This is a genomic window from Sphingomonas sp. LR59 (assembly GCF_036855945.1).
Taxonomy (GTDB): domain Bacteria; phylum Pseudomonadota; class Alphaproteobacteria; order Sphingomonadales; family Sphingomonadaceae; genus Sphingomonas.
Genome location: NZ_JASPFL010000001.1, coordinates 3385995 through 3499009, shown reverse-complemented (window position 1 = coordinate 3499009; position 113015 = coordinate 3385995). Strand labels below are relative to the sequence as shown.

Annotated in this window: 109 protein-coding genes, 1 tRNA gene and 17 pseudogenes (2 of these 127 cut by a window edge); 58 read left to right on the top strand and 69 right to left on the bottom strand. The window is 66.5% G+C overall.

Annotated elements, in window-relative coordinates; genetic code table 11:
• Positions 1–379: the 3' portion of a DUF1345 domain-containing protein gene (locus tag QP164_RS16460; protein ID WP_333923820.1), read on the top strand. The gene continues 275 nt to the left of window position 1, outside the view; the window shows 379 of its 654 coding nt (coding positions 276–654); its start codon lies beyond the left edge, outside the window; it ends in the stop codon at positions 377–379.
• A 53-nt stretch (positions 380–432) separates the two neighbouring features.
• On the opposite strand, the gene QP164_RS16455 is transcribed toward QP164_RS16460, so the two are convergent.
• Positions 433–2466: a S9 family peptidase gene (locus tag QP164_RS16455; protein ID WP_333923819.1), complete on the bottom strand. Its 2034-nt coding sequence runs from the start codon at positions 2464–2466 to the stop codon at positions 433–435.
• A gap of 212 nt (positions 2467–2678) precedes the next feature.
• Here QP164_RS16455 and QP164_RS16450 point away from each other — a divergent pair, with 212 nt between their 5' ends.
• From QP164_RS16450 to QP164_RS16440, 3 genes are read left to right on the top strand one after another with little or no spacing between them, the layout of a single operon-like run.
• Positions 2679–3230, top strand: a complete 552-nt coding sequence (locus tag QP164_RS16450; RefSeq protein WP_333923818.1) for a DNA-deoxyinosine glycosylase — start codon at positions 2679–2681, stop codon at positions 3228–3230.
• 9 nt (positions 3231–3239) lie between these two features.
• Positions 3240–3740, top strand: coding sequence for a DUF1993 domain-containing protein (locus QP164_RS16445; protein WP_333923817.1), 501 nt, complete (start codon positions 3240–3242; stop codon positions 3738–3740).
• Between the two features lie 42 nt (positions 3741–3782).
• Positions 3783–4406, top strand: a complete 624-nt coding sequence (locus tag QP164_RS16440; RefSeq protein WP_333923816.1) for a DedA family protein — start codon at positions 3783–3785, stop codon at positions 4404–4406.
• Here QP164_RS16440 and QP164_RS16435 read toward each other — a convergent pair.
• The 9 genes and pseudogenes from QP164_RS16435 to QP164_RS16390 form a co-directional block, all read right to left on the bottom strand.
• Positions 4384–4656, bottom strand: a complete 273-nt coding sequence (locus tag QP164_RS16435; RefSeq protein WP_277983740.1) for a DUF1488 family protein — start codon at positions 4654–4656, stop codon at positions 4384–4386. The genes QP164_RS16440 and QP164_RS16435 overlap by 23 nt on opposite strands.
• Positions 4657–4714: 58 nt before the next feature.
• Entirely contained in the window at positions 4715–7246 is a 2532-nt protein-coding gene (gene gyrB, locus QP164_RS16430) for a DNA topoisomerase (ATP-hydrolyzing) subunit B (protein WP_333923815.1), read from the bottom strand.
• A 511-nt stretch (positions 7247–7757) separates the two neighbouring features.
• Positions 7758–8570 (bottom strand): OmpA family protein, encoded by an 813-nt coding sequence (locus QP164_RS16425; protein WP_333923814.1) that lies wholly within the window; start codon positions 8568–8570, stop codon positions 7758–7760.
• A gap of 87 nt (positions 8571–8657) precedes the next feature.
• Positions 8658–9865: pseudogene (locus QP164_RS16420) on the bottom strand (DNA replication/repair protein RecF).
• A gap of 45 nt (positions 9866–9910) precedes the next feature.
• A complete protein-coding gene (locus QP164_RS16410) occupies positions 9911–10711 on the bottom strand; it encodes a Coq4 family protein (RefSeq protein ID WP_333923813.1) in 801 nt (266 codons plus the stop codon).
• Between the two features lie 52 nt (positions 10712–10763).
• On the bottom strand, positions 10764–11192 hold the full coding sequence (locus tag QP164_RS16405) for a type II toxin-antitoxin system VapC family toxin (RefSeq protein ID WP_333923812.1): 429 nt from the start codon (positions 11190–11192) through the stop codon (positions 10764–10766).
• On the bottom strand, positions 11189–11440 hold the full coding sequence (locus tag QP164_RS16400) for a type II toxin-antitoxin system Phd/YefM family antitoxin (RefSeq protein ID WP_333923811.1): 252 nt from the start codon (positions 11438–11440) through the stop codon (positions 11189–11191). The genes QP164_RS16405 and QP164_RS16400 overlap by 4 nt, the downstream gene beginning before the upstream one ends.
• A gap of 54 nt (positions 11441–11494) precedes the next feature.
• Positions 11495–12613, bottom strand: a complete 1119-nt coding sequence (gene dnaN, locus QP164_RS16395) for a DNA polymerase III subunit beta (protein ID WP_056017955.1) — start codon at positions 12611–12613, stop codon at positions 11495–11497.
• A 144-nt stretch (positions 12614–12757) separates the two neighbouring features.
• Positions 12758–13411, bottom strand: a complete 654-nt coding sequence (locus tag QP164_RS16390) for an outer membrane protein (RefSeq protein ID WP_107951824.1) — start codon at positions 13409–13411, stop codon at positions 12758–12760.
• 140 nt (positions 13412–13551) lie between these two features.
• On the opposite strand from QP164_RS16390, the gene QP164_RS16385 reads away from it, so the two are divergent.
• The 4 genes and pseudogenes from QP164_RS16385 (at position 13552) to QP164_RS16370 (ending at position 16886) form a co-directional block, all read left to right on the top strand.
• On the top strand, positions 13552–14235 hold the full coding sequence (locus tag QP164_RS16385) for a histidine phosphatase family protein (protein WP_333923810.1): 684 nt from the start codon (positions 13552–13554) through the stop codon (positions 14233–14235).
• A pseudogene (locus QP164_RS16380) lies at positions 14232–14724 on the top strand (invasion associated locus B family protein). Before QP164_RS16385 ends, QP164_RS16380 begins: the two are co-directional and overlap by 4 nt.
• Before the next feature lie 202 nt (positions 14725–14926).
• Positions 14927–16135, top strand: coding sequence for a 23S rRNA (adenine(2503)-C(2))-methyltransferase RlmN (rlmN, locus tag QP164_RS16375; RefSeq protein ID WP_333923809.1), 1209 nt, complete (start codon positions 14927–14929; stop codon positions 16133–16135).
• Positions 16128–16886: a sulfite exporter TauE/SafE family protein gene (locus QP164_RS16370; RefSeq protein WP_333923808.1), complete on the top strand. Its 759-nt coding sequence runs from the start codon at positions 16128–16130 to the stop codon at positions 16884–16886. The genes rlmN and QP164_RS16370 overlap by 8 nt, the downstream gene beginning before the upstream one ends.
• Before the next feature lie 206 nt (positions 16887–17092).
• Here QP164_RS16370 and QP164_RS16365 read toward each other — a convergent pair whose 3' ends face one another.
• Entirely contained in the window at positions 17093–17710 is a 618-nt protein-coding gene (locus tag QP164_RS16365) for a flavin reductase family protein (RefSeq protein WP_333923807.1), read from the bottom strand.
• Positions 17711–17761: 51 nt separating this feature from the next.
• Here QP164_RS16365 and QP164_RS16360 point away from each other — a divergent pair, with 51 nt between their 5' ends.
• Genes QP164_RS16360 through QP164_RS16350 form a run of 3 tightly spaced genes read left to right on the top strand, consistent with a single transcriptional unit; the run spans position 17762 to position 20551 of the window.
• A complete protein-coding gene (locus tag QP164_RS16360; RefSeq protein WP_333923806.1) occupies positions 17762–18520 on the top strand; it encodes a cytochrome b/b6 domain-containing protein in 759 nt (252 codons plus the stop codon).
• Positions 18517–19278: a molybdopterin-dependent oxidoreductase gene (locus QP164_RS16355; RefSeq protein WP_333923805.1), complete on the top strand. Its 762-nt coding sequence runs from the start codon at positions 18517–18519 to the stop codon at positions 19276–19278. Before QP164_RS16360 ends, QP164_RS16355 begins: the two co-directional genes overlap by 4 nt.
• Positions 19279–19327: 49 nt before the next feature.
• Positions 19328–20551, top strand: a complete 1224-nt coding sequence (locus QP164_RS16350) for a cyclopropane-fatty-acyl-phospholipid synthase family protein (protein WP_333923804.1) — start codon at positions 19328–19330, stop codon at positions 20549–20551.
• Between the two features lie 95 nt (positions 20552–20646).
• Here the strand turns inward: QP164_RS16350 and QP164_RS16345 are convergent, their stop codons facing one another.
• Positions 20647–21087, bottom strand: coding sequence for an EF-hand domain-containing protein (locus QP164_RS16345; RefSeq protein WP_333923803.1), 441 nt, complete (start codon positions 21085–21087; stop codon positions 20647–20649).
• Between the two features lie 134 nt (positions 21088–21221).
• Here QP164_RS16345 and QP164_RS16340 point away from each other — a divergent pair, with 134 nt between their 5' ends.
• The 4 genes from QP164_RS16340 (at position 21222) to QP164_RS16325 (ending at position 27827) form a co-directional block, all read left to right on the top strand.
• Complete coding sequence (locus tag QP164_RS16340; RefSeq protein WP_333923802.1) at positions 21222–22439, top strand: argininosuccinate synthase; 1218 nt, start codon at positions 21222–21224, stop codon at positions 22437–22439.
• 227 nt (positions 22440–22666) lie between these two features.
• The gene (locus tag QP164_RS16335; RefSeq protein WP_333923801.1) at positions 22667–24184 is read left to right on the top strand and encodes an NAD(P)/FAD-dependent oxidoreductase; all 1518 of its coding nucleotides are present in this window, start codon (positions 22667–22669) and stop codon (positions 24182–24184) included.
• 230 nt (positions 24185–24414) lie between these two features.
• A complete protein-coding gene (locus QP164_RS16330; protein ID WP_333923800.1) occupies positions 24415–26229 on the top strand; it encodes a hypothetical protein in 1815 nt (604 codons plus the stop codon).
• Between the two features lie 11 nt (positions 26230–26240).
• Complete coding sequence (locus tag QP164_RS16325) at positions 26241–27827, top strand: hypothetical protein (protein ID WP_333923799.1); 1587 nt, start codon at positions 26241–26243, stop codon at positions 27825–27827.
• Here the strand turns inward: QP164_RS16325 and QP164_RS16320 are convergent.
• From QP164_RS16320 to QP164_RS16305, 4 genes and pseudogenes are all read right to left on the bottom strand, one after another.
• Positions 27790–28934: pseudogene (locus QP164_RS16320) on the bottom strand (GNAT family N-acetyltransferase). The gene QP164_RS16325 and the pseudogene QP164_RS16320 sit on opposite strands and share 38 nt — an antisense overlap.
• Positions 28935–28976: 42 nt before the next feature.
• Positions 28977–29441, bottom strand: a complete 465-nt coding sequence (locus QP164_RS16315) for a RidA family protein (RefSeq protein WP_333923797.1) — start codon at positions 29439–29441, stop codon at positions 28977–28979.
• Positions 29442–29622: 181 nt separating this feature from the next.
• Entirely contained in the window at positions 29623–30249 is a 627-nt protein-coding gene (locus QP164_RS16310; RefSeq protein WP_333923796.1) for an HAD family hydrolase, read from the bottom strand.
• Positions 30246–30530 carry a DUF3572 domain-containing protein gene (locus QP164_RS16305; RefSeq protein WP_132897501.1) on the bottom strand — a complete coding sequence of 95 codons (285 nt, stop codon included), beginning with the start codon at positions 30528–30530 and terminating at the stop codon, positions 30246–30248. Before QP164_RS16305 ends, QP164_RS16310 begins: the two co-directional genes overlap by 4 nt.
• 36 nt (positions 30531–30566) lie before the next feature.
• Here QP164_RS16305 and QP164_RS16300 point away from each other — a divergent pair, with 36 nt between their 5' ends.
• Positions 30567–30929, top strand: coding sequence for a response regulator (locus QP164_RS16300; protein ID WP_333923795.1), 363 nt, complete (start codon positions 30567–30569; stop codon positions 30927–30929).
• A 425-nt stretch (positions 30930–31354) separates the two neighbouring features.
• Here the strand turns inward: QP164_RS16300 and rpmG are convergent, their stop codons facing one another.
• Positions 31355–31522, bottom strand: coding sequence for a 50S ribosomal protein L33 (gene rpmG, locus QP164_RS16295; RefSeq protein WP_055881863.1), 168 nt, complete (start codon positions 31520–31522; stop codon positions 31355–31357).
• Between the two features lie 250 nt (positions 31523–31772).
• Between rpmG and QP164_RS16290 the strand changes: the two genes are divergently transcribed.
• The 5 genes and pseudogenes from QP164_RS16290 to QP164_RS16270 all read left to right on the top strand — a co-directional run bounded on the left by QP164_RS16290 (position 31773) and on the right by QP164_RS16270 (position 35867).
• Positions 31773–32075 (top strand): hypothetical protein, encoded by a 303-nt coding sequence (locus QP164_RS16290; RefSeq protein WP_277983720.1) that lies wholly within the window; start codon positions 31773–31775, stop codon positions 32073–32075.
• 3 nt (positions 32076–32078) lie between these two features.
• Positions 32079–32645 (top strand): TMEM165/GDT1 family protein, encoded by a 567-nt coding sequence (locus QP164_RS16285; protein WP_333923794.1) that lies wholly within the window; start codon positions 32079–32081, stop codon positions 32643–32645.
• A gap of 61 nt (positions 32646–32706) precedes the next feature.
• Complete coding sequence (locus tag QP164_RS16280) at positions 32707–33204, top strand: Dps family protein (RefSeq protein WP_333923792.1); 498 nt, start codon at positions 32707–32709, stop codon at positions 33202–33204.
• Positions 33205–33472: 268 nt separating this feature from the next.
• Positions 33473–35066 (top strand): annotated as a pseudogene (locus tag QP164_RS16275) (cisplatin damage response ATP-dependent DNA ligase).
• Between the two features lie 78 nt (positions 35067–35144).
• Positions 35145–35867: an AcvB/VirJ family lysyl-phosphatidylglycerol hydrolase gene (locus QP164_RS16270; protein ID WP_333923791.1), complete on the top strand. Its 723-nt coding sequence runs from the start codon at positions 35145–35147 to the stop codon at positions 35865–35867.
• Between the two features lie 50 nt (positions 35868–35917).
• Here QP164_RS16270 and QP164_RS16265 read toward each other — a convergent pair whose 3' ends face one another.
• Together QP164_RS16265 and QP164_RS16260 are read right to left on the bottom strand one after the other, a co-directional pair.
• Entirely contained in the window at positions 35918–36709 is a 792-nt protein-coding gene (locus QP164_RS16265; RefSeq protein ID WP_333923790.1) for a DUF72 domain-containing protein, read from the bottom strand.
• Between the two features lie 177 nt (positions 36710–36886).
• Positions 36887–37708, bottom strand: coding sequence for a flagellin N-terminal helical domain-containing protein (locus QP164_RS16260; RefSeq protein ID WP_056054167.1), 822 nt, complete (start codon positions 37706–37708; stop codon positions 36887–36889).
• A gap of 297 nt (positions 37709–38005) precedes the next feature.
• Here QP164_RS16260 and QP164_RS16255 point away from each other — a divergent pair.
• From QP164_RS16255 to QP164_RS16165, 19 genes and pseudogenes are all read left to right on the top strand, one after another.
• Positions 38006–39318: pseudogene (locus QP164_RS16255) on the top strand (sigma-54 interaction domain-containing protein).
• Positions 39315–39677, top strand: coding sequence for a flagellar hook-basal body complex protein FliE (gene fliE / locus QP164_RS16250; protein WP_132742476.1), 363 nt, complete (start codon positions 39315–39317; stop codon positions 39675–39677). The pseudogene QP164_RS16255 and the gene fliE overlap by 4 nt, the downstream one beginning before the upstream one ends.
• 1 nt (position 39678) lies before the next feature.
• Complete coding sequence (fliF, locus tag QP164_RS16245; RefSeq protein ID WP_132742477.1) at positions 39679–41364, top strand: flagellar basal-body MS-ring/collar protein FliF; 1686 nt, start codon at positions 39679–39681, stop codon at positions 41362–41364.
• Positions 41361–42371, top strand: a complete 1011-nt coding sequence (fliG, locus tag QP164_RS16240) for a flagellar motor switch protein FliG (protein WP_132742478.1) — start codon at positions 41361–41363, stop codon at positions 42369–42371. The genes fliF and fliG overlap by 4 nt, the downstream gene beginning before the upstream one ends.
• Positions 42364–43101, top strand: a complete 738-nt coding sequence (locus tag QP164_RS16235; protein WP_333923788.1) for a FliH/SctL family protein — start codon at positions 42364–42366, stop codon at positions 43099–43101. The genes fliG and QP164_RS16235 overlap by 8 nt, the downstream gene beginning before the upstream one ends.
• A complete protein-coding gene (locus tag QP164_RS16230) occupies positions 43095–44420 on the top strand; it encodes a FliI/YscN family ATPase (protein WP_132742480.1) in 1326 nt (441 codons plus the stop codon). The genes QP164_RS16235 and QP164_RS16230 overlap by 7 nt, the downstream gene beginning before the upstream one ends.
• A 1-nt stretch (position 44421) precedes the next feature.
• A complete protein-coding gene (locus QP164_RS16225; protein WP_333923787.1) occupies positions 44422–44844 on the top strand; it encodes a hypothetical protein in 423 nt (140 codons plus the stop codon).
• Positions 44845–44890: 46 nt separating this feature from the next.
• The gene (locus QP164_RS16220) at positions 44891–45538 is read left to right on the top strand and encodes a hypothetical protein (RefSeq protein WP_333923786.1); all 648 of its coding nucleotides are present in this window, start codon (positions 44891–44893) and stop codon (positions 45536–45538) included.
• 292 nt (positions 45539–45830) lie between these two features.
• Positions 45831–46886: a flagellar hook-length control protein FliK gene (locus QP164_RS16215; protein WP_333923785.1), complete on the top strand. Its 1056-nt coding sequence runs from the start codon at positions 45831–45833 to the stop codon at positions 46884–46886.
• 66 nt (positions 46887–46952) lie between these two features.
• Complete coding sequence (locus QP164_RS16210) at positions 46953–47531, top strand: flagellar basal body-associated FliL family protein (protein WP_333923784.1); 579 nt, start codon at positions 46953–46955, stop codon at positions 47529–47531.
• A 3-nt stretch (positions 47532–47534) separates the two neighbouring features.
• Positions 47535–48497, top strand: a complete 963-nt coding sequence (locus QP164_RS16205) for a flagellar motor switch protein FliM (RefSeq protein WP_333923783.1) — start codon at positions 47535–47537, stop codon at positions 48495–48497.
• Entirely contained in the window at positions 48494–48784 is a 291-nt protein-coding gene (gene fliN, locus QP164_RS16200; RefSeq protein WP_056054132.1) for a flagellar motor switch protein FliN, read from the top strand. Before QP164_RS16205 ends, fliN begins: the two co-directional genes overlap by 4 nt.
• Positions 48785–48789: 5 nt before the next feature.
• Complete coding sequence (locus QP164_RS16195; RefSeq protein ID WP_056054129.1) at positions 48790–49044, top strand: flagellar biosynthetic protein FliO; 255 nt, start codon at positions 48790–48792, stop codon at positions 49042–49044.
• The gene (fliP, locus tag QP164_RS16190) at positions 49041–49955 is read left to right on the top strand and encodes a flagellar type III secretion system pore protein FliP (protein ID WP_132897485.1); all 915 of its coding nucleotides are present in this window, start codon (positions 49041–49043) and stop codon (positions 49953–49955) included. Before QP164_RS16195 ends, fliP begins: the two co-directional genes overlap by 4 nt.
• A gap of 4 nt (positions 49956–49959) precedes the next feature.
• Positions 49960–50229: a flagellar biosynthesis protein FliQ gene (fliQ, locus tag QP164_RS16185; protein ID WP_055874447.1), complete on the top strand. Its 270-nt coding sequence runs from the start codon at positions 49960–49962 to the stop codon at positions 50227–50229.
• A gap of 178 nt (positions 50230–50407) precedes the next feature.
• Positions 50408–51123 (top strand): annotated as a pseudogene (fliR, locus tag QP164_RS16180) (flagellar biosynthetic protein FliR).
• Between the two features lie 10 nt (positions 51124–51133).
• Positions 51134–52264, top strand: a pseudogene (gene flhB / locus QP164_RS16175) (flagellar type III secretion system protein FlhB); the annotation flags it as partial.
• A gap of 57 nt (positions 52265–52321) precedes the next feature.
• On the top strand, positions 52322–53773 hold the full coding sequence (gene fliD, locus QP164_RS16170; protein ID WP_132897482.1) for a flagellar filament capping protein FliD: 1452 nt from the start codon (positions 52322–52324) through the stop codon (positions 53771–53773).
• Positions 53770–54168, top strand: coding sequence for a flagellar export chaperone FliS (locus tag QP164_RS16165; RefSeq protein ID WP_333923782.1), 399 nt, complete (start codon positions 53770–53772; stop codon positions 54166–54168). The genes fliD and QP164_RS16165 overlap by 4 nt, the downstream gene beginning before the upstream one ends.
• Before the next feature lie 3 nt (positions 54169–54171).
• On the opposite strand, the gene QP164_RS16160 is transcribed toward QP164_RS16165, so the two are convergent.
• From QP164_RS16160 to argH, 5 genes are read right to left on the bottom strand one after another with little or no spacing between them, the layout of a single operon-like run.
• Positions 54172–55125 (bottom strand): CorA family divalent cation transporter, encoded by a 954-nt coding sequence (locus tag QP164_RS16160; protein ID WP_333923781.1) that lies wholly within the window; start codon positions 55123–55125, stop codon positions 54172–54174.
• Positions 55122–55919, bottom strand: a complete 798-nt coding sequence (locus QP164_RS16155; RefSeq protein ID WP_132742491.1) for a precorrin-2 dehydrogenase/sirohydrochlorin ferrochelatase family protein — start codon at positions 55917–55919, stop codon at positions 55122–55124. The genes QP164_RS16160 and QP164_RS16155 overlap by 4 nt, the downstream gene beginning before the upstream one ends.
• Positions 55904–57166: a diaminopimelate decarboxylase gene (gene lysA, locus QP164_RS16150; RefSeq protein ID WP_132742492.1), complete on the bottom strand. Its 1263-nt coding sequence runs from the start codon at positions 57164–57166 to the stop codon at positions 55904–55906. The genes QP164_RS16155 and lysA overlap by 16 nt, the downstream gene beginning before the upstream one ends.
• An 11-nt stretch (positions 57167–57177) precedes the next feature.
• Complete coding sequence (locus QP164_RS16145; RefSeq protein WP_132897479.1) at positions 57178–57420, bottom strand: hypothetical protein; 243 nt, start codon at positions 57418–57420, stop codon at positions 57178–57180.
• Positions 57417–58784 carry an argininosuccinate lyase gene (gene argH, locus QP164_RS16140; RefSeq protein ID WP_435368388.1) on the bottom strand — a complete coding sequence of 456 codons (1368 nt, stop codon included), beginning with the start codon at positions 58782–58784 and terminating at the stop codon, positions 57417–57419. The genes QP164_RS16145 and argH overlap by 4 nt, the downstream gene beginning before the upstream one ends.
• Before the next feature lie 16 nt (positions 58785–58800).
• On the opposite strand from argH, the gene QP164_RS16135 reads away from it, so the two are divergent.
• From QP164_RS16135 to QP164_RS16115, 5 genes are all read left to right on the top strand, one after another.
• Positions 58801–59430 carry a TlpA family protein disulfide reductase gene (locus QP164_RS16135; protein WP_333923779.1) on the top strand — a complete coding sequence of 210 codons (630 nt, stop codon included), beginning with the start codon at positions 58801–58803 and terminating at the stop codon, positions 59428–59430.
• A 272-nt stretch (positions 59431–59702) separates the two neighbouring features.
• A complete protein-coding gene (locus QP164_RS16130) occupies positions 59703–60056 on the top strand; it encodes a helix-turn-helix domain-containing protein (RefSeq protein ID WP_333923778.1) in 354 nt (117 codons plus the stop codon).
• Positions 60057–60329: 273 nt separating this feature from the next.
• Positions 60330–60677 carry a hypothetical protein gene (locus QP164_RS16125; RefSeq protein WP_132897476.1) on the top strand — a complete coding sequence of 116 codons (348 nt, stop codon included), beginning with the start codon at positions 60330–60332 and terminating at the stop codon, positions 60675–60677.
• 21 nt (positions 60678–60698) lie between these two features.
• Entirely contained in the window at positions 60699–61154 is a 456-nt protein-coding gene (locus tag QP164_RS16120) for a hypothetical protein (protein WP_333923777.1), read from the top strand.
• 141 nt (positions 61155–61295) lie between these two features.
• Complete coding sequence (locus QP164_RS16115; RefSeq protein WP_333923776.1) at positions 61296–61691, top strand: hypothetical protein; 396 nt, start codon at positions 61296–61298, stop codon at positions 61689–61691.
• A 7-nt stretch (positions 61692–61698) separates the two neighbouring features.
• Here the strand turns inward: QP164_RS16115 and QP164_RS16110 are convergent.
• A tRNA-Gln gene (locus QP164_RS16110) sits at positions 61699–61772 on the bottom strand.
• A gap of 185 nt (positions 61773–61957) precedes the next feature.
• On the opposite strand from QP164_RS16110, the gene QP164_RS16105 reads away from it, so the two are divergent.
• Positions 61958–63001, top strand: a complete 1044-nt coding sequence (locus tag QP164_RS16105) for a Ppx/GppA phosphatase family protein (protein WP_132735192.1) — start codon at positions 61958–61960, stop codon at positions 62999–63001.
• Entirely contained in the window at positions 62998–63669 is a 672-nt protein-coding gene (locus tag QP164_RS16100) for an RlmE family RNA methyltransferase (RefSeq protein WP_093398175.1), read from the top strand. The genes QP164_RS16105 and QP164_RS16100 overlap by 4 nt, the downstream gene beginning before the upstream one ends.
• A gap of 544 nt (positions 63670–64213) precedes the next feature.
• On the opposite strand, the gene rpoZ is transcribed toward QP164_RS16100, so the two are convergent.
• Positions 64214–64558 carry a DNA-directed RNA polymerase subunit omega gene (rpoZ, locus tag QP164_RS16095; protein ID WP_055882033.1) on the bottom strand — a complete coding sequence of 115 codons (345 nt, stop codon included), beginning with the start codon at positions 64556–64558 and terminating at the stop codon, positions 64214–64216.
• Between the two features lie 141 nt (positions 64559–64699).
• Here rpoZ and QP164_RS16090 point away from each other — a divergent pair, with 141 nt between their 5' ends.
• On the top strand, positions 64700–65860 hold the full coding sequence (locus QP164_RS16090; RefSeq protein ID WP_333923775.1) for a phospholipase D-like domain-containing protein: 1161 nt from the start codon (positions 64700–64702) through the stop codon (positions 65858–65860).
• A 325-nt stretch (positions 65861–66185) separates the two neighbouring features.
• Here the strand turns inward: QP164_RS16090 and QP164_RS16085 are convergent, their stop codons facing one another.
• On the bottom strand, positions 66186–66800 hold the full coding sequence (locus QP164_RS16085; protein WP_132735188.1) for a class I SAM-dependent methyltransferase: 615 nt from the start codon (positions 66798–66800) through the stop codon (positions 66186–66188).
• Between the two features lie 192 nt (positions 66801–66992).
• Here QP164_RS16085 and QP164_RS16080 point away from each other — a divergent pair, with 192 nt between their 5' ends.
• The gene (locus tag QP164_RS16080; RefSeq protein WP_333923774.1) at positions 66993–67316 is read left to right on the top strand and encodes an antibiotic biosynthesis monooxygenase; all 324 of its coding nucleotides are present in this window, start codon (positions 66993–66995) and stop codon (positions 67314–67316) included.
• Positions 67313–68635 carry an MFS transporter gene (locus QP164_RS16075; RefSeq protein ID WP_333923773.1) on the top strand — a complete coding sequence of 441 codons (1323 nt, stop codon included), beginning with the start codon at positions 67313–67315 and terminating at the stop codon, positions 68633–68635. The genes QP164_RS16080 and QP164_RS16075 overlap by 4 nt, the downstream gene beginning before the upstream one ends.
• Before the next feature lie 108 nt (positions 68636–68743).
• On the opposite strand, the gene QP164_RS16070 is transcribed toward QP164_RS16075, so the two are convergent.
• Together QP164_RS16070 and QP164_RS16065 are read right to left on the bottom strand one after the other, a co-directional pair.
• Positions 68744–69028: a hypothetical protein gene (locus tag QP164_RS16070; protein WP_333923772.1), complete on the bottom strand. Its 285-nt coding sequence runs from the start codon at positions 69026–69028 to the stop codon at positions 68744–68746.
• A 266-nt stretch (positions 69029–69294) separates the two neighbouring features.
• A complete protein-coding gene (locus QP164_RS16065) occupies positions 69295–71568 on the bottom strand; it encodes a CDC48 family AAA ATPase (RefSeq protein ID WP_333923771.1) in 2274 nt (757 codons plus the stop codon).
• A 286-nt stretch (positions 71569–71854) separates the two neighbouring features.
• On the opposite strand from QP164_RS16065, the gene QP164_RS16060 reads away from it, so the two are divergent.
• Entirely contained in the window at positions 71855–72739 is an 885-nt protein-coding gene (locus QP164_RS16060) for a LysR substrate-binding domain-containing protein (protein ID WP_277983652.1), read from the top strand.
• A 385-nt stretch (positions 72740–73124) separates the two neighbouring features.
• Here the strand turns inward: QP164_RS16060 and QP164_RS16055 are convergent, their stop codons facing one another.
• The gene (locus tag QP164_RS16055) at positions 73125–73583 is read right to left on the bottom strand and encodes a peptidylprolyl isomerase (protein WP_132735176.1); all 459 of its coding nucleotides are present in this window, start codon (positions 73581–73583) and stop codon (positions 73125–73127) included.
• Positions 73584–73691: 108 nt separating this feature from the next.
• Here QP164_RS16055 and mgtE point away from each other — a divergent pair, with 108 nt between their 5' ends.
• Positions 73692–75101, top strand: a complete 1410-nt coding sequence (gene mgtE / locus QP164_RS16050; protein ID WP_132735174.1) for a magnesium transporter — start codon at positions 73692–73694, stop codon at positions 75099–75101.
• Positions 75102–75132: 31 nt separating this feature from the next.
• Positions 75133–75537 carry a DUF1489 family protein gene (locus tag QP164_RS16045; RefSeq protein ID WP_132897450.1) on the top strand — a complete coding sequence of 135 codons (405 nt, stop codon included), beginning with the start codon at positions 75133–75135 and terminating at the stop codon, positions 75535–75537.
• A 158-nt stretch (positions 75538–75695) separates the two neighbouring features.
• Here QP164_RS16045 and QP164_RS16040 read toward each other — a convergent pair whose 3' ends face one another.
• The 9 genes from QP164_RS16040 to QP164_RS15995 all read right to left on the bottom strand — a co-directional run bounded on the left by QP164_RS16040 (position 75696) and on the right by QP164_RS15995 (position 83670).
• The gene (locus tag QP164_RS16040; protein ID WP_277983651.1) at positions 75696–76412 is read right to left on the bottom strand and encodes a GIN domain-containing protein; all 717 of its coding nucleotides are present in this window, start codon (positions 76410–76412) and stop codon (positions 75696–75698) included.
• Positions 76413–76462: 50 nt separating this feature from the next.
• Positions 76463–77194 carry a head GIN domain-containing protein gene (locus QP164_RS16035; protein ID WP_333923770.1) on the bottom strand — a complete coding sequence of 244 codons (732 nt, stop codon included), beginning with the start codon at positions 77192–77194 and terminating at the stop codon, positions 76463–76465.
• 222 nt (positions 77195–77416) lie between these two features.
• Entirely contained in the window at positions 77417–77764 is a 348-nt protein-coding gene (locus QP164_RS16030) for a Rap1a/Tai family immunity protein (protein WP_277983649.1), read from the bottom strand.
• Positions 77765–77788: 24 nt separating this feature from the next.
• Positions 77789–78331 (bottom strand): hypothetical protein, encoded by a 543-nt coding sequence (locus QP164_RS16025; RefSeq protein ID WP_333923769.1) that lies wholly within the window; start codon positions 78329–78331, stop codon positions 77789–77791.
• Complete coding sequence (locus tag QP164_RS16020; protein ID WP_333923768.1) at positions 78303–78602, bottom strand: hypothetical protein; 300 nt, start codon at positions 78600–78602, stop codon at positions 78303–78305. Before QP164_RS16020 ends, QP164_RS16025 begins: the two co-directional genes overlap by 29 nt.
• A 39-nt stretch (positions 78603–78641) precedes the next feature.
• On the bottom strand, positions 78642–78953 hold the full coding sequence (locus QP164_RS16015; RefSeq protein ID WP_132735164.1) for a hypothetical protein: 312 nt from the start codon (positions 78951–78953) through the stop codon (positions 78642–78644).
• Positions 78954–79518: 565 nt separating this feature from the next.
• A complete protein-coding gene (locus QP164_RS16010; RefSeq protein WP_056053923.1) occupies positions 79519–80052 on the bottom strand; it encodes a CarD family transcriptional regulator in 534 nt (177 codons plus the stop codon).
• Between the two features lie 201 nt (positions 80053–80253).
• Positions 80254–80595 (bottom strand): ferredoxin FdxA, encoded by a 342-nt coding sequence (gene fdxA / locus QP164_RS16005; RefSeq protein ID WP_031393648.1) that lies wholly within the window; start codon positions 80593–80595, stop codon positions 80254–80256.
• 282 nt (positions 80596–80877) lie between these two features.
• The gene (locus QP164_RS15995; RefSeq protein WP_443027453.1) at positions 80878–83670 is read right to left on the bottom strand and encodes a helicase-related protein; all 2793 of its coding nucleotides are present in this window, start codon (positions 83668–83670) and stop codon (positions 80878–80880) included.
• Positions 83671–83803: 133 nt separating this feature from the next.
• On the opposite strand from QP164_RS15995, the gene QP164_RS15990 reads away from it, so the two are divergent.
• A complete protein-coding gene (locus tag QP164_RS15990) occupies positions 83804–84148 on the top strand; it encodes a hypothetical protein (RefSeq protein ID WP_333923767.1) in 345 nt (114 codons plus the stop codon).
• A 106-nt stretch (positions 84149–84254) separates the two neighbouring features.
• Here the strand turns inward: QP164_RS15990 and pyrC are convergent, their stop codons facing one another.
• Positions 84255–85292, bottom strand: a complete 1038-nt coding sequence (gene pyrC, locus QP164_RS15985; RefSeq protein ID WP_333923766.1) for a dihydroorotase — start codon at positions 85290–85292, stop codon at positions 84255–84257.
• Positions 85293–85426: 134 nt separating this feature from the next.
• Here pyrC and ygfZ point away from each other — a divergent pair, with 134 nt between their 5' ends.
• Positions 85427–86134 carry a CAF17-like 4Fe-4S cluster assembly/insertion protein YgfZ gene (ygfZ, locus tag QP164_RS15980; RefSeq protein WP_333923765.1) on the top strand — a complete coding sequence of 236 codons (708 nt, stop codon included), beginning with the start codon at positions 85427–85429 and terminating at the stop codon, positions 86132–86134.
• Positions 86135–86285: 151 nt separating this feature from the next.
• Here the strand turns inward: ygfZ and QP164_RS15975 are convergent, their stop codons facing one another.
• The 22 genes and pseudogenes from QP164_RS15975 to QP164_RS15870 all read right to left on the bottom strand — a co-directional run bounded on the left by QP164_RS15975 (position 86286) and on the right by QP164_RS15870 (position 104085).
• Positions 86286–87104: a shikimate 5-dehydrogenase gene (locus QP164_RS15975; RefSeq protein ID WP_333923764.1), complete on the bottom strand. Its 819-nt coding sequence runs from the start codon at positions 87102–87104 to the stop codon at positions 86286–86288.
• A 574-nt stretch (positions 87105–87678) separates the two neighbouring features.
• A pseudogene (locus QP164_RS15970) lies at positions 87679–88799 on the bottom strand (OmpA family protein).
• A 119-nt stretch (positions 88800–88918) separates the two neighbouring features.
• Entirely contained in the window at positions 88919–89422 is a 504-nt protein-coding gene (locus tag QP164_RS15965; protein WP_333923763.1) for a DUF2793 domain-containing protein, read from the bottom strand.
• A gap of 72 nt (positions 89423–89494) precedes the next feature.
• Positions 89495–90124 carry a GTA baseplate fiber-binding domain-containing protein gene (locus tag QP164_RS15960; protein WP_333923762.1) on the bottom strand — a complete coding sequence of 210 codons (630 nt, stop codon included), beginning with the start codon at positions 90122–90124 and terminating at the stop codon, positions 89495–89497.
• A complete protein-coding gene (locus tag QP164_RS15955; protein WP_333923761.1) occupies positions 90067–90804 on the bottom strand; it encodes a phage tail protein in 738 nt (245 codons plus the stop codon). The genes QP164_RS15960 and QP164_RS15955 overlap by 58 nt, the downstream gene beginning before the upstream one ends.
• Before the next feature lie 45 nt (positions 90805–90849).
• The gene (locus QP164_RS15950) at positions 90850–91638 is read right to left on the bottom strand and encodes a hypothetical protein (protein WP_333923760.1); all 789 of its coding nucleotides are present in this window, start codon (positions 91636–91638) and stop codon (positions 90850–90852) included.
• Position 91639: 1 nt separating this feature from the next.
• Positions 91640–92011, bottom strand: coding sequence for a peptidoglycan endopeptidase (locus QP164_RS15945; RefSeq protein WP_333923759.1), 372 nt, complete (start codon positions 92009–92011; stop codon positions 91640–91642).
• Positions 92008–92805 (bottom strand): DUF2163 domain-containing protein, encoded by a 798-nt coding sequence (locus QP164_RS15940; protein ID WP_333923758.1) that lies wholly within the window; start codon positions 92803–92805, stop codon positions 92008–92010. Before QP164_RS15940 ends, QP164_RS15945 begins: the two co-directional genes overlap by 4 nt.
• Positions 92806–92952: 147 nt before the next feature.
• Positions 92953–95223, bottom strand: a pseudogene (locus QP164_RS15935) (DUF2460 domain-containing protein).
• A gap of 168 nt (positions 95224–95391) precedes the next feature.
• Positions 95392–95948: pseudogene (locus QP164_RS15930) on the bottom strand (tail tape measure protein).
• A gap of 179 nt (positions 95949–96127) precedes the next feature.
• Positions 96128–96415, bottom strand: a pseudogene (locus tag QP164_RS15925) (gene transfer agent family protein); the annotation flags it as partial.
• A gap of 194 nt (positions 96416–96609) precedes the next feature.
• Positions 96610–97015 (bottom strand): annotated as a pseudogene (locus QP164_RS15920) (phage major tail protein, TP901-1 family).
• Between the two features lie 11 nt (positions 97016–97026).
• Entirely contained in the window at positions 97027–97410 is a 384-nt protein-coding gene (locus QP164_RS15915; protein WP_333923757.1) for a DUF3168 domain-containing protein, read from the bottom strand.
• Complete coding sequence (locus QP164_RS15910) at positions 97407–97967, bottom strand: head-tail connector protein (protein WP_333923756.1); 561 nt, start codon at positions 97965–97967, stop codon at positions 97407–97409. Before QP164_RS15910 ends, QP164_RS15915 begins: the two co-directional genes overlap by 4 nt.
• A gap of 122 nt (positions 97968–98089) precedes the next feature.
• Positions 98090–99091, bottom strand: coding sequence for a phage major capsid protein (locus QP164_RS15905; RefSeq protein WP_333923755.1), 1002 nt, complete (start codon positions 99089–99091; stop codon positions 98090–98092).
• A gap of 106 nt (positions 99092–99197) precedes the next feature.
• Positions 99198–99595: pseudogene (locus tag QP164_RS15900) on the bottom strand (HK97 family phage prohead protease).
• A pseudogene (locus QP164_RS15895) lies at positions 99592–99896 on the bottom strand (DUF6127 family protein). Before QP164_RS15895 ends, QP164_RS15900 begins: the two co-directional pseudogenes overlap by 4 nt.
• Positions 99896–101015 (bottom strand): annotated as a pseudogene (locus QP164_RS15890) (phage portal protein). Before QP164_RS15890 ends, QP164_RS15895 begins: the two co-directional pseudogenes overlap by 1 nt.
• Before the next feature lie 149 nt (positions 101016–101164).
• A pseudogene (locus QP164_RS15885) lies at positions 101165–102469 on the bottom strand (DNA-packaging protein).
• Positions 102470–102516: 47 nt separating this feature from the next.
• Complete coding sequence (locus QP164_RS15880) at positions 102517–103320, bottom strand: hypothetical protein (protein ID WP_333923754.1); 804 nt, start codon at positions 103318–103320, stop codon at positions 102517–102519.
• A 193-nt stretch (positions 103321–103513) separates the two neighbouring features.
• Positions 103514–103825: a type II toxin-antitoxin system RelE/ParE family toxin gene (locus tag QP164_RS15875; RefSeq protein WP_333923753.1), complete on the bottom strand. Its 312-nt coding sequence runs from the start codon at positions 103823–103825 to the stop codon at positions 103514–103516.
• Entirely contained in the window at positions 103822–104085 is a 264-nt protein-coding gene (locus QP164_RS15870; protein WP_333923752.1) for a CopG family ribbon-helix-helix protein, read from the bottom strand. Before QP164_RS15870 ends, QP164_RS15875 begins: the two co-directional genes overlap by 4 nt.
• A gap of 255 nt (positions 104086–104340) precedes the next feature.
• Here QP164_RS15870 and QP164_RS15865 point away from each other — a divergent pair, with 255 nt between their 5' ends.
• The gene (locus tag QP164_RS15865; protein ID WP_333923751.1) at positions 104341–105258 is read left to right on the top strand and encodes a hypothetical protein; all 918 of its coding nucleotides are present in this window, start codon (positions 104341–104343) and stop codon (positions 105256–105258) included.
• Positions 105259–105358: 100 nt separating this feature from the next.
• Here the strand turns inward: QP164_RS15865 and QP164_RS15860 are convergent, their stop codons facing one another.
• A complete protein-coding gene (locus QP164_RS15860) occupies positions 105359–106228 on the bottom strand; it encodes a 3-hydroxybutyryl-CoA dehydrogenase (protein WP_333923750.1) in 870 nt (289 codons plus the stop codon).
• A gap of 124 nt (positions 106229–106352) precedes the next feature.
• Between QP164_RS15860 and QP164_RS15855 the strand changes: the two genes are divergently transcribed.
• Positions 106353–107453 (top strand): DUF1176 domain-containing protein, encoded by a 1101-nt coding sequence (locus QP164_RS15855; RefSeq protein WP_333923749.1) that lies wholly within the window; start codon positions 106353–106355, stop codon positions 107451–107453.
• 174 nt (positions 107454–107627) lie between these two features.
• Here the strand turns inward: QP164_RS15855 and QP164_RS15850 are convergent, their stop codons facing one another.
• The 5 genes and pseudogenes from QP164_RS15850 to QP164_RS15830 form a co-directional block, all read right to left on the bottom strand.
• Entirely contained in the window at positions 107628–107948 is a 321-nt protein-coding gene (locus QP164_RS15850; RefSeq protein ID WP_132897434.1) for a hypothetical protein, read from the bottom strand.
• Positions 107949–108044: 96 nt separating this feature from the next.
• Positions 108045–109022: an L-histidine N(alpha)-methyltransferase gene (gene egtD / locus QP164_RS15845; protein ID WP_333923748.1), complete on the bottom strand. Its 978-nt coding sequence runs from the start codon at positions 109020–109022 to the stop codon at positions 108045–108047.
• Positions 109022–110293 carry an ergothioneine biosynthesis protein EgtB gene (gene egtB / locus QP164_RS15840; RefSeq protein WP_333923747.1) on the bottom strand — a complete coding sequence of 424 codons (1272 nt, stop codon included), beginning with the start codon at positions 110291–110293 and terminating at the stop codon, positions 109022–109024. The genes egtD and egtB overlap by 1 nt, the downstream gene beginning before the upstream one ends.
• Before the next feature lie 178 nt (positions 110294–110471).
• Positions 110472–110947, bottom strand: a pseudogene (locus QP164_RS15835) (cob(I)yrinic acid a,c-diamide adenosyltransferase); the annotation flags it as partial.
• A 274-nt stretch (positions 110948–111221) separates the two neighbouring features.
• On the bottom strand, positions 111222–111452 hold the full coding sequence (locus QP164_RS15830) for a twin transmembrane helix small protein (RefSeq protein WP_132735390.1): 231 nt from the start codon (positions 111450–111452) through the stop codon (positions 111222–111224).
• 130 nt (positions 111453–111582) lie between these two features.
• Here QP164_RS15830 and QP164_RS15825 point away from each other — a divergent pair, with 130 nt between their 5' ends.
• Positions 111583–111933 carry a DUF3147 family protein gene (locus QP164_RS15825; protein ID WP_277984626.1) on the top strand — a complete coding sequence of 117 codons (351 nt, stop codon included), beginning with the start codon at positions 111583–111585 and terminating at the stop codon, positions 111931–111933.
• Between the two features lie 255 nt (positions 111934–112188).
• Here QP164_RS15825 and gluQRS read toward each other — a convergent pair whose 3' ends face one another.
• On the bottom strand, positions 112189–113015 hold the 3' portion of the coding sequence (gene gluQRS / locus QP164_RS15820) for a tRNA glutamyl-Q(34) synthetase GluQRS (protein WP_333923746.1). The gene runs 28 nt beyond the window's last position; only the last 827 of its 855 coding nucleotides appear in the window; the start codon falls outside the window, past its right edge; the stop codon is at positions 112189–112191.

Below are 113015 nucleotides of genomic sequence, written 5' to 3'. Positions count from 1 at the left end.
GCTCGTCATCCTGGTCGCGGTCGCCAAGGAACTGCAGGGCAAGAACGACGCGGTCGGGATCGCGCTGACGATCGCGACGCTGGCGCTCGCGTGGCTGTTCTCGAACATGATCTACACGCTGCACTACGCGCATCTTTATTATGTCGACGATCCGGATGGGAAGGACGCCAAGGGCCTCGATTTCCCGAGTTGCGACGAGCCCGATTACTGGGACTTCGCCTATTTCGCGTTCACGCTGGGGATGACGTTCCAGACCTCCGACGTGCAGATCACCTCGCGGCGGGTGCGCAAGGCGGCGCTCGGCCAGTGCATGGCGGCGTTCGTGTTCAACATCGGCGTGCTGGCGTTCACCATCAACGTGCTGGGGAGCGGTGGCTGAGGTGAGCTCGTGTCGTCATGCCGGAAGGGCTCCGGCATGACGACATGGCGAAATTATTTCGCCGTCCACTTATCCATCCAGCCGAGCACCTCGCCATACCATTGCCGCGAGTTCTTCGGCTTCAGCACCCAGTGGTTCTCGCCCGGATTGACCAGCAACCGCGACGGGATCCCGCGCCGCTGGAGCGCGGTGAACGTCGCCAGCCCCTGCGTGTACGGAATGCGGAAATCCTTCTCGCCGGTGATCACCAGCATCGGCGTCTTCCACTTGGCGACGTAATTGACCGGGTTCCATTTCTCGAACGCCTGCGGGTCCTCGTAATAAGCCTTCCCGCCATGCTCCCATTCGTCGAACCAGAGCTCCTCGGTTTCATATGCCATCGCGCGCGCGTCGAACACGCCGTCATGCTGGACGATGCACTTGAAGCGATCGGGCCACTGCCCCTCGATCCAGTTCATCATGTAGCCGCCGTACGACGCGCCGAGCGCACACGCATTGTCGGCATCGAGCCACGCGAACTTGTCGGTCGCGGCCTTCAGACCCTTTTGCAGATCCTCGAGCGGCCAGCCGCCCCAGTTGTTGCTGATCGCATCGGTGAAGCCCTGGCCGTAGCCGGTCGACCCATGGAAATCGACCGCGACCAGGCCGTAGCCTGCGCCGGCGAACACCGCGGGGTTCCAGCGATACGACCAGCTGTTGTTACTCGATCCCTGCGGGCCGCCATGGACCATGTACGCGATCGGCACTTTCCTCGCGGAACCGTACGGCTTCACCGCATAGCCCCAGACGGTGTCCGCGTTCGCGCCCTTGAAGTTGAACCGCGTGACGGTCGGCATGTCGATCCCGGCAAGCTTCGTCGCGTTGACCTGGGTCAGACGCTGCGGCGCACCGGCGCCTGCGACGCGGTAGAAATCGGCGGGTGCGGTGAGGCTGTCGATCGCTACCACGGGACCGCGCGGGGTAATCGCGACCGCGCTGACATGACCCTCCTGAGTCAGCCGCGTGACCGCACCGGTGGTCGCATCGACGCGAAACAGCGGCGTCTCCTGCGTGTCGTCCGCCGTCACGTAGAGCGACTTCGAATCGGGCGCCCACGCGATCGAACCGACCGAGCGGTCCCAGCGCTCGGTCAGCGACACCGTCTTGCCGCTGGCAATATCGCGCAGCGTCAGTACCTGGCGATCCGCCTCGAACCCCGGCCGCCGCATCGCGAAGAACGCGAGCGTGCGGCCATCGGGCGATACCGTCGGCAGGTTATCAGTCGCCTTGTTCGCCGCGGTCAGGTTGACCGGTGCAGCCGAACCGTCCGCGGGCGCCGAGAAGATGTCGAGGTTGGTCGACAGCGCCTCGATCCGGCCAGCCTCACGCATCGCGAAATAGACGGTGCGGCCGTCGGGGCTCCACGAGATTTCCTCGCCGCCGCCGTTGGGCTTCGAGGGCGTATCGCCGACCAGCGCGCCGACGATCGCGACGCCGTTGCCGGGCGCGCCGGTCGCGGTCAGCGGCAAGACGAACAGCTGCGATCGCGTGCCATCCGCCCACGTATCCCAATGCCGTACGAACAGCTGGTCGTAGGTGCGACCGGCGCCCGCGTTCGGATCCTTCTTCACCATCGCCGGCTCCAAGCTCGGCGCGCCTGGCTTGCGATCCGCCCAGACGAGCAGCTTGTCGCCGGTCGGCGCGACCTTAAAGCCGCTGAACCCGCCTTTGAAGCTGGTCAGCTTGCGCGGTGTGCCGCCCGTTACGGGCACCGACCAGACCGCATCTTCGCCGCCCTTGTCCGAGGTGAAATACACCGTGTTGCCGACGATCTGCGGGTCGTTCTCGTTGACCTGCGGATCGGCGAGCAGCTTTACCGGCGTCGCGCCCTGCGTGCTCAGATCGAGACGCCAGAGGTCGTAGCGTCCCTTGTCCGCGGCGAGATCGGTCTCGCGTTGTGCCCAGACGAGCCAGTGCCCGTCCTGCGACGCGGTCGGCGCGCCGACGCGGCTGAGCATCGTCACGTCGTCGATGGTGAGTTGCCGGGCGGCGGCGGGGGCACTCGCAAAGGCGAGCACGGCGAGGCTGGCGGAGAGCATGATCTTCATGCGCGTGTGATAGGACGCTTGCGGGATTATGCGCAATCACCGGGGTTTGGTGACGGATCGATTTGCCTGCGGGATCAAAGACGAGATGGACAGATGCGATAGCGATCCGCAGCGCCTCGCCTCGTCATCCTGACGAAAGTCAGGACCCAGGGTTACGAACGGTGACTTTCGCGGCTCTGGGTCCTGACTTTCGTCAGGATGACGGATGGGGGTTGTCGAACGGAAAGCTATCTTCACTAAAGACATCCCATGTCCCTCAAGCACTCCTTCCCCCGATCGCAGCACCCGATGCGCGCCTGCTCGTCCTCGGCAGCCTGCCAGGGGATCGCTCGCTTGCGGCGCAGCGCTATTACGCACATCCGCAGAACCAGTTCTGGCAGCTGATGTCGCCCGTCGTCGGTCGCGACCTCGCCGTGCTGGACTATGACGACCGGCTCGACGCGTTACGCGAGGCCCGCGTTGCGCTGTGGGATGTCATCGGTTCGGCCCGCCGCGCAGGCAGCACCGATGCGGCGATCGTCGATATCGAAGGCAACGACCTCCCCGCGCTGATCGCCACCCTGCCGCATCTCCGCGCGATCGCGTTCAACGGCGGCACCGCGCTCAAGCAAGGCATGAAGCTCCTTGGCCGCGAAGTCGCTGGCCCCGAGATCGTCGCGCTCCCATCGAGCAGTCCGCTCCACACCGTCGGCATCGCGGCCAAGCACCCCGCCTGGAGCGCACTGGCGACGTTCCTGCTCGACCCGCCTGCAGAGCGCGCCTAGCCTTCTCGCATGACCAGCCTCTACGACCTCACCGTCCCCGCCTTTCGCCGCGGTTTTGCCAGCCTGTCGACGATCCTGACCGTCGGCGAGACGTTCGCGCGTGACCACGGCATCGCGGAGGCGGACATGCTCGACACCCGGCTGACCGCCGACATGACGCCGCCGACCGCGCAGGTGCAGCGCGCGAGCGACACCGCAAAGGGCGCGATGGTGCGGATCGGCGACATCCCCAATCTCGCCATGGCGGACGACGAAGCCAGCTTCGTCGCGCTCCAGCAGCGGATTGCCGCGACGCTCGCGTTTCTCGACACCGTTCCCCGCGCAGCGATCGACGGCAAGGAGGACGCCCCGGTCACGCTCGTCACGCCGGGTGGCAGCATCGACTTCACCGGCAAAAGCTACGTGCTCGGCTTCGTCCTGCCCAATTTCTATTTCCACATTACAACGGCCTACGCGCTTTTACGGATGCGCGGCGTGCCGATCGGCAAGATGCACTATCTGGGCCGATAAGCACGGCTGGCCAAACCCCGTGCGGTCCGGCAAGGGCGGCGAATGTCGATCGAAAGCTTCATTTCGCAGTACGGCCTTGCCGCGATCTTCCTCGGCGCAGCGTTCGAGGGTGAAACCAGCGTCGTCACCGGCGGCCTGCTCGCGCACCAGCATCTGGTATCGCTGGTCGGCAGCGCCGCCGCCGCGGTGACCGGATCGTTCTTCGCGGATCAGCTCTTCTTCTTCGCCGGCCGCCGTTATCGCGATACCAAGCGGGTCCGCCGGATCGCCGAAAAGCCCGCTTTCGCCAAGGCGCTCGACACGCTCGATCGACATCCGACGGTGTTCATCCTCGGCTTCCGATTCTTGTACGGACTGCGCACGATCAGCCCGATCGCGATCGGTACCTCGCATATCCCCGCGCGCACCTTCGTGGTGCTCAACGCGATCTCTGCGCTGGTGTGGGGCGTGTTGTTCACGGGGATAGGCTATGTGTTCGGCGACGGGCTGATCGAGCTGGTCGACAAGGTCATGCCAAAGCAGAAGCTGGTCGGCGTCGCGATCCTGGTCGCGGTCGCGGCGCTGGTTATCACGGCGATCCGCTTCTGGCGGGGCCGCCACGCCCGCAAGGCGAGCGCGACGACCGCCACGTCAAGCGTTGCCGTCAGTCGAGATCGTTCTCGCTGATCACGACGATCTCCTGGTCGGGATCGCGGGCCAGCGCGACGACGCCGAGGTCGGCGATCTCGTCGAGATGCTGTTTGAAGATCGCCACCGCATCACCCTCGGGCGCTACCGTGCTCAGCGCCTCGAGCACATCATACTGCACCGCGAACTGATAGCGTTCTTCGCTGACTTCGCCCTCGAACTCGACCTGGCGCAGGTCGCTATTGTCCTCGAGAGTCTTCACATCGATGTCCAACCGGTCTTCGGCCATGTTCTACGCTCCTAGATAGATGGCCGTTAAGCGCGGTTGGACGTTCGATGTTCCGCCCTTAGACGTCGAGGTTGGCGACGTTGAGCGCGTTGTCCTGGATGAACTCGCGGCGCGGTTCGACGACTTCGCCCATGAGCTGCGTGAAGATCTCGTTCGCGCTCTCGGCATTGACCGCGGTGACGCGGAGCATCGAGCGGACCGACGGGTCGAGCGTGGTTTCCCAGAGCTGCTCGGCGTTCATCTCGCCAAGACCTTTGTAGCGCTGGATCGCGAGACCTTTCCGCCCCGCGGTCAGGATCGCGTCGAGCAGATGGCTCGGACGCGAAACCTGAGTCGAGCCGCGTGCGGCGACGGCCGTGACCGAGCCGATCACGCCGGCGCCGGCCTCCGCGCCCTCCTCAACCTCGGGCTCTTCGGCCTGCGAGGCCTTGCTGGCGGGGACGAGGTTCGAGGTGTGGGCGTAGCTCTCGGCATGCTCGCCCGACAACGCGTGAAGCTTGCGCGCCTCGGCCGACACCAGGAAGCTCGCCTCGATGATGTGGTGGTCGGTGACCCCGCGCCATGCGCGCTGGAAGTGGATGCCGCCGTCTTCGGTCAACACCGCGGTCCAGCGGGCATCGCCGTCGTCGAGTTCCAGACGACGCGTTACGATCTCCAGACGCGAGGTGCGATCCTCGACCGACGCCTCCGGATCGAACACGCCGCCGAGTGCCAGCGCCTCGATCATCCCGGCATCGTAGCGCTTCGGAACGTAGCGCATCAGCGTCCGCATCCGGCGCGCGTGATCGACCAGATCCTTCAGATCGCGCCCCGAACGACCGCCGCCTGGGCCGTCGAGCACCATCGTATTGACGCCCGCATCGACCAGATATTCGTCGAGCGCCGCGTCGTCCTTGAGGTAGACCTCGGACCGGCCCTTGGTCGCCTTATACAGCGGCGGCTGGGCGATGTAGAGATACCCGCCCTCGATGATCTTGGGCATGTGACGGTAGAACAGCGTCAGCAGCAGCGTGCGGATATGCGCGCCGTCGACGTCTGCGTCGGTCATGATGACGATCTTGTGGTAGCGCAGCTTGTCCGCGTTGAAGTCGTCGCGGATGCCAGTGCCCATCGCGGTGATGAGCGTGCCGATCTCGCGGCTCGACAACATGCGATCCTCGCGCGCGCGCTCGGTGTTAAGGATCTTGCCGCGCAACGGAAGGATCGCCTGGAAATGGCGATCGCGGCCCTGCTTTGCCGAGCCGCCTGCCGAGTCACCCTCGACCAGGAACAGCTCGGACTTGGCGGGATCGCGCTCCTGGCAGTCGGCGAGCTTGCCGGGCAGCGATGCGATGTCCATCACGCCCTTGCGGCGCGTCAGTTCGCGGGCGCGCTTGGCGGCTTCGCGGGCGGCGGCCGCGTCGATGATCTTGGCGACGATCGCCTTGCCGTGCGCGGGGTTTTCCTCGAGCCACTCGGCCATCTTGTCGGCCATCAGGCTTTCCAAGGGCTGGCGGACTTCGGACGAGACGAGCTTGTCCTTGGTCTGGCTGCTGAACTTGGGATCGGGCAGCTTGACCGAGACGATCGCGGTCAGGCCTTCGCGCATGTCCTCGCCGGTGAGCTGGACCTTTTCCTTCTTCAACATGCCGCTCTTCTCGGCGTAGTTGTTGAGCGTGCGGGTCAGCGCGGCGCGGAATGCGGCCATGTGTGTGCCGCCGTCGCGCTGGGGGATGTTGTTCGTGAAGGCGAGGACGTTCTCGTAATACGAGTCGTTCCACTGGAGCGCGACGTCCATCGTCACGTCGTCGCGCGTGCCGCTGATCGCGACCGGCTCGGGCATCAACGGCACCTTGGCGCGATCGAGATACTTCACGAACGCAGCGATCCCGCCCTCGTAATAGAGCTCGACGGTCTTCATCTCCTCGTGCCGGGCATCGGAGAGGAACAGGCGTACGCCCGAGTTGAGGAAGGCGAGCTCACGATAGCGATGCTCGAGCTTGTCGAAGTCGAAATCGGTGATCTTGAAGGTGGCGGGCGATGGGAAGAAGGTGACGCGCGTGCCCTTCTGGCCCTCGGTGGCGGGGCCGACGACCTTCAATGGCGCGACCGCATCGCCGAATGCGAAGCGCATGTAATGCTCCTCGCCGTTGCGCCAGATCGTCAGGTCGAGCCATTCGCTGAGCGCGTTGACGACCGAGACGCCGACGCCGTGCAGGCCGCCCGAGACCTTGTACGCATTCTCGTCGTTGGTGTTCTCGAACTTACCGCCGGCGTGGAGCTGGGTCATGATGACCTCTGCTGCGGACACGCCTTCCTCGGTGTGGATGCCGGTCGGGATGCCGCGACCGTTGTCGGTGACGGAGACCGATCCGTCGGCGTTGAGTACGATGTCGATCCGGTCGCAATGCCCCGCCAGCGCCTCGTCGATCGCGTTGTCGCTGACCTCGAATACCATGTGGTGGAGGCCCGAGCCGTCGTCGGTGTCGCCGATGTACATGCCGGGGCGTTTGCGGACCGCGTCGAGGCCCTTCAGGACCTTGATCGAGTCCGCGCCGTAGTCGCCCATGTTCGGGAGGTTGGGATTGTTGGTTTCGGGGTTGGATGCCATGCCGAGTATATAGGCATTCGAGGGCCGAAACGGAAGCGAAATGGCCTGTAGGGGCGAGGCGTGCCGCGCCGGAAGTGCACGAGGTGCAGACGCTGGGCGCGTTTTGCGGCGCGTGTGCACTTCGAGGGTCGGGCGAGTCGGTTTCGAGGGGGAATCGCCATGCGGGAATGGTGACAGGGGTGGGCTTTGTAGGACAGCGCGCACCCTAGCACCGCGCCGGCGAAGGTAGCACCGCCCCGGCGAAGGCCGGGGTCCAATTGGAAAGGTCGCAGTAACGACGAACTGCGCTCAGTCAGCAATGTCCCCCAATTGGGCCCCGGCTTTCGCCGGGGTGGTACAGGTTGGTCAGGCTTGTCCCCCTCCCTCTGGGGGAGGGAGGGAGGGAGGAGCCGCAGGCGACGGGAGGGTAAGGGGGAGTTGGGTGCGCGCCCGAGCCTCACTCCCCTCTCCCTTCCCACCGCAAGCGCGGCGGGCCCCTTCCCTCTCCCCGGAGGGGCGAGGGAGACCAGCTTCAAAAGCGGTCGGCGCGCTGGCCTAGCAGGGTCACTTCGACGCGGCGGTTCAGGCGCATGCCGGCCGGCGTTGCGTTGGTCGCGACGGGCTGGTTCTCGCCGTGACCGACGACGCTGAACCGCGCGCGCACCACGTCCATGTCGTCGAACGCCTGGCGGACGCTCGCCGCGCGCCGCTCAGACAGGTCCTGGTTGTGCGCGTCGGTACCACGCGAGTCCGTAAACCCATCGATCGACACGCGCACGCCGGGGTTACCGCGCAGATAGCGCGCGAGCGGACGCAGCTTCTCGATCGCGCCGGGACGCAGCACGTCGCTGTCGGTGCGGAACAGCACGTCCTCCTGCAGCGTCAGCGTCGCGCCGCGCGGGGTCTGGCGGAAGCCGTAGTTGCGCATCGCGACGCGGTCCCAAGTCGTGGTGGTCTCGACGATCGTCGTACCGCCACGGTCGCCACGATAGCCGCCAGGGTCACGGCCGTATGCATCCCAGTCGAAGCGGTCGCGGCGGGGGCCTGCAATGCGCGCAAATTCGCGGTTGGCGTCGTCGGCTTCCCGCGGGCTGATCCGGCCATCGCCGTTCGCATCGAAGTTCGGCATCACGAACGCAATGCCGCGCCGCGTATTGCGCAGTTCGGGGAAGAGCACCGGAACGCCGGCGCCTTCCAGACGATAGCCGGGGCGCAACCATGGCGCGCGGCTCATATCGTAGCGCCCCTCGGGCCGTCCTCCGTCACGGACCTGCGCGAAAACAGGGGCGGTGGTTGCTGCAACCATCAGGACGCCAAGGGCTGCGCGCGTGAATTTCCGGGTCATCATCGTCTCTCCGTATCTTCGATGGACGGAGCTTTGCCCGCGCCCGCTTGAACGCGCGGTGAGCCTGCTCGACAGCGCGCGTTCAGCCTAACGCCCGACCGCGATGCGCGTTGCCTGACCGCCGATCGCGTCGAACAGCGCGTCTTCGGTGCCCGTCATCCACACTTGGCTGCGGCCTGCGAGCCGGGCGAATAGCGCCGCGCGGCGGGATGGGTCGAGGTGCGCGGCAACCTCGTCGAGAAGCAGGACGGGGGGCTGGCCGGTTCGCTCGGCGACGAGATCGGCATGCGCCAGGACGATGCCGAGCAGGAGCGCCTTCTGCTCGCCGGTCGAGGCGAGAGAGGCCGCGCGTTCCTTGTCGAGATGGGTGACGATCAGGTCGACGCGGTGGGGTCCGCCGAGCGTGCGCCCGGCAGCGGCATCACGCGCGCGGCCCTGGGCGAGGTCGGCTTGCAGGCGCGCGGTGTCGCCGGCCCAGCCTTCGAGCGTGAGGCCGGCGCGGGGAAATGGGCTGTCGTCCTGATTCGCGAGCCTCGTGCCGAGCAGGGTGACGGTCTCACGCCGGGCCGCATCTACGGCGGCGCCGTGCTCGGCCATCTGCGCTTCGAGCGCCGAGAGCCAGTCGCCGTCGGGACGGCCTTCGTCGGCGAGCAGGCGGTTTCGCGCGCGCATCGCGGCGTCGTAGCGGGCGGCGTGGTGGGCGTGGCTCGGGGCGAGTGCGAGCGTGAGGCGGTCGAGGAAGCCGCGGCGTTCGCCGGCGGGGGCGACGAACAGGCGGTCCATCGCCGGGGTGAGCCACAGGATCGTGAGCCACTCGGCGAGCGCGTTCGCGGTGGTGGTGGCGCCCTGGACGCGGACGATGCGGCGTTCCGGGGCCGAGGCTAGCGTGCCGGTCGCGACGTCGACTTCGGCGTGCGCGTGTATTCCCCCTTCCGGCTCTGACTCCCCTCCCGCTGGCGGGAGGGGTCGGGGAGGGGCGCGTTCTCCTCGGCACCGGACGCCAGTACGTACGTCGCGCCCTCCCCTAACCCCTGCCGCGAGCGGGAGGGGAATTCTGTTGCGTGCTCGGGAGAAAGTGTCGCCGCGACACCGAAGCCTCCCGCCCCGCCCTGCCGCGCCATCTCGCCCAGCGCGGCGCGGCGAAGTCCGCGGCCGGGTGCGAGCAGCGACACAGCTTCGAGGATATTCGTCTTCCCTGCGCCATTCTCGCCGGTCAACACCACGAACCCCGGCCCCGGCTGGAGCGTCAGGTCGGCATGGTTGCGGAAATCGGTGAGGACGAGGCGCGACAGCATCGCACCGCCCTTAGCGGCAATTTTCGCGCGCCGTCAGCCTTTGCCTCAGGCGGCGATCCGCTCGGGCACGATCACCGGTTCGAGCTTCGCCTTCTGCATGCTGAGATACGAGGCGAGTTCGGGGCCGAGTTCGCGCTGTGCCCGCAGATAGGCGACCGGCGTGACGATCCCGAGCCGCGCGCGCGCCGCGTCGAGCGGTTCGTGGAGGAGGTGCAGATAATCCTCGCCCGAAATCCACTTTGCTTTGCGTCCGTTGCGATAGCCTTCCCAGACTGCCTTCGCGAACAGCTTGCTGCCGGTGACGCGTATGCTCTTCAATGCCGCCGCGGAGCCAATCAGCGCCCAGCCGAGCCCGCCGACCTGCGCGTAGCTGAACGCGACGAGCGCCGCCTCGCCCATGCTTTCGTCCGCCTTGTAGCCGGTCAGCACGTGCCAGATGTCGTGCGTGTCGCGCACCCGCCGGCCGAACCACGCATAGGGATGCGCCAGATCGTCCTCGGACGGCTCGAGCCGCGAGACCTCGACCAACCCGTCCGCGGAATAGCCCGTCGTTTCGAGGAAATTCCGATACGCCGCCCCCACCGTGCCGGGCGCGAAGCTCGCGACGAACGCGGGGTCGGAGAAACGTTGCGCCAGTTCGACGCGGTCATAGGCGATCCGGCCGCCCTGCTCGGTGGCGATCAACCGTGCGTAATTCATCGGCGCATTGCCGACGTTCAGCGCGCGCATGATCCGGAACACCTGCGTCGTGTCGTCGCCGTTCGCGAGCAGTTTCTTGATCGCATCGAACGCCGTACGCCAATCGCGACGACCGGTCGTACCGGGAAACGGAGGAAGCTTCGCCATCGAGTCGACTCCTTACTGACATTGCTGTTAGTATTGAGTGGCGGGAGAGGAGTCAATTGAGGACAGTATCTACTTCGACGCGCATTTGCCCGGCCGCTTGCGCGAGATCGTGATCGAGTGTCGCCAATGACCAGCCGCGACCCACGACGATCGCGAGATGAAGCGCATCGCCGGAGCGCAGCTTCAAATCACCGCGATCCATCAGCGTCGCCGCACGCTCGAAATCGGCTGCGGTTACGGGCTCGACGCTCAGTTCTCCGGCGCAAAACCGTTGCCACGCCTTCATCACGCCGTTCCAGCCAACGGTATCGATGACGCCCATTCGCCGTTTCATCGCGAGCGCCCCGGAAAACTCGGTGACGACCCAATGGCTGATCACCAGACCGTCAGTCTGTCGCGAGAGCCACGCCCGTACATCCTCGCTGTGCGCCTCGGCGGTGAAGGCCGACACCATCACCGCGGTGTCGCAGTAAAGCCTCAATACCGCGAGTCGTCACGCATCTGCCGGACAAGGTCACGTGCAGATGTCGGATCGTAAGGCAGCGACTTCGCCAACGCCTCTAGAGAGTCGACGTCGATGGGCTTGCGGCGCGGCAACGGCGGTGCTTCGGGAGTAACGCGGGCAAACGGTTGACCGTCGCGCGTGATTTGCACGGCCTCACCGGCTTCGAGCCGGTTGATCAGCGTGCCTAGTTCGTCCTTGAGGTCGGCGATATTGATCGAGTCCATGATCCGGCTCCTGCCTGTCGCCCCGCTATACCACGACGCGACAGGCAGACCGAATCACACCCGCATCGGCATCAGCACGTACAGCGCAGGCGACTTGTCGTTCTCGCGGATCAGAGTCGGGGCGGCGGCGTCGGCGAGGTGGACCTCGACCATGTCGCCGTCGATCTGCGCGAGGATGTCCATCAGATAGCGGCTGTTGAAGCCGATCTCGAACGGCAGCGCGACGTAATCGCCGGGGACTTCCTCCGCGGCGGTGCCGTTTTCGGGCGAGGTCACCGACAAAGTGATCTTGTCGCGGTCGAGCGCCATCTTCACCGCACGCGTTTTCTCCGTCGCGATCGTGGAGACGCGGTCGACGCCTTCCATGAAGCTCTTCGGATCGATCTTGAGGATCTTGTCGTTGCCGGTCGGGATCACGCGGCTGTAGTCGGGGAAGGTGCCGTCGATCAGCTTCGAGGTCAGGATCGCCTGCCCCAGGTCGAAGCGGATCTTGGTGGGCGACAGCGAGACGCCGACCGAGCCGTCGACCTCGTCGAGCAGTTTGCGCAACTCGCCGATGCATTTGCGCGGCACGATCACGTCGGGCATCGATTCGGCGCCTTCTGGACGCGGCAGCGTGACGCGGGCGAGGCGGTGGCCGTCGGTCGCGGCGGCCTTCAGCACCGGGTTCGAGCTGTCGCCGTCGGCCACGTGGAGGAAGATGCCGTTGAGATAATAGCGCGTCTCTTCGGTCGAGATCGCAAAGCGCGTCTTGTCGATGATCTGCTTGAGCGTCTCGGCGGGCAGTTCGAACTGGGTCGGCAGTTCGCCCTCGGCGATCACCGGGAAATCGTCGCGCGGCAGCGTGCCAAGCGAGAAGCGAGCGCGGCCTGCGACGATGCTCATCCGGCCTTCCGACGCGGCGAGCTGGACCTGGCTACCCTCGGGAAGCTTGCGGGCGATGTCGAACAGCGTGTGCGCGGACACGGTGGTCGCGCCGGGCTGGTCGACCGCCGCTGCGATCGATTCGTTGATCTGGAGATCAAGATCGGTCGCCATCAGCTTGAGCGTGCCCTCGGCAGTCGCCTCGATCAGCACGTTCGACAGGATGGGGATGGTGTTGCGCCGCTCCACCACGGACTGGACATGGCTCAGCCCCTTGAGGAGCGTTGCGCGTTCGATCGTCGCCTTCATCAAAATTCCCCCGGCCTCCACAGCCGGACTCGGGGCTGGGGGCAATCCGCTAATGGCTTACCCAACAACAAAGGGTCGGAGCAAGCGCGCCGACCCTTCTTTGATCACGGTAAACGTCGCGTTAAAACCCGCGCGCCGTTCCGATCAGAAACGGAAGCCGTAGCTGGCGACCACCTGATGACGATCCGTGTCGACGTCGAAGCGGCTGCTGGTGCCGCCGGTCGCATAGTCGATGTTGCCGCGCTCATAGTTCGAATAGCGGTATTCGAGCTTGGCGTAGCTGTTCGGGCCCATCGCGTGCTCGGCGCCCGCGCCGACGCGCCAGCCGTCGAGCTTGAAGTTATTGTCGGTGGTCTGGCTGGTGCTGCCCGCGAGCACTTCGAGCTTCGAGTTAGTATAGCCGCCCTTGACGTACAACATCGTCGTCGGTGCGACGACATAACCTGCGCGCGCGCCGACATAGATGTCGCGGCCCTGCTTGACGCGGCCATAGCCGAAGTCGCTGGTGTAATCGTTGCGGTCGCTCTTTGCGGTCGAGCCGGTCAGCTCGGCTTCGGCGCCGAGCACGATGTTGTCCGAGGTCGCGATATCGTAGCCGATGCCGCCGCCGTACAGCAGGCCGTCGATCTTCTGGTCGTCGCGTCCGTTGTTGTTGGACACGCTGCTGCCGGCGCCAGTGTGGTCGTAGCCGAGCGTGGCCTCGACGCGGGGGCCGGTGAAGGTCGGGTTGGTCTGCGCGAGGGCGGGTGCCGCGACGGCTGTCGTTGCGAGCAGCGAGACGGCGATAAGCGTACGCATTGGGGTTACTCCTTACTGAACTGGCACCCCATTACGCGGGGCGGACCGCTCCAATGGACCAGTCGGCGAGGCGTTGCATGAACCCCAGATAAACGCGGAAATCCGTTGCTTTTGCGCCACAGGGGGTTGAAACGCGGGCCATGATTCCAAGCCAACGGCAGGGTGAAGCGGACGCCCGTTCAAGCGATACTCCAGCGCTTCGCAAGGGTCGCGATTTCGTCGCGCGGCACGGCGAAACCGTGTTCAATGCGGCGCATCGGTTGCAGGGGGATGCGGCGCATACGCCGCTGACTCGCGCCGGATTCGCGCAGGCGGACGAGCTTGGGCGGGCTTTGCGTGGGCTGCTGGGGTTGAAGCCGAAGTTGTCCTTGTGGGCGTCGCCGACCGGGCGGGCTTTGCAAACGCTGGCGGTGATCTGCGAGCATCTGGAGCTGGATTGGCACGACGCGCGGACCGATGCCCGGTTGGTCGAGATCGACATGGGGTCGTGGGGCGGGCGCTATTATGCCGACGTAATCGACGAGGTCGGGCCGGTGATGCTGCCCGGTGGTACGCTCAAGCCCGCGCCCGACGGCGAAACCTATCCGCAGATCGCAGCGCGCGTGAGCGGATGGCTGGCCGATACGGCGGAGGATCCGGGCGACCGCCTGGTGATCATGCACGGCATTTCCAGCCGGGTGATGCTGGGCGTGATGACGGGCGCGCCGGTGGATCCGCTGCTGGGCGCGCCGGTTGCGAGAGGCCTGCCGCAGGGATCGGTGACGCTGGTTGAGAACGGCTGCGCGACCGTCCCGCATCTCGGCACCGGTTTCGCTCCAGCGTGAGATTGGCGGCTCTGCTGATCCTCGCGATCGCGGTTCCGGCATCGGCGCGCGACACGATCGGCGTCTACAAGGGCTGGGGGCGTTTCGCGATGCCTCGCCCCCGCGGTGTTACGCGATTGCTCGGCCGGTGATGGCGGGGGGCGCTCGTCCGGGTTTGCGAGCGTGGCGACGTGGCCGAAGCGGGGTTTGCGCGCGTCTTTGTATGTGCGGCTCAGTCGGGAGCGAGATCGGTCGGCGGGGGTGACGCTGACGGTTGGCGAGCGTCGATTCGAGCTGGTGGCGAACGGGCTGGATGCGTGGGCGAGCGATGCGCCGAGCGATCGGGCGATCGTGGCGGCGATGCGGTCGGGACGGAGCATGAGTGTCGAGGCGGTCGGCGTCGGGGGGCGGCCGTTTGCGGATGTGTATGCGCTGTCCGGGGCGGCGACAGCGATCGATGCGGCTGTGCTGGCATGTAGCGGGGGTGACGATTTGCGGAGCGCACCGTAATCCGATGGCATCACCCCGGCGGAGGCCGGGGTTCAGTTGGAAAGGTGGTCGTAACTACGGGCTAAGCGTCACCATCTTCGTCCCCCAACTGGGCCCCGGCCTTCGCCGGGGTGGTTCCTCACTCTTGGGTGACGGCAGGGTGACTCTACCCACTTCTCGCAGCCAGTAGAAAAATCACGAAAATTCCGCTACGGGCCGCGTCATGCAGACCGCCGCGAACCTCATGCCTATTCCGGGGCACATCGATCCCGTGCCCGTTCCCCGCAGCTTCGTGCCGCGCAGCGATGGGCGGATCGACCTGCTCGGGCTGTCGCTCGCCGATCTGCGGATGGCGCTGGAGACGTCGCAGCTCGAGGAGAAGCAGGCCAAGCTGCGCGCCAAGCAACTGTGGCACTGGATCTACAATCGCGGCGCGACCGAGTTCTCGGCGATGACCGACATCTCGAAGACGATGCACCCGTGGCTTGAGCAGCGCTTCGTGATCAGCCGGCCCAACGTGGTCGAGGCGCAGGTGTCGACCGACGGTACGCGGAAATGGCTGCTGCGGTCGGATGACGCGCAGGATTACGAGATGGTGTTCATCCCCGACGCGGATCGCGGCACGCTGTGCGTGTCGAGCCAGGTCGGCTGCACGCTCAACTGCACCTTCTGCCACACCGGCACGATGCGGCTGGTGCGTAACCTGACGCCCGCGGAGATCGTCGGGCAGGTGATGCTCGCACGTGACTCGCTGGGCGAATGGCCGAGCCAGCCCGAGGGCCGCATGCTCACCAACATCGTGATGATGGGGATGGGCGAGCCGCTCTATAATTTCGAGAATGTCCGCGATGCGTTGAAGCTGGTGATGGACGGCGCGGGCCTCGCGCTCAGCCGCCGCCGGATCACGTTGTCGACCAGCGGCGTAGTGCCGATGATGGCGCGTGCGGGGGCCGAGATCGGCGTGAATTTGGCCGTGTCGCTGCACGCCGTGACCAAGGAAGTGCGCGACGAGATCGTGCCGCTCAACCGGAAATACGGCATCGAGGAATTGCTGCAGGCGTGCGCGGACTATCCGGGCACGAACAACGCGCGCCGGATCACGTTCGAGTACGTGATGCTCAAGGACAAGAACGACTCCGACGACGATGCGCGCGAGCTGGTGCGGTTGCTGCGGAAGTACGAGCTGCCGGCGAAGGTGAACCTGATTCCGTTCAACCCTTGGCCGGGCGCGCAATACGAGTGTTCGACGCCCGAGCGGATCAAGTCGTTCTCCAGCATCGTCTTTGGCGCCGGGATTTCGGCGCCGGTGCGGACGCCGCGCGGACGCGACATCGATGCGGCGTGCGGCCAGCTGAAGACCGCGTCGGAGAAGAAGAGCCGCGCGCAGATCGATCGCGAGGCCGCCGCCGAGACTGATGCCGCCTTTGTCTGATCTGGCTTCGCTGGGATTGGCGGCGGGTGCGGGGATGCTGGGCGGCGCGATGAACGCGCTGGCGGGCGGCGGCAGCTTCGCGACGATGCCGTCGCTGATCGCGCTCGGCCTGCCCTCGCCGATCGCCAACGCGACCAGCAACGTCGCGGTGCAGCCGGCGGCGATGGCCAGCGCGTGGGCCTATCGGGCGGATCTCGGGCCGGTCGGCGGCGTCGGTATCCGCACGTTGGCGGGAATAACGTTCGTCGGCGGGCTGGTCGGCAGCCTGCTGTTGTTCTTTACCCCGGCGACCGCGTTCGACGTGATCGTGCCGTGGCTGCTGCTGATGGCGACGCTGGCGATCGCGTTCGGCAAGCCCGCCTCGACCTGGCTGCATGCACGCGTTGCGATCGGGTCGCGCTCGCTGATCGCCGCGCAGACGTTGCTGGGGATCTATGGCGGCTATTTCGGGGGCGGCGTCGGGATGATGCTGACCGCCGCCTGGGGATTATTGTCCGGCGCATCGCCCGCCAAGCTCGCTGCGCCGCGCACGCTGATGCTGGCGACCGCGAACGCCGCCGCGACGATCGTGTTCGCGGCGACCGGCATGGTGGCGTGGACATTGTGCCTGCCGATGATGGCGGGTGGCGTGGTCGGCGGGTATTTCGGCGCACGGTTCGGGCGGAAGCTGCCGGATGGGGTGATCCGCGGGTGGACGCTGCTGGTGACGGCGACGACGACGGTCGTGTTTTTTTACAGAGCATACGCCTGAACTAAGATGTTCCCCGCGAAGGCGGGGACCCAGTCTGGGCACCCGCCTTCGCGCGTGAACACGCTTGGTTGGCCGTTACACATTTCCTAAAGAAGCCGTCACTCCAGCGGAAGCTGGGGTCTCGTGCGGCAAGGGCGCGCTCCGTTACCGGGATATCCCAGCTTTCGCTGGGATGACGGACTTTGGGGTGATGACGGACTTGGGGTTCAGCCCGGCCGGCGCATCTGGAACAGTGCGTCCTCGGTGATCTCGAAGTAATCCGCGGGGCCGCCGCCGCGCAGGATCGGCCGCGCGCGCGCCGTCTGATAGACCCCGTCCTCCAGCATGCCTGAGTCGATGTGGATCGCGACGGCTTCGCCGAGCACCAGCCATTGGTCGAGCTCGCGGCCTTTCTTGGTCTCAAGTCGGATCAGTTGCGTCAGCTTGCACTCGAACTGCGCGCGCGATGCCGCAACGCGCGGTGGCTTCACCGTAGTCGACGCTGCCATCTCCAGCTTGGCGAGCGCGAACTCGTCGACGTCGGCGGCGACGTTCGCGGCGGTGGTGTTCATCGCCTCGCTGAGGTCGCGCGACACCAGGTTCCAGACGAACTCGCCGGTCGCCTCGATATTGGCGACGCTGTCCTTCCAGCCCATCGACGAGAAGCCGATGATCGGCGGCGCGTAGTTGAACAGGTTGAAGAACGAATAGGGCGCGAGGTTCGCCACACCATCTGCGGACATCGTGCTGACCCAGCCGATCGGCCGCGGCGCGACGATCGCGTTCAGCGGATCGTGCGGCAGGCGATGGCCGTCCGCGGGCTCGTAAGAATGCCATTCGGTCATACACTTATTCCTGCTATGTCACGGTCCGACTGCCTATAGCGAAGGTCGAGCATGAACGATCCCACTGCCCCGACTATCAGCACCCCGATCATCAAGCGCCATCGGCTCGCGACGCGCATATGGCACTGGGTGACGGTGGTGACGATGTTCATCATGATCGGCAGCGGGATCGGCATCCTCAAGGCGCATCCGCGGCTGTACTGGGGACGATACGGCGCGAACTTCGACACCGCGTGGACGACGCTAGATCAGTGGCCGAGCTGGCTGGTGACGTTGCTGAACCTGCTGACCATCCCGGCGAGCTACAACCTCGCGATCTCGCGCCGCTGGCATCTGTTGTTCGCACTGGTGCTCGCGTTCGCGCTGCTCGGGTTCATGATCGTCAGCCTGATCAACAAGCATTTCCAGCGCGATCTCCGCGTCCGCGCCGCCGAGCTGTCGCCGCGCGAGGTCGGGCACGACGTGAAGGAGCATCTCGCTTTCCGCTTCCACGATCCAAAGCGGCCGGGCGCGTACAACATCCTCCAGAAGCTGTCCTACGTGGCGACGATCTTCGTGCTGATCCCGGTGATGATCCTGACCGGGCTGACGATGTCGCCGGGGATGGATGCGGCATGGCCGTGGCTGCTGGAGGTGTTTGGCGGGCGGCAGTCGGCGCGGTCGATCCACTTCATCGCCGCGACCGGGCTGGTGCTGTTCATCATCGCGCATCTCGCACTGGTGATCCTTGCGGGGACTTGGAACGAGGTACGGTCGATGATCACCGGGCGCTGGCATGTTCCGAAGCACACGTCGGAGGACGTCGCATGAGCTCGCTGATTACCCGCCGCTCGCTAATTGTAGGCGCGACCATTGGTGCAGGCGCGCTGCTGACCGGCTGCGATAAGATCGCCGCGAACCCCGAGGCGCGGAAAATCCTGTTTATGGGCGAGGACATGAACCGCGGGCTGCAACGTGCGCTGACCAACCGCAACGCGCTCGCGCCAGAGTTCAGCCCGGCGCAGATGTCGCCGATCTTCCGGTCGAACGGCACGAGCAATCCGGGGACGGCGGACTATACCGCGATGGTCGCCAACAACTTCGCGGATTATCGGCTCAAGGTCGGTGGGCTGGTCGATCGGCCGCTGTCGGTCAGCTTGCCGCAGCTTCGCCAGATGCCCGCGCGCGCGCAGATCACGCGGCACGACTGCGTCGAGGGTTGGAGCGCGATCGGCAAATGGCAGGGACCGAAGCTTGGCGCGCTGCTCGACGCCGCCGGCCTGAAGCGCACCGCGCGCTACATCGTCTTCACCTGCGCCGACCTGTACCGCGGCGCGAATTATTACGAGTCGGTCGATCTGGTCGACGCGTTCCACCCGCAGACCATCCTCGCCTGGGCGCTCAACGATCAGGTGCTCGACGTCGCGCATGGCGCGCCCGTCCGGCTGCGTGTCGAACGGCAGCTCGGCTACAAGCACGCCAAATACGTCACTGCGATCGACGCGGTCGCCAGCCTCGAAGGAATCGGCAAGGGCAAGGGCGGCTATTGGGAAGATAACGTCGATTACGACTGGTACGCGGGGATCTGAACCACCGCGGGGGTGGCGCAATTCCGTACCAGTCATTAGCTAACGCCTCATGGCACTTTTCGATCGTTTCCTGGCCCGGCAGGTTAAAACCGGCGAACTCACGCTCATCCACGCGGACGGCACCACCAAGCATTTTGGCAAGCCCGACCCCGCCTATAACCCGGTCACGATCCGGCTGACCCAGCCGGGAGTCGCAGGGGCGATCGTCCGCCACCCCGCACTCGGCGCGGCGGAGGCGTTCATGGACGGCCGCCTCGTGATCGAGCGCGGCGATATTCGCGATCTGGTCAATCTGCTCAAGGGCAACAGCCCGTGGGAGCGTGGTGGCGGGCTCAATCCCTCGCTGCCGATCAAGCTGCTCGACAAGGTCGTGCACCGCGTCGACCGCGTGAACATGGCGCGCCGGTCTAAAAAGAACGTCGCGCATCACTACGACCTGTCCGACCGGTTGTACGACCTGTTCCTCGATGCGGACCGGCAATATTCGTGCGCGTATTTCACCGATCCGGGCAACAGTCTGGAGCAGGCGCAGTCCGACAAGAAGGCGCATATCGCCGCCAAGCTGGCGATCCAGCCCGGGATGCGCGTGCTCGACATCGGCTGCGGCTGGGGTGGGATGGCGCTGTACCTGCACGCGAAGACCGGCGCCGAGGTGCTCGGCGTGACGTTGTCCGAAGAGCAGTTGAAGGTCGCCCGCCGTCGTGCGGAGGAGGCCGGCGTCGCCGACAAGGTGAAGTTCGAGCTGATCGACTACCGCGCGCTGACCGGCAGTTTCGACCGGATCGTGTCGGTCGGCATGTTCGAGCATGTCGGCCCGGCGCACTACAAGGCGTTCTTCCGCAAGTGCCGCGACCTGCTGACCCAGGAGGGCGTGATGCTGCTGCATACGATCGGCCGGATGGGCGGGCCGGGCGTCACTGACACCTTCACGACCAAGTACATCTTCCCGGGCGGGTACAACCCTGCGCTGTCGGAGATCGTGAAGGGGTATGAGGGGCTGCGGATGTTCCCCACCGACATCGAAGTGTTGCGCGTCCATTACGCGCTGACCATCGACCAATGGTACGACCGGACGGTGGCGGCGAAGGACGCGATCGTCGCGTTGTACGACGAGCGGTTCTATCGGATGTGGACGTTCTATCTGGCGGGCGCCGCGGCGGCGTTCCGCACTGGCGGCATGGTCAATTACCAGATCCAGCTTTCGAAGAGCCGGATGACGCTGCCGCTCACGCGCGACTACATGATCGAGGGCGAGCGGGCGTTGCGGGACTAAGTCCGTTCGTCCTGAGTAGCTGCTGAGCTTGTCGAAGCGGCGTATCGAAGGATTCGCCCGGGGCAATGTCCTTCGATACGGGTCTTCGGCTTCGCTCAGCCCCTACTCAGGACGAACGGACTTTTGGCAATCATCGGGTGGGCGTCAGCGCGGCCCTGCACGTCGGCCTTCGCGGCAGCGCGCTCGTCGCCGCCGATCTTGCCGTCCTTGTTGGCATCGTACTTCGCGAACGTCGCCGCGAGCAGCGCCTGCGCCTCTCCTTGCGTGACCTTGCCGTCCTTGTTCTTGTCCGCGCTGGTGAACCACAGGTCGGCGAGGCGCTTGGCGTGGACCGGGTCCGGACGTCCCTGTCCGCCAACCTTCATGTTGCCGATCCGCGCCTGCACTTCCGCGCGCGTGAGGACACCGTCCTTGTTCGTGTCCGACGCAGCGAACTCGGTCTTGAACTTGGCCGAGGCGGACGCGCGGGTTTCCTGCGCGAGCGCTGGCGTCGCAAGGCCGGCGAGGACGAAGAGGGTGAGGCTTTGGCGTAGCACGGTGATTAAACTCCAGAGGATGCGAGGCGCGAATAGACCGGTTTGGTTGTACGCGCCATGAATGCGCGCGGTTGCATGAGGGCCACTCAACGCATAGGGGCGCCGCATTGGATATTGCCCGAAGGATCCTGCCCGTGACCGATCAGATCAACCGCGTCGTATTGGCCTATTCCGGTGGCCTGGACACGAGCGTGATCCTGAAGTGGCTCCAGCAGACGTATAACTGCGAAGTCGTGACCTTCACCGCCGATCTCGGCCAAGGCGAGGAACTCGAGCCCGCGCGCGCCAAGGCCGAGATGATGGGCGTCAAGCCCGAGCATATCTTCGTCGACGACCTGCGCGAGGAGTTCGTCCGCGACTACGTCTTTCCGATGATGCGCTCGAACGCGCTGTACGAGGGGCTGTACCTGCTCGGCACCTCGATCGCCCGGCCGCTGATCGCCAAGCGCCAGATTGAGATCGCCAAGATGGTCGGCGCCGACGCGGTCAGCCATGGCGCGACCGGCAAGGGCAACGACCAGGTCCGCTTCGAGCTCGGCTATTACGCGTTGTCGCCCGACATCAAGGTCATCGCACCATGGCGCGAATGGGATTTGACCAGCCGCACCAAGCTGATCGAGTTCGCCGAGCAGCATCAGATCCCGGTCAGCAAGGACAAGCGCGGCGAGTCGCCCTTCTCGACCGATGCGAACATGCTGCACACGTCGTCGGAGGGTAAGGTCCTCGAGAACCCGTGGGACGAGGTCCCGGATTACGTCTATTCGCGCACCGTGAACCCCGAGGACGCGCCCGACGCGCCGGAATACATCACGATCGATTTCGAGCGCGGCGACGGCGTCGCGATCAACGGCGAGGGCATGAGCCCGGCGACGTTGCTGTCGACGCTCAACGACTATGGCCGCCGCCACGGGATCGGCCGGCTCGACCTCGTCGAGAACCGCTTCGTCGGCATGAAGAGCCGCGGCATGTACGAGACTCCTGGCGGCACGATCTATCACCTCGCGCACCGCGGCATCGAGCAGCTGACGCTCGACCGCGGCGCCGCGCATCTGAAGGACGAGCTCGCGCCGCGCTATGCCGAGCTGCTCTACAACGGCTTCTGGTTCAGCCCCGAGCGCGAGATGCTCCAGGCCGCGATCGACCACAGCCAGGAGAAGGTGTCGGGCACCGTCCGCCTGAAGCTCTACAAGGGCGGCGTGTACGTGGTCGGCCGGAAATCGCCGAACTCGCTGTATTCGGAAAAGGTCGTCACGTTCGAGGACGACCAGGGCGCCTATGATCAGCGCGACGCCGAGGGCTTCATCAAGCTCAACGCGCTGCGGCTGCGGTTGCTTGCGAAGCGCGACCGGTAAACCCTGCCACGATTACACCTCCCCGGCGAAGGCCGGGGCCCAGTTGGGGGACGCCGCTAACGAAGGTCGGCGCGCCGTTACCGAGACCTTTCCATCTGGTCCCCGGCCTCCGCCGGGGAGGTGCACTTGGCGTGGGCACTTCCGTTCAATCCCTCAACGCCCCGCCCCGTTAACCACGCCTTAGGCATCTTCCCCCATAGATCGAGCATCTTGTGGGGAATGCCTGGATGCCGAACACACCTGTCGACGTTGCGATCATTGGCGCCGGCCCCGCTGGCCTCACCGCGGCCTATCTGCTTGGCAAGGCTGGCTATTCCGTCACCGTGATCGAGAAGGATCCGGTGTACGTCGGCGGGATCAGCCGGACCGTCGAGCATCAGGGCTTCCGATTCGATATCGGCGGGCACCGGTTCTTCTCGAAGTCGCAGCCGGTGGTCGATCTCTGGAACGAGATCCTGCCCGACGATTTCATCGAGCGCCCGCGGATGAGCCGGATCTATTACGAGGGCAAATTCTACAGCTATCCGCTGCGCGCGTTCGAAGCGCTCGGCAATCTTGGCATCTGGCGCTCGACGCTGTGCATGGCGAGCTATGCCAAGGCCAAGTTGCGTCCCAATCCCAACGTGCGCAGCTTCGAGGATTGGGTCGTCAACCAGTTCGGCCACAAGCTGTATTCGATCTTCTTCAAGACCTATACCGAGAAGGTCTGGGGCATGCCGTGCGACACGATGTCGGCGGATTGGGCCGCCCAGCGCATCAAGGGACTGAGCCTCGGCGGGGCGGTGATCGATGGGCTGAAGCGCTCGCTCGGGCTCAACAAGAAGCCAAACGACGGGATGCAGACCAAGACGCTGCTGGAGAGCTTCCGCTATCCGCGGCTCGGGCCGGGGATGATGTGGGATGCGGCGCGCGACAAGGTGCTCGGCCACCGCAATACGATCCTGATGGGGCATGCGCTGAAGCAGCTTGCCGAGGATTCGACCGGTCGCTGGCGCGTTACCGCGACCGATCGCGACGGCGCGACCGTCACGATCGATGCGGGGCACGTGATCAGCAGCGCGCCGATGCGCGAGCTGGCGGGGCGCCTGCACCCGTTGCCGACGACGTTGCCGCAAGCGAGCGCGCTCAGGTACCGCGATTTCCTGACGGTGGCGCTGATGATCAAGTCGCCCGACCTGTTCCCCGATAACTGGATCTACATCCACGATTCGAAGGTGAAGGTCGGTCGCGTCCAGAATTTCCGCAGCTGGTCGCCCGAGATGGTGCCCGATCCGGACATCGCCTGCGTCGGGCTCGAATATTTCTGCTTCGAGGGCGACGGGCTATGGGCGTCGAGCGATGCCGACCTGATCGCGCTGGCGACGAAGGAGATGGCGATCCTCGGGCTGTGCGATCCCGCCCACGTCACCGGTGGCGCGGTGGTGCGGCAGGAGAAGGCGTACCCCGTGTACGACGAGGAGTACCGCGACAATGTCGATGCGTTGCGCGAGGAGATCGAGGCGCGGCATCCGACCTTGCACTGCGTCGGGCGCAACGGGATGCACCGCTACAACAACCAGGATCACGCGATGATGACCGCGATGCTGACCGTGCGGAATATCCAGGCGGGTGCTCGCGTGCACGACATCTGGAGCGTCAACGAGGACGCGGAATATCACGAGGCGGGCAACGAGGGCGAACAGGCGGGGATCGCCGCGGCCTTGTCGAGTGTGCGTGAGGTGCCGGAGCGGCTCAAGGCGGCGTGATGGAAGCGGTGGATGGATGGATGGTTACTTGCTTCTTGTTAGGCAGTAAGCTGAATGTGAGCATCGCTTCAGTAGCCCCCACCCCGGCGAAGGCCGGGGCCCATTTGGAAAGATGGTCGTAGCGGCGCGATGCCCTTCATTAGCGACGTTCCCCAATTGGGCCCCGGCCTCCGCCGGGGTAGAAATGATGCAGGGCTGGGTGCGCTGGTGATCATTGGAACGAACACGGCATGACGGACGCGATAGCAATCCTCAAAGCTGACCCGCCGCGCACGCGCCTCTGGCCGACCGTCCTCGGCGGTTGGACGCTCGCGGCGATCGTGCTTTGCCTCGCGTTCGCGGGTGCTATCGCGACGCTGCGCTTCCCCGATCCCGACGATGCGATGCGGCTGCTCGAAGTGCGCGACTGGCTTGGCGGGCAGAGCTGGTGGGACGTCGGCCAGCACCGGCTTAACGGCGGCGACTTCGCGATGCACTGGTCGCGCCTCGTCGACCTTCCGATCGCCGCGGCGATGCTGGTGCTCGATCCGTTTTTCTCGACCAACGCCGCCAACCGGATCGCGATGACCGTCGTCCCGCTCGTTACGCTGCTCGCGCTGATGGCGCTCGCCGCCAACCTGACGCGGCGCGTAAGCGATGTCGAACGCGCCAAGCTCGCGCTGCTGCTCGCGCCGCTGTCGATCCCGATCGTCTATCAGATGCGGCCGTTGCGGATCGACCATCATGGCTGGCAAGTGGTGCTCGCGATGGCGGCGACGACTCTGTTGTTGGGCCGCGCAACGACGCGAAACGGCGTGCTGGCCGGACTGGCGCTGGCGACGCTCGTCACGATCTCGCTGGAGGGACTCCCGATCGCGGTTGCGATCACCGCGGTCGCGGCACTCGCCTGGGCATGGCAGCCCGAACGCCGAGACGTGCTGCGCGCGCTCGCCGCGACCTTCTTCGCCGCCGCGCTCGCGCTGCACGTCGCGACCCGTGGACCCGGCCTGTTCGCACCGGTCTGCGATGCGATGTCGCCGGCTTGGCTGGCAGTGCTCGGTGTCGCCGCGCTGTCGCTCGTTGCGGTGACGTTCGTCGGCACCCAGGCCTTGCTGGTCCGGCTTGCCGCGCTCGTCGGAGGCGGCGCGGTTACGATCGCGGCGCTCCTGATCCTCGCGCCCGCTTGCCTGCGCGGACCGTTCGCGACGCTCGATCCGCTCGTCTACCGGCTCTGGTACCTGAACGTAGCGGAGGGCATGCCGATCTGGCAACAGGAGCCGGCATGGGCGTTGATGACGATCGGCTTTCCCGTCGTCGGGCTGGTCGGATCGATCGCCGCCTGGTCGCGCAGCACCGGGGCGCTCCGCACACGCTGGACGATCCTGCTCGCAATCTTGGGCGCCGGCTTTGTCCTGACCCTGTTCGTGATGCGCGCGGGGGCTACGGCCAATGCGCTCGCGATACCAGGCGGGGCGTGGCTGCTGCTGGCGATGCTGGAGCGCGCGCGGCAGATCGGCCCGGTGATCCTGCGAACGCTCGCCACCGCCGGCGCGCTGATCGCGGTCTCGCCCGATCTTCTCGTCGGCGCGGTGTTCGCAGCGCTGCCTGCGCAGCCTTCCACGCACCATGCCGTGCCAGGCGCGCGCGTATCCTGTGACGGCGCTGCCGACGTTCGCGCTCTTGCACAACTGCCACCCGAGATCCTGTTTGCACCGATCGACGTCTCGCCCGAGATCATCGCCACCACTCGCCACCGTGCGATCGCCGGCGGCTATCATCGCAACAGCGCCGCGCTGCACACCGTGATGGCGGCGTTTATGGGCGCTCCCGAGACGGCGCGCGCGACGATCGTCGCCAGCCATGCCGGGTATCTCGTCGCCTGCCCGGGCCTGTTCGAAATGGATATCTATCGAGATGAGGCACCCCGCGGCCTTTGGGCACGTCTCGAACGCGGCGAGCGGTTCGCGTGGCTCACCCCCGTCCCGATCGCCGGATCGCCGGTTCTTGCATGGCGCGTGAACAACTCGTCGCGCGCACCCTTGTCTGGAGCGCCCGTCCGCCCCTAGGGTCGGACGATATGATTACTCAGGGGGAAACGCTGCACTGGTGGCAGACGCGCGGCTTTGTCGTCGCGGTGGCGCTCGCGTCGATGATACCGTTGCTGTGGCCGGAAATCCCGCCGCTGGTCGACCTGCCTGGGCATATGGGGCGTTACCGTGTCCAATTGGCGATCGGCGACAATCCCTGGCTTTCCCAGTGGTATAACTTCCACTGGCAGATGATCGGCAACCTCGGGATCGACCTGCTGATCGAACCGCTCGCACCGATCTTCGGGTTGCAGCTTGCGGTGAAGCTGATCGTGATGACGATCCCGGCGCTGACCGTGACCGGGCTGTTGTGGATCGCGCGCGAGGTGCATGGGCGAATCCCCGCGACTGCGTTGTTCGCGTTGCCGCTCGCCTACAGCTACCCGTTCCAGTTCGGATTCGTGAATTTCGCGCTCGCGATGGCGCTCGCGCTCAACCTGTTCGCGCTGTGGCTGCGGATGGGGCGGCTCGGGCGCACCAAGCTGCGCACCGCGATCTTCATCCCCGTCTCGTGCCTGTTGTGGCTGTGCCATACGTTCGGCTGGGGCGTGCTGGGCGTGCTCGCCTTCTCCGCCGAGCTGATCCGCCAGCATGACATCCGCCGCGACAGCGATCCCAAAAGCTGGGCGCATGGCTGGTTCAGGGCGTTCGTCCAGGCCGGGCTCAACTGCCTGCCGCTCGCACTGCCGATGGTGATGATGGTGGTGTGGCGCTCGGGCGATCATGTCGGCGGCAAGACGCAGGACTGGTTCAACTGGCGCTGGAAGATGAACTGGATCACGATGGTCCTGCGCGATCGGTGGATGGCGTTCGACATCGCGTCGGTGACGGTGCTGTTCGTGATCCTGTTCCGGGGCGTGCGCGACCAGACGATCGAATATTCGCGCAACCTGGGGCTGTCGGCGCTGTTCCTGGCGGCGGTGTACGTGCTGTTGCCGCGGATCGTGTTCGGGTCGGCCTATGCGGACATGCGGCTTGCCCCGTTCGTGCTGGCGATCGCGGTGATCGCGCTGCGGCCGCGGCATGGGCTGTCGTTGCGTGGGGCGGCGGTGCTCGCGGTGCTGGGGTTTGCGTTCTTCGGGGTGCGGCTGGCGGGGACGACGGTCAGCTATCTGATGTACGATCGCAGCTACGACCAGGCGATCGCGGCGATCGATACCGTGCCCGAGCGGTCTCGCGTGGTGTCGTTCGTCGGGCGGCGGTGTCGCGACGACTGGGCGTATTCGCGGCTCGAGCATGTGCCGGCGCTGCTGCTGGAGCGGCGGCTGGCGTTTACCAACGACCAATGGTCGATGGCGGGCGCACAGTTGCTGACGACCAACTATGCGGCGGCGAAGGGCTTTGCGCATGATCCGTCGGAGGTGGTGAGCGACGTCAAATGCCGCGGCCAGTTCTGGCGGCCAATCTCGATGGCGCTCGCGAAATTCCCGCGCGATGCGTTCGATTATATGTGGCTGATCCACCCGCAGAAGTTCGATCCGGCGCTGGTCCGCGACCTGACGCTGATCCGCCGCGATGGAACCAGCCTGTTGTACCGCGTCAACAAGCCTGCGGTTCGCCCCGCCGGAACGGAGTAAGCTCGCCGAGATACTCCTGCTGCTCGGCGACCGCCTCGCGTTCGCGGACGAGATAGTCGGCGATCGCGCGGCGGAAGCTTGGGTCGGGGATGTAGTGTGCGGAATAGGTCGCGACGGGCGCATAGCCGCGCGCGAGCTTGTGTTCGCCCTGCGCGCCGGCCTCGACGGTCTGCAGCCCCCGAGCGATGGCGGCGTCGATCGCCTGGTAATAGCAGACCTCGAAATGGAGGAACGGCACCTCCTCGGTCGCGCCCCAATAGCGGCCGTAAAGCGTGTCCTCCCCGATCAGGTTGAGGGCGCCGGCGATAGGGAGGCCGTCGCGCTCGGCAAGGATCAGCAGGATCTGGTCGCCCATCGTCTCGCCGATCTGGTCGAAGAACGCGCGCGTCAGATAGGGCTGCCCCCATTTTCGCGCGCCCGTGTCCTGATAGAAGACCCAGAACGCGTCCCAGTGCGCGGGGGTGATCTCGGCGCCGGTGAGGTGACGGATCGTCAGGCCTTCTACCGCGGCGGCGCGTTCCTTGCGGATCGCTTTCCGCTTGCGGCTGGCGAGCACGGCGAGGAAATCGTCAAAGCTGGCATAGCCGTCGTTCTTCCAGTGGAACTGCGTGCCCTGCCGGATCAGCCAGCCCGCCGCCTCGAACAGCGCCACCTCGCCCGGATCGATGAAGGTCGCGTGCGCGGAGGACAGCCCGCTCTGGTCGGTCACCGCCTCCAGAGCGGCGATCAGCGCGGGGGCCTGCTCGCGGTCGCGAAGGAGGAGGCGCGGGCCCGGCACCGGGCTGAACGGCGCGGCGATCTGAAGCTTGGGATAATATTGCCCCCTGCCCGTTCCCACGCGTCGGCCCAGCCCTGGTCGAAGACGTATTCGCCCTGACTGTGGCTCTTGGCGTAGGCGGGCGCGATTCCCGCCGGTTTGCCGTCGGGGCCGTCGACCACGACCGGCAGCGCCTGCCAGCCGGAGCGGCCGCCGACGCTGCGCGATGTTTCGAGTGCGGAGAGGAAGGCGTGGCCGACGAACGGGTTGGCGGTGCCGGAGCACGCTTCCCAGTCCTCGGCCGCGATCGAGGTGACGCCTTGGGCGATGCGAGCAGTGACCGAATTCATCACTGCCTTAGGTAGAGACGCGAGGGCACGCCTCCAAGGAGGTCAGGCGGAAACCTGCACGATCGCGTCGATCTCGACAGCAGCACCGAGCGGGAGGACGGCAACGCCAACGGCCGAGCGCGCGTGCTTGCCGCTATCGCCGAAAAGCGCGACCATCAGCTCGGAGGCGCCGTTGGCGACCTTGGCCTGGTCGGTGAAGTCTCCGGTCGAGTTGACGAATACACCGAGCTTCACGATCCGCTCGACGCGGCCAAGCGTCCCGAGCGCCGCCTTCATCTGCGCGACCAGCATGAGCCCGCACAGCTGGGCGGCGTCCTGCGCGTCTTCGATCGAGACGTCGTCTCCCACGCGGCCCTTGACCAAGGCACCGTCCTTGAACGGCAACTGGCCCGAGATGTGGAGCATGCCGTTCGCCAGCACGGTCGGGACATAGGCGGCGACGGGCGCGGCAGCCTGGGGAAGGGTGAGGCCCAGCTCTTCGAGCTTGCGGTCGATACGATCGGTCATGGCGGAGGTATCACCACAGCGGTGGGGGATGGGTCAAGTGCGTGGGCACGCCCAACCCCTATCCTCCCCTGCAACGGGAGGTGGCGGCGCGCAGCGCTGACGGAGGGGTGACCCGCCCTCGATAGCGCGTCACCCCTCCGTCGCTTCGCGCCACCTCCCCTTGCAGGGGAGGATAGAGGAATCAGGCGTTCGCCGGCACACCCGCTTCGAACCGCGCGGCGATCCAGTCCGCCGCCTCGCGCCAGTCGTCGATCCGCGCATGCGCTTCGGGCGCTTTCGGCACATTCACCGCCAACGTCGGCTCCGAGACCATGTGCAACCGGTGCACCCCCGGGGCGTGCTTCGCGACCGACTCGTGATGCACCGCCAGATCGTCAACGAACACCGTTACAGGCGACCCATATTCCTCAACCAGTCGCGACACCGGCGTGCCCTTGCCGCCCTGATTGCACTCGACGCGGTGGGCGATGCCGAACTTGGCAAGCTGCTCGATCCGCGGCTGGCGGCATTCGTCCTGGAGGTTGGTGAGGATGACGATGTCCGCGACCTGCGCCAGCCGCTCGAGCGCCTCGACCGCATGCGGGACCAGCGTCTGGCGATGCATCTCGGCGGGGAAGAACTCGCCGAGCATTGCCCACATGTCCTCGCGCGACGGCGGCGGGCCACCGTCACGCCGCGTCATCGCGGTCGAGAAATCGCCGTGCTGGATCGCAAAGTCGATATCGTGGCGCTCGTCGAGCCAGACGCCGAAATGCTTGACCATATGCAGCAGCACTTCGTCGCAATCGCTGATCAACAACGGCCTCATGCTTCGAAATCTCCTTGGTCCAGTCTGGCATGCGCGCGGACCAGCGCCTCGGGCTTCACACCGAGCGATTCGGCGCACGCAATCAGATCCGGCTCGTGGTTTTCGAGAAAGCCGAGCGCCGCCGACAGCACGGTCGGGTCACTCGCCCTTGCGCGGAGATCGTGCGGCTCGAGGCCGGTGACCGACAACAGCCGCATCGCGCGGTCGGGCTCGACCAGCGTCCATACCAGCGCGCGCAGGGCGAGCGCTTCGGCGTCTTCGTTTGAATCGCGGTCGCGCATTGCCTATCGTGCCCTCTTTCCGGATAAGGTGCGGCGGTGACAAAGAAGGTGCTCGTTGTCGAGGACAACGAACTGAACCTCAAACTATTCTGCGATTTGCTGCGCGCGCACCAGTTCGCCGTCGAACCCGTGCGCGACGGCCGCGAAGCCGTTGCGCGCGCGCGCGATTTCGTACCCGACCTGATCATCATGGACATCCAGATGCCGCACGTCACCGGCTACGAGATCATTCTCGAACTGAAGGCGGACGAGGAGTTGCGCGCGATCCCGGTGATGGCGGTAACGGCGTATGCCGGGCGCGAGGACGAGGAACGGATCCGGGCGGCGGGCGCGGATTCGTATGTGTCGAAGCCGATCAGTCTGGCGCGGTTCATGGATGCGGTGGGGGCGCTGGTCTGAGGCGGGAGCGGAAACGCGCCGTTCGCCTCGACCCGCCTTACCGCCTCAACCCATAATTTAGTGCCTACCCCCACCCCCGTTCGTGCTGAGTAGAGACCGAGTAGCTCCGCCAGGAGCGTATCGAGGGCGCGTATCGAAGCATGGCCTCCCCGCGCCAACCTGTCCTTCGATACGCCCTCTCGATACGCCGCCTGCGGCGACTACTCGATGGCTACTCAGGACGAACGGGGGGGCCGGGCGCACGCCCCCACATCGTCACCCCAGCGACAGCTGGGGTCTCCCCGTTTCGAGCGCACACTCGCGGCGGGAGATCCCAGCTTTCGCTGGGATGACGGACGTTCCGGACACAAACGCCAAAAGCCGCGGAGTTACCCGCGGCTTTCCGGATCGTCGCAATCAGTCGGCGGCTTGCACCGCCAACCCGATTACTTGATCTTGGCTTCCTTGAACTCGACATGCTTGCGCACGACGGGATCGTACTTCGAGAAGGAGAGCTTCTCCGTCTTGGTACGGGGATTCTTCTTGGTGACGTAGAAGAAGCCGGTGTCAGCGGTGCTGAGCAGCTTGATCTTTACGGTGGTCGGCTTGGCCATGAGCCCAATTCCTATGGCTTGAAAATGCGAAAGCGGCGAACTCGCGCCGCCGCTCCATCAGGGGCGGCGCATGGCGGACGTGAGCAGCGAAGTCAAGCTTTACGGCCCCTGCATCCGCCACGACGCCGCATTTAACCCGCTATTCACCACCGCAAGCGCATCATATCGTCAGATAAAAAGGAGCGGGATCATGGGGCAGGCGCTACGACTCACCGAGATGGTACCCGCGGACATAGGACGAATCGACGCCATGATCGCGGTGAAGGCCGATCTCGCCGCGCGAATCGCCGCGATCGACGTCCGAGCGCCCTATTCCCGCCCGTGCGACATCGCCACCGAGATCGATGCGATCCGTGTGATCGCGCATAGCAACGGCCTCAACCCCGCCGTCACCGTCGCGCACTTCGTCGATTCGGCGCTGTCACGTGGCGAGCACGGCGCGCTGGTCCATGGCTGGCTGGCGATCCTGCGCGATGCGGTCGGCTGCGAACGGCAGGACGTCCAGGCGTGCCACGCCTTCGCCGCCGCCTGTTCGGTGCGTCTTGCGGGATAATCCATGGACGCCTTGATGGCGGCCCTCGTCGCCGCCGCGCTGGCGCAGGTCGGCGACCGCACCGCGTGGCTCGCGGCGATCCTGTCGGACCGGTACGCGAAGCCGGGACTGGTGATCCTGATGGCCACGGTAGCCTTGCTCGCGGCGAGCGGCCTGGCGGCGACGCTGGGCGCGGTCATCGGGCCGAAGCTCGCGCCCAACGCACAGCAGCTCATGCTCGCGCTCGCGCTGCTGTTGCAGGGCGGCGGGTCGTTCTTTCCCGCCAAGGCGCCCGAGCGGCTGACCGGCTGGAAGATCGGCGCGCTCGCCACCACCGCACTCGGCCTCTTCATTCTCGCGTTCGGCGACGGCGTGCAGTTCATCGTCCTGACGCTCGCCGCGCGCACCCCCGTCCCAGCGCTCGCCGCGATCGGCGCGACGATCGGCTCGCTGGTGGTGATCGTCCCCGCAGCCTTAATGGGGGAGACCGCATGGCTGAAACTTCCGCTCAGGCCGGTCCGTATCGCCATCGGCATCGTGTTCGTGATCTTCGGCCTCGTCCTCGCGCTGGGTGCGCTCCGGCTCGTTTGACGGGAGGAGCATTTTCGCGTTCGGATCGTTTACGCAACGATCTTCAAAACCGGAGCTAAACATGGCCGACATCAACCCCGCCCTCGACACGCCGACCGACCTGCCGAGCAACAGTACCAAGTCGGTCGCTGATGCGCTGAACGCCGCGCTCGCGGATTGCTATGCGCTGTATCTCAAGACCAAGAACTTCCACTGGCACATGTCGGGGCCGCACTTCCGCGACTACCATTTGCTGCTCGACGACCAGTCCGCGCAGATCATCGGCGTGACCGACGCGATCGCCGAGCGCGTGCGGAAGACGGGCAACACGACGCTGCGCTCGATCGGCGACATCTCGCGCCACCAGACGATCGCCGACAACGACATGGCGTTCGTTGGCCCGACCGAGATGCTCGCCGAACTGCGCGAGGACAATCTGAAGCTCGTCGAGCAGTTCCGGATCGTCAAGGACGCCGCCGACGCGGCCAGGGACAATGCGACGAGTGGCATCGTCGATGAATGGACCGACCACGCCGAAGAGCGCGCCTGGTTCCTGTTCGAGGCCAGCCGCAAGGGCTGAATCACGCGGACCTCACGATCCTCCCCCGCCAGGGGGAGGTGGCGCGAAGCGACGGAGGGGGGACACGGAGCAGAGGTTTCGTCTACCTCCCCTCCGTCTGGCAAGCGCCAGCCACCTCCCCCTGGCGGGGGAGGATCGTTAGGACATCTACCGTCGACGATCGGCTGACCAGTAAGCCTCAGAGCGCAAAAACGACCGTCGTCGGCCCCATCCGGCGGCGGTCGTTTCGCTTCTGCATCCGTTCGGGCGGCAGGTGCGTTTACCGACGATGCACGCTTTCGCCGCCCTGCTTGATCTCGCTCACCTACACCCGGTCGCGCAACGCGAAGCTGAAACTGATCGCGGATTATCTGCGCGCGACGCCCGACCCCGATCGCGGCTGGGCGATGGCGGCGTTGACCGGCGATCTCGATCTCAAGGGCGTGAAGTCGGCGGTGATCCGCGGACTGATCGAGGAACGCGTCGATCCGGTGCTGTTCCGGATGAGCCGCGATTATGTCGGCGATACCGCGGAAACCGTCGCGCTGCTCTGGCCCGAACCGACGGTGCCAGTCGATCCGACGCCGCTGTCGATCACCGATGTCGTCGAGCGGTTGGCAGCGCTGTCGCGTGCCGATGCCCCGGCCGCGTTGGCGGACATGCTCGACCGATCCGATGCCGAGGAACGGTTCGCGCTGCTCAAGATGGCGACCGGCGCGCTGCGGATCGGCGTGTCTGCGCGGCTGGCGAAGACCGCGCTCGCCGATGCGTTCGGGCTCGATGTCGATGCGGTCGAGGAGGTCTGGCACGGCCTCGACGCGCCGTATCCAAGCCTGTTCGCCTGGGCCGAGGGCACGGGCGAGCAGCCGACGCCGGCCGACGTGCCCGTGTTCCGGCCGTTCATGCTCGCGCACGGACTGGAGGATCTGCGTGTCGATCTCGCCGACTATGCGGCCGAGTGGAAATGGGACGGCATCCGTGTGCAGATCGTCCATGTCGCGGGCGAAACACGACTCTATAGCCGCACCGGTGACGACGTGACCGGCAGCTTCCCCGAGATCGCCGCCGCATTCCGGACGCCGGGGACGGTCGACGGCGAACTGCTGGTGAAGGGCGAGCATCAGGGCGGCACGCTGGAGGATGGCGGCGGTGCGGCGAGCTTCAATGCGTTGCAGCAAAGGCTCGGGCGCAAGACCGTGTCGGCGAAGATGCTGGCAGAGTACCCCGCGTTCGTCAGGCTCTATGACCTGTTGATCGATGGCGAGGAGGATCTGCGCACGCTGTCGTGGACCGAACGGCGCGCGCGGCTAGAAGCATTCATGCCGCAACTCGATCCCGAGCGGTTCGACCTGAGTGCGGTCATAGTAGCGCAGGACTTCACCGCGCTGGAAGCAATCCGCGCAACCTCGCGCGATGCCGCAATCGAGGGCGTGATGCTCAAGCGTCGCGACTCGCCCTATGTCGGCGGGCGCCGCGCCGGGCTCTGGTACAAATGGAAGCGCGATCCGCTGACCGCCGACTGCGTCATGATGTACGCGCAGCGAGGCTCGGGGCGACGCTCGTCCTATTATTCGGACTACACGTTCGGCTGCTGGACCGAGGACGGCGAGCTGCTGCCCGTCGGCAAAGCGTATTCCGGGATTACGGATGAAGAGCTGAAAATGCTCGACAGCTTCGTCCGCAATCATACGCAGAACCGTTTCGGCCCGGTCCGCGAGGTCGAGAAGACGCTGGTGCTGGAGATCGCGTTCGATTCGCTCCACGATTCGAAACGTCACAAATCGGGCGTGGCGATGCGTTTCCCGCGGATCGCGCGGATCAGGACGGACAAGCCCGCGGCGGAGGCCGATCGGATCGAGACGCTCAAACGGATGATCACGTAATCCGCGCGTCATGAAAGCGCATGGGAGGGCGGCCTATCGCCGCCCGATCGTAATACGCATAAGAATGGTCCGGTGAACATGACGAAGCATTCCCGCACGGTCGTGGCACGGCGCGTCCGCCGTGGCGCCTGGGTCACCGGGATCATCTCGGGGATCGTCGTGCTGTTCGTCTACCTCGCCGGCTATTTCGACCGCGATCCGGTGCATGTGTATCCGGCGCTCGGCGTGCACGCGTCCGGACCGCCGCCAATCGCGGTGGTCAATTTTTCGGGCGACATGGGGCTGCGCTTCCTGCTCGGCGCATCGACGTCGCGGGGGCTGACCGAGCACGGCATCCCGGTCGTCGGGATCACCACGCCCGCGCTGTTCGCACATCATGTCACGCGCGCCGAGCTCGATGCGATCATCGCGGAGGGCATCCGTACCGCGCTGGCGCGGACCGGCGCGAAGCGGATCGTGGTAATGGGGCAGTCCTACGGCGCGGATATCGTCCAGACCGGTCTCGCCAACCTGCCGGCGGCCTTGCGCCCCCGCGTTGCCGCGATCGTGCTGATCCTGCCGGGGGACACAGTGTTCTACCGCGCCGATCCGTCCAGCCTGCTCTACGATCATGGCACCCCCGACAGCATGGGGGTGACGACGGGGAACCAGCTGACCTGGGCGCCGGTCACGTGCATCTATGGGGTGGAGGAAACCGACAGCCTGTGTCCGCTGCTGACGACGCCGAACGCGCGGAAGGTCGGGATGCCGGGGGGCATAATATCCGTCACGACGCCGATGGCCTGCTCGCGCATGTGCTGACCGCGATCCGGTCGGTTTCACCCTAGGCCGGCGAAGCGTTCGACTGATGGTCAGGCCGTGATGCGCGCGATCAACGCCATTGCGGCCTGGGGAGCACGCACCTTCGCACCGTTGATGAAGAACATAAACGTCTCACGGGGCTGGTTCGGCGGCGTGGCATCCTCGACATAGGGTAGCCCCTGCGGTCTGCCACCAGCAGCCCAGATCTTCGCTTTGCTGGCCCAGTCGTCGAGCGCGGTCGGGGCGTAGCCGGCGACGAAGCGCTCCTCCGCATCCTCCAGCCGCGCATAGACGAAATCGCCGGTGATGTCGGCGATCGCCGGGTATTCGGCGGATTGCGCGAACACGATCGCGACCCCCGCATCGCGGCACATCGCGACGAATTCGGGCACCGCGAAACTCTCATGCCGGACCTGGACCGCATGACGCAACGCGACGCCGTCCTGCCGATCGGGCAACAGTTTCAGGAACGCGGCGAAATCGTCCGCATCGAAAGTCTTGGTCGCCATGAACTGCCACAGGATCGGTCCGAGCCGGTCGCCAAGTTCGACGATCCCCTGCCCGGTGAACCTGGCGATCGACTCCCCCGCCTCCGCGAGCACCTTGCTATTGGTGCAATAGCGCGAGGCCTTGAGCGAGAAGACGAACCCGTCGGGCACCGCCTTGGCCCAGGCGGCGAACGTCGCGGGCTTCTGGCTGCCATAATAGGTGCCGTTGATCTCGATCGCGGTGACGTGACCGGCCGCATAGTCGAGTTCGCGCTTCTGCGGCCATTTCTCGGGATAGAAGGTCCCGCGCCACGGCTCGTAGGTCCAGCCGCCAATACCGATTCTGATGGTCATGCCGCATGTGTAGCGCGTCGGCGGCCGCGCTGGCGACATCGCTTCGGCGTTTTGGCGCAAAACCCTAAAAACCCCGACGGCCTGCGCCATCGGGGTTTCGTACCGCCTGAACGACGGGGCGGCGGATCCGATCGGCATCGTCATCCTTTGGGGGCGATGCCGATGCCGGGGCTCGGATTACTGAAGCAGCTTCAGGACGCTCTGCTGGCTCTGGTTCGCCTGGCTGAGCATCGCCGTCGATGCCTGGCTCAGGATCTGCGCCTTGGCGAGTGCGGTCGTTTCCGACGAGAAGTCGGTGTCTTCGATCCGGCTCTTGGCGTCCGACAGGTTGGTCGAGTTGGAGGTCAGGTTGTTGACTGCCGACTGGAGCTGGTTCTGCGCCGCACCGAGGTTCGCACGACGGTTCGAGACGTTCGAGATCGCCGTGTCATAGTCGGAGAGCGTGCCGGCCGAACCGGTTGCCGTCACGACCGTGCCGAGGCCTGTGCCCGCAGCCTTGAGGTCGCCGCCGAGAGCGAGATCGATCGCGTCGGTCGAATTCGCACCGGCCTGGATCTTCACCGTGCCGCCGGTACCCGCCGAACCGTCGAACAGCGCCACGCCGTTGAACTTAGTGTTCGTCAGGACGTTGGTGATCTGGGTCGACAGCGCGTCCTGCTCGGCCTTGATGTTCAGGATGTCGCTGGCGGAATACGTGCCGTTGCCCTTCTGGACTTCGAGTTCGCGCATACGCTGCAGGTTGTTGGTGACCTCGTCGAGCGCGCCTTCAGCGGTCTGCGCCATCGAGATGCCGTCATTGGCGTTGCGGATGCCCTGGTTCATGCCCTTGATCTGCGACGTCATCGACGTCTTGATCGCCATGCCGGCTGCGTTGTCCTTGGCCGAGTTGATGCTCTTGCCGGTCGACAGGCGCTCCATCGAGGTCGACAGCGCCATGCTGGCGGCGTTCGAAGCGTTCGCGGCGCGCATGGCCGAGATGTTGGTACCGATGACAGTCATTGCGAAATCTCCGTGAATGTTCAGACGATCCGCGCCGCCCCCATGGCGAAGTCCCGTGCCGTCAGAGTGAGTAACGGCCGGGTCGAAGCGGGCTTTAGAAAAAAATTGCAGGCCACGACCGCGTTCGGATCGCCTCGCACGTAGGCGGGACGCGTGCTCGCAGGCAGGACGCGCGCGTGCAGGTGAGCCCGTGTGTCCGCGCGAACGCGCCCGGATAAAATTTGCCGGCAGACGGCAGCGTTTAACCACAAGTTTACCACCAATGCCCCAATCGACGAATCGTCCAGGGGGAACACCATGCGTTCGATTTTTCCATCAGCCGCAGTCACTTCGCGGAAATACGCGCTCGTCTCGTCGCTGCGCGCGCAGGGTTTCGGCGTGGGCTCGTTCGCCACCATCCAACCCGGCCCGAACGATCTGTTCCTCGTCGCGGATGGCGAGGGTATCACCGCCCCTGCCCGCACCGTCGTGATCGGCTGCGAAGGCCGCGAAGTCACCCCGTCGCGCGCTGGCGCACCGGCGCGGATCAGCTTTGCCGCCGAGGATACCGCGGTCGGCAACGGCTTCGCCCGTGCCCTGATCGGTGGCCCGGAAATGCCGACTGCCGCAGACCCCGAGTCGCTCGCGCTGCTCGCCCTCGCGGAGCGCGTCGCCGCCGCCGACATCACCGTGCTGATCAACGGCCCGACCGGCACCGGCAAGGAAGTGCTCGCCCGCGCCATCCACAATGGCTCCGCGCGGAAGGACAAGCCGTTCATCGCGATCAACTGCGCCGCGCTCCCCGAATCGATGCTCGAAGCGCTGCTGTTCGGTCACCAGAAGGGCGCATTCACCGGCGCCTCCAGCGGCGGCGACGGGTTCTTCCGCGCGGCCAATGGCGGCACGATCCTGCTGGACGAGATCGCCGAGATGCCGCTGCAGTTGCAGGCCAAGTTGCTCCGCGTGTTGCAGGAGCGCGAGGTCGTGCCGCTCGGCGCCTCGGTGCCGCAGCCGATCGACGTGCGCGTCATCGCCTGCGCCAACCGCGATCTTCACGCCGAAGTCGCTGCCGGTCGGTTCCGCGCCGATCTCTATTACCGCCTTGCCGTGTTCCCGCTCGCGACCAAGTCGCTGGCCGAGCGCCCGCAGGACATTCCCGCGCTCGCCGCGACGCTGATCCTGCGTCACGCCGGCAGCCGCAATGTCATTCCCTGGCCGAGCCATGCGGCGATCGAGCTGCTGATGCTGCACGACTGGCCGGGCAACGTCCGCGAGCTGGAGAACGTGATCCAGCGCGCGCTGCTGTTCTGCGGCGGTGACACGATCGAGGCGAACCACATCGTGTTCGATCGCCCGGTGACGATGACGTTCCAGCGCACGGTCGCCGTGGCGCCGCTCGCGCCTGTCACGGCACCATCGGAACCCGAGACGCCCCCGGGACTCTGGGCAACATCGTCCAGATGAGCGAATTCGCCGCGATCCGCGAGACGCTGAGGGCGTGCAACGGCAGCCGGATCGAGACTGCCAAGCGCCTCGGTATCTCCGAACGCACGCTGCGCTATCGCCTCGCCAAGGCGCGCCAGCAGGGTGACGATATCGGCAGTGTCCATAACTGGGCCGCCTCGGCATGAGCGGCGTCTCGGGCATTGGCGGCGGCGCGATGAGCGTCGACCGCGTCATGGCGCTGCGCTCGCAGATCCTCGAACGCAACCAGGCGCTTTCGCGCGCTGGCGCGGCGGGCAACGTCACGCCGACCGAGCAGGTCAAGCCGACCAGCTTTGCCGACTCGATGGAAACCGCGCTGAAGAGCGTCAACGACGGCCAGACCCAGGCCGCCAAGCTCAGCGAAAGCTATGAGCGCGGCGAGACGGTCGACATCGCGAAAGTGATGCTCGCCCGCCAGCAGGCGTCGGTCGGGTTCGAGGCGACGTTGCAGGTCCGCAACAAGCTGCTGTCCGCCTACAAGGATATCATGAGCATGCCGGTCTGACATGAGCACCGCACTCATCCCCACATCATCCGGCGGCACCGAACGGTTCGCCAATCCCCTCCAGCAGATCAAGGGCGCGTTTGCGCAGCCCGCGGTCCGCCGTTCGCTGCCGATGGCGCTGATGGTCGGCTTGATCGCCGCCGCCGCACTCGCGTGGATGAGCCTGTCGACGCCGACGCAGAAGACGCTGTTCAGCGGCCTGCCCGATTCGGACAAGGCCGCGGTTACGTCCGCGCTGACGACGGCCAACATCAAGAGCCATATCGACGAAGGCACCGGCGCGCTGACCGTCGGCGAGGAGGATTACAGCCGCGCCAAGATGCTGCTCGCGGGCCAGGGCCTGCCGAAAGCAGCACCGGGCGGCTACGCGATCCTCGACCAGTTGCCGATGGGCGTTTCGCGCGCGGTCGAAGGCGAACGCCTCCGCCAGGCCCGCGAATCCGAGATGGCGAAGTCGATCGAGGAGATCGACGCCGTCGCCGAGGCGCGCGTGCATCTCGCGATGCCCGAAGCGTCGGTGTTCGTCCGGGACAATGCCTCGCCGTCTGCGTCGGTCATCCTGAAATTGCAGGGCGGCCGCTCGCTGAGCGATGCGCAGGTCAGCTCGATCATCAACCTCGTCGCCTCGTCGGTGCCGGGAATGAAGCCCGAGGCCGTGACGATCGTCGACCAGATGGGCGCACTGCTCACCAAGGCTGGCGGCAACGACGGCGCGGGTGCGGCGAGCGACGCGCGGATCGATATCCAGCGCCGCATCGAGGACAAGTATCGCACCCAGCTGATCGCATTGCTCACGCCGCTGGTCGGCGCGGGCAACTTCACCGCCGAGGTGCAGGCCGACGTCAATCTCGACGAGAGCCAGGCGACTCGTGAAAGCTATGAGAAGCAGGGCGTGCTGCGCGCCGAGACGGGCAACTGGACCGGCAACCAGAAGGACGGCGCAGGCGCTGCCCCCGGCGGTATCCCCGGCGCACTGAGCAACACGCCTCCCGCCGCCAGCACCTTGTCGACGCCGCAAGCTGCGACCGGCAATCCTGGTACGCCCGCCGCACAGCCGGTTGCCGGTGGCCCCGCGCCCGATGCGATGAAGCAGTCGGACCAGTATCAGCGCGCGTATGACCTCGGCCGCGAAGTCTCGGTCACACGCGCCACGCCCGGCGGCGTGAAGCGCCTGTCGGTCGCCGTCCTCCTCCGCGATCCCGACAAGACCCGCCGCACCGCGATGGAGATCAACCAGATCACCGATCTCGTGAAGAGCGCGGTCGGCTTCGACCAGGCACGCAACGACAACGTCACGGTTATCAGCCGCAAATTCGCCGGCGCGACGGATGCCGCCGCTGGTCCCGCCTGGTACGACAACGCCTGGCTGCCGGTGCTCGCGCGCAACGGCACCGCGATCCTGATCGCGCTGCTGGTCTTGCTGCTCGGCGTCCGCCCGATCGCCAAGGCGCTCATGAAAAAGCGGGACGAAGCCACGTCGCGCCCCGCGCTCGGCCAGCCGATCGGCGGCGTCGATGGCGAGGGTGGCGTGACCGGGATCGGTGTCGCCGCCCCGGTCAGCCTCGACCAGCTCGAGAACACGCGTGGCTATGACGACCGGATCGGCGCGGTCCGCGGCTTCACCCGCGACAATCCCACGCGCGCCGCGCTCGCCGTGCGCGACATGATCAAGGCGGACGCGAAGTGAGCGACGTCGCCATCCGTACCTACACCGGCGTCGAGCGCGCCGCGGTGCTGATGATGCTGGTCGGCGAGGAGGAGGCCGCCGCCATCCTCCAGAAGCTCGACCCCGAGGAAGTGCGTCAGCTGGGCGCGGCGATGTTCAAGGTCGCCGACGTGTCCGAGCAGGAAGTCGAGGACGTGCTCGACGATTTCGTCGGCCACGCACGCGAGCGCACCGCGATCGGCTTCGACCCGCGCCCGCAGATCGAGGCGGTGATGAACCGCGCGCTCGGTCGCGAAAAGGCCGAGAGCGTGCTCGCGCGGATCACCCCGGCCGAAGCCGCCTGCGAACTCGAGCTGCTCGACTGGCTCGACGCGCCCGAGATCGCCGCGATGATCGAAAAGGAACATCCACAGATCGCCGCCGTCCTGATCGCCAACCTCGACGCGTCGATTGGCGGCCAGGTGCTCGAGCTGCTGCCGGATGCGGTCCAGCCCGACATCCTCCACCGCATCGCGCGGCTCGGGCCGATCACGCCCGAGGCGGTCGATACGCTGCGCACCTTGCTCGCCAACCGCACCGCTTCCGCGCCCGGCGGCGCCGGCGTTACGTTGGGTGGCACGAGGGAGGCCGCCAAGATCCTGTCGGGAGCACGAAAAGCCACCGAACAGCGCGTCATGCCGAAGCTGTTCAAGATCGACCGCGAAGTGGCGAAGGCGATCGAGGAAGCGATGTTCATCTTCGACAATCTGCTCGATCTCGACGACAAGAATCTGGGCACGTTGATCCGCAACGTCGACAGCGAGATCCTGACCAAGTCCTTGAAGGGCGTCGACGAGACGATCCGCAACCGCTTCCTCGGCTGCATGTCGGCGCGCGCCGCCGACGGTATCCGCGACGAGATGGAGGCACGCGGGCCGATGAAGCTTGCCGAGGTGCTCGAAGCGCAAAAGGCGATGATCGCGATCGCACGCGGGCTCGCGAAGGACGGCACGATCCAGATGGGCGGGGGCGAGGACGATTATGTCTAACGGGTTCACGGCGGGCTTCGCGTCGCGCCACACGACGACCGCGAATATTCTGGCCAGCGCGTTCGCACCGCCGTCCGGCTTTGCCGCCGCGGATATCCGCGAGCGCGCGACGGTGCGTCCGGCTACCTTCGCGTCCCCGAACTTCACGACGGAGCCGAGCGCCCCGAAGCATTTCAGCCCCGCGGACAAGGACGTGAACCCGACCGCCGGCTGGGATCCGCTCGATCCGGTCACCGAATCGTCGTTCATCGATCCGCTCGCCGACGCACATGCCGCCGGCTATGCAGAGGGCCTTGCCGCTGCGGCCGCGGCCGCACAGGAAACGGCTGCACGGGACGGCGCACTGCTCGGCGATCTCGCCAGCGCGCTCGGCAACGACCGGATCGACCGTGACCGCGTTGCGGCGCAGCTCCGCCAGACGGTACTCTTCCTCGTGTCGAAGCTGGTCGGCGAAGTCGGCATCGCGCCCGACGTGCTCGCCGGTCGGATCGAGACTGCCGCCGAACTCCTGTCCGACTCCGCCGAATCCGCGCTGCTCCGCGTCCACCCGGAAGACGTCGCATTGCTCGAAGGCCGGTTGCCCAAATCGATCTTCGCCGCGGGCGATCCGGGCGTTGCACGCGGCAGCTTCGTGCTCGAAAGCGCATCGACGATCGTCGAGGACGGCCCTGAGCTCTGGCTCGACCAGTTGGCGCACGCGATCGACCGCGTGCCGGTGCCCAAATGCTGAACCGCTTCACCGCCGATTATCTTGAAACCCTCTCCAACGCCGATTTTGTCGCCAAGCCAAAGGTCTCCGGTCGCCTAGCCTCGTTCGACGGGCTCCTGATGGAAGCGGTCGGACTGACATTGCCGGTCGGCACTGTCTGCCAGGTCGGCGAGGGCGCGGCGAGCGTCGAGGCCGAGGTCATCGGCTTCCGCAACGGCCGCACCTTGATGATGAACCTTGGCGGTGCCGCCGCGCTCCTCCCACGGGCGCCGGTCAAGCCGATCGGCGCGCCGGGCGAAGCCGAAGTCGGTGCGGCATTGCTCGGTCGCGTCGTCGACGGCGCCGGCAAGCCGATCGACGGGCTCGGTCCGATCCGCGGCGCCGGTCGCTGGCCGCTCGCCGGCAAGCTTCAGTCGCCCCTCGACCGTGGCCGCGTACTCGAACCGCTCGACGTCGGCGTTCGCGCGATCAACGGCCTGCTGACGATCGGCCAGGGCCAGCGCGTCGGCATCATGGCGGGCTCGGGCGTCGGCAAGTCGGTGCTGCTCGGCATGATCGTCCGTGCCGCGCAAGCCGACGTCATCGTCATCGGCCTGATCGGCGAGCGCTCACGCGAAGTCGCCGACTTCCTGGAAACCAAAGTCGCAGGCGCAGCGCGGAAACGTTCGGTCGTCGTCGCAGTCCCTGCCAACCACTCGCCGGTCCTTCGCATCCGTGGCGCGCTCCGGGCCCATGCGATCGCCGAATCCTTCCGCGACGAGGGCAAGAAGGTCCTGCTGATCATGGATTCGCTGACCCGCGTCGCCCATGCCGGCCGCGAGATCGGCCTCGCGCTCGGCGAACCCGCGTCCGCGCGCGGCTATCCCCCGAGTGCCATCGCGATGCTGCCGAACCTGATCGAGCGCGCAGGCGTCGACGTCCACACCGGCGGATCGATCACCGCGATCTACACCGTGCTGGCGGACGGCGATGACGGCAACGACCCGGTGGTCGACTCGGCCCGCTCGATCCTCGACGGCCATATCGTCCTCAACCGCCAGCTCGCCGAGCGCGGCGTGTATCCGGCGATCGACATCGGCCCGTCGGTCAGCCGTGTCATGACCGATATCGTCGACGCACCGCATGCCAAGGCTGCACGGACCTTGCGTCGCCACCTCGCGACCTATGAGGAAAACCGCGATCTCGTGCTGATGGGCGCCTACCGTCACGGCGCCGATCCGGCGATCGACGCGGCGATCGCCTGCCACCCGGCGGTCATGGAATATATCCGCCAGGATGCCGACGAGACCGTTTCGCTGAACGACGCCGTCGCCGAGCTGACCGGCGTGTTCGGCGGCTGAGATGGACAAGCGCGGCAAGACCCTCGCGCGCATCCACCGCGTCCGCACGCTCCAGCTCGGGCTGACCCGCGCCGACGAAGCCCGCGCACACGACAAGTTCGCCAGCGAACAACTCTTGTCCGGGCGTATCGCGCTGCTCGTCGAAGCGGTCGCGCCGGTCCACGAGACGCAGGTCGCGGTGTCGCTGGGCGCCGCCGCGCATTACCGCGAACGCCTGCAGAAATCCGCCGACGCCGCAGTCGAGCGCATGCAGGCGGCCGAACACCATCTCGACCGCGCCGCGGAAGCGACGCGCGCCGCCAAGCGCGATCAGACCGCGGTCGAGAAGCTGCTCGCACGCGCCGACGCCGATGCTGTGCTGAAGGCGATCCGCGCGATGGAGGAATCGCCCGCCTTCCGAAGGGTTCGGCACGATCCTTGCTGAGCGGGAGCCGAGCGGTGCCGTGCCGCCACCCGAACGAGTATCCTGCATGATCCAGACCGCGACTCTTTCTCCCATGCTGCCGGCCCAGGCGCGGTCGACGACCGTGCCAAATGGTCCGACGCCGGGCGATTTCGCGGGTTCCTTCGCGCAGGCGAACGACGACGCTGCCGTGGAGGGTGCGCCGACGACGCCGGCTCCGATCATCGCGATCCCGGCGCTGTCGGCCGGCACGATCGTCCGGCAGGACGCCGCCGCGACCGGCAACACCTTGCCGACCCCGATCGTGACGGAGGCCGCACAGCCGATCGTCCCGGCGATCGTCACCCTCCTCGCCGAACCGCTTGCGGCAGGTCTGCGCCCGACATCGCCAACGCTCGTACAGCCAATAATCCCGGCAACTCCGGAGCCCGCGACGCCTGACATCGTCAAACGCACCATCGCTCCGCGTCCGAGCCCCAATGCGGCGCGTCCCGCGGCGTTCGCGATCGCGCCCCGCGGCGGCAAGGCCAAGAACGACACCCCGACGACCCCGTCGGACGACACCGCCGACGCGACACTCGCCGATCAACCGGCCCTGCCCGATCAGCCCATGATCGCGCAGCCCACGCTCGCTCCTCCCCTTGCGCAGGCAAACCCGGACATCCCGCTCGTCGCGTCCCCCGCACCTTCGCCGCCCCCGAAGCCGCCAAGATGATCGTGGCCGAGAACGCCGTCGCCCCCGCCGGATCGGCGATTGTTGGCGCGAAACCCAGCGCTACCGGTGCGGCAGACGCAAAGCCTCTCGTGGCGGCGGAACCGGACCTCACGACGTCGATCACCCCGGCCCCCGGCAATCCCGCAGCGCGACGAAGCTCGCACAGGCCGAACGGGCTGTGCCAACAGCGATCCCCGTCGCGCCACCCGCACTTCTGCAAAATCCGATCGCGCTACGCCCAGTCGCACAGCCCAGCGCCCTACCCGTCGCCACAGCCTCGCCACAACCTGCGGTGGGAGTCGTCGACCGTAGCCAGATCTCTCCGCGAGAGGTCACGCCGGTCGCCCTGACGCCCGCCACCCCGGTCATCACCACGCCCGTCGCGCCACCCGCACTTCTGCAAATCCCGATCGCGCTACGCCCAGTCGCACAGCCCAGCGCCCTACCCGTCGCCACAGCCTCGCCGCAACCTGCGGTGGGAGTCGTCGACCGTAGCCAGATCTCTCCGCGAGAGGTCACGCCGGTCGCCCTGACGCCCGCCACCCCGGTCATCACCACGCCCGTCGCGGCTCCGCCGTTGCAGATCGTGGCGCTAGCGGGGACCGTGCCCGTCGCACCACAAATCTCGAGCGTGAGTCCCCCACTTGGTCTTGCGAGCGAACCCGGTTCGACCGCGCAATCGTCGCTGCCAGCACCAGACGCCGACACCGCGCCGGCCACGCCGCGCTGGGTCGCGACCGACGCGACGACCCCGGTGGCGCTAACGCTCGCGCAGCCTGCCGCGATCCAGCCGCAACCGGGCACCGTCGCGTCCGCCAGCCAGGTATTCGGCGCCGCGATCCAGGCCGCCACCAAGGCGCGCGACGAGCGCGACACGCCCGATCCGACCGCGCCATCGGTCGCTGCCGGAGCACCTATATCGGCGCCTGCGATCAAGACCGCCGAGGCGCAACAAGCCCCGCTCGACATGCGGCAGGAGCGCTGGCCGCACGCGATGATCGAGCGCATCGAGATCTTGCGCGACGCCGCCGATGCGACCGATACGCGGATCCGTCTGATCCCCGACGCGCTCGGCGCGATCAACGTCTCGATGCGCAAGGATGGCGACACCGTCCACGTCCATTTCAACGCCGAGCAGGCCGCGACCCGGACGCTGCTGGCCGACGCACAACCGCGCCTCGCCGAGCTGGCCGAAGCGCGCGGACTTAAGCTTGGCCAAGGCGCGCTCGGTGACGGCAATGCCGGCTCCGGCCAGCAGCGCGCGCCCACCCCATCACAGATTCCGAATCGCACGACGACGACGGCCGCGATGATCGCGGACGCCGCCGACGACACCCGAATCGCTTGACCCGAAGGACCCTGACATGAGCGACAAAAAGAAACTTCAGACGCCGCCCCGAAGAAGAAGGGCAAGATGAAGACGATCCTGATCGGCGGCGTTGCGCTGCTGGTACTGGTCGGCGGCGGCGTCGGCGCGGGCGTCTATGCGTCGAACGCCGGGCTGCTTGGCGGCGGCCATGCCGAAGTCGACGACGGCAAGCCCAAGCTGGTTCCCAAGAGCGAGCAGAAGCATGCCGGTGAGGGTGGCGAAGAGAGCGGTGGTCATGGCGGCGGCGAGGAGGCCGCGCCTGAAAACCACGGCATGAAGCCGCCCGCGGGCGAGGGCGGCGACAAATACGCCTCGACCTATTATCCGATGGAGAAGGAATTCACCTCGAATCTCCAGGACTCGGCGCACTTCGTCCAGGTCGGCATCGCGGTCGCCACACCGTACGACGACACCGTCATCACCAACCTCAAGACCAACGACATCGCGGTCCGTTCGGCGATCCTGATGGCGCTCGGCGACACCACCGAGGAGCAGGTGATGAGCAGCGACGGCAAGCGCCAGTTGCAGGTCCGATTGGCCAAAGCGATCAACGATACGCTCAAGCAGAAGGAAGGCTTCGGCGGCATCGGTAACGTTTACTTTACCAGTTTCGTTGTTCAGTGAGGCATGGTTAACGAGGGCTCAGCAAAGACGCGCGAACGGCGCGACCGGGATCGCTCCGGCGCGCCCAAGGACGGCGTGCTGCATCAGGGCGTGCTCGGCGGGGCCAAGCTCAATCCGTTCGGCGACCTGCATTCGCTCCAGCATCTCTCGGCACGGTTCGCGCGCGGTTTGCGCGGGGTGTTCGAGCCGCTGCTGCGCCAGGAGGTCCGCTGCTGGGCCGAGCCGTTGGTGGTCCAGCGCTTCACCGACTACCGCGCGGAGCGCAGCGATGCGCTGACCGCGTGGCTGCCGCTGATCATGACGCCGGGGATGGCGCAGGCCTTGTGCATCATGGACGGCAAGTTCGTGCTCGAGATGCTCGACATGTTCTTCGGCGGCACCGGTGCCGCGCCGCACACGCTGCCGACCGAGTTCTCGCCCGCCGCGGAAGCAATGGTTGCGCGGATCGGCCAGATGATCGCCGCGCCGCTGAAGACCGCGTGGGAGCCGATGGCGCGGTTCGACTTCCTGCCGACCCGCGTCGAGGTGAACCCGGCGATGATCGCCGATCTCGACGGCGAGGACGCGATGATCGTCACGCGCTTCGGCATTGCCGCGGGGGCCGCCAAGCCGGTGTTCCTCGATCTCGTCTACCCCGTCTCCGCGCTGAAGCCGCACGCGCCGTCGCTGACCGCGAAGGTCGTCGGCAAGTCGGCCGAGCCCGATCCGGCCTGGCGCACCGAGCTGACGCGGGCCGCGATGAACGTGCGCTTCCCGATCCGCTCGGTGCTCGCCGAGCCGGTCGTCAAGCTGACGATGCTGATGGACCTGAAGCCCGGCGACGTGATCCCGATCACTATCTCGGGCGACGTGCCGGTGATGGTCGGCAACAACCGGCTCGGCTGCGGCACGGTCGGCACATCGAACGGCTTCGCCGCCATCCAGCTCACCTCGATTACCCGTTTCGACGAAGGATTTGCAGCATGAACGACATGACCGGAGGCTTCCCCGTAGATGCTGCCGTCGCCGCCAATTTCCGGCTGCTCCAGGATGTTGATGTCAAGTTGACCGTCGAGATCGGTTCGACCAGCCTGACCTTGCGCGAACTGCTCGCGCTCGGCGAATCCAGCGTGATCGAGCTCGACCGTCAGGCCAACGAACTGCTCGACGTATTCGTCAACGGCACGCTGATCGGGCGCGGCGAAGTGGTGACGGTCGGCGAACGCTTTGGCGTGCGGATGACCGAGCTCGTCAGCCCCGACAAGCGCGGCTGATTCCGATGCTCTGGACCTATATCCTCAAGCTCGTGATCCTGCTGCCACTCGTGTGCGGCCTGATGTTCGGGTGCCTGTATCTGTGGCGCAAGTTCGAGAGTCGGATCCCGGGCAAGCCCTCGACGCGGCTGATCGGCGTCAAGGAAACGATGATGATCTCGCCAGGCCTGCGTCTCGCGGTGATCGATTTCGAGGGCCGCCGGCTGCTCGTCTCGGTCGGCCGCGGCGGCGTGCACCTGATCGACAAGGTCGACGCATGAGCGCGGTCGCTCGTCCGACGGTGACGCGGAAAGGCTCGGGCCCTGCCCTGTTCGCCGCATCCTCCGCCAAACCGTTTTCCCGCGTACGCGGGAATCCAGGAGCCAAGCGCGCGAACGCGTGGCTGTGGATAGGCCTCGCGGTTCTCTTGGCCCTGTTCCTCGCAATGCCCGCCTTCGCGCAGGGCGTCCCCGCCCCAACCAACCCCGCCGTCGGCGACGCGGTCGATCGCGCGCTCGGCCAGCTCGGCGGCCAGGCCGCAGGCAATACCGGCCAGAGCGGCTCGCTGTCGCTGTCGCTGCAAGTCCTCATCATCATGGGGCTGCTCACGGTCCTGCCGGGCATCCTGCTGATGATGACCAGCTTCACGCGGATCATCATCGTGCTCGCGATCCTGCGCCAGGCGCTGGGGCTCCAGCAGACGCCGCCGAACCAGGTGCTGCTCGGGCTGTCGCTGTTCCTCAGCTTCTTCATCATGGCGCCGACGATCAGCCAGATCAACACGACCGCGATTCAGCCCTATGCCGCCGGACAGCTCGCCGGCACGCAGATGATCACGACCGCCGGCGTGCCCTTGCACGCGTTCATGGTCAAACAGACGCGGATCAAGGACGTCACGATGTTCGCGCAGATCGCGAAATCCGGGCCGTACGCGACGCCGACCGACATCCCGTTCTCGGTACTGCTCCCCGCGTTCGTCACGTCGGAACTGAAGACCGCGTTCCAGATCGGCTTCCTGATCTTCCTGCCGTTCATCGTGATCGATCTCGTCGTCGCGACCGTGCTGATGTCGCTCGGCATGGCGATGCTGAGCCCGACGATCATCTCGATGCCGTTCAAGCTGCTGCTGTTCGTGCTGGTCGACGGGTGGGCACTGACGATGGGCAGCCTCGCCAACTCGTTCGCGACCTGAGAGCATGGACGCGCAATATTTCCTGACCGTCGCGAACCAGACGATGTGGGTGCTGGCGCTCGCCAGTGCGCCGATCCTGATCCCGGCGCTGCTGGCGGGGCTGATCCTCGGGATGATCCAGGCGGCGACGTCGATCAACGAGCAGACGCTGTCGTTCGTGCCGAAGCTGGTCGTGGTCGCCGTGTCGATCCTGATCTTCGGGAGCCTGATCCTGGGGTTGCTGAGCGATTTCACGATCGGGATCTTCGAGCGCATTCCGGATTTGGTAAAATGAGCGCACTTGCTGCTCCCCTTCCGCCTGCGGGAGGGGTCGGGGAGGGGCGTGCCTCACCAGCCGGACGCCAGTACGTACGTCGCGCCCTCCCTAACCCCTCCCGCGAGCGGGAGGGGATTTTACAGTGCTAGGCTTCGGCCTCTCGATCGAGCCGCAACTCTGGGCGCTGGTGTTCGTGATGATCCGCATTGGCGCGACGTTCATCGCCGCACCCGTGTTCGGCTCCGTGTCGGTCCCGCTCACCGTGCGCGTCACCTTGTCGGGCGCGATCGGGTTCCTCGTGCTCGCCGCCCACCCGATTGTCCCGCCACAGAACATCTTCGCCGTCACCACGATCCTCTCCGCCGCCGCCGAAGCCCTGGTCGGGCTCGCACTCGGCTTCGTCCTCCAGATCGCGTTCGCCGCGCCGATGATCGCGGCCGAAGTCATCGGAGGCGCGATGGGGCTCGGCTTCGCCTCCTCGATCGACCCTCAGAACGGCAAGTCCTCCCTGCCCTTGGCCAGTTCTTCTCGATCATGCTGACGCTGCTGTTCCTGTCGGTCGACGGCCACCTGATTTTAATCGACCTGCTCGTGAAGAGCTACGACGTGCTCCCCGGTGCCGCGTGGATCGGCGTCGAGCGACTGAAGGCGATCGCGTTTTTCGGGGGTTATGCGTTCCTCGCCGGGCTGTTGCTCGCGTTGCCGGTCGGTTTCCTGCTGCTCTGCCTCAACATCGTCGTCGGCATGCTGAGTCGCGCTGCGCCCTCGCTCAACCTGTTCGCGGTCGGCCTCCCCGCCAGCCTCGCGGTCGGCGTCGTCACGCTCGCGATCGCGTTCCCCACGATGGGCGACTACATGCTCGTGATCGTCCGCGAAGGCCTCGCCGCCACCGAAAACCTGGTGCTCGGCTGATGTCCGAGGATTCGGGCGAAAAACCGAAGCACCAACCGCCAAGCGCAAGAAGGATGCGGTCGAGAAGGGCGACATCCTCAAGTCGCGCGACTTCGCCACAGCGCTCAGCATGCTCGCCGGTGTCGCCTGGCTGATCTATGCCGGCCCGACTCTGATCACCGCGTGCAAGGCGATCATGAGCTCCAGCTTCCAGTTCACGCATGCGGACGTCGAGGACTTCTCGCCGTGGCGGCCGCTGATGGAAGCCGGCGGCAAGCTCGCGCCCTCGCTCATCACGCTGTTCATCGTCAGCATCGGCGCCGCGATCCTGAGCCAGGCGGGGCTAGGCTCGCTCGGCTTCAACGGCGGCCTGCTCGCGCCCAAATACAGCCGCGTCAATCCGGCAGCCGGGCTCAAGCGCATCTTCGGTGCGAACGGCTGGATCGAACTCGGCAAGTCACTGCTGAAGGTGATCCTGCTCGGCACGATTGGCGGCTGGATGCTGTGGAACGCGGCGCATTCGACGATGGGCCTCGCCTCCTCCGCCGATCTCAACCAGGCGCTGTCGACGCTCGGCGGGATCTTCAAGGGTATCCTGATCGCGATGGCCTTCGGGCTGTGCGCGATCGCCGGCATCGACCTGCCGATCCAGATCATCCGCCGGCTGGGCAAGATGCGGATGTCGAAACAGGAGATCAAGGACGAGCACAAGTCGACCGAGGGCAATGGCGAGGCGAAGGGCCAGATGCGGGCGAAGATGCGCGCGATGGCGAGCGGGGGCCTGCGCAAATCGGTCGCGGAGGCGCATGTCGTGCTGACCAACCCGACGCATTTCGCCGTCGCGCTGCGCTACGATCGCGGCAAGGATCAGGTGCCGGTGGTGGTCGCCAAGGGGCGCGGCGCCACCGCGCTCGCGATCCGCGAACTTGCCGCAGAAGGCCGGGTACCCGTCCTCGAATATCCGATGCTGGCGCGTGCGATCTATTACACCAGCAAGGAAAACCAGGAGGTCCGCGACGACCTGTACATGGCGATCGCGACGGTGCTCGCTTTCGTATTCGGGCTGAACGCGGCGGCGGGCGGTACGGCCGGCGGGGTCCAGCCGTTCGTCACCGTACCGAAGGACGCCCGCTTCGACGAAAACGGCATGAAACAGGCCTAAACATCGCCGCCAAACGGTCGTTCTTATAGAAGAGCGCGCACGTGCAGGAATTTCGCCATGGTAACATCGACCACCAGCACGACGGGGACACCCACCCCAACGTCCACCGCGTCCGCGGCACAGACCGCGATCAACACCGCGACGCAGGCGCTCCTGACGGGGCTCAGCGCAGGGTCGGGCGTCGACACCGGGACGCTGGTCACATCGCTGGTCGAAGCGCAGTTTGCCGCCCGTTCGGCAACGCTGAAATCCAAATCCGACACGCTTACGGCGCAGATTTCGGGCGTCGCGTCGCTCAAGAGCACGATGACCGGCTTCTCCACCGCACTCGCCAATCTGGTGAAGGGCGGCAGCTTGCAGACCCAACCAACCAGCTCGAACGCCGCAATCCTGTCCGCCACCGCACAGTCGGGCGCGAAACTGTCGGGGCTGTCGGCCAGCGTCACCGTCACGCGCCTCGCCACCGGCCAGGTCGCGCGGACGACGAACCCCGTCGCCGCCGCCAATCGCACCGCATCGCTCGGCACCGGCGCGCTGACGCTCAACGTCGGCGGGGGCGCAAACGTCGCGATCAATATCGGCGACGGCAGCATCGACGCGATCGCGGCGGGGATCAACGCGTCGAAGAGCGGCGTCACCGCCTCGGTCGTCACCGATGCGCAGGGCGGCGCGTATCTGTCGGTCAAGGGCGCAACCGGCAGCGCCAACGCGTTCACGCTGAAGGGCGCCACCGGCAATGCGCTCGACATCGGTGGCAGCACTGCGACCAAGACCAGTCTGGTATCGACCGCACAGAACGCCAAGCTCACCGTCGACGGGATCGACGTCGAACGGCCGAGCAACACCGTCAGCGATCTGGTTTCCGGCGTAACATTGCAGTTGAGCGGCGTGTCGACCGTCCCCGTCTCGCTGACCAGCACGGCGCCGACCGATGCGCTGACGCAGGCGGTCAACGATGTCGTCACGACCTATAACGAGGTCCTGAAGACGATCACCGAACAGACCGATCCGATCACCGGCAATCTCCGCGCCGACCCTGCCGCCAAGTCGTTGTTGAGCTCGCTGAAGGCGTTGACCTCGAAGCCATTGGTTGGCGGCGCGACCGCCGGTCTCCCGCGGACGTTGGCCGAACTCGGCGTCGCGACCAATACGGACGGCACCCTGCGGGTCGATTCCACGCTGCTCGCGAAGCAACTCGCGGCCTATCCCGACACCATCGAATCTATGTTCGCACCGTCGGGCACCAATGCGCTCGGCCTTTCGGCGACGCTGACCGCGCTGACGACCAGCGCCACCAGCACGCTGACCGGGCTCGGCGCCTCGACCGTGCGCTATACGGCGGCGCAGTCCGATGTGACCAAACAGCAGGACAAGGTGACCGACCAGTCGGCACAGCTGACGACCCGCCTGACGCAGCAATATGCCAGCATGAACTCGCGCGTGTCGGCGTATAAGTCGACGCAGACGTTTCTTACCGGCCAGATCGCCCAGTGGAACAAGAGCTCGTGACCTACGCCTCCACCCTCACGCGCGACCCGTTCGCGACCTATCGCCAGATCGACGCGGTCGGCCACACTGCGACCGCGGACGGCCCGGCGCTGGTGCAGCTGCTGTACAAGGAGCTGGTCGCGGCGTTGAGGGCAGCCGCCTGGGCGTGTGAAAAGCGCAAGTTCGCGGTCAAGAGCGAGCGCATCACGCGTGCCACCGCGATCCTGTTCGCGCTGGAGGCCGGCCTCGATTTCGAGAAGGGCGGCCAGATTTCTGAGACGCTGGCGCGGCTGTATGGCGGCGCGCGGAAGACCGTCATCAACGCCTCGCTCGGCCATGACCCCAAGCCGTTCCGCGATTCCGCGGACATGCTCGACGAGATCGCCCAAGCCTGGCGGACTGCCAGCGCCACGTAGGCGTTACCTCTTGAACCAGTGGCGGGCGGAGAAATACCCGATGACGCCCACCGCGATCACGAGGCAGGCCGCGGCGATCGCATCGAACGCCCATGGTTCCTCGGCATAGGGCAGGCCTTTCACGTTCATGCCGTACAGGCCGGTCAGGAACGTCAGCGGCAGGAACACCATCGCCGCGATCGAGATGATCAGCGAGCGGTTGTCGATCTGCTCCGCGCGCAGATCGGTCAGCGTCTCGTGGACCAGCGCCGCGCGTTCGCGGATCGACTCCAGTTCCTCCGCCATCCGCGCGGCGCGATCCGCCGCCGCCGCCAGATGCAGCCGGTCGTCGTCGGCGAGCCAGTCGCCGGGCAACGCCGCCAGTTTCTCCAGCGCCGCGCGTTGCGGGCTGAGGAATCGTTTATAGCCGATCGCCGCCACGCGGACCTTGCTGACGGTGCGGCGCAGTTCGAACACGCGGTTGGCGTCGAGCTGTTCCTCGCAATCGTCGAGCTCGTCGCCGAGCGTCGCCACGTCGGGATCGAGATCGGCGGTGATCGCGGTCGCAAACGCGGCGATCAGGTCGCCCGGATCGCGGATTTCGCCGCGCTCGACCATCTTTTCGACCTCGCCGACCGCGATCAAAGGCTTCCGCGTGACCGAGAAGACGCGCCCCTTTACCGCCCAGGTCCGCACCGAGGCGAGCATGTCGGAGGTGTCGAGCTCCTCATGCGAGCGCCCGCGCAAATTGAGGAACGCGCCCTCGCCGACCGCTTCGCACCGCGGCCGCGTCTCGGTCGCAGTCAGTGCGTCGACGACGTAATCGAGCAGCTTGGCCTCGTCGCGTAGCCATGTCTGGGCATGCTCGGCGGTGGTCGACAGATGGACCCATACGAGGTCGGCGGTACAGTCGAGCGCCTCCTTCACGCCAACGCGCGTCGCTTCGCCGTTGGTGATGCGGAAGCCGAAACCGCTCATCGCGCCATCTCGATCGTGACGGTGAGGCCCGTGCCCGGATCCACCGGCATCGCCGCGCAATACCGCGCGGCGTCGGCACGTGCACGGTCGAGGATCGCCGCGGGCACGTCGGGGCCGTGATAGACCCGGTCGGCGCTGGCGAGCGCCCGCGCCTGGCGCAACGTCAAATCCTCGGGATCGTCAGACAGCAGGACGAGGGTAATCGCCACGTCACGCACCGCAGCGGGCGCGTCCGTCGGCACCAGCCATGCAGCGACGTCGTGCGTCGGTGACAACGGATCGAGCATCCCGCCCGCCGCCATCGCGGTCGCTAATGCCCGGCGGCGCTCGCCCATATCAGGCCAGCGCTTCCGCAACGCGCCACGCGCCGCCTGCAACGCGAGCGCAAGTTTGCCGAGATCGGCGGGCACGATCGCCTCCAGACGCTGACGCAACGCCGCCGCCAGCCCGGCCGATACGCCGCTAGTGCCGATCGCGATCAGCACCGGTGCGCGGTCGACGATCGCCGGCAACGTGAAATCGCACAGCGCCGACCGGTCGACCGCATTGACCAGGATCCCGCGCGCCTTCAGCCGCGCGACTGCCGCCAGCGCCTCGTCCTCGTCGTCGATCGCGACGATCGCTAGAGACGCCGCCGCATTCTCGTCGACCACATCGGCCCCAGCCCTATCGAGCAACCGCCGCTTCGCATCCGCCGCCTCGCCCTCGCCCAGCAGGATCACCGGGCGCCCCGCTAGCCTCACGAACAGCGGCAGGCTCTGTAGCGGAGCGGGCGATGTCACCGCTTGAGCCATTCCGGCACGCGCTCGGCGGCCAGGATCGTTTCCGGATGAATGCGATCCGCGACCACTGCGAACCGGTCGCCGTCGACCAGCACCTCGGGCACCAGCGCGCGGCTGTTATAGGTCGACGCCATCGTCGCCCCGTACGCGCCGGCAGTGCGGAAGATGCCGAGATCGCCTGACTTCACCGCGTCGATATCGCGGCCCATCGCGAAGGTGTCACCGGTCTCGCATACCGGCCCGGCGATGTTCGCCATCATCCGCTCGCCGGTCGGCTCGACCGCGACGAAATCGTGATACGCGTCATACATCGCGACGCGCGCGAGGTCGTTCATCGCCGCGTCGACGATCACGTACGGATTGACCACGCCGGGCTTCACCCAGATCACTTCGGTCAGCAGCACGCCGGCATTGCCCGCAATCACGCGCCCTGGCTCAAACATCAGTTCGACGTCCCATTCGGCGGTCGCGCGCGCAACCATCGCGCCGTAGTCGGCCGGGCTCGGCAGCACGTCATCGGGCTTGTAGGGCACGCCGAGACCGCCGCCGAGATCGACGCGGCTGATCGTATGCCCCGCGGCGCGCAGTTCCGCGACCAGCTCGCCGATGCGCGCATAGGCGGCTTCCAACGGTGCGAGATCGGCGAGCTGGCTGCCGATGTGGATCGCCACGCCGCGAAGGTCGAGCCCGTCATGCTTCGACAGCCGATCGAACATCGCCACCGCCTGATCGATCGCGACGCCGAACTTGTTCTCCTTACGCCCGGTCGAGATTTTCGCGTGCGTGCCGGCATCGACGTCGGGGTTCACCCGCAACACCGCCGGCGCGCGTTCGCCGCGAGCATGCGCCAGCGCGGCAAGGACTTCGCCCTCCTCCTCCAGCTCCAGATTGAACTGGCCGATCCCGGCGTCGAGCGCCTGCGCCAGTTCGCGCCGCGTCTTGCCGACGCCCGAGAACACGATGTCCGACGCCGGGATCCCCGCCGCCAGCGCGCGCTGCATCTCGCCCGCGGAAACGACATCGGCACCATAGCCTTCGTCGGCCAGCACGCGGAGCACTGCGACGTTGGGGTTCGCCTTGATCGCATAGGCCAGATGCACGCGCCCCGCAGGCTTCAGCGCATCGCGAAATACCTGCGCGTGGCGGCGGAAGGTGGCGGTCGAATAGACGTAGACGGGGGTACCGACGGCCTCGGCGATCGCCGGCAGGGCGACGTCTTCGGCGTGCATCACACCGTCACGATAAGCGAAATGGTCCATGGCTCAGGTCTTCAATTTGGCGGCGGCAGGTCGAACTCGTCGCTGCGGCGCTCGTCGGATTGGGTGAGCAGCTCGTCGCTGCGCTGCGGGCGTTGCTGCGTGGTCGGCGCGAGCAGCTGCGCCGCGGTCGGCGGGGTCTTCGCACCGTAAGGCGCGACCGGGAGCGTCTTGCCCTCCGCCGGCACCAAGCCGTCCGCCGCACCGCAGCCCGTAAGGGCCAGCACCAGTCCCGCCAATCCCAGAAGCCGTTTCATGCAATATCTCCCCGCGCAGCCCGGATCGCCGCGCGCACATTGTCCGGCGCGGTGCCCCCGAAGCTGGTCCGGCTGGCGACCGACGCATCGACCGAGAGCACGCCGTACACGCGTTCGTCGATCCGCGCATCGATTGCCTTCAGGTCGTCGATCGGCAGCGCATCGAGCGCGACCTTGCGCTCCTCCGCCAGCTTGACCGCACGCCCGGTGACATGATGCGCCTCGCGGAACGGCAGCCCCGCCTCACGCACCAGCCAGTCGGCGAGATCGGTCGCGGTCGCGAAGCCGCTCTCCGCCAGCCCGCGCATCCGGTCAGTGCGGAACGTCGCGCTCTCGACCATGCCGGTCATCGCCGCGATCGACAGCGCGAGCAGGTCGTGCGCCTCGAACACCGGTGGCTTGTCGTCCTGCATGTCCTTCGAATAGGCGAGCGGCAGGCCCTTCATCGTCACCATCAGCGCGGTCATGCAGCCGAGGATCCGCCCGGCATGCCCGCGCACCAGTTCGGCCGCGTCGGGGTTGCGCTTCTGCGGCATGATCGAACTGCCCGTCGACCATTGATCGCTGAGCGCGACGAACCCGAACGGCTGCGACGCCCACAGCACGAACTCCTCGGCGAGCCGCGACAAATGCAGCGAGGTCTGCGTCGCGGCGGTCAGATACTCGATCGCGAAATCGCGGTCGCTGACGCCGTCGAGCGAATTGGTCATCGGCCCGTCGAAGCCGAGCGCGGCGGCGGTCATCTCGCGGTCGATCGGAAAACCGGTGCCAGCAAGCGCGGCCGAGCCAAGCGGCGACCGGTTCATTCTTGCGCGCGCATCGGCAAACCGCCCGACGTCGCGCGAGATCATCGCGTGATACGCCATCAGATGATGTCCGAGCGTCACCGGCTGCGCGGACTGCAAGTGCGTGAAGCCTGGCATCACGCTCGCCGCATGATCTTCCGCGCGATTCAGGAGTGCCGCCTGAAACCCCGCGAGCGCCGCCAGCGCCTGGTCGATCGCGTCGCGCACCCAGAGGCGGAAGTCGGTCGCGACCTGATCGTTGCGCGAGCGCGCGGTATGGAGGCGACCCGCAACCGGCCCGATCGCATCGGCTAGCCGCGCCTCGGTCTGCATATGAATGTCTTCGAGGACCAGATCCTCCTCGACGCCGTGTTCGGCATAGTGCGCCGCAACCGTGTCGAGCCCCGCCGAGATCGTCGCCGCGTCCTGCGCCGAGACGATACCCTGCTTGCCGAGCATCGCGACATGCGCCTTGGAGCCGGCAATATCCTGCTGCCAGAGCCGCTTGTCGAAGGGAATGGAGGCGTTTATCTCGCGCATGACCGCGGCTGGCCCCTCGGCGAACCGCCCACCCCACATCGAATTGGAACCGTCCATGGTCTTGCGTCCTGTGTTCACTTCGCGCCCAATCGTCTGTCTGGTGGGAATGGGCCTGCTGGTCGCCGGCTGCGATAGGAAATCGCCCGCGCCGGAGCAAGCGAACGTCGTCGCCGCGAACACCGTCTCCGCTGACGAGGTTACGTCCGCCCCCGCGCCCGACGAAGCCACCGGTCCTGCCACCAGCACCGAAAAGCTCGACCGCAGCCACAAGGGCGAGACCGGACCGACGGTTGCCTTCACCGCCCCCGACGGCAAATCGGTCACGCTCGCCGCGTTCAAGGGCAAGCCGCTGCTGCTCAACATGTGGGCGACCTGGTGCGCGCCGTGCGTCGCGGAGATGCCGACGCTCGATGCCGCGGCGAAGTCGCTCGCGGGCAAGGTCCAGGTGATCGCGGTCAGCCAGGACTTGCAGGGCGCGGAGAAGGTGAAGCCGTTCTTCGCTGCGAAGAGTTTTTCAACGCTGAAGCCCTATCTCGACCCGAAGCTCGGTCTCAGCCTCGCTTATCAGGCGAACCTGCCGACCACGATCCTCTACGATTCGGCAGGCAAGGAAGTCTGGCGGATGACCGGCGGCTATGAATGGAACATGCCCGAGGCAGCCAAGCTGATCGCCGAGGCGTCGTAGCATTTGAAAGAGTTGGGATTTGTGCCGACCCGCCTTGGTGACGAGCCAAAGGTTGATGGCGAGCCGGCACGTGCATCCTAACGCATGATTGAGCGAAAAATGTGCAAGTCGGATAGAGAATGGTTCAAATGCGATGAGCCGAGCCTTGTCGCGGGTGTCCTTTCGAAGTGCCGCCATCGGCCGCGAATGCGCAGGTGGTTGCTTGCCCGACCGTTAACCCTTTAGGGGCATGCTCGGTCTGTTATGCCGCCAGCCCGGTGAAGGGGGATGAGATGGAAGAACCCCGCATCGATCGTCTGTCGAACCGGCACCGCGACGTGCTGCGCGGCGTGGCTGCGTTGCGCAAGACCAAGCAGATCGCCGCGGAACTCGGTATCGCGCCAGGCACCGTCGACGGCTACATCGCCGACGCGGTCCGGATTCTCGGCGCGACCGATCGCGGCGATGCGGCCCGCATGCTGGCACGGCACGAACGTATTGATCCGCTGTCGGACCCAAGGGCGCCGGGCCCCGGACAATCCGGGGGCAATCTTCATGGGTGGCGGCTCCCGCGGCATCGATGCCACAGATCGCTCAGCCGGTTGTCGAACCGGAAGCTTTCCAAGATGCCGGTGCGGACCGGGTGAGCCAAGACTCCGGTACGCACCGGGTGGCCCCCGATACCGGTGCACCCCAAAGGCCATCGTTCGCGGGACTGCTTCCGATCAGGCGTACAGGACAACGCAGCAACGACCTTCCGGTCGCGGCACGCTTGCTCTGGATACCGGCTATCGCAGTGATCCTCGCGGTGGGCTTCGGCATGCTTGCGAGTGGTCTCAACGTGCTCGCCGAGCTGATCGAACGGCTAGGGCACGTGTCCGGCTAACCGATCGAGAAGGCCGCCATCGGCGGATACTTGCATGGACACTCAGCTGACGCAGACCGCCACCGATATCGGCACCCTGCTGAACCGGCTCGAAGCCCAATTGACCGAGGCCTTTGCAATTTGCTCGCACCTCGCGGTTGCCACGACGACGTTCGGCGGCAGCGCCGGCGTCACGCCGCGGATCGCCCAACCCGTCGTCCAGGAACTTGGCGGCGCCATGGCGGCGATCGCTCAGGCACAGGGTCATGTGATCGCCGCGCATCGCAGCGCCGAACGGATCGGCAAGTTCGTCGGTTTCGGCGATGGCCTGCCCAAACCGGATCAGGCATTCTTCACCGGTGCGGACATCAGCCATCTCTCGATCGTCGCCGCGGCGGCCTGACCTCGAACTCGGTCGCGCCCCGTGATCCACGTCCTGGTCTATTACGCGGTTGCGCTGGCGACATGCTGGTTCGCGTTTCGCCATGGTGGGCTCCCCGAACGGATCGTTGCGGCGGCGTTCCTGCTCGCCGCGATCCTGTCGAGTCTGCTGGCGTTCACCGCGCGGCCCGCGTTCCGGTCGGTCGATACCGCATTGCTATCGATCGACCTGGCGCTGCTGGCCGGATTGGTCGCGGTGGCGCTGTTCGCGAACCGGTACTGGCCGATCTGGATCAGCGCGCTGCACCTGCTCGCGATCGCGGTGCACGGCGTCCGCGCATACGACCCGGACCTTGTGCCCTGGATGTACGCCGCAGCGATCAGCAAGATCGCTTATCCGATGCTGGCTCTGTTGGTGGTCGGCACCGAACGCCACCGCCGGCGACGATGGTCGCATGGCTGCGATCCGGACTGGTCCAGCGCGTCAAGATCGCCCTGACCGCCGAATCTACACCGACACCGACACCGACTTCAAAATATGGATCGACGCCGATGAGCGACCCCCTTCGTTTGCGTTACCCAGCGCACCACCCCTTGCCCGACACCTTACCGCAGGAGGGTACGCCACCACAGATGCCGCTTGGTGACGCTCCCCCCGGCGACACCCCCGGGTAACGGGGCTGGATCGGGTATCGAGCCGCCATCGCCGACCGAACTCGACCGCGCCCGCGCCCTGCTTCATCAGCAACGCGCCCGATCGGCCGCATTCGCGTCGGCTCGGGCGCTGTTCCAGGATCCCGCATGGGATATATTGCTTGGGCTGTTCGTCGCGTACGAAGAGGGCACACCGCTGACGATCGACGCGGTGCAGGCCGCCACCGGGCTGTCCGAAGTGACGATCCGACGCTGGCTGCTGACACTCGAGCATCGCGGGTTGATCACGTGCTGGCCGCACACCGCCGCATGGCCGCAACGTTCGCTCGGCCTGACCGACGAAGCCCTGACGATGATGCTGCAATTCCTGCAGGAAATTTAGGAAGCGCTGGATGCCCCGTGAGGATTCGAACCTCAATAGGCGGTATCAGAAACCGCAGTCTTACCATTAGACGACGGGGCATCAGCGAGGGCGCGATCTAGGCGGGCAGTTTCGCGCTGTCAACGCCAAGATGATGCCGATCCGCCAGTTCGCTTGCGTAATCGCGCCGCCGCGCTACATTCGTCGTCAAGCACCGGGCGGGTATTTTCCCGCAGCGGCAGATATAGATAGCGAGTTTTGCGGCGATGGGGGATGTTTCCACCCGAATGCCGTTCCGGCAGGGCTCTCCTGCCCGTCCGGCGGCGACCCGGCCCGGTCGAGGGCGGTGGGCCGATGCGCAGGCGTTTGCCGCGCTGGATCTCGGCACCAACAATTGCAGACTATTGATCGCGCGACCGCAGGCTGGCGGCTTTGCGGTAATCGATGCGTTCTCGCGAATCGTCCGGCTCGGCGAGGGCCTGGCGTCGACCGGCAAGCTGAGCGATGCGGCGATCGAGCGGACTATCGCCGCCTTGCGCGTGTGTTCGGAAAAGCTTCAGCGCCGCAACGTCACGCTGGCGCGGTCGGTCGCGACGGAGGCGTGTCGGCAGGCGTCGAACGGCCCCGCGTTTATCGCACGCGCACTGGCCGAGACGGGGATCCATCTCGACATCATTTCCGCCGAGGAAGAGGCGCGGCTGGCGGTGCTCGGCTGCCACGCGCTGATCGAGCCGGGAGAAGACCCCGCGCTCGTGTTCGACATCGGCGGCGGGTCGACCGAGCTCGTGCTGGTGGACACATCGACGCCGATCCCGACCGTGCTCGACTGGCATTCGGCGCCGTGGGGCGTGGTGTCGCTGACCGAGCATGCCGGTGGTGGCGAAGGCGAGGACGGTCGCCGGGCTGCCTATGCGCGGATGCGTCAGGTGGTCGCCGACAGCTTCGCGGGGTTTGCCAGCCGCCTGCCCCGGCATATCGAACGGCCACGGCTGCTTGGCACCAGCGGCACGGTGACGACGCTCGGCAGCGTGCATCTCGGGCTCAGCCACTACGACCGCTCGGTGGTCGACGGGCTGATCGTGCCGGCCTCCGCGATGCGGAAAATCAGCGCCGACCTTTCCCATATGTCGATCACGGAGCGCGCCAAGCTGCCGTGCATCGGCAACGAGCGCGCCGACCTGGTGGTCGCGGGCTGTGCCATTCTGGAGACGATCATGGATTTGTGGCCCGCCGAACGGCTCGGCATCGCCGACCGCGGCATTCGCGAGGGTATTTTGCGCGGACTGATGGGTTCGCCCAAACCCGGCAAAGCCACGGGGGTCGCAGCATGAGCCGGGGCGGTTCCGGCGGGCACGTCCGCGTCCTCACTGCGCGGAAACGGACCGCGCAGTCGACGCGCTGGCTCGAGCGGCAGCTGAACGATCCGTATGTGAAGCGCGCCAAGGCCGACGGGTATCGCAGCCGAGCCGCGTACAAGCTGATCGAGCTCGACGAGCGGTTCGAGTTGATCCGCGGCTCGAAGCGCGTGGTCGATCTCGGCCTCGCGCCGGGCGGCTGGGCGCAGGTGATCCGGCGGCGGATCCCCAAGGCGACGGTCGTGGGCATCGATTTGCTCCCGGTCGATCCGATCGAGGGCGTGACGATCTTCGAGATGGATTTCCTCGACGACGCAGCCCCCGGCAAGCTGATCGAGGCGCTGGGCGGCGCACCGGATCTGGTGCTGTCGGATATGGCGGCGAACACCGTCGGGCATCCGCAGACCGATGCGCTGCGGACGATGGCATTGGTGGAAACCGCGCTGCACTTTGCCTGCGAGGTGCTCGAGCCGGGTGGCACGTTCGTGTCGAAGGTGTTCGCGGGCGGCGCCGATTCGGAGCTGGTCGCGGAGATGAAGCGGAACTTCAAGACGGTGAAGCATGCCAAGCCGCCGGCGAGCCGCAAGGGGTCGGTCGAGTGGTTCGTGGTAGCGCAGGGGTTTAAGGGCCGAGACCCGAAATAGCGTAGCTATTTCGGACCAGTCGAAAGCCCGGCCAGCGTTACGCAGCAACGACTGACGACGCGGCTTTGCCGTGGCGCCCTGCCTTTGGGTGATACGCGAGCGCGACGTTAGCAAGCATGTTTCCCCGCGAAGGCGGGGATCCAGACTGGGCTCCCGCCTTCGCGGGAGAACAAGGGCGCTGGGTGGTTCGCTTGGTCTGAGCTTACCCCGCAACGCACGTCATGGTCATCCCCGCGCAGGTGGGGATCCATATACTCAGGCGCCCGCGATTTTTCTAGGCCAGCCAATATGGGTTCCCGCCTCCGCGGGAATGACGAACGGGCCGTCTACGTCACCCGTGCCCTCACCCTTCCCACGGCAAGGGCCGCGGGCCCCTTCCCTCTCCCCTTCAGGGAGAGGGTAAAGAAAAAGCCCGCGGACCTTTTGGGTCTGCGGGCTTCTTTCTGTTTCACGCGCCGCGGCAAAGCCGCGTCGTCGGTCGGGCTATGCCCGCCGGCCGGGGTTTCGGCCGAGACGCGGATTAGCTTTCGCTAATCCTGCTGCCTCAACCCTCGTAATCCGCACCCAGATTCTGGTTCCGCGGCGGCGCTGCGGCCGTCAGACGCAGTGCCTCGGCCGACGCGGCCAGGCTGCCGACGGCGTCGACCTCGTCGTCGTCGTCGACGCGAACCTTCTGCAGGCCCTGGATGACCTGTTCCTTGAGATGCGCCGGCTTGACGTTCTCGTCGGCGATCTCGCGGAGCGCGACGACCGGGTTCTTGTCGCGGTCGCGGTCGAGCGTCAGTTCGGCGCCGCCCGAGATCTGGCGCGCACGCTGGGCCGCGAACAACACCAGGTCGAACCGGTTGGGGATCTTGTCGACACAATCCTCGACGGTAACGCGCGCCATGCGGCTTCCTTCGTAACAACGATAGAATGAGAATGCGTCGCCTACGGGCGATGACCTGCAAAGTCAAGAAATGCGCCGCCCCGCATCATCGAGCCCGCCATCGGGTTGCCACCCGAGCGCCCGGTGTCCATCACGCACGCCATGGACGATCCCGCAGACCAGCCGACTTTCACCGTCGACGGCAACCAGATGACGCTGCTCGACACCGGCCCCCGCCGCCTCGACGCGGTGCTCGCGCTGATCGACGGCGCCGAGCGGACTCTCCGCGTGCTGTATTACATCTATGCCGACGACGAGTCCGGGAAGCGCGTCAACGCAGCGCTCATCGCCGCCGCCAAGCGCGGCGTCGAGGTCGCGCTGATCGTCGACGGCTTCGGCAGCGACGATGCGCCGCACGCGTTCTTCGAACCGCTCGAAGCCGCCAACATCTCCGTATGCCGCTTCTCCGCAAGGTTCGGTCGCCGCTATCTCCTGCGCAACCATCAGAAGCTCGCGCTCGCCGACGAAGCGCGGATCATCATCGGCGGCTTCAATATCGAGGACGATTATTTCGGCACCGCCGCCGAGCAGGCCTGGCGCGATCTCGGCCTGCTGGTCGAGGGACCGGCAGCAGGGCGGCTCGCCGGCTATTTCGACGCGCTGAAGGACTGGATCCACGAGCCCAAGAACAAGCTGCGTCGGCTCAACGCGGCGCTGTCGCATTGGAGCGAAACCAAGGGCGCGACCCGGTGGCTGATCGGCGGCCCAACGCGCAAGCTGTCGCCTTGGGCACGTGCGGTCCGCGACGACATGCGCGCCGGGCGCCGTATCGACATCATCGCAGGGTATTTCACGCCTAGCCCCGCCCTGCTGCGGCGGCTCGACAAGGCCGGACGGCGGCAGGCCGACGTGCGGATCGTCACCGCGAGTAAATCGGACAACAACGCGACGATCGCCGCCGCGCGGTTCACCTATGCGGGGTTGTTGCGCAAGGGCGTGCGGTTGTTCGAGTATCAGCCGACCAAGCTGCACACGAAGCTCTACGTGATCGACGACGCGGTCCATATCGGCTCGGCGAACTTCGACATGCGCAGCCTGTTCATCAATCTCGAGCTGATGCTGCGGATCGAGGATGCGGCGTTCGCAGGCCATGTTCGCGGCTATATCGACGGCGAGGTCGCGAAGTCGACCGAGGTGACCAAGGCGCTGTACCAGGCGAACACCGGCTGGCTGCAGCGGATCAAGCAGCTCGGCGCGTATTTCGTGGTCGCGGTGGTCGACCCGAGTTTGTCGCGCGGACTGAACTTCGGAATCGACGAATAGGGAGGCGTCTGATTGACGTGCTCAACCATTACCCGTCGTCTGATCGACGGTCACGCCCACCTGCCAACCCGTCACCCCAGCGAAAGCTGGGGTATCCCCGTTGAAGCATACTGGGGCTCGAACCAGGATACCCCAGCTTTCGCTGGGGTGACGGAGTTTGTGAGGGGCCGGGACGAACAGTGCATTCTTGGTGCGTCTGCAGCTAATTCAGCGCCGACGGCAAAGCCGCCGTCGGACGGGTTCGGCTTAGCCGACCCGCCGGCCGGGCCTGACGCTGCGCTCCGCTATCGCTTTGCGCACCGGCGCGGACGTCGCCGCGCCTGCGTCAGTCCTTCCACGCCCAATACAGCTGCGCCGGGGGCACATTCCACCACTCCATATCGTGATCGATCGACGTGAAATGCGGGGTCAGGAAGTCCTTCACCTTGGGCGAGAACTGATAGACCAGGAATGCGCCACCGGTGCGCAGAACCGAGTGCGTCGCGGTCGCGATCGCCGGGCCGACACCGGGGGGCAGCGTCGAGAACGGCAGCCCGGACAGCACGTAATCCGCCTTCTCGAAGCCGTGATCCGCGACGATCGTCTCGACCTCGTCCGCCGACCCCAGCACCGCGAAGAAGCGCGGGTCGGTGATCGTGTGGCGCAGATACTGGATGAACTCGGGGTTCGTATCGATCACCACCAGCTTGGCATCCGCCGCCATCCGGTCGAGGATCGGGCGGCAGAAGGTACCGACGCCGGGGCCATATTCGACGAACAGCTTGCAGTTCGCCCAATCGACTGGACCGAGCATTTTCCGAATCAGCTTGTCCGACGACGGCACGATCGATCCGACCATGACCGGATGTTTCAGGAAACCGGAAAAGAACATCTGCCACGGGGACGGCACGCCGGCAGGGCGGCTGCGTGCACGCCGGGTGGCGGTGGTCGAACTGGGCATCGTGTTCCTTACGATCAGGGGTCCCGCACGGTGGCGGAGCTTTGCCCCTCCCGTCGCACGAATTCCGAACGCGTTTCAAGGGCCGCGGGTTGCATGCGACGACGAACCGAAGTGGAAGTCGTGCGGCGACAAGTGGTTCCGGCGATCGGCCAACGCCGTTGCCAAGCCCGCGGCATCGCTTAAGCACGGGCCATGCACGATGATCGAACAGGAGAGGTGGCGGTCATTTTCGTGTCGTTTCGTAACGGCGCGGACATGAACGGTTATGCCACGGCTGCGGCGGCGATGGATGCGCTTGCCGTCGCGCAACCCGGCTATCGCGGGGCCGACAGCGCGCGCGAGACGGACGGCATGGGAATCACCGTCAGCTACTGGGCGGACGACGCCGCCGCGATCGCGTGGCGCGATCATCCCGAACATGCGGCGATTCGTGATCGGGGCCGAGCGCTCTGGTACGACCGCTATTCGGTGACGGTTGCGCGGATCGAGCGCGCGTATCAGTGGGCACGACCATGATCGGCTCGACGAGTGGCGGGGCGCCCGAAGGCCCGAAGATCGACCGCCGCTTCGCGCTGATGTTTCTCGTGATGCTGACGATCGCGGCGGGCAACACCGCGCTGCAATCGGTACTGCCCGCGCTAGGTCGCTCGCTCGGCGTCGCCGACAGCGCGGTGGCGGCGGCGTTCTCGGTCTCGGCGCTGCTATGGGTGATCGCCGCGCCGTTCTGGGCGAATCGGTCGGACAAGCACGGCCGGCGCGCGATGATCCTGCTCGGCGTCGGCGGGTTCAGCGTCTCGCTGACATTGTGCGGCGTGTTCCTGCTCGCCGGGATCAACGCCTGGATCGGCGGCACGACCGCGTTCCTGTGCTTCATCGGTGGCCGGCTGATCTACGGGACGTTCGGTGCCGCTGCCCCGCCGGCGGTACAGGCGCTCGTCGCCGGCGAGACAACGCGCGAGGAACGGACCAAGGCGCTGACATTGCTCGCCTCCGCGTTCGGGCTCGGTACGATATTGGGGCCGGCGATCGCACCATATCTGATCCTCGGCTCGATCGGCGGAGTCGAGATCGGGCTGGCCGGTCCTGCCTTCCTGTTCGCGGTGTTCGGCGTCGCGGTGTGGATCACGGTGCGACGGATGCTGCCCGACGACAAGATCGTCGCGCCACACGAGACGCACGGCGCGAGTTCGGCCTATCCCTCGATCGGCGGCGCCCCGACCGGCGCGTCGGTCGCCGCCGCCACCGGATCGCATGTCGAGCATGTCGGCTACACCGACCCCCGCATCCGCGCGTGGATGATAGCCGGACTGGTGATGGGGCACGCGCAGGCGATGACGGGGCAGGCGATCGGTTTCCTCGTAATCGACCGCCTCCACCTCGCCCCTGCCCTCGCGCTGGAGCCGACCGGCATCGTCCTGATGATGGGCGCCGGCGCCGCACTGCTCGCACAATGGGGCATCATCCCGCGTCTCAACATGACCCCGCGGCAACTCGTGCTGACCGGGCTCGTGCTGGCGGCGGCGGGCACCGCGCTGACCGGTATCGCGACATCGCTCTACACGATCGCCACCGCCTATGCGCTGGCGAGCCTCGGCTTCGGCTTCACGCGCCCCGGCTTCACCGCAGGCTCGTCGCTCGCCGTCGGCGCCAACGCGCAAGGCTCGGTCGCGGGCAAGGTGACGTCGATTAACGGCGCCAGCTTCGTGCTGGGCCCGTCGATCGGCGTCGGATTATACGAGGCGCAACATTCGCTGCCCTATCTGGTCGCGGGCGCGGCATGCGTCGTGATGATCGCCTATGCCTGGGTGTCGCTGAAGGATGCCAGGGACAGTTAGAACGGATCGGCCCGAAACGTATTTGGGCGCACGCGTCATCGTTATGCGTGCGCCCTCCACTCGCTCAGGCAGCGCTCGTGTCCCGGTCTGCCGCCTCGCAACAGGCCGCTATTTCGCGGAAACCATGATGCAGTATAAAAGCACCGGCACGCCGATCAGCAGAATCATCAACAACAAGTTCATCTGGATAAGTCGGTTCAGCCATTTCGGCCGCTGCACGGAATGCTCGTCCGCATCTGCTTCCGAATAGTCTTCGACGATATCCATGTCGAACTTGTTGGAAAAGAAATGCCTTGGCCGCATCCGCAAGAAGGGCCGAGGCGAACGAGCGTGATCGTCTATATCCTGGCGCACCGACGGATGATCGCCGAATTTCGAGGCCGAGTCTGACATGATGTGGTTTCCGTTTACTCGAGATCATGGGCGTGCAGAGCACGGCCCAAAGGTCAGATCGAATAAAGCCCGAACTCGAACGGCCTATAGCAGCGAGCTCGGGCTACCCACGTGCGGCGAGTTGCCCGGAATGGTCGCGGAAACGCTTATGTGTCGCAGGAGCGTACATGGAAGTTACATCGGAGCCGGATGAGGTAATGTCAACGTATAGCAGCGCAGACACGGATCGCCGATGGGTAGCCCCCTCCGCCGGGAGGGGGCGCTAGTCATTCCGCACTTTTCACGGGAAAGGCGAAACCGATTGGCTGGATCGCAGTGGCGTCCTGCTTCAGACGAGCAGCCATCTGTTCGTATTCGCGTTCGGTCTCAGGTGTCACGCTGGCGCGCGACTCCTTCAGCGCGCCCTCGAAGTCGGCCATCGTCACGTCGGTCGAATCGATCGAACGGCGCAACGCCACCAGGCCGGCGCGGCGGACGACGTCCTCCAGGTCTGCACCCGAGAAACGGTCGGTTCGGTCCGCGAGACGATCGAGATCGACGTCGGACGCCAGCGGCATCTTCTGCGTCTGGATGCCGAGGATGCGGCGACGCCCGGCCTTGTCAGGAACACCAACATAGACAAGCTCGTCGAACCGGCCCGGGCGCAGCAACGCCGGGTCGATCAGGTTGGGCCGATTGGTCGCGCCGATCACGACGACCGACTGCAGTTCCTCCAGCCCGTCCATCTCGGCGAGGATCGTGTTCACCACGCGTTCGGTCACCTGCGGCTCGCCCGCGCCGCTGCCACGTGCCGGCACCAGCGAATCGAGTTCGTCGATGAAGATCACGCACGGTGCGACCTGACGGGCGCGCTGGAACAGGCGGGCGATCTGCTGTTCGCTCTCGCCGTACCATTTGCTGAGCAGGTCGGACGATTTGGTGGCGATGAAGTTCGCCTCCGCCTCGCGCGCGACCGCCTTCGCCAGCAACGTCTTGCCGGTCCCCGGCGGCCCGTAGAGCAGGAAGCCCTTGGCCGGACGGATGCCGAGACGGCGGAACGCGTCGGGGTTCTTGAGCGGGAGTTCGACGCCCTCCTTGAGCCGCATCTGCGCATCGTCGAGGCCGCCGACATCGGCCCATCGCACGGTCGGCGCCTGCACCATCACTTCGCGCATCGCCGACGGCTGGACGCGCTTGAGTGCTCCCAGGAAATCCTCGCGCGTGACCGACAATTCGTCGAGCACCTCTGGCGGGATGGTCCGCTCCTCAAGATTGAGCTTGGGCATGATCCGACGTACCGCCTCGATCGCCGCCTCGCGGGTCAGCGCGGCGAGATCGGCGCCGACGAAGCCGTAGGTGGTGCGTGACAATTCATCGAGATCGACACGATCGCCGAGCGGCATGCCACGCGTGTGGATACCGAGGATCTCGCGACGGCCACGTTCGTCCGGCACGCCGACGACGATCTCGCGATCGAACCGGCCGGGACGACGCAGCGCCTCGTCGATCGCCTCGGGACGGTTGGTGGCCGCGATCACGACGAGGTTCGCACGCGATTCGATGCCGTCCATCAGCGTCAGCAACTGCGCGACGAGACGCTTTTCGGCCTCACCAGACACCTGACCACGCTTCGGCGCGATCGAATCGATCTCGTCGATAAACACGATCGAAGGCGCTGCCTTAGCCGCTTCCTCGAACACCTCGCGGAGGCGTGACTCCGACTCGCCATAGGCGGAGCCCATGATCTCGGGGCCGTTGATCAGGAAGAACTGCGCGTCGGACTCATTGGCAACGGCGCGTGCGAGACGCGTCTTGCCGGTGCCGGGAGGGCCATGCAGCAACACGCCCTTGGGTGGATCGACCCCGAGCCGCTGGAACAGTTCGGGGTAGCGGAGCGGCAGCTCGACCATCTCGCGCAACTGGTCGATGGTCTGCGCCATGCCGCCGATGTCGTCATACGTGACGTCGGCACGCCGCGCGGCCTGCGGCTCCTCATACTCGGAGCGCAGTTCGATCTCGGTATTCTCGTCGATGTGCACCACGCCCTTGGGGCTGGCGGCGATCACGGCGAGACGGATCTCTTGGAGCGCGTACGCCGGCGCGTTCATGAACTGTTGGACGTTGGGCGGCATGTTGCCGACCCGCTGATGCCCTGCGGTCGCGACGATATCGCCCTGGCAGATCGGCCGGCCGAGGAAGGTGCGCTTGAGTGCGTTGGTCGAACCCTGGAGACGGAGGTTCTGTTGCGCCGGCGCGAAGACGACGCGGGTCGCTGGCTTCGACTCGGCCTTGCGCACTTCGACGAAATCGCCCGAGCCAACGCCAGCGTTTGCACGCTGAAGGCCGTCGATGCGGAGGATGTCGAGACCTTCGTCCTCGGGATACGGCCCAACGGCGCGCGCGGGCGTGTTCTGCTTGCCGAGGATCTCGATCACGTCGCCTTCGCCAATGCCGAGCGTCGCCATCAGCGCGCGCGGCAGATGCGCGAGGCCGCGGCCACTATCCTCGGGACGCGCATTGGCGACCTGGATTTTCCGCGTGGGGATTTCGCTGTCGGGCATGTCGACTCCATTCGAACTCGTAGCGCCTGAGATAGGGCGCCGGTTCCGATGGTTCGAGGCCTTGAAATCGCCTTCCCGGATGGAAAACGCACAAAAAAAGGGCCGGCCAATAAAGGCCAGCCCATGAAAGTTTTTAGGAGAGGATGCCTGAAAGGCGAGGTCTTTTTGCGGCGAGACGGTTCATGTTGCAAGTGCGAAGGGATCAGCTACGATTGCGCTAACTGCAATCGTATGGCTGAATGCGTCCTGCGGTCTTTGTCACACGCGTCGAGTCGAAAGAGGAATCATGCGCAGGCTGCCGCCACTGGGGGCTATCGAGGCGTTCGTGCAGGTCGCGCGGCTGGGGTCGATCAAGGCCGCGGCCGAGGATCTGGCGCTGTCGGCGCCTGCGCTCAGCCGGCGCGTGCAGAGTCTGGAGCGATTCATCGCCAAGCCTTTGTTCGCGCGCAGGCATCAGGCGATGGTGCTGAATGCGGATGGCGAGCGACTGCTGGCACAGATCGCCCCGGTGCTCGACTCGCTGTCCGACGCGGTCGAGTCGCTGACCAGCACGACCGAGGTGCTGCGGCTGCGGCTCGGCATCCTGCCGCTCTACGCGTCGCAGAAGCTGTTTCCACGGCTCGGCGAGTTGCGCACGACGCATCCCGAACTGCATCTCGACATCGATACCGCGGCGCATCTGGTCTCGCGGCTCGGCGACGGGCTCGACGCGGTGATCGCCCTGTCGCGCGAGATCGATCCAGCGTTTTACGCGCGGCGGCTCGATCGCAATTCGGTGTATGTGATCGGTGCACGCAGCCTGCTCGACCGCGCCGATCCGGTTACGCGCCCCGAACAGCTCGCGACACTGACCGCTCTGGTCCACCGCGACATGCCGGATACGTTCACCGCATGGCGGCATTCGGCGGGGCTCGACGATATCGAGCCGTTGGCGATCGATCATTTCGATTCGGGCGCGCTGATGCTGGAGGCCGCCGCGCAGGGCTTGGGCGTGGCGTTCATGCACGCAAGCCATTTCCAGGATGCGAACGATCCGCGGCTGGTGCGGCTGTTCGATATCGAGGTCGAGAGCCCGTACAGCTACTGGTTCGTCTGCCGCCCGCGGGCGTTGCAGAGCAAGCCGGTGAAGCTGTTCCACGACTGGCTGATCAAGACCGTAGCGGAAGTCTAACCGCTACTCCCCTCCCGCTTGCGGGAGGGGTCGGGGAGGGGCGTGCCTCACCGACCGGACGCCAGTGCGTACGTCGCGCCCTCCCCTAGCCCCTCCCGCAGGCGGAAGGGGATTTAGCTCACGTAGCGCGGCTTATTCGCTGCTGTCCCATGCCCCCTGTCCGTCACCCCAGCGAAAGCTGGGGTATCCCTGTTGGGAAGCGGCGAGGCTCGAACCGGGAGATCCCAGCTTTCGCTGGGATGACGGGTGAGGTGGGGTAGGTGGTGCCGCGACGCTACGTCGAACCCGAAGCGCGTCGCGGCTAAGCCGCGCCGTCGGACGGAGCTTTGCTCCGCCGGCCGACTTCGACTGTCTCCGGCGCAGTTGGGCTGCGCCGGTGCAGTCTTCAGTTTGCGCGTGCCTTCACGATCTTGCCCGGCGTCTTCGGCGGCTCGCCCTTCGGCAGCGCGTCGATCAGGTCCATGCCGTCGGTGACTTCGCCCCAGACGGTGTATTGCTTGTCGAGGAAGCGGGCGTCGTCGAACACGATGAAGAATTGCGAGTTCGCGGTGTCGGGCTGGTTGGTACGCGCCATCGAGCACACGCCGCGGACATGCGGCTCGGCCGAGAACTCCGCCTTGAGGTTGGGCTTGCTCGAGCCGCCGGTGCCGTCGCCGCGACCACCATCACCGCCCTGCGCCATGAAGCCCGGGATCACGCGGTGGAACGGCACGCCGTCGTAAAAGCCTTCGTTCGCCAGCTCGGCGATCCGCTCGACGTGCTTGGGCGCGAGATCGGGGCGGAACTTGATCGTGACGTCGCCGCCCTCGAGGGTCAGCGTGAGCGTTTCTGGGGTGTCGGCCATTCATGTTCTCCTGAATTGATGCGCGGCAGATAGGGAGCCGCACTCCGACTGGCAAATGCGCACGCGTCGCGTTAGGGCCCAACCGACCATCTTTTAAGGGAGGCAGCCATGAGCGAACTCGAGCTTCCCGAGCCCGAAACCGATACCGCGCCCGAGACTCAACTCGATCGCGACGACCATTTGCGCCCCGAATTCGTCCGGGCGGTGCTCGATGCGGTAGAGAACGGCAACGACGAGGCGGCGCGCGCCCTGGTCGAGCCGCTGCACCCGGCCGACATCGCCGATCTTTTCGAGCTGACCCCGCAGGAGGATCGCGCGGCCCTCGCACGTGCGGTTACCGATCTGCTCGGCGGCGACGTGTTCGCCGAGATGAACGATTATGTCCGCGAGGATCTGATCGACGCGCTCGAGCCGCACCAGGTCGCCGATCTCGCGTCCGAACTCGATACCGACGACGCGGTCGCGATCATCGAGGACATGGACGAGGATGAGCAGCGCGCGGTGCTGCGCGCGCTCGATCCGGACGATCGCGCGGCGATCGAGGAGGCGCTGAGCTACGCCGAGGAATCCGCCGGCCGCCTGATGCAGCGCGAGCTGATCGCTGTCCCTGAGCATTGGACCGTCGGCGACGCGATCGATTACCTGCGCGGGCATGAGGAACTGACGACCGATTTCTGGGAAATCTTCGTCGTCGACCCCGCGCACAAGCCGATCGGCACGTGCCAGCTGTCGTGGATGCTGCGCACCCCGCGCGGGATCGCGATCGCCGACGTGATGAAGCGCGAGCAGACGCTGATCCCGGTCGACATGGATCAGGAGGAGGTCGCGCTGCGCTTCCAGAAATACGCGCTGATCTCGGCGGCGGTGGTCGATCATGGCGGCCGGCTGGTCGGGATGATCACGGTCGACGACATCGTCCACATCATCTCCGAAGAGGCGGGCGAGGATACGCTCCGGCTCGCCGGTGCAGGCGATGGCGACATCAACGAGCCGATCCGGCTGACCGTGCGAACTCGGTTCACGTGGCTGGTGGTCAATCTCGGCACCGCGATGGTCGCGTCGTCGGTCGTCGGGCTGTTCCAGGGGACGATCGCGAGCTTTGCACTGCTCGCGGTGCTGATGCCGATCGTCTCGGGGATGGGTGGCAATGCTGGCACGCAGACGCTGGCGGTGGTGGTGCGCGCGCTGGCGACCAACCAGCTGACGAGCTCGAACACCGCGCGGATGATCGGGCGCGAGTTCCGCATCGCCGCCGCCAATGGCGTGATGCTGGGGGCGCTGATCGGGTGCGGGACGTATGTGATCTTCCACAACGTCAATCTGTCGATCGTGATCGCCGCAGCGATGCTGACCAACAATCTGACCGCGGGGCTCAGCGGCGTGCTCGTGCCCGTGACGCTCGACAAGTTCCGGATCGATCCGGCGGTGTCGTCGGCGGTGTTCGTGACGACGATGACCGATACGATGGGGTTCTTCTCGTTCCTCGGGCTGGCGAGTCTTTGGGGCCTGCACGGTTGATCGGCCGGTTTTAAGGCCCATTTCCAACGCCATGCCGCTCCACCTCACCAAAGTCGCGTTCGGCGCGGAAAGCGTCGACCATCTCGCCGAGCGGCTCCGCCTGCGCGGCGAGGAAGGGCCGGTGTTTTTGACCACGCGCTATCTGCCGAAACGCCACGAGGAGGTGGCAGGGCAAGGCTCGATGTTCTGGATCCTCAAGCACCAGCTGATCGCCCGCTCGCCGATCCTCGGCTTTGGTGAGGCGGAAGGCGGCCGCGTCGCGATCCACATCGATCCCAAACTGGTGCTGGTCCAGGCCCGTCCCAAGCGCGCGCACCAGGGGTGGCGGTATCTGGAGGACGCGGATGCGCCGCTCGATCTCGGCGGCGACGCGACCGGACTCGACGTGATGCCGCCGGCGTTGATGACGAAGCTGGCGGAATTGGCGCTGATCTGAGGGTGAGCGGTCGCCCCTGTCATCCCAGCGAAAGCTGGGATCTCCCCGTTCGGCGAGCGTTGCGCGCCCCGTGAAATACCCCAGCTTTCGCTGGGGTGACGGACGTCAGGCAGAGTACGGGTTCATCCTCTTATCCGATTTGGAGAGCATAGCCTCCTTTACGGAGCAGACATCCCAGCCTTCCCACACACCACCGGCCCGCCAGCCGCTGCATCCACCCGGCATTTTGCATTACCGGCGACCGTCACGCTTCCCAGCCCGCTGTTCGTCACCTGCGCCGTATAGCGCGCCGCCGCCTTCGTCTCGCCGACGCCGTCGAGGTGGACGGTCAGGTCGTTGACCACCAGCGCCGACGCGTCGATCGCGCCCGGCCCGCTCGTCACCAGTCTCGCCCGGGCGGCCCTGCCCGCGAGCGTCATTTGGCCGGTGCCGATCACCGTCGCGTTCAATTGATCGGTATCCGCCGCCGCCAGCGCCAGGCTCCCGTTCCCGCTGACCGTCACGTCGACGCGCATCCCGCGCATCTTCGCGATCGTCAGCCGCCCGCCGGCCTCGACGCTGGCCGAGGTCAGCCCGGGCGTCGACAAAGTGATCACGATCGGGCCCGAGCCCCCCTTGCGCGGCTGTTCGCCCCAGCCGCCGGTGCCTTTGCGTACCGACAGCGTGGTGCCATCGACGCGGACCGCCACGCTTTCGGTCGTGCGGGAATCGCCGGTGATCGTCGCGCGGGGCGAGCCGATCGTGACCCGCACCTCGAACGGCCCCTCGACACGGACCCGATCGAAGCTGCCGACCGAGACCGTCCGGCTCGCCGCGGATCCTTGCGCGAACGCCGGCGAGGACAGGAGCAGCAGCGGTGCGAGCAGGTATCTCATGGGCCTATCGTCGCCGCTTCACCGCCCCCGCGCAAGTCGAACAACGCGACTCAGCGCCCGCAGCTGACGCTCCCCGAGCCCATCTTCGAAATCGTGCAGCGCGATTTCGGCCCGAGATCGACGTCGCCCGAGCCCATCATGTCGACCTTGGCCGGACCGTCGACGACCGCGCGGACGCTGCCCGATCCGGCGATCTCGACCTTGGCCGACTTCGCCTGGAGCCTCGATGCCTCGACATTGCCCGAACCCGCGATCTCCACGCTCAGATCGCGTGCGGATCCGCTGGCGCGCGCGGTGCCCGAGCCCGCGATCGAGAATTTCGCCGATTCCACCTGCACCGCGGCGATCGTCAGATTGCCCGACCCTGCGATGCCGCCCTCGAAGCCGCTACCCTCGACGCGGTCCACCGCCATGTTGCCGGAGCCGGAGACGTTCGCCTCGGTCAGCCGCGGCAGCGTGACGTACACCTTGACGTTCGCCCCCTTGCTCCAGCCGAAGCCCGTCCCGTTCTTGCGGCCGATGTCGAGCGTCGCGCCGTCGCGTTCGATCCGGAGCCGGTCGAGCTGCTCGCTCGGCCCCTCGGCGCGGACCGAGAAGCCGGTACCGACGCGGACGTCGACATCGTCCGAACCGCGCAGGTCGATCTGGTCGAAACCGGTGACCTGGAAGGTGCGGGTCGTGCCCGCTCCCGACGCGGCGACCCCGGATCCCTCGCTGTCGCCGTTCCAGCTGAACGAGCAGGCGGCGAGAGGTATGATCAGCCCGAGCGCAAGAAAGTTCATCGCATCCTCCTGTGTATTGTTCAAGCAATACACCTGATCGCAGAGGCTGCAAAGCGAAATTACACGGGCGGCAGATGTGAGCTCCCTAGTATCCTCCCCCGCCAGGGGGAGGTGTCGCCGAAGATGACGGAGGGGAGGGCACGGAACAGGGGTTACCCTTTCCGCCCCCTCCGTCTGGCAAGTGCCAGCCACCTCCCCCTGGCGGGGGAGGAATCCCAGCCCTCAGCGCCTCTTGCAGGGGTAGGCGTCGCGCAGCGCATCGCGGACGACGAAGGACGGCGCGCCGGTGCCCGTCTTCTTGGCTCGTGCGCGCAGATACTTCCGCACCGTCGCCGCGACCTCGATGTTCGAGGCGCGGGCCGGCAGCGGGCAGATGTCGCCCGACGCCGACAGCGCGTCGAATTCGCCGAGGATATAGCCGGTACAGAAATTGGCGGTCGGATCGCCGTCCTTGCCCTGGCAATATTCCAGTAGCTGCTGGGTCGTGAGCGAACTCACCACCACCGGCCGACTGGCAGGTCGCTCGGCAGGGCGATCCGCGGCGGCGAGTGCAAGCATCAGCAAAATCATGACGGTCCCTTCGCGCCGGGCATTCTAGCTGGCGGCGGCAGCGCTGACATAGGGCAGCAGGCGCACCCGGGGGAAGACGTCGTCGAGCGATTTGGTGTCGGGCAGGATATAGACGACCCCGCCCTTCTTCTGGAACAGCGGCGTGAGCTTGCCGGTATAGAATTTGGTGCCGACGTTGATGCAGCCGAAACTGATCCGGTTGTCGTCGGGAGTCGGCGATTGCAGCCGCTCGACGCGGTGCTCGCTCTTATGCGTGGTGATCACCGCATGCAGCGCGACCGAATTGGCATAATCGACCCAGATCACGCGCTGGTGACCGAAGGCACGCCCGAATTTGCTGACAAAGCGTCCTGCCGGTGTGGTCCGCTCGGCAGGCCCGATGTCGGCAAGGTTCTTCGCACCGACCCCGGGAGACGAATCGTCCCCGATCCCGACGCCGAGCAATACCGGCGTCTGGCCGAGAAACTCACCCTTCGCGCTGAACAGGAGCAGCAACGCAGCCGGCTTGTCGATCACGACATAGGGCAGGCCCTTATTGTCATGCTCGGCCGCGATCCACGCGAGCATGCGACTCGCCGGTTCGGACTGCGGGGAGCAGCAATGGCGGCGCCACCACGGCCACGGCCTTGGCCTTGCTCTTGGTCCGCGAACGCGCCGGAACCTTGGCCTTGCGTGCCTTGGTCGCACCCGCCGCAGCCTTCGTCGGCGCCGCCGACGCTGGTGCAACCAGCGCCAGCGACAACCCTGCGATCGCCGCCATCTGGCGAACGCGACGAAACAGCCCCGTGGACCTGAAGCCCGGGATCAAGATGCCCGGGATCAAAATGGGCGTGTCCAACAGGGCCGTCCGTCGATGCAAGCGCGTGCGAAGATAGACTTAGCCGCGCGGCTTGCGCTGGCGCTGCTTGGCCTGCATCTGGACCTGCTGGTCGATGCCGTCGACACGACCGGTCAGCTGGTCGATGCGCTGGCCGTTCTGCTGCGACTGGCCGGCAGCCGCCTGAGCCTGGGCAAGTGCCTGGCCGGAGGTGCCCTCGACCGTGCGCAACTGCCCATCTAGGCCGTCGATGCGCGTGTTGACCACGGCGATCTGCTCGCGGACGAAGCCCTTCGTGGCGCAACCGCTAAGGCCGATACCGGCGATGAGGATCAGGGCGACCGTCGGGTATTTCGGGAGATTCGTACGCATAGACTTAACCTTTCCAAACATGGATGGCGTCAGTCAGCGGAGAGTCGATGGAATAACAATCGATATCCGGCGAGACGTTCGCTCCGTGCGGCGAGAGTTGGCCAGCGATGGAGCCTGCGACTGGATTTGAGGCGTAACGAGACTGCCGGTCGCTTTCTTGATCTGTAGCAAGGTTACGTTCAGATTAGCGGAACGAGCGGCGCATATCGCAATGGATACTTGCAATACTTGCCCACCCCCACTTGCACCACCCCGGCGAAGGCCGCGGCCCAATTGGGAGACGTCGCCAACTTAAGGCCGTGCTCCGTCACTCCAACCTTTCCAATTGGGCCCCGGCCTTCGCCGGGGTGGTGGGAGAGGTGCGCTGCAATCCTCCCCCGCCAGGGGGAGGTGGCTGGCGCTTGCCAGACGGAGGGGGAGGTAAGGGCAACGTAGGTTCCGTGTCCTCCCCTCCGTCACCTGCGGTGCCACCTCCCCCTTGCGGGGGAGGATCGTTGAGTTCCCTGCAAACGAAAAAGGGCGGCCCCGCGGGACCGCCCTTTCGTCTCGGCAAAGTACCCGGTAGTTAAGCCGGCACCTTGTCCTTGTTATAGATCGCCGCCGCAGCGCGGAGGATGTCGAGAATCTTCTCCTGCGCCTTGGGCTCGTCGAGCTCTTCCATCGCTGCCAGTTCGCGCGCGAGGCGGCTGGTCGCGCCTTCGAAGATCTGGCGCTCGGAATAGCTCTGCTCGGGCTGGTCGTCGGCACGGAACAGATCGCGGACCACTTCGGCGATCGACACGAGGTCGCCCGAATTGATCTTCGCCTCATATTCCTGCGCGCGGCGCGACCACATGGTGCGCTTGACCTTGGGCTTACCCTTGAGCGTGTCCATCGCCTCGCGCATCGTCTTGTCGGACGACAGCTTGCGCATGCCGACGCTTTCGGCCTTGTTGGTCGGCACGCGGAGCGTCATGCGCTCCTTCTCGAACCGGAGGACGTAGAGTTCCAGTGTCATGCCGGCGATTTCCGAGCGCTGGAGCTCGATCACACGGCCGACCCCGTGCTTGGGATAAACGACGAAATCACCGACATCGAAGGACAGTGCCTTGGCAGCCATTTGGGGCCTTTCCGGATCAGGCCTCCACGCGACGCCTCGACGAAGGACTCGTCGCTGCTGCATCGGGGGAGGGATAGGTCTACACGTCAAGCGGATGACGTAGATCATCGCGCCCGTCGCGGACTCTTCTAGCAGCTTTGCAACAAAATTACCAGCCGAACGTGCCAGGCGGCTTACCCTTTCGGGATTCGCCGCCTCTTATCAGTCGCCTGCGCCGGGTTCGGGCGAGAAATACTTGTCGAACTTGCCCTCGACACCCTTCATCGCGTCGGCATCCGGCGGCGTCTGATTGTCGTTACGCGTGACGTTGGGCCATTGCGCCGAGAACGTCGTGTTCAGCTCAAGCCACTGCTCGAGGCCACTTTCCGTATCGGGCAGGATCGCTTCGGCGGGGCATTCGGGCTCGCACACGCCGCAGTCGATGCACTCGCTGGGATTGATCACCAGCATGTTCTCGCCTTCGTAGAAGCAGTCGACCGGGCACACTTCCACGCAGTCCATGTACTTGCAGCGGATGCAGGCATCGGTGACGACGTAGGTCATTGCAGAACTCCTGGGCCGGATTCCTTCCCGGCGACGAACGCGCCAGCGACTATGCGCGCACGCCCGTCGCGTCAATCATAGCAAGCCTTCTGCGAGACGTTATCAGGCTTTGTCGTTCCGATCACGCCCTGCCCAACACCCTCCGTCATCCTGACGAAAGTCAGGACCCAGGATACCAAGGGCAGCGTCTCGTGGCTCTGGGTCCTGACTTTCGTCAGGATGACGGAGGTCGCTGTGACGGCGTCGTTCGATTTAACGATCGCGGCTGTCGATACGGCTAGTTCACTCGGAAGCCGGATCGCGCACCGCACCGGCAGGCGTCTTCCCAGCAATCAAATCCTGATAGCACCCTTGCGCCTCAAGCGCCGGCCCCCGCCGCGCCGGCAAAGCCTCGACCCGGATCACCCGAACCCGCTCCTCCACCGCAAACGTCAGCACATTCCCAACCCGCACCGGGCAATGCGCACGATCGATCGGCCGTCCGTCGATCCGCAGATGCCCCTTCTCTGCAATCGTCTGCGCGGCGCTGCGCGTTTTCGCGAGCCGCACGAACCACAGGAACCGATCGATCCGCATCGCGCCTTCAACCATGGCGGACCAGTGCGGCAAGTCCGGCAAAGGCGTTCTGCCGCGAAGGATCGATCGGCGTCGGCGCCACGGCGCGAGCCGGCGGCCGCCCCCGCCAGACCCAGCGCGGAGTCTCCCCGCCAGCGCCTTGAACCCGAGTTCGGCCATCAACCGCTCCAGCGACGCCGCATCGACGCCGATCGAGGTCGCCAGCGCCGGATCGGGCGCGAACGGCGTCCGCCCCTGCCGCGAGTCGTGCGCGGCGCGGGCAATGCGCTCGATCAGGTCGACGCGCACCGCCTGAAGCCCGAGCGGACGGAACCCTGCCTCGAGAACCGCCCCTTCGCTGCCACGCGCCAGCACCGTAGCGCCCTCGCGCGGGGCGGTGATTGTCACACCGCGGGCTGCTGCGAGGATGCGCCGCCAGCGCGCCGACTCGGGCTTGAGCAATCGTGCATCGAACAGATCAAGCGCACCGACCGTGATGCCAACCTTGCGCAAGCGCTTGCGCTCGTCGGGATCGATCGCGTCGAGCGCCAGCCGCATCGGCAGCCGCGGCAGGATCCCGCCGGCCGCCTCGATCGCACTGGCGACCGCGCGCAACGCCGGCGTCGCGTTGGGATCGCGGCTCACCTCAGCGAGATGGACCAGCACCGTGATCCGCCGCTTGAGCATCGCCCCGAGCCACAGCGACAGCCGCGCTTCAATCCGCTCCCGCGCTGCCTTGTCGAGGCAATCGAGCGAGCGATCGAGGATCAGCTTCGGCCGCGCGAACGACGGCCCCGCCGCCAGCCGAGCCACCGCGTGCCCCGCCCAGATAACCTGCGCCGCATCGTCGAGCGCGATATCGACGTCCGGCGCGTCGACCAGCGATTGCCCGCGCCGAGACCGCTCACCGGTCAGCCGTTTTTCCGCAGCCGCCAGCAGCAACCTTTTGTCGCTCGCCCGCGCATCCGCCGCCACCGTGAACCGGAACCCGTCGAGGCGACCGATCGGATGATCCTCGACCATCACCTCGCCTTCGGGACCGATCACCACCGGCAACGCGCCCGCATCCGCGCCGATCTGGCGCATCAACGCAGTCGTACGCTTGTCGACGAACCGCTGCGTCAGGCTGGCGTGCAGCGCATCCGACAACCGCTCCTCCAGCGCCGCCGTCCGCGCGGCCCAAAGCGTCGGCTCGGCCAGCCAGTCCGCCCGCTGTGCGATATACGCCCATATCCGCGTCGCCGCGATCCGCCCCGCGATCACCGGCACGTCGCCCGCCACCGTATCTAGCCGCGCGATCTCGTCCGCGAACCACTGGTGCGGGATATGCCCGCGCCCCTCGCTCAGATGCCCGAACACCCGCGACACGAACCGCGCATGCGGATCGAGCCCGACTTTCCGAAAATCGGGCAAGCCACACGCCGCCCACAACCGCGCAACCATCGCCGGATGCCGCGCCCGCTCGCGCACCCAACCCTCCTCCGCCAACCGCTTCAACACACCTAGGTCGAGCGCCTGAGGCGCGGCGCGCAGAACACCCGCAGGAGGCCGCGCCTCCAGGCTCGCCACCAGCGCATCGATGCTGGAAAAGTCAGGCTCGCCCTGCCGCCAATACAGGTTCTCGAGCCGCGGAAACCGGTGCTCCTCGATCGCCAGCACTTCCTCGGGCAGGAACGCGCCGGGACCATCATCGGACAGCGCGCCAAACGTGCCATCGCGCTGATGCCGCCCCGCACGACCCGCGATCTGCGCCATCTCCGCCACCGTCAGGCGACGCTGCCGCTTGCCATCGAACTTGTTGAGGCTCGCGAACGCGACATGCGCGACGTCCATGTTGAGCCCCATCCCGATCGCGTCGGTCGCGACCAGGTAATCGACCTCGCCCGCCTGGAACATCGCCACCTGCGCATTGCGGGTCCGAGGGCTGAGCGCGCCCATGACGACGGCCGCACCGCCACGCAGGCGCCTGAGCATCTCGGCGACCGCGTAGACCTCCTCCGCCGAGAACGCGACGATCGCCGAGCGCTTGGGCAACCGGCTGATCTTCTTCGCGCCCGCATAGGTCAGCGTCGAGAAGCGCGGCCGATTGACGATCTCGGCGCCGGGAACGAGTTTCTTGATCATCGGCCGCAGCGCCTCGGAGCCGAGGATCATCGTCTCCTCGCGCCCGCGCGCGCGCATCAGGCGATCGGTAAAGACATGCCCGCGCTCGGGATCCGCCCCGAGCTGCGCCTCGTCCAACCCGACGAACGCGACGTCGCGATCGGGCATCGACTCGGCGGTACACAGGAACCAGCGCGCATCGGGCGGCACGATCTTCTCTTCGCCGGTGACCAGCGCCACGCGGTTCGCGCCCTTGATCGCGACGACGCGGTCATAGACCTCACGCGCGAGCAAGCGCAGCGGAAAGCCGATCATGCCGCTGGAATGCGCGCACATCCGCTCGATCGCGAGGTGCGTCTTGCCCGTGTTGGTCGGGCCGAGGACCGCGGTCACGCCAGCGGAGACATCGTCGCTCATGGCCGACAACATCGGGGTAAAGCGGGCGTGCGCAATGACCTGCGCGCAATTGCGTCGCCGGACGCCCCGCAGAGTCGGTCGGGTCGAGGCTGGCGCGCGTTGACCATCCCAGCCGACACGCTACGCCGGGACCATGGCAAAACCCGACCGCCTCGCCCGCCTCGACGCCCAGCGCGAGGATCTCGAAACCGACTATCGCGCAACCTTGATTGCGGCGCTGGAAAAGACCGCCGCCGGATCGCTCGGCCTGTTCGACCGCACGCCGGACCGCCGTGTCCGCGCCGCGATCGCACCGACGATCGACGCACTCACCGAGATGGGCGATGACATCGCCGCGATGCGCCAGCGGCTGATGCTCGAACCCTTCGCGCTCCACGCCGACTTCTTCGCCGCCCGCGGCCCGGTCAGCGCCAGCGCGGTCGGCGAACAGAAGGAAGCGCGGTTGTGGCTCGACCGGCTGACCGCCCCGTCATCCTGACGAAAGTCAGAACCCGCAGCTAAAAACGATAGCGCTCGTTACCCTGGGTCCTGACTTTCGTCAGGATGACGGGTGTGGGACGACGCTATTTTCCAAACAAGGCGCCCTACCCCTCGAACCGCCACCCGACATTGGTCCCCGCCAGGAACGGCACCACCGCCGTTTCCCCCGATCCGATCGACGCCGGCACCTCGGCATCGCCGCGCATCAACGTCACGGTCCCCTCGTTCAGCGGCAACCCATAGAACCCCGCGCCATGCTCGGACGCGAACCCCTCGAACTTGTCGAGCGCGCCCTCCTCGTCGAACACGCGCGCATACGCCTCCAGCGCGAACGGCGCATTGAATATTCCCGCGCACCCGCACCCGGACTCCTTCGCCCCGACGACATGCGGCGCGCTGTCGGTCCCGAGGAAGAACCGCGGCGATCCCGACACCGCCGCCGCGCGCACCGCAAGCCGATGCGTCTCGCGCTTCAGCACCGGCAAGCAATAGGCGTGCGGCCTGAGCCCCCCATCGAACAGCGCGTTGCGGTTGATCAGCAGATGCTGCGGCGTGATCGTCGCGCCGATCGGATGATCCGCCTCGGCCACGAACGCCGCCGCCTCCGCGGTCGTGATATGCTCCAGCACGATCTTGAGCCCCGGATAGTCGCGCACCAGCGGCGTCAGCACGCGCTCGACGAACACCGCCTCGCGGTCGAAGATGTCGATCGACTTGTCGGTCACCTCGCCGTGGATCAGCAGCGGCATGCCGATCCGCTGCAACGTCTCGAGCACGCCCGTCAGCGCGCGGATATCGGTGACGCCGTGCGCCGAATTGGTCGTCGCATGCGCAGGATACAGCTTGCACGCGGTGAACACGCCCTCGGCATAGCCGCGCTCGAGCTCGGTCGGATCGGTGCCGTCGGTGAGATAGCACGTCATCAGCGGCGTGAAATTCGCCCCCTCGCCCACTGCCGCCATGATCCGCTCGCGATAGGCCTTTGCGGCCTCGATCGAGGTCACCGGCGGCGTCAGGTTGGGCATAATGATCGCGCGCGCGAACTGCCGCGCGGTATGCCCCGCCACCGCCTCCAGCATCGCGCCATCGCGCAGGTGGACGTGCCAGTCATCGGGGCGGCGGATCGTGAGGCGCTCGGTCATGCCGCCCTCCTATCGGCGCACGCGCGGAGATGCCAGCCGCCCCCCGCGTCAAATCCAGCCGCGCTTGGAAATCGCCCCACGCGCACTAGGTGGTAAAGATGGACCAGCCCACCCCCACAACGATGCCCCCCACGATGCTGGCAGACCGCAGCGTGATCCGCGTCGCCGGCGAAGACGTTCGCGGCTTCCTGCAAGGGCTGGTGACGTCCGACACCGCGTTGCTCACGCCCGACGCCCCCGCCTGGTCGGCACTCCTGTCGCCGCAGGGAAAAGTGCTGTTCGACTTCATCCTCTGGGCCGATGGCGACGACGTGCTGATCGACGTCGAGGCCGCGCAAGCCGAAGCGTTGACGAAGCGCCTGACGCTCTACCGCCTGCGTCGCGCGATCACGCTCCAGCCCGACGACGCCAAGGTCCACTGGTCCCCGACCAGAAACCAGGGCGTCCCCGACCCGCGCCTCGCGGCACTCGGCCACCGCTGGCTCGCCCCCGCGAGCGATCCCGCGAGCGGCTGGCACGAACACCGCCTGTCGCTCGGCGTCACCGAAGGCATCGCCGAACTCGGCAATGGCGAGACGCTCTGGCTCGAATGCAACGCGCGCGAGCTGAACGGCGTCAGCTTCACCAAGGGGTGTTACGTCGGCCAGGAGAACACCGCGCGGATGCACCACCGCTCCAAGGTCAACCGCCGCCTCGTCGTCGCCCCCTTCACCGAACCAAGCGCCCGCACGCGGGTCACCTACCCCGACCTCGCCCTGATGGTCGAACACCGCCGCGTCGAGTCGCTCGGCGACGCGCTGACGCCACCCTGGCTAGCCGCTGCACTGGTAGAAACGCCCTAACGAGCCCCCCACGATCCTCCCCCGCCAGGGGGAGGTGGCACCGAAGGTGACGGAGGGGGAGGACACGAAACATGCGTGGCGCCAGCCTCCCCTCCGTCTGGCAAGGGCCAGCCATCTCCCCCTTGCGGGGGAGGATTACTGGCTCCGGCACTCAAGAGTTGGCGCGCGCCCAGGCGCCCGCATCCGCCACCTGCGCCGCATCGGGCGTCACCCCGGTATACAGCACGAACTGCTGCACCGCCTGCAACGTCGCGACATCCGCGCCGGTGACGCAGCGGTTCCCCGCCGCGGCCGCCGCGCGCAGGAACGGCGTCTCGATCGGGTACTGCACCACGTCGAACGCCACCTCGCAGGCCGCAATCATTGCCGCCGGAAACGCCAGCGCCTCGGCATCCGCTCCGGTCATCCCCAGCGGCGTGACGTTAATCAGCAACGGAACCTGCCCCTCGGCAACCGCCGCCCAGCGATACCCATAGAGATCCGCCAGCGCGCGCCCCGCCCGATCGTTCCGCGCGACGATCGCCCCGTCGCGGAACCCGCTGTCGCTCAGCGCCGCCGCGACCGCCTTCGCCATCCCGCCCGAGCCCTGGACGACGAACGGCATCGCCCGATCCAGGTCCGCGACCAGATCCACCACCGCGCCATAATCGGTGTTGTGCCCGGTAAGCACCCCGTCATCGTTGACGATCGTATTGACGCTGTCGATCGCGCTCGCGGTCTGCGCCAGCCCGTCGAGCAGCGGGATCACCGCCTCCTTGAACGGCATAGAGATCGCACACCCGCGGATCCCCAGCGCCCGGATCCCGCCGACCGCCGCGTCCAGGTCGGTGGTCGAGAACGACTTGTAGACGAAATCCAGCCCGGTCAGTTCGTACAGCCGATTATGGAACCGCGTCCCGAAATTCCCCGGCCGCGCCGACAGCGACATGCACAGCTGCGTATCACGGCCAATCAGCGGTTTCATCTGCATCTCCTCGCTAGGCCCGTTGCACTACAACCGCGATCCGTCGTGGTGAAGCGTCGATAGATGTGTTCACGCGAAGGCACGAAGGCGCGAAGATGTCGGCCCCAGCCAAAGCGCTCCGCCTCCCGCACCCGCGGCAGCACTGAAAATCACGTGAGAGAGCGATCAACGCCGCTACACGCGAACCCTCTTCGCGCCTTTGTGCCTTCGCGTGAATACATCGACGTTCCGCCAAACACCGCCGTCGCGAACGGTCCAAACGTTGATTTTGTTCGCGCGGAGACGCGGAGCCGCGGAGAGTAAGAAGAGGGTGAGGCAGCGCTTTCCGCCATCGCCGCGCCTTGGCGAAGCCGATCATCGAAAGCCGCATTCGCGGACAACCTTAGCCCCGAACGAGCGATCTCCGCTCTTACTCTCCGCGCCTCCGCGCCTCCGCGCGAACAAAATCGACGTCAGCCCAAGCCGCAGTTCCCGCGAACAATCCGCCATGCGCAAAAGACAAAAGAAAAGGGAGGCCGGCTTACGCCGACCTCCCCGATCTTCATTCCGTCACCGACCCGAGAGCCGGTTGGCGAAAGTCTTACTGGCCCGAACCCGGACCGTAGGTGACTTCCACGCGACGGTTCTGCACTTCGCGAACGCCATCGGCGGTCTCGACGCGCGGACGGCTCTCGCCGAATGCTTCCGTCGAGATGACGCTGTCCGGGATGGCATGCGAAGACAGATATGCCTTCACACCATCTGCGCGGCGCTGCGACAGACCGACGTTGTACGAAGCCGAACCCGACTTGTCCGCGTGACCTGCGAGCATGACCTGTGCGTTGCCGCACGACTGGTACTGCGTGATCGCGTTGTCGAGGATCGACGCTGCCTCTGGCGTGATGTCCGACTTGTCCCATTCGAAGAACACGATGAACGGACCAGGCGAGCAGACCACTTCGACCGGCGCCGGCGGCGGCGGGGAGGCGGGGGAGGCGGCGGCGGCGGCGGCGGCGGCGGCGGCGGAGCAGCAGGCTCGCCGAAGTTGTACGTCACACCACCAAGGATGCTGTGCGAACGATAGCGACCGTCGAACACGCGGTTCGAAACGTCGACCAGCTTGACGTTCTCGGCGTTGAAGAAACGATACTTCAGCGTCGCGTCGATGTGGTCGGTCAGCGGTGCGCGGATACCGGCCAGGCCCTGATACGCGAACACGGTGTCCGAGTCGTTCAGGAAATCGCCGTTGTTGTTGAGTGCATACTGCGCCTTGACGCGAGCAACACCAACACCACCGCCGACAAAGCCCTGGATGCCATCGTCCGGACCGAAGTCCAGAAGGCCGTTCAGCATGAAGCTGAGAGCCGACGACGAACCGCCAGCGTAGTCATAGCTACCTGCACCCGCGTTACCGCGTACACCGGTTGCACCGAACGTAGGCGTGGTCGTGGTCGACGAGTAGCCGTCCACGGTTGCCTTACGGTAGCCGACTTCGGTTTCGAGGCGGAAACCGCCAAAGTCGTAGCCCATTACGGCGTCGACATCGTAACCATAGTCATGATCGACCGAACCGGCATTGTTCAATGCGCCGATATCATAGTCGATGTCTTCAACGATCATCGCACCGCCTTCGACGCCTACGTACCACGACTTATCGCGGGCGAGGGCGGGAGTGGCGAGTGCGGTGGAGGCGAGTGCCAGAACGACGGCAAGCTTCCGCATACTAATCCCCTTTCATGAGTGTCACACGGACATCGCAAACTCCCTATCCTCGGGCTTGTTTCCACGCAAGTTCACAAAAGTTAGAGGTGTTGCCGGAACGACACAGTTTTTGGGGTGTTTCAGGCCCCAATCAACCCGTGGCCGCGTAAACAGCCCAATATGGCGATAATTGCCGCCCGCGCCTGACTGTCGACGACGGTGCCGCCAGTCGGATCGGGAATCGCCGCCCGACGCGCGCCGACCACGTCGACTCCACCGATCGAGACGCGCGACCCTGCCAGCACCCCGATCGTCCAGGCCCCGCCGCCGAACCGCGCATATTGGCCATCGGCGATGCTCCACACCGTCATCCCTTCGCGCGCTACGACGAACCGCCACCCGCCGCTCGTCCACCCCGCGATCGCCCGCGCCTGCCCGGCCCAGCCACCGGTCGGCGCGGCACCCACAATCCACGCGCTGCCCGCCACCGGCGCCACCGGCGGCGCATTGGTTCCCACCGCCAGCACGCTCGCCTGCACCGCCAGGTCGAGCAGCGCGAGCGCCTCGTTATGCGTCGTTTCCTTCTGCGCCTGTCCCGGCTGCAGCAAAGGCAATGCCAGTCGCGCTGTGATGTCGTCACTCATCATTCGTTCCCCCGTTCGATTTTCAGGCCCGTTCGGTTTTTCAAACCCGTTCGATTTCAGGCCCGTTCGATTTCAGGCCGGTACGATCAGGTCCGCCGCCAGCGACTCGCCGAAGATGCCGCGCTGCCGGACCGCCACGCTGGCAGAGGCGGCACGCTCGGCCGCGGTCACCGCCACGAACGGGACGGCCATCTCGACCTCGCGTGCGGTTCCCCCGGCGGTGACCGTCACCTGGTACGCCTCGACCTCCTCGGACAGCGGCGCGTCGACGCCGTCGATCCAGCGCCACCCCGCCCTGCTGCGCCGAGTCCACTTCACCGTCGCGCTCCCGTCCGCTTCGGCAAAGCAGCGCAGATGCACCGGCGACGGCGGCACCACCGACGCCCCCCGCATCACGCACCGCGTCTCGACCGGGGTGGCGTCGCCCACCCCCGACGCCATCACGCGCATCTCGCGACCGAGCACCGACAGCGGCAGGTCGAACGTCCGCGCCGCCTCCGCCTGAAGCAGCACGAACCGGTCGCCGATCATTTGCGCGCCACCTGCAGCCTCGCTCCCCCGCCGCCCCCGAAGCAACCCGCTCAACCGCCACCGCGCGCCGCCCAGCGGTTCCGCCCGCCCGAACTGGACGAGTTCGTCGCCAATCAGCGCCAGATTGACCCCACGATCGAGCGCCGCCGCATCCGCATCGCCAAGTTCCATGTCCGCATGCGCCAGCACGACCTCGAACGCCCCCGACGATCCACCAAAGTCGCTGGCGCCCCCGACGCTACGACCGCGATAGTCCCCAGCACCGCAGGCGCAGCCGTCGCTCCGGCCGCCACCCAACTCACCCCATCATCGACGCTGTAGAGCAGAGCCGCCTGCCGCCACGCCGCGCCCGCCCCTGCCGCCACCACGGTCATCCGCGGCGCGGTCAACGGCGTGTCCTCCAATCCAGGGACCTCGAACGCGCGCAGGATCGTCGCGCCGACGACTGCATCGACCGCCCCCGACACCCGCCCGCTCGTTGCGCTAGCCGGCAGCGACGCCGCGACCAGCGGTACCAGCCCCAGCGTCGTGACCATTCCCTCAATGCTGACGTCGGCCACCCGCCAGACGCCGCCCTCGCCCGAAATCGTCACGCAAGCGCCCGGCGCGATCGCCATCGCCCCGAACCCGGCCGCCACCGTCCGCCGCACCCGCCCGGCCTCGGCGCGTGCGAGCATCGCCTCCGCCACCGTCTTCGCCGCGCCAGCCTCGAGCACCGCCGGCACCTCGACCGACAAGTCGCGCACGCCAGCTCCCGGTCGCCGCGCGCGCTGCAGACCCGCCTGGTAATCCCGCGCCGCGTCGTGATAGCCGACAGTCACCGTCCGCGGCACGGTCTCGATCGCCGCCACCGCGCGCGCGCGCGCCGCACGCCCTTCCCCGACACCGCAAACCCCTCATCGGCTAGCGCGACGGTCGCCCCTGCCGAGTCCCGCATGACCAACCCAGCCCCAGAAGGCGCGAACCAGGCCCCGCCAGCCTGCCCCAGCATCTCCAGCACCGCGCGAACGCTCCCGCCCGACGCCGCAAACCCGCCCACCGCCAGCGCCGCCGTCCCCGACACCTCGCCAGCAAGCGCCGTCGCGATCGTCGACACCAGCACCACCCCCGTCGGCAATCACCTCGAACGTCAGCGAAGGAACCCGATTCCCGAAATCCGCCAGTTCCAGCATCTCGAACACCGCGTACGCCGCGCCCCGATACGCCGGAGTCCCCGCCCCCTCCGCCGACGCGATCAACGGATCCGCCAGCTGATCCTCGCTCCCCAAATGCAGCCGGAACCCGGTGCTCGTCTTGAAATCCCCCGCCGCCCCGCGCAGCAGCTTGCCCTCCGCCCAGATCCGCCCCACCCCCAGCACCGCCCGCGCCGACAACAGCACCGCAAACGATGCCGCATAGGAATAGGTCGAGACGCTAGGCTGCCCCTTGCCGCTGCGCGACGAGGACCGACTCTCGATCAGGTCGGTCGCCCAGATCACCGTCCCCGCCACCCGCATCGTCCCGAACAGCTTCGGGATCTGGCTGCCATAGGACGAAGTCTGCACCGCCAGCTCGGTCAGCCGCGGCCCCTCCTTGCGCGTGCCGAACAGCGCATGATCGACCGACTGCCCGATCAACGCGCCGATCGCGCCACCGATCGGTCCGCCCACCGCGCTCCCCACCGCGGTCAATACCAAGGTCGCCATGTCACACCCCCATCCGCCAAACACCGAGCACCGGCCAAGGCGGCATCCCCGACCGCTCCACCACGCGCCGCAGTCCCGCATCCGCATGCACGAACCCGCCCGCCGTCCTGATCCCCAGATGAATCTGCCCCGGCCCCGCCGCCATCAGCAGCACGTCGCCCGGCTCAGCCTCGGCAACCCGCACCAGCACCCGATCGAGCACGCCAAGATCGCCCCCGCGCAAAGAATACCCGGTCGGAACCTCGCCAGCATACCCGCCGGCCCGCAGCGCCAAAGCCACCAGCCCAACACAATCGAGCCCGTCCAGCCCCCGCCCATGCAACCGAAACCGCGTCCCCACCGCCGCAACGGCAGCCGCCGCGATGGCGCTCAAGCCCCGGGATACCGGGTGAGCAGATCGATCCCCGGCAGGAACGGCTCCCCGCGAAAATTCACCGCATTCCCGAACCGCCCGGCACAGGTAGCCAGACTCTTGTCACACCCCTCCACCACCTCGACGAGCGCACCGACTTCGACCACGAAAGCCGGCACCGCCCGCAACGTAACCGCCACCCCGACGCCCCGCGCCACAGCACTCTCCAACCCACAATTCGCGCCCCCGAACCAGCGCAACAGACCACCCCCAAGCCCCTCCGCACTCGAGTCCAGCGTCACCACCGCCCCCTCGCACGCCACGACCCGAGCAAACCGCCGCCGCCCCGCCATCGCCACCCGACACCGCCGGTCCCCGAGCTCCGCGCGACACTCCGGCGACGTCTCCTCGACCACCGCCCGATCCAGCGCCGCACTCGCCCCCCGCAGCTCGGCGGTGAACCCGTCATCCCCCAGCTCGACCGCCCCGATGATCCCCTCGCCCAGCTCCACCCGCGAGACCGGATCGGTCCAGTCGACCGCGAACAGCACCACCCGAGCCCCATCCCAGCGCCCCGCCAGCAAATCGCGTTCCCCGATAGCGGCCGAGGTCAAAGCCCCCGCCACATCCATCGTATCCGCCTCCAGCCCATCCGCGCGCTGGATCGCCGACGGCGTCATCCCCGGCGCCGCCCGGTGCACCAGCCCGCCCACCACCAGATCCCGATCATGCGCGGTCAGCCCCACCGCCACCCCATCCCGCCGCTCGATCCGCCAACACAGCGCGATCGTCGCCAGCTCGGCATCCAGAAACATGGGCGTCTCCTCCGAATTGAATTCCTCCCCTGCAAGGGGAGGTGGCATCGCGCAGCGCTGACGGAGGGGTGACCCGCTCTCGATAGGGGCGACACCCCTCCGTCGCTGCGCGACACCTCCCCTCACAGGGGAGGATCAGACAGCTCTCTAAGCCTCGCGCACCTCGACCAGCGGCACACTCGCCGCCACCCCAGCCAGAAACGTAGCCCGCGCCACGCTCAACCGATCCTCGGCAAACCGCACCGGCACATCGAACGCAAACCCCGCCGTCACCGCCGCCCCAAGAGCAGGCGCCACATCCAGCACCACCCACCCCCAGCCTCCACGGAAAACGCCGAAGTCCCAACGCCCCCCACAGCCACCGAAACGCTTCCAGCAACCGGCCGAGTAATCCGCCGCTCCGCCGCCCCGTAAGATTTCATCAAGGCAAACCGCCGAGCCACGCCGTCCCCAACCCCAACGACCTCGCCCACCGCCTCAAAATCGAAAGGATCCCGCAACCGAAACCCCCGAGCCGCGCCCATCCGCGCCCGGAAGAACGCGAGCAGCACCCCGATATCCGCCTCGCTCCGAAGCCCCGGCCCGACATCATACGACGTCCGAGCCTCCGCCCACGCCGCATTGCGCGCCTCCCGCCCGCCCGAACTCGTCAGGATCGCGGTGGAAAACCCCGGCGCCACTTCCGCCTCGCGCCCCAGCGCCAACGGGAACAGCACGTCATCGAACGCGTCCACGGCATCCTCCTGTTCGGTGTCGAAATGCACGAACCCATCCCGCATCACCTGCGGCAGCGCCCAGAGAAACGTCTCTGCCACCCCCGCCCCCGAGCCACGTCCGCGGCCGCCTCGATCAGCCCCCACTCCGCCGCTTGGTCAGGCCGCAACACGAACCCCGACAGATAATGCTGCCGGTCCGCAGGATAGCCGAGCCGCGCCGAAACGACCGCCAGCCCTTGCGCGGACGACGCGGAATCCCCGCCGTCACCCAGTCGTAATCCTCGAGCTGCAGCACATCGAACGCCGGACTCGCCCACCCCACCGGCATGTTCGCGCGCTTGGCCTCGGGCGCCGCCGCATCCAGCACGGTCGGCAGATAGGTCAACAGATGCGACACGCACCCCGGCGCCTGAGCCTTCGCCGCCGCCACCAGCGCCGCGGTAGACGCCGCCAGACACGCCCCCGCGGCCTCCAGCGTCACCACCTGCGCCGCCGTCTTCGCCCCCCGAATGCTCGCCATCGCCACCGGCGCAAACGCCGCCACTGCACTCGCGTCATAAAGACACGGCCGCCCATCGGGCATCACCCACCACCACGGCTCGCCCACCTGGAACTTCGCCGCCAACCCCGCCGCCACGGCGATCCCCATGAACGCCCGCGCCACCGCCTGCAGATACCCCATCGCGCCACCATGCGCCGGCGACAACAGCGTGGACGGCGGCGCCCACCCGGTCAGCGCCGGCGACCCATCGGCGGCGCGCTGCTTCCAGTCGTTCCAGCAATGCGCATCGAACAGCTCGTAACTCAGCGACCAGATGACATCGAAGCCAAGCGCCTTCGCCCGCGCCGCAAAATCCCGATGCCACGCCGCACACGCCGCGTTCAGCACGCCCCCGGCCAGCGACACGTAAAACCCGCCTCCTGCCCGCTCGAGCCGGAAATAATGGCTCATCCCCACATACTGCACGATGCTCCCGCGGTACCCGAGATGCAGCGCATTCCGCAGCAGCCGCGCCGGCGTCAGGTTATAGCTGTCGTCATACCCGCCAGCGATCCGCACCCCGTGTTCGGGCACCACGACATCGCCGATCGCCAGCACCGACCCCGGCCCCTCGCAGACGAGATCGGTCCACTCGACCCACCCCTCGCGCGGCACGATCAAAGCCACGTCGACCTCGGTATAGTCCGGCGGCACCACCGACACGAACATCCGGTCGATATCCCCCGCCCAAACGGGATCCGCATCCTCGGGCAGCTCAAACCCGCCCACCATCGCCCCGAAATCAAGCGAGACGACCGCATCCTCCGGCGTCCCCACCGCATAATTCCACAACTGCACATACCAGGCCCGAGCCACCCCAGCCGCATCCCGCCCCTCGATCGTCAACGTCGGGCCATTGATAGCGTCCAGCGCCATCACGCCCGCAGACTGCCACCGAAACCGCAGCCGACAGTCCCGAAAATCCCGCGACGTCTCGTACTTCAGCAGAGGATGATCGAAGCGATCGACCGCCTCCCAGATCACCCCGGCCAGATCGTCCGCCTTATAAAACACCGCATCCACCCGCAGCGACGCGGGGCCGGTGGTCACGACGGACGCCATCATCGGCCGCGGAAAATCCACCGTCCAGAACCGAGGATCGAACCGGGACAATAGCCCCTCGACCTGCACAGTCCGCCCCGAGCAAAGCCAATGCGCCATAAGATCCTCCAACTTTCCCTCGCCCCTCCGGGGAGAGGGAGGGGCCCGCGCGCCCTTGCGCGTGGGAGGGAGAGGGGCGTGAGGCTAGAACCCAAATCCCAACCACCCCTCACCCTCCCGTCGCCTGCGGCTCCTCCTTCCCTCTCCCCGGCGGGGAGAGGGACAAGTTCACTCCACCGCCAAAGCCGCCTTGACCGCCCGAGCCACCTGCCGGCTCGACTGCGCCAGCACCCCCGGCGCACTCCCCGCGGCAGCATTCACCGTGATCGCCACCCTCACCTCGCGCACGCCCCCCGGTGCGCCAGCCTCGACCCGCCCGCTGGAAGTAGGCACGAACACCTCCGCCCCCCGCTCCCCCACGACATAAGCCCGCCCCGGAGACACCGGCCCGCCGGTCGCCCGCCCAGGCAACCCACCAACCAGCCCAGCGAGCGCCCCACTCAAACCCCCACCACTCAACACCGACTGCACGCCAGCCTTCAAAGCCGCCGAAGCAATCGCATCCAGCGCCGACAGCGCGACCCCCTTCAGCTCCTCGAACCCCAATTTCCCCGACCGAACCGCGCGCAACAGCCCCGCCTCGACCCGCAGCGCCGCCCGCTCCGCCCCGCTCCCGAGCACACCCTCAAGCTCCCCCGCATAGCCTCGACATCACGCGAGAACCCGTTCGTATCCGCCCGCACGCTCACCAGCCCAGAGGCTATCGCCGTCTCGAAATCATCCATCAGGAAAAGCCCCCTCAACCGCGCGATCGTCGAAGCATCCGGCGGCGCCGCAACGTCGCCCACCAAAGCCCCCACAACTCCCGCCAACTCCCCCGGCGTAGCCCGCCAGAACACCTCCGGCGCCCACCCCAACACCGCGCCCGCAAAGCCAGCCAACCGCCCAGCGCTGTCCGCGAACGTCACTTCCCCGCCAGAATCTGCCGCAACAGCACCCGCAGAACCGGCGTCACCGCCGCCAGCCCAGCCTCGACCACAGCCTCCCCCAACCGCTCCCGAGTAACCCCCTCGGGACACTCGCGAAGACAATGCCAGAACAGCCCCACCATCTCGCCAATCCCGAGTTCCCCGCCGGCCGCGCGCTCTACCAGCGCAAACAAAGGCCCAAGCTCATTTTCGGCTGCGACCAAAGCCGCAAAGCTAGGCCGCAGCACAAGCGTCTCCCCAGCGACCCGAAGAGAAGCCTCCCCCGAACCGCATTGGCCAAATCACCCATAAGAATTCTCCTGAAAGTCCCTCGCCCCTCCGGGGAGAGGGAGGGGCCCGCGCGCCCTTGCGCGGGGAGGGAGAGGGGAGTGAGGCTAAGGACATAAATCCCAACCACCCCTCACCCTCCCATCGCCAAGCGGCTCCTCCTTCCCTCTCCCCAAAGGGACGAGGGAGATCACCCCACCACAACAGCCCCGGAACTCTCCAGGCTAAGCGTATAAGACCGCTCCCCATTGAAATCCCCGGCGTAATCCAGCCGAGACACCAGGAACTTCCCCGTCATCGTATCGCCCCCTCGAACGCCAGCCGATAATCATCGAGCACCCCCGACAGCGCGCTAGCCTTCACCCGCAACTCGGCGACAGACCCCGTAAAAACCCCAGCTCCCGAGACAGAAACACTCCGAACCCCGGCCCCAGACAGCAACTGCCGCCACCCCCGGAATCCTTGGTGGTGACAACGATAGCCTCCCCATTCACCGACATCTGCGTCGTCCGCAGCCCCGCCACGGTCGCGTACACGACGGTCGCCGCCCCGTTCCCCACCTTCAGCAGGAACGCACTCCCCTTCTCCACCGCCATGTCGATCTCCCTCAGTTCTCGCGGTACATCCGCACCAGAAACTCCGACGTCCCCCGCCACCGATCCCCGACCCGCAGCACGCGAGACCGCACCAGCGCCAACCGAACCACCCGCCACCCCTCCCCAAGCACTGGATCAAGAAGCTCCAACCCGTCCTCCGCCGCCGCCAGCAGAGCGCGCACCCGAACCGGCCGCTCTCCCCCATCGAACAGAATCAAAAGAACGCGCCCCTCCCGCCCAACCCAGGTCTTCGTGCTCCAATCCGACAGCACCGGCTCGTCGACCACCGCATAAGGCAGCCCACCCCGCACCGGCGGCGCATCGAAAACGCTAACGTCCAGCACCGCGTTCAGCCGAGCGACGACAGCCGCCTGCAAAACCACCCGCCCACTCACGCCAAAGCTCCGGGGTACACCTCAAGGCCAAGCCGCATCCGCCGATAAGGCCGCCACAAAGCCGCCACCGCCGCCGGCGGCGCCACATCGCTCTCGCGGTGATCGAACAGGTGCGCGACCAGCATCGCCACCCCCTGCGCGATCGGGGCGGGCACCGCCTCGAAACTCAGCGCGAGCCCAGCCGAATACGCGACCGCAACCCGTCCGGCAGACCCCGCGGCCAGGACACGCACCCACCCCACCCCATCCGCATCGATATCGACCGCATACGCCCCGACCGCCAACACGAACGGCGCGCCGTCAGCGGGCAACCCGGTAAACCCGGCAATCGCACTTACTGGCGCCACCACCAGTCGCCGCCACCCCGCCGCACTGGTCACCACATCCTCGAACGGCCGCCCGATTACCGCCGCCCCCAGGAAAGCCTCCGCCAGCAGCAAAGCCGTCTGCGCCAACCGCGCCAGCACAACGTCCTCCCCGCTCTCCACCCGCAACAAAGCCCTAGCCGCGACGACCACCTCAGCGATCACCCCGGCAGAAATCGCCGACCCCGTCATAAGATGTCTCCAAAACTTCCCTCGCCCCTCCGGGGAGAGGGAGGGGCCCGCATGCCCTTGCACGTGGGAGGGAGAGGGGTTTGGGACGAGCACCCCTCGTCCCAAACCCCTCCCGCCGAAACTCAAGCCACCGAGAACTTCATCAGCTTGATCGCCTCGGAATTCGTCACGCACCCACCGACCCGCTTGGTCGCGTAGAAGTTCACGAACGGCTTGTTCGAATACGGATCGCGCAGGATCCCGGTCTCGGTCCGCTCCGCGATGATATACCCCGCGCGGAAATTCCCGAACGCGATCGCCAGCGTATTCACCGCGATATCCGGCATGTCCTCGGCCTCGACCACCGGATAGCCGAGCAACGTCGCCGGCACCCCCGCCGCCAGCGACGGTGCCCAGACGAACGCCCCATCGCTCGTCTTGAACTTCCGGATCCGCGCCAACGTGGCGGCATTCATGACGAAGCTCGCCCCCTGCCGATACGGCCCGCGCAGAGACTGAACCAGATCGATCAACCGCTCCTGCGGACTCGCCGAAAAGTCCCCAGCCGTACCGCTAGCCAGATACTGCAAAGTCCCGAAAGCTCGCACGCCATCGGCAGTCGCCGCGGTAGCAGACGTCAGAAACCCCTTCGGCCGCGAAACCCCCGACCCGGACACGAACGCCGCCCCCTCGGCCTTCGCGAACTCCATCGCGATCTCGCCCGCGAGCCACTCCTCGACATCGAAAGCCGCATCGTCGAGCATCGCCTGGCTAGCCGAGGGATTCGCATACAGCTCCCCCGTAGGCGGAGCGATCTCGACGAACACCGGCGAAGCCGTCTCGGGTCTCGCGGTATTCTCCGCCGCCCACCCGGACGGCGTACCGCCGGTCGTCACCAGCTTCCGGTACCCGGCGGACCCCACCTTGACGACATTGGCGATCGACCGGATCGGCGACACCGCCTTCAGCAACGTATCGATCTGCGCATCGATCTCGCGCGGCACCGCAAACCCGCCAGAGTCCCCCGTCACCCCGGTAAACGCCTTCATCTCCAGCGTCGCGCCAGTCCGAACGAACCCCGCAAACGCCGCACTCACCCCAAGAGGCGCCGCCCCCTCCAAAACCGGCCGGTCAACAACACTCATGCCCATCTCCTCACCCGAAACGAAAAAGGCGCCCCGCAGGACGCCTCATGAAACTTCTCCCGTCATCCTGACGAAAGTCAGGACCCAGGGTACCGAACACCGTCGCTCACGGCTCTGGATCCTGACTTTCGTCAGGATGACGGAGTACCTCAACCCGCGCCAAAACCTGCATTGGCACCGCCACCAGACTAACCTCGACCAGATCGACCGACAGCAACTCCCGCCGAACCCCCTGCCGAACGGAGGTCGCCCGATACCCAACCGACAACCCAGCCACCGCCCCACCCCGCACCAACCGAGCCAGCTCCGGATCCGCAACCACCCCCTCGACCCGCAACCCCCGCGCATCCTCAAAAACGGACGTCAGCGTTCCAACCGCCACCCCCCGATGCTGCCACAACAACGGCACCACCCCAGCCCCAGCGAAAGCCCCCGCCGCACCACATCCCCAGCCCGATCGACAACATCGAACACCGCCGCATACCCCGCGAACGCGACACTCACTTCAACCACGCGGCAAACCCCAGCTTAACCGCCAGCCCCGCCAACATCAGCGCCATCGCCAACCGCGCGATCCACCCCACAACCGCCTTCCAAACCGACCGCTTCGCATCCCGCCAAGCCGCCAGCAGTTCCCGCAATTCCGCCACGTCCTCCCGAGCCCGCTCGTCGCTCAAAGCCACCCGCGCCAAAGCCCGAGCCGCCCCCAACTCCCCAGCCTCCTCGACGATCGCCCGCAGCGTAACGAGGTCCACCCCCGCTCCGCCCCCTGCCGCATCAACTGCGCCAACACCGCCCCATCCATCAGACAGTCTCCTCGATATCGAGCAGCGCCCGCTTCTCCGCATCGCTAAGAAACGAAGCCTCACTCACCATCCCCCAGAGCCGCTCGCGATCCTCGACCAGCGCCGGCACCCGATCGAGATCGACCGTCAACGCCGCCCCCTCGAACCACCCGCTCAACCCCTGCGCGATCCCCGTCAGCACCGAAGACGCCAACGGCAGCACCCCCAGCCGCCAAAGCGCCCGGTTAGCCTCGCGGTAATTCGCGTAGGAATTGTCCCCCGGCAGCCCGAGCAGCATCGGCGGCACCCCGAACGCCAGCGCGATCTCCCGCGCCGCCGCCGCCTTCGTGCCCACGAAATCCATGTCGGCGGGCGACAGACTCAACGCCTGCCACCTGAGGCCCCCCTCCAGCAGCATCGGCCGCCCGGCATTCCCCGCCCCCGAGAACGACGCCTCCAGCTCGCCCCGCAACCGCACGAACTGCTCGGTCGACAACACCGCGCCATCTTTCGGATCATACATCAGCGCCCCCGAAGGCCGCGCCGCATTGTCGAGCAAAGCCTTGTTCCACCGCGCCGCCGCATTGTGGATCGCCACCGCGCCCGACGCCGCCCCCAGGCACCCTAGCCCATAATGGTCATCGACCGGATTGAAGCTCTTCAGGTGGATCACCTCGGGCCGAACCGGATCCGCATGCAGCCGCGTAACCCGCTCCCCGACCCGATACCGGTAAGCCGCCGGCCACCCGCTAGCATCCGCCTCGACCGCCACCCGCTCGGGCCGCAAAGCAAACAACTCCGCCGCCCCCCATCGACGTCGCGCAACACCTGCACATACGCATTCCCGTGGAGCAGCATCTGCGCCGCCACCGTCTCGACCAGCGCCTGCCCCCCGACCGCGCCGTCACGAGCGCCACCAAAGCCGGATCCGACCCAAGCAAAGGCGCCGACCCGACGCACTCCGCCACCAGCTTCACCGCCCGCTGGACGATCGTATTCCCCAGATACCCCGCCCGCACCTGCGCCTCATACGAGTACGGCACATCGCCAAACGCCCCCTGAAACCCCGGCGCGCTCAGCGCACGCGACAACACCGGCCGCGACTCATCGCGCCCGGATTTCCACCCGAACAATTTCATGGACGATCTCCCATACGCTTGATCCTCCCCTGCAAGGGGAGGTGGCTGGCGCTTGCCAGACGGAGGGGTGACACCCCCTCGATAGCGCGACACCCCTCCGCCAGCCCAAGGGCTGCCACCTCCCCTGCCAGGGGAGGATCAGGACAAACCTAAAGCACCCGCACAGAAACCCGCGCCCGCGGCCCCAGCATCACCTCGGTCATAGCCCAGACAAGAGCATCGGCCCGATCCGGCGACCGTCCCGGCCCCTCATACCCGCCCCCCGCGATCAGCCCGCAAAGCTCATCCTCCAGGTCCGGAAACGCCCCCACATGCCAAGCCCGCCCAGCCTCATACAAAGCCGCCACCGGCTCCGCCCGCGCCACCTTCCCAAGCGACGCATGCACCAGCTTCACCGGCATCGCCTGGTCCGCGCCGGCCAGCACGCTGCCCACCATCTTCCCCCTGGTTGGCCTCCGCGATCACCCGGTCCGCGCCATGCCGCGCCGCACACTCGGCCACCGCCCGAGCCCAGCCCTCCGGACTGGCCCCGCAAACGCTCGCATCCTCCAGCACATACCCGAACCCATCGCTCCCAAGCGCCACCGCAACGATCCCGCAAGCATCCCCCGGCCCCCGGACACACTCCCGGCCGGCGGATCCACCCCCACCACGACCCGCGTCACCGCCGGCGCAAACGCCACCCGCCGAGACTCCACCAGTTCCCGCGTCCACAAAGCCCCCGCGACATCCTCGATCAGCTCGCCATGAAGCTCCTGCCGTCCCAACCGCGTCCCCGCATAGGTCGCGGTCACCGCCTCGACGAAACTCACCGGCAGATGCACGTTATCGCGCGTCCGCCCCTGCGACCGCACCACCCCCGGCAACGCCAGAATCCGCCGCAGTAGTGCCACCGGGCGAGGCGTCGTCGTCACCACGATCCGCGGCAGGTCGCCCAGCCGCAGCCCCATCATCAGATTGTCCCACGTCGCATCCCCGTTGCGCCACTTGGCCACCTCGTCGCACCACGCCGCCAGATGCTCCGGCCCGCGCAACGCCTCGGGCGCCTCCGCCGAATAGGCGAACGCCAACGCCCCATTCGCAAACCGCAGCTCGCCCGAGCCAGCCCGCCACACCAGATCCTCGTCATCGCGCGCGACGGCGAGCAACCCGCTCTCCCCCTCGATCATCACCCGCCGAACGTCCTCGATGGTCGCCCCGACCAGCGCGATGCGGGCGCCAGGGTTGTCCCGCGCCACCTGGCTGACCCACTCCGCCCCCGCGCGCGTCTTGCCAAACCCGCGCCCCGCCAGGATCACCCAGATCCGCCCGTCATCCGCCGCCGCACCAGCCCGCGTGCGCGCGCCGAGATGCTGCCCCGGATGTGCCCATACCTCCCACCGATCATGCAGCTCCCGCCGCTGCGCCGTGGTCAGCATCCCCAGCACCCAGTCCGCCCGCGTCCGCGGCAACATCGCCAGCTCCGCCACCGGATCGCGCGCCGGCGCCGCCTCGTCCCCGCTCATTCCGGCAGCGCTTCGGACGCGACGCCCTGCTCAGCGCCACCCTGCTCGATGGCGCCCTGCTCGATAGCGCCATGCTCACCGACCCCATGTTCGACCAACTTGTCCCCGACCCGCTTGGCCTCCGACACCGCGATCCGCCGCGCCAGCGCATCGAGCTGCTTGATCAGCGCCGCATCGGTCTCCTCCGCCGAAGCCCGAGCCTTGCGCCCCCGCCCGCCCGCCGTACCCGCAACCCGGTCCGTGTTCCGCGCCAGCAACCGCAGCGCCAGATCGACGCTGGTAATCACCGGCTTGATCCCCGACGTACCGCCCAGCGATCCCACGATCACCCTATCGCCAACGCCCACATGCGCTGCACCCCCGGCCCGGCGCCCGGCACCGGGAACCACCGCATCCCCGCCCCCGTCAGCCGCCCGAGCCGCCGCGTCCGCCCGCCGCCGCTCCGCTCCGAAGCCCTCGGTCTTCGTCCCGCCGCACGTCGCCGCCCGCACCTCTTCGATCCCCGCCTCGATCGCAGGCGCAGGATCGATCCCCTCCAGCGCCAGCGCCATCAGCGCCTGTTCGAGCCGCCCATAGCCCTCCGCCAGCGCCTCCTGCCACTGCGCCGCAAACACCGGATCGCGCCGCCGCAGATAATAGGCGCCGCAATCGGTCATCCCCATCGCCGCTGCCGAAGCCCGCACGTTGCACGTCGCGCTCAGCATCGCGAAGAACCCCTCGCGCCGCGCCTTGGTCCACCCATCCTTGCGCACCGCGGCGCACTGCACGATCCGATTATCCGCCGCCACCAACCGCACCATCCCCGCTCTCCCGACAACAAGGTCCGCCAGAACGCGAAAAGGCCGGCGACACTCGAGGCTCCCACCCCGACCGTCCCGGCCTCTCTCCGCCCGAGCCACCAGCCCGACCCGCAATTCTTCAGCGTTCCCGTTATGTACCAAACGAGCGTAACGATGTCAAGCCGTTTAACCGATCTGGTTAAATCTCTGCTCTCTAGTCTTCAGGCCATGCCTCGACCGGCCAATCCCGCGCAGTATGGATCACATGGAGGATTGATATGTCCTCCCGATCGCCATGCACCGTGATCGCATAGGCAATCACGTACGCCAGCCCCGTCACCGATTTCTCGAAAGTACCGCCAACCCGCCCCGGACGCCCGGTCGGGATCGCTCCGAGCGCCGCGCCCGCATCACCGATCCGCGCTGCAACCCGGCGTGCGGCATCAGGGTTATCCGCTGCAATATAGGCGAGTTGCGCCACCAGATCGTCCAGTGCATCGCGAGACCAGACGACGGTCCGGGTCAACCACCCGCCTTGTCGCCAACCTTGTCGATCGCCGCATGCAGCGCGCGCATGGCATCGTCATGCCCGATCACCCGACCAGCTTCGACGTCATCGAGCCCACGTCGAATACCGGCCACGACGGCAAGCTCACGATCGACATACCCCGACACCGCCAGCGCCGCGAGATCCGACGGACTCTGCTGCGTATCCTGCGCCAACCGCCCGAGCCGCGCCTTGAGCGCCGACGTCACCCGGATCGTCATCGTCGTGCTGCCGCTCATCACTGAACCTTTACGCTGATTGCGTCGACTGTATCATATCACCGCTTGTACAAACGAACGATCCCGCCGCGCGACTTAGCGACCAAGATCGCAAAAATACAGCGCCTACATACCGGTAGATAACGCCCAAAAGAGGTCACTCACTCAGTTGCAGCCTCTTTTCGCGGATTTAGCCGAAAGCCGACCGACTGATGAAACTCTATCAGACGTAAAATGCTAATTGCCTCACTCGCTAAATTACGAAATGCTCGGCGCATGCTCACGCGAAAATTCGTAATCGTCATGGTCGGCTGGCTTCTCTTCTGCGCCAACCAAAGTCCCTCAACGCAAGCCAACTCCTCACCGGTTCCGAAGTCACGCGCTATACCTGTGGCAAGCTTCACACCGTTCTCGGGCTATTCATCCGATCCCTGCTATAAGACTAAAAATTCGGATGTTGCAGCCCTATGCGCTCAGTGGAAAGCTGCCGATGCAGCGAAGTCGTCAGCGGACGCCTCTTGGTGGACCGTGTATTTCGCAGGCTTTGGAATCGCGCTCGCGGCAATAACCATGGCAGCAGCTATCGCAGCTGCATATTTCGCTAAGAAAGCTGCCTACGAAAATAAACGAAGCGCCAATGCGGCTCATGATGCCAATCGACCTTGGCTCGACGTCGACGTCAAATTGCGCGGCGTGTGCGTCAACTACGACCGCAAGGGCTACTCTCTCCAATTAGAAGTAAGGCCCCTCAACGCTGGCGTCGCTCCCGCCATAGATGTTCGAGAACAGGTGCAATGCCTATTTTATGCACCGAAGGATGGTGATCTGCTTTCATTCAATCTCGCCGCTCGAGATCAAGCCCTCCAGAATTGTGCCGATGCGGTCGCCGCTAAACTTCATGAGGAGCGTGATGCAGGGCTGACGGTATTCCCAGGCCGAACCCAACCCCTCTACATCGAAACGTTCGTCCCGTGGGACTTCAGCGATGGATATCCGAGCGGCCTTGCATGGCTGATTGTCGGCCTGCGATACTCCTTCCCAGAAGGAAGTGGCGAAACCATAAAATTGTTCTCTGTTCGCTCGTTCGGCTTTCCAGATTACGCAGGTTTTGAATGCATGGGCAGCGAAGCGTTTGCCACAGTTAAAACCGATCCCATACTGGGGGACTGGCCCCGCCACGGCTATGTCAAATAACTCCCGCTTCACCATAGTTATGAGCGTAACTTGTATGGCGGCTAACGCACTTCAATGCAGCAGTCCGCAGCCGCTCCCTCCGAAACGGCTGCGCCACCCCTCACCGAGTAGGCACAGGCTCCGCGCCCGAATAATCATAAAACCCGCGGCCAGTCTTCCGCCCGAACCACCCAGCCTCGACATACTTAACCAGCACCGGCGCCGGCCGGAACTTCGGATCGCCCGTCCCCTCGAACAGCACGCGCGTGATCTCCAGGCACGTATCCAGCCCGATGAAGTCCGCCAGCGTCAGCGGTCCCATCGGATGGTTCAGCCCCAACTGGCACGCCAGATCGATGTCGCGCACGCTCGCCACGCCCTCGCCCAGCGCGAAGCACGCCTCGTTGATCATCGGCATTAGCACGCGGTTGACGATGAAGCCCGGCGCGTCGTTGGCATGCACCACCTGCTTGCCGAGTTTCTCCGCAAACGCCTCCACCGCCGCCACCGTCGCGTCCGAGGTCGCGAGGCCGCGGATCAGCTCGATCGGCCGCATCACCGGCACCGGGTTGAAGAAATGCACGCCCATGAACCGCGCCGCATCGGGCGCCGCCTGAGCGAGGCGCGTGATCGGGATCGACGACGTGTTCGACGCCAGGATCGCGTCCGGCCCCAGCACCTTGCCGACCTCGGCGAAGATCTGACGCTTCACCGCCTCACGCTCGGTCGCCGCCTCGACCACGATCGCACAGTCGCCCATGTCCGCGACACTCGCGACCGGCTCGATCAGCGCGAGCGCCGCATCACGCGCCTCGCCCGCGATCTTCTCCTTCTCGACCAGCCGGCCGAGCGCCTTCGCGATCCCCGCCTTGCCCTTGGTCGCCGCCTCCAGCGACACGTCGGCCAGCAGCACGCGGTACCCCGCCTGCGCCGAAACCTGCGCGATCCCCGCGCCCATCTGCCCTGCACCAATCACACCGATCGTCTGCACATCACTCTCCTGATTTGTTGCCCCCTCCCTAGCCGCTTTTCCCCGCGCTGCCAGCGCGCTAGGCTGCAAGTATGCTGTGCAAACCGATCTTTTCCGCCCTCACGCCCCTCCTGGCCCCCTCGTCATGCTGCCGCTGATGACGGCCTGTTCGCCGAGCCAGCCCACGCCGCAGCCCAAGGCCGACTCCGCGCCCGAGGCCAAGACCAAGCCCGCTCCCGCAGCCCCGACGGCACCACAGCCGACCGACACGCACGCGCCGCCCAAGCCCGGCGCCACGAAGACCTTCACCGACTGGACCGTAGGCTGCGACAACGCCCTGCGTTGCACGCTCGGCTCGCTCCTCCCCGACGCGAGCATCGGCCAGGACAATCTCACGCTCAACCTCACCCGAGAGCCCGGCCCGGTCGCGAACGGCGGCGGCAAGGTCTCGCTGGCGATCGAGACCCGCAACGATCAGGCCGCCACCAAGCGCCCGCCCGCCAGCTTCACGGTCGACGGCAAGCCCATAGCCCTGCGCGACGCCGCCGCCCTCGCCGCCGCGATCGCCAACGCCCAGTCGCTGAAAATCCTCGACGCGAACGGCGCCACGCTCGCCACGCTCTCGCTGAAAGGCGCCGCCGCCGCGCTCCGCTACATCGACGCGCAACAGGGCCGGGCGGGCACCGTCGACGCGGTCGTCGCCAGAGGCCCCGCCGCCTCGCGCGCGCCGACGCCCGCCCTCCCCGTCATCGCCGCGATCGCGCCCTCGGGCGCCGCCGCCAAGCTCACCGCCGCGCAGATCGCGACGATGCGCAAACGCGGGTCGTGCGATATCGGCAACTTCCCCGATGGCGCCGACCCGACCCAGTTCGCCCCCGAAGTTCACGCGCTAGGCGGCGGCAAGTCACTCGCGATCCTCCCCTGCTCAACCGGCGCGTACAATCTGATCGGCGCGCTCTTCATCATCGACGGCGCCACGATCACGCCGGCCCAGACCGACGCCCCCTCCGGCTTCGAGGAAACCGGCGCCAACTCCGCCACGCCGGTCAAGAGCGTCGTCAACGGCAGTTTCGAGAACGGCATCCTAACCAGCTACGCCAAGGGCCGCGGCCTGGGCGACTGCGGCGTGCACCAGAGCTTCGTCTGGGACGGCACCCGCCTGCGCCTGTCCGAGCAATCCGAAATGGGCGAATGCCGCGGCAACATCGACTACATCACGACCTGGCGCGCGACGGTGGCGCGCTAACCCTCTCCCTTCCGGGTCGGGTCGGGATGGGGCATTGCCAAACAAGGCACCACTCGTTCGAACGACAAGCTCGGCAACGGCACTGCCCAGCTAGAGACCCCACCGCACGCACAACCGCTTGCTTCTCGCACGACGGCAATGGTTCGAATGGGAAGTAAGCGGAATGGCCACCTTTCAAATCCCGGGAGTAATCTTCGGCCAATGGCATTTCGCGAGCGCCACAACGGCAATGAACGGAAACATAGCCTTGATGACCGTTCCAGCGCTCGCCTTCGTCAAAAGCATGACCACGGGGATTTGCAGCCCGAAACTGATATAGAGATCGCCCGGCAAGCTGAGACTGGTAGTAAAGCCCCCAAATCCGACCAGGGAACCGGCAATCCAAAACGGCTTTCCCTTAAGGCCGGATATCTTGCTGACGTGCCATCTCGCAACCAAACTCACGCCAATCGACACGGCAGCAAAGACGACGACAAAAATTTGAGATCCACTCATCGGCGGCGCACCCAAAGCGCTAATATGCACAACACCGCAAATGTCCGCAATTGAGCGATGCTGACGTTCCGCTGATCACCGCCGACTGCGCGCCGCTCAGGGCGCGGGCCGCTCCACCTGAGCCTCGGCCAGATACACCCCGAACAGCCCCTCAGGATCGGTCCAAGCCGCCACCGGCGTCCACCCACCCGACCGCAACAGGATCCGTGCATCCCGCTCGCCATATTTATGCGAGTTTTCCGTGTGGATAGAGTCACTTGCAGACATTTCGAATGTCCGCCCATCGACGGTAAACGTGACGTCGCGCACCGCCTCCAGATGCATCTCGATCCGCGCGCGATCGTCGTTCCACACCGCCTTGTGGCGGAACGCGTCGACCGGAATGTCGCCGTCCAGCTCACGGTTGATCCGCTCGAGCAGATTGAGGTTGAACGCCGCCGTCACGCCCTGCGCATCGTCATACGCCGGGACGAGCACGTCCTCCCCCTTGATCCGGTCCATCCCGATCAACAGCATCGCGCCGACGCCAAGCGACGTCCGCATCGCGCGCAACAGGTCGACCGCCATCAGCGGGATCATGTTGCCGATCGTCGACCCCGGAAAGAATCCGAGCTTCGGCGTGTCGGCGATCGTCTTGGGCAAGCTCAGCGGCCGCATGAAATCGGCCTCGAACGGCAGCACGAGAAGGTCCGGGAACTGCTCGCCCAGCACCTTCGACGATTCACGCAGGAAATCGCCCGAAATATCGATCGGCACGTAGACTGACGGCGCGACGGCATCGAGCAGGATCGGCGTCTTGGTCGAAGATCCCGACCCGAACTCAACGACCGCACGACCTTCGCCGGCCAGCGTCGCCACCTCCGGACACGCGGTCTCCAGGATCGCCCGCTCGGTCCGCGTTGGATAATATTCGGGCAGGTCGGTGATCTTCTCGAACAGCTCCGAGCCGCGCCGATCGTAGAACCACCGCGCCGGAATTGCCCGCGGCCGCCGAGCGAGCCCGTCCAGCACGTCCGCACGGAACTGCGGATCGGCCAACGTCTGCTGGCCGTCCTCGATCTCAGGCTTCAACATCAGATATCTTTCGCGAGGCGCACGCCGGTGAACTGCCACCGTTGATGCGGATAGAAGAAATTGCGGTAGCTCGCCCGCGCATGGCCGCGCGGCGTCGCACAGCTCCCGCCGCGCATGATGAACTGCGAACTCATGAACTTTCCATTGTATTCGCCGACCGCGCCCGCCGCCGTCACGAACCCGGGATAAGGCCGATACGCGCTGCCGGTCCATTCCCAGACGTCGCCGAAGAACGCCGGTCCGCCCGCGGAGGGCCGAGGCTCAACCGGTCCGGCGACATCCATCTGGTTGCCCCCGTTCGCGTCGTGCGAGGCCGCCGCCGCCTCCCATTCGAACTCGGTCGGCAACCGCGCGCCGGCCCAGCTCGCATAGGCATCCGCCTCGAAAAAGCTGACATGCGTCACCGGCGCCGCCGGATCGATCGCGCGCCGACCATCGAGCCCGAACCGCGTCCAGCCCGCCTCACCCTGCTCCCAATAGAGCGGCGCGACGATGCCCTCGGCCTTCACCCACGCCCAGCCATCCGCCAGCCAGTGCCGCGCCTCGGTATAGCCGCCATCGGCAATGAACGCCGCCCATTCGCCGTTCGTAACGGTCCGGTCCGCGATCGCATGCGGCACCAGCAAGGCGGCGTGACGCGGGCCCTCGCAATCGAACGCGAAGCCCTCGCCGTCATGCCCGACCTCGACGATCCCGCCCTCATGCGCGATCCAGCCGATCGGCCCTGGCATTGCGACCGGGACCTTCCGCGCCGCCGGCCACATCGCCGGCTTAAGCGGGTTCTCCGAAAACATGTGAAGGATGTCGGTTACCAACAATTCCTGGTGCTGCTCTTCATGATGGCACCCGAGCGCCACCAAGTCTCGCGCCTCCTCCGGCAAATCCGGCAGTGCCTCCAGCAACGCAGCATCGACATGCGCGCGATACGCCCGCACCTCGTCGATCGACGGCCGCGTCACCATCCCGCGACGATCGCGCGCGTGACGCCGCCCCTCGGCCTCGTAATAGCTATTGAACAAAAACGGGAAGCGCTCGTCGTGCAGCACATAGCCGGCGACATGATCGCGCAACACGAACGTCTCGAAGAACCACGTCGTATGCGCCATGTGCCACTTGGTCGGCGACGCATCGGGCATCGACTGCACCGTCGCATCCGCATCCGACAGCGGCGCCGCGAGCGCGAGCGTCAGGTCGCGGACGGCGGCAAACCGCTCGGCCAACGGGGACGTTTCCGGCAGGCCTTCGCGGTCGGGACGAACGGGATTGGGCATCTATCTCTCCTCAGTTCTACGTCGAGCGAAGCGACGTTGGAACGCGAGCGACGATACGCGCCTAGTCGCGCGTGGCCCCCGGTCGCCAAAGAACGTCTCCGGCGCCGTTTTGGTTCACCGCCCGCGATGCTACGAACAGGAAATCCGAAAGCCGGTTAACATACGCTAATGCGGCCGGATTGAGCGGCTGCGTCACGCTCGCACCGACGGCGGATCGCTCCGCGCGACGGCTGATCGCGCGTGCCAGGTGCAGTGCGGCGGCTTCCGCCGATCCCCCGGCAGGATGAAACTGCGCAACGGTGCGAGGTGCGCGTTCAGCGCGTCGATCTCGCGCTCGAGCCGCTTGACCTGCGACGGCACGATCCGCAACACCATCTCGGACGGTGCGAACGGATCACCGCCACCCTCGTCCGTGCCGGCTGGAGTTGCCAGATCCGCGCCGAGATCGAACAGGTCGTTCTGGATCCGGGTCAGCGCCGCCGCCATCGGCTGGTCGCCCAGCGCGATCATCGCCAAGCCGATCGCCGAGTTAGCCTCGTCGACATCGCCGATCGCCTGCATCAGCGCGCTCGATTTCGATACGCGCGATCCATCGACGAGCCCCGTCGTGCCGTCATCCCCCGTCCGCGTGTAGATCTTGTTCAGCTTGACCATGAATCTTCCAGATTGAAACGCGGTGAGGCCCCATCACCCAACGCTAACGTCGCCACCCGACGACGAAGTCGGGACCCAACGAAGAAATCCTGTATCCCCACAGCCCCCGAATCCAGCGCGCCACAGCACCCGAATCCGGCGCCCCACAGCACCCGTCACCCCAGCGAAAGCTGGGGTATCCCTCGTGGTTCGCGACGCCCACCCAACAACGAGATTCCAGCTTCCGCTGGAATGACGGCAGAGTGCGAGCGACGTAGCCCCAATTGCAGTTCCCTTAGTTCCGCCCCGCCGCGAACAAGATCACCACCACGATCAGGATCGCCAGCGCCTGGAAGAAGATCCGCTGCTGCATCATCCGATTCGATTTCAGCGACGCGGCACTCGGTCCACTGCCGTCGCGGACCTGCGCCGTGCCCTCTTGCAGGAACGACACGACGCCCCGCACCAGAGCCACGACGGTCGCGATCATTGCCGCGATCAGGAGGATGACGAGGAATGTGTTCATGACCCGAGTGTAAGCGCGCACCGGCGGGGTAGCAATGGCGTACCCGATGCCGGGAAATGACCCATGTTGCCCGCAAGCCTCATGGTGCCAACACCGTTGCGGAATGCCGCGCGGACGGCGCACATGGCGCATGCTCTATCTCGCGCTCAAAGCCCTGATTTCCGGTATCCTGATCGCCGCCGCATCGGAACTGGCCAAGCGCTATCCCGGTTTCGGTGCGCTCGTCGCATCGCTGCCGCTTGTCTCGGTGCTCGGCATGATCTGGCTCTGGCACGACAAACCCGATCCCCGAACCATGGCGGCGCACGCGGGCGCGACCTTCTGGTACGTGCTGCCATCGCTGCCAATGTTCCTGCTGATCCCCGCGCTGTTGCGACATGGTGTCCCGTTCTGGGTGTCGCTGGTGGCGGGCTGCGTGCTGACGATCGCGCTGTACGCGGCGATGACCTGGGCAGCGCCGAGACTGGGGATCGAGCTGTAAAGCACCACCCCGGCGGAGGCCGGGGCCCAATTGGGAAAGCAGAGGTAACGGAGCGATGCGTTACGCCAGCACCGTCCCCCAATTGGGCCCCGGCCTCCGCCGGGGTGGTACAACATTGGAGCCGCCGCGCTGCCACCATGTTTCCCCGCGAAGGCGGAGACCCAGACTGGGCTCCCGCCTTCGCGGGAGAACAAGGAAGTGCAGGTGCGCGGCGTTGCGGCCGCACCGTGTTCGGGGGTATCGGCACCACTCAGTTCAGGCGCTCACTTGGCTTTCGCTTAGCAGGCCGCGATCACCCCCACTCCGCACCCGAGCCGCCAACACCGCCCCATCCTCCCCCGCCGCCCGCATTTCCGCCAACGACAACGCCCCATCCCGCTTGGCCAACCGCCGCCCCGCCGCATCCACCACCAGCGGATGATGATGATAGCGCGGCACCGACAACCCCAGCAGCGCCTGCAACACCCGGTGCACGTGCGTCGCCGCAAACAAATCCACCCCGCGCACCACGTCCGTTACCCCCTGCGCGGCATCGTCGAGCGTCACCGCCAGGTGATAGCTCGCCGGCGCATCCTTCCGCGCCAGCACGACGTCGCCCTGCACCATCGGAGCCGCAACCACCGCCCCGACCGTCGCGTCATGCCACGACACTGCGCCGACCTCCGCCACCGCCTTCGCCATATCCAACCGCCAGCAACACGCCCCCGTCCGCGCCGCAACCTCCGCCGCCGAAAGCCCCCGACAAATCCCCGGATAGACCGGACCGACCTCCCCCTGCGGCGCAGAGGCACTCGCCGCGATTTCCGCCCGCGTACAGAAACACGGATACACGAGCGCGCGCGCCTTCAACCCTTCCATCGCCGCGTCGTACGTCGCCAGCCGCTCCGACTGAAACACGAGCTCGTCCCATCGCAACCCAAGCCACGCCAGATCCTCGAGAATCCCATCGACGAACTCCGGCCGACTCCGCGTCCCATCGATATCCTCGATCCGCAGCACGAACCGCCCGCCCCGCTCGCGCGCAAAGTCGTGCGCGCGGATCGCCGACGCCGCGTGGCCCAGATGCAGCCGCCCGGTCGGGC

Coding starts and splice junctions, on each gene's coding strand:
- QP164_RS16455 (WP_333923819.1), bottom strand. CDS start 2,466: ATGAAGATCATGCTCTCCGCCAGCCTCGCCGTGCTCGCCTTTGCGAGT.
- QP164_RS16445 (WP_333923817.1), top strand. CDS start 3,240: ATGACCAGCCTCTACGACCTCACCGTCCCCGCCTTTCGCCGCGGTTTT.
- QP164_RS16440 (WP_333923816.1), top strand. CDS start 3,783: ATGTCGATCGAAAGCTTCATTTCGCAGTACGGCCTTGCCGCGATCTTC.
- QP164_RS16435 (WP_277983740.1), bottom strand. CDS start 4,656: ATGGCCGAAGACCGGTTGGACATCGATGTGAAGACTCTCGAGGACAAT.
- gyrB (WP_333923815.1), bottom strand. CDS start 7,246: ATGGCATCCAACCCCGAAACCAACAATCCCAACCTCCCGAACATGGGC.
- QP164_RS16425 (WP_333923814.1), bottom strand. CDS start 8,570: ATGACCCGGAAATTCACGCGCGCAGCCCTTGGCGTCCTGATGGTTGCA.
- QP164_RS16410 (WP_333923813.1), bottom strand. CDS start 10,711: ATGGCGAAGCTTCCTCCGTTTCCCGGTACGACCGGTCGTCGCGATTGG.
- QP164_RS16400 (WP_333923811.1), bottom strand. CDS start 11,440: ATGGACTCGATCAATATCGCCGACCTCAAGGACGAACTAGGCACGCTG.
- dnaN (WP_056017955.1), bottom strand. CDS start 12,613: ATGAAGGCGACGATCGAACGCGCAACGCTCCTCAAGGGGCTGAGCCAT.
- QP164_RS16390 (WP_107951824.1), bottom strand. CDS start 13,411: ATGCGTACGCTTATCGCCGTCTCGCTGCTCGCAACGACAGCCGTCGCG.
- QP164_RS16385 (WP_333923810.1), top strand. CDS start 13,552: ATGATTCCAAGCCAACGGCAGGGTGAAGCGGACGCCCGTTCAAGCGAT.
- rlmN (WP_333923809.1), top strand. CDS start 14,927: ATGCAGACCGCCGCGAACCTCATGCCTATTCCGGGGCACATCGATCCC.
- QP164_RS16365 (WP_333923807.1), bottom strand. CDS start 17,710: ATGACCGAATGGCATTCTTACGAGCCCGCGGACGGCCATCGCCTGCCG.
- QP164_RS16360 (WP_333923806.1), top strand. CDS start 17,762: ATGAACGATCCCACTGCCCCGACTATCAGCACCCCGATCATCAAGCGC.
- QP164_RS16355 (WP_333923805.1), top strand. CDS start 18,517: ATGAGCTCGCTGATTACCCGCCGCTCGCTAATTGTAGGCGCGACCATT.
- QP164_RS16350 (WP_333923804.1), top strand. CDS start 19,328: ATGGCACTTTTCGATCGTTTCCTGGCCCGGCAGGTTAAAACCGGCGAA.
- QP164_RS16335 (WP_333923801.1), top strand. CDS start 22,667: ATGCCGAACACACCTGTCGACGTTGCGATCATTGGCGCCGGCCCCGCT.
- QP164_RS16330 (WP_333923800.1), top strand. CDS start 24,415: ATGACGGACGCGATAGCAATCCTCAAAGCTGACCCGCCGCGCACGCGC.
- QP164_RS16325 (WP_333923799.1), top strand. CDS start 26,241: ATGATTACTCAGGGGGAAACGCTGCACTGGTGGCAGACGCGCGGCTTT.
- QP164_RS16315 (WP_333923797.1), bottom strand. CDS start 29,441: ATGACCGATCGTATCGACCGCAAGCTCGAAGAGCTGGGCCTCACCCTT.
- QP164_RS16310 (WP_333923796.1), bottom strand. CDS start 30,249: ATGAGGCCGTTGTTGATCAGCGATTGCGACGAAGTGCTGCTGCATATG.
- QP164_RS16305 (WP_132897501.1), bottom strand. CDS start 30,530: ATGCGCGACCGCGATTCAAACGAAGACGCCGAAGCGCTCGCCCTGCGC.
- rpmG (WP_055881863.1), bottom strand. CDS start 31,522: ATGGCCAAGCCGACCACCGTAAAGATCAAGCTGCTCAGCACCGCTGAC.
- QP164_RS16290 (WP_277983720.1), top strand. CDS start 31,773: ATGATCGCGGTGAAGGCCGATCTCGCCGCGCGAATCGCCGCGATCGAC.
- QP164_RS16285 (WP_333923794.1), top strand. CDS start 32,079: ATGGACGCCTTGATGGCGGCCCTCGTCGCCGCCGCGCTGGCGCAGGTC.
- QP164_RS16280 (WP_333923792.1), top strand. CDS start 32,707: ATGGCCGACATCAACCCCGCCCTCGACACGCCGACCGACCTGCCGAGC.
- QP164_RS16270 (WP_333923791.1), top strand. CDS start 35,145: ATGACGAAGCATTCCCGCACGGTCGTGGCACGGCGCGTCCGCCGTGGC.
- QP164_RS16265 (WP_333923790.1), bottom strand. CDS start 36,709: ATGACCATCAGAATCGGTATTGGCGGCTGGACCTACGAGCCGTGGCGC.
- QP164_RS16260 (WP_056054167.1), bottom strand. CDS start 37,708: ATGACTGTCATCGGTACCAACATCTCGGCCATGCGCGCCGCGAACGCT.
- fliE (WP_132742476.1), top strand. CDS start 39,315: ATGAGCGGCGTCTCGGGCATTGGCGGCGGCGCGATGAGCGTCGACCGC.
- fliF (WP_132742477.1), top strand. CDS start 39,679: ATGAGCACCGCACTCATCCCCACATCATCCGGCGGCACCGAACGGTTC.
- QP164_RS16235 (WP_333923788.1), top strand. CDS start 42,364: ATGTCTAACGGGTTCACGGCGGGCTTCGCGTCGCGCCACACGACGACC.
- QP164_RS16230 (WP_132742480.1), top strand. CDS start 43,095: ATGCTGAACCGCTTCACCGCCGATTATCTTGAAACCCTCTCCAACGCC.
- QP164_RS16225 (WP_333923787.1), top strand. CDS start 44,422: ATGGACAAGCGCGGCAAGACCCTCGCGCGCATCCACCGCGTCCGCACG.
- QP164_RS16220 (WP_333923786.1), top strand. CDS start 44,891: ATGATCCAGACCGCGACTCTTTCTCCCATGCTGCCGGCCCAGGCGCGG.
- QP164_RS16210 (WP_333923784.1), top strand. CDS start 46,953: ATGAAGACGATCCTGATCGGCGGCGTTGCGCTGCTGGTACTGGTCGGC.
- QP164_RS16205 (WP_333923783.1), top strand. CDS start 47,535: ATGGTTAACGAGGGCTCAGCAAAGACGCGCGAACGGCGCGACCGGGAT.
- fliN (WP_056054132.1), top strand. CDS start 48,494: ATGAACGACATGACCGGAGGCTTCCCCGTAGATGCTGCCGTCGCCGCC.
- QP164_RS16195 (WP_056054129.1), top strand. CDS start 48,790: ATGCTCTGGACCTATATCCTCAAGCTCGTGATCCTGCTGCCACTCGTG.
- fliP (WP_132897485.1), top strand. CDS start 49,041: ATGAGCGCGGTCGCTCGTCCGACGGTGACGCGGAAAGGCTCGGGCCCT.
- fliQ (WP_055874447.1), top strand. CDS start 49,960: ATGGACGCGCAATATTTCCTGACCGTCGCGAACCAGACGATGTGGGTG.
- fliD (WP_132897482.1), top strand. CDS start 52,322: ATGGTAACATCGACCACCAGCACGACGGGGACACCCACCCCAACGTCC.
- QP164_RS16160 (WP_333923781.1), bottom strand. CDS start 55,125: ATGAGCGGTTTCGGCTTCCGCATCACCAACGGCGAAGCGACGCGCGTT.
- QP164_RS16155 (WP_132742491.1), bottom strand. CDS start 55,919: ATGGCTCAAGCGGTGACATCGCCCGCTCCGCTACAGAGCCTGCCGCTG.
- lysA (WP_132742492.1), bottom strand. CDS start 57,166: ATGGACCATTTCGCTTATCGTGACGGTGTGATGCACGCCGAAGACGTC.
- QP164_RS16145 (WP_132897479.1), bottom strand. CDS start 57,420: ATGAAACGGCTTCTGGGATTGGCGGGACTGGTGCTGGCCCTTACGGGC.
- argH (WP_435368388.1), bottom strand. CDS start 58,784: ATGTGGGGTGGGCGGTTCGCCGAGGGGCCAGCCGCGGTCATGCGCGAG.
- QP164_RS16135 (WP_333923779.1), top strand. CDS start 58,801: ATGGTCTTGCGTCCTGTGTTCACTTCGCGCCCAATCGTCTGTCTGGTG.
- QP164_RS16130 (WP_333923778.1), top strand. CDS start 59,703: ATGGAAGAACCCCGCATCGATCGTCTGTCGAACCGGCACCGCGACGTG.
- QP164_RS16125 (WP_132897476.1), top strand. CDS start 60,330: ATGGACACTCAGCTGACGCAGACCGCCACCGATATCGGCACCCTGCTG.
- QP164_RS16105 (WP_132735192.1), top strand. CDS start 61,958: ATGCCGTTCCGGCAGGGCTCTCCTGCCCGTCCGGCGGCGACCCGGCCC.
- QP164_RS16100 (WP_093398175.1), top strand. CDS start 62,998: ATGAGCCGGGGCGGTTCCGGCGGGCACGTCCGCGTCCTCACTGCGCGG.
- rpoZ (WP_055882033.1), bottom strand. CDS start 64,558: ATGGCGCGCGTTACCGTCGAGGATTGTGTCGACAAGATCCCCAACCGG.
- QP164_RS16090 (WP_333923775.1), top strand. CDS start 64,700: ATGGACGATCCCGCAGACCAGCCGACTTTCACCGTCGACGGCAACCAG.
- QP164_RS16085 (WP_132735188.1), bottom strand. CDS start 66,800: ATGCCCAGTTCGACCACCGCCACCCGGCGTGCACGCAGCCGCCCTGCC.
- QP164_RS16080 (WP_333923774.1), top strand. CDS start 66,993: ATGCACGATGATCGAACAGGAGAGGTGGCGGTCATTTTCGTGTCGTTT.
- QP164_RS16075 (WP_333923773.1), top strand. CDS start 67,313: ATGATCGGCTCGACGAGTGGCGGGGCGCCCGAAGGCCCGAAGATCGAC.
- QP164_RS16070 (WP_333923772.1), bottom strand. CDS start 69,028: ATGTCAGACTCGGCCTCGAAATTCGGCGATCATCCGTCGGTGCGCCAG.
- QP164_RS16065 (WP_333923771.1), bottom strand. CDS start 71,568: ATGCCCGACAGCGAAATCCCCACGCGGAAAATCCAGGTCGCCAATGCG.
- QP164_RS16060 (WP_277983652.1), top strand. CDS start 71,855: ATGCGCAGGCTGCCGCCACTGGGGGCTATCGAGGCGTTCGTGCAGGTC.
- QP164_RS16055 (WP_132735176.1), bottom strand. CDS start 73,583: ATGGCCGACACCCCAGAAACGCTCACGCTGACCCTCGAGGGCGGCGAC.
- mgtE (WP_132735174.1), top strand. CDS start 73,692: ATGAGCGAACTCGAGCTTCCCGAGCCCGAAACCGATACCGCGCCCGAG.
- QP164_RS16045 (WP_132897450.1), top strand. CDS start 75,133: ATGCCGCTCCACCTCACCAAAGTCGCGTTCGGCGCGGAAAGCGTCGAC.
- QP164_RS16040 (WP_277983651.1), bottom strand. CDS start 76,412: ATGAGATACCTGCTCGCACCGCTGCTGCTCCTGTCCTCGCCGGCGTTC.
- QP164_RS16035 (WP_333923770.1), bottom strand. CDS start 77,194: ATGAACTTTCTTGCGCTCGGGCTGATCATACCTCTCGCCGCCTGCTCG.
- QP164_RS16030 (WP_277983649.1), bottom strand. CDS start 77,764: ATGATTTTGCTGATGCTTGCACTCGCCGCCGCGGATCGCCCTGCCGAG.
- QP164_RS16025 (WP_333923769.1), bottom strand. CDS start 78,331: ATGCTCGCGTGGATCGCGGCCGAGCATGACAATAAGGGCCTGCCCTAT.
- QP164_RS16015 (WP_132735164.1), bottom strand. CDS start 78,953: ATGCGTACGAATCTCCCGAAATACCCGACGGTCGCCCTGATCCTCATC.
- QP164_RS16010 (WP_056053923.1), bottom strand. CDS start 80,052: ATGGCTGCCAAGGCACTGTCCTTCGATGTCGGTGATTTCGTCGTTTAT.
- fdxA (WP_031393648.1), bottom strand. CDS start 80,595: ATGACCTACGTCGTCACCGATGCCTGCATCCGCTGCAAGTACATGGAC.
- QP164_RS15995 (WP_443027453.1), bottom strand. CDS start 83,670: ATGAGCGACGATGTCTCCGCTGGCGTGACCGCGGTCCTCGGCCCGACC.
- QP164_RS15990 (WP_333923767.1), top strand. CDS start 83,804: ATGGCAAAACCCGACCGCCTCGCCCGCCTCGACGCCCAGCGCGAGGAT.
- pyrC (WP_333923766.1), bottom strand. CDS start 85,292: ATGACCGAGCGCCTCACGATCCGCCGCCCCGATGACTGGCACGTCCAC.
- ygfZ (WP_333923765.1), top strand. CDS start 85,427: ATGCTGGCAGACCGCAGCGTGATCCGCGTCGCCGGCGAAGACGTTCGC.
- QP164_RS15975 (WP_333923764.1), bottom strand. CDS start 87,104: ATGCAGATGAAACCGCTGATTGGCCGTGATACGCAGCTGTGCATGTCG.
- QP164_RS15965 (WP_333923763.1), bottom strand. CDS start 89,422: ATGAGTGACGACATCACAGCGCGACTGGCATTGCCTTTGCTGCAGCCG.
- QP164_RS15960 (WP_333923762.1), bottom strand. CDS start 90,124: ATGGAACTTGGCGATGCGGATGCGGCGGCGCTCGATCGTGGGGTCAAT.
- QP164_RS15950 (WP_333923760.1), bottom strand. CDS start 91,638: ATGGCGACCTTGGTATTGACCGCGGTGGGGAGCGCGGTGGGCGGACCG.
- QP164_RS15940 (WP_333923758.1), bottom strand. CDS start 92,805: ATGTTTCTGGATGCCGAGCTGGCGACGATCGCGCTGTGTTGGCGGATC.
- QP164_RS15910 (WP_333923756.1), bottom strand. CDS start 97,967: ATGACGGGGTCGGCGATTTCTGCCGGGGTGATCGCTGAGGTGGTCGTC.
- QP164_RS15905 (WP_333923755.1), bottom strand. CDS start 99,091: ATGAGTGTTGTTGACCGGCCGGTTTTGGAGGGGGCGGCGCCTCTTGGG.
- QP164_RS15880 (WP_333923754.1), bottom strand. CDS start 103,320: ATGGTGCGGTTGGTGGCGGCGGATAATCGGATCGTGCAGTGCGCCGCG.
- QP164_RS15870 (WP_333923752.1), bottom strand. CDS start 104,085: ATGAGCGGCAGCACGACGATGACGATCCGGGTGACGTCGGCGCTCAAG.
- QP164_RS15865 (WP_333923751.1), top strand. CDS start 104,341: ATGCTCACGCGAAAATTCGTAATCGTCATGGTCGGCTGGCTTCTCTTC.
- QP164_RS15855 (WP_333923749.1), top strand. CDS start 106,353: ATGCTGCCGCTGATGACGGCCTGTTCGCCGAGCCAGCCCACGCCGCAG.
- QP164_RS15850 (WP_132897434.1), bottom strand. CDS start 107,948: ATGAGTGGATCTCAAATTTTTGTCGTCGTCTTTGCTGCCGTGTCGATT.
- egtD (WP_333923748.1), bottom strand. CDS start 109,022: ATGTTGAAGCCTGAGATCGAGGACGGCCAGCAGACGTTGGCCGATCCG.
- egtB (WP_333923747.1), bottom strand. CDS start 110,293: ATGCCCAATCCCGTTCGTCCCGACCGCGAAGGCCTGCCGGAAACGTCC.
- QP164_RS15830 (WP_132735390.1), bottom strand. CDS start 111,452: ATGAACACATTCCTCGTCATCCTCCTGATCGCGGCAATGATCGCGACC.
- QP164_RS15825 (WP_277984626.1), top strand. CDS start 111,583: ATGCTCTATCTCGCGCTCAAAGCCCTGATTTCCGGTATCCTGATCGCC.